Origin of the sequence: Xanthobacter wiegelii, assembly GCF_043193855.2 — a bacterium.
Lineage (GTDB): Bacteria > Pseudomonadota > Alphaproteobacteria > Rhizobiales > Xanthobacteraceae > Xanthobacter > Xanthobacter flavus_A.
Genome location: NZ_CM195529.1, coordinates 3673679 through 3786305 on the forward strand (window position 1 = coordinate 3673679; position 112627 = coordinate 3786305).

Consider the following 112627-nt stretch of genomic DNA (forward strand, 5'->3'; position numbering starts at 1 on the left):
CGCCGGGCATGCCACAGGCCGCGTCGCCGGGCATCGGCGAAGCGGCGGGCGATGGCGCGGGCGGCATCGGGGTTCTGCGCGAGGAGGAAGGCGCGCACCTGAGGGTCGCCCAGATAGGCGGCGTGCAGCCGATCCAGCAAAGCGGAGGGCACCTGCTCGGTGGTCTCGGCGAAGGCGACGAGGCGGTCCACCGTCTCCGCCAGCTCCGAAGCGCCGCGCGGGCCATGGCGCATCTGGCCGGCGATGAAACGGACTGAGACGCGCCCGTGCACCAGCCGCGTCAGCGCCTCCTTCAGCGGCCGGGCGCGGGGACGGTCGGGGTCCGTGGTATCGAGCACGACCAGATGGGCCGAGCGCCCGAGCGCCGCACCCGCCGCCGCGAAGCCGCCCATGAAGGCGGCGTCCTCGCTGCCGTCGAGCAGGTCGCGGGCCGCATCGTCCGCCCCATGCACGAGCGCATCCGCCTCCGCGAGGCGTGCCGCGAACAGGCCGGGTGCCGGGCGTGCCATCCCGTCCGCCCCGCCATAGGCATGGGAGGCGGCGGCGAGATAGGCGGCGCCCAATTCCTCCCGCGTCTCGAACGCGCCGCGCTGCAATTGCGCCTCGATGCCCGCGCCATAGGCGCCGGGGGCGGAGCCGAACAGGCGGGCGAGGTCCTCGCCCTTGCGCCGGGCCGCGGCGAGGGGGTTTTCGCTCTCCTCCTCGTCGCGCGCGGCCACCGCGCGGACGGCGGCATCGAGCAAAGCGATCTGGGTGGGGAAGATGTCGCGGAACAGGCCGGAGATGCGGAAGGTCACGTCGATGCGCGGGCGGCCGAGCACGGCGGGCGGCAGCACCTCCACGCCCGTCACGCGGCCCGTCGCCGCCTCCCACACCGGCCGGCAACCGAGGAAGGCGAGCCCCTGGGCGATCTCCTCGCCCCCCGTGCGCAGGCTGGCGCTGCCCCACAGGTCCAGCACCAGCGCGCGGGGCCAGTCGCCCTGCTCTTGCAGGATGAGGCGCAGCGCCTCGTCCGCCGCCTTGCGGGCGAGGTCGCAGGCGGTGGGGGTGGGCAGCGTGCGCGGATCGGCGGTGAAGAGATTGCGCCCGGTGGGCAGCACGTCCCGCCGCCCCCGCGCCGGGGCCCCGGCCGGGCCGGCGGGCACGAAGCGTCCGTCGAGGGCGGTCAGCAATGCACGGGTCTCCGCATCCGCCGAGGCGGCGCGCAGCGGGTCGGCCTCGCCCTCGGGCACGGCGCCGAAGATGTGGAGGCCGTCCTTCACCGCCAGATCCTTCAGGTCGCACAGCCAGGCATCGATGCGGCGCAGCGCCTCGTCGGGATCGGTGCCGGCGGCAACACCGGCGGTGGCGGCAAGGCCGGTCTCGGCAGCGGTCTCGACGATGAGCGTGGCCAGACGTTCGCGGCGGCGGCGGTCGAGGCCGTCCGCCTGCGCATATTCATCCACCAGCCGCTCCAGCCGCTGCTCGGCCTCGCTGAGGCCCGCACTCGTGAGGGGCGGCGGCAGATGGCCGATGGTGACGGCGGCGAGCCGGCGCTTGGCCTGCGCCGCCTCGCCGGGATTGGAGACGATGAAGGGATAGACCACCGGCAGCGCGCCCATCACCACCTGCGGGAAACAGGCCGGCGTGAGCGCCACCGCCTTGCCCGGCAGCCATTCCAGCGTGCCATGGGCGCCGAGATGGACGACCGCATGGGCATCGAGCCCCGCGCGCAGCCACAGGCCGAAGGCGAGGAGCCCGTGGCGCGGCGGCAGGCTCGCGTCGTGATAATCCGCCCGCCGGTCGAGGCTCGCGCCGCGATCGGGGGCGAAGGCGAGCGTGATGTTTCCGGACGGGGCGAGGCGGAAGCGGAAGGCGCCGTCGCTCACGTCTGCATCGTCCTCAGGCCCGCCCCAGGCGGCGGTCACGGCGGCCTGCACGGGCTCGGGCAAAACGGCGAACTGGCGGCGATAGTCGTCCAGCGCCAGTGCCGGTTCCGGCCGGATGGCGGCGAGGAGCGCCTTTGCATCGTCGGGCACGGGGCCCGCGCCATATCCAGCCGCCGCCAGCGTTCCGAGCATCCGCCGCGCGCTCTCGGGCACGTCGAGGCCCACCGCATAGCCCGAGCGGCCCTCGGCGCCGGGATAGTCCGGCAGGATCAGCGCAAGGCGCCGCTCTGCGCGGGGCGTGGCGGCGAGGCGGACCAGCGCCGCCGCGCGGTCCGCCACATGGGCCACCGCCTGCGGCTCCGGCCGGTTGATGGCGGCGGTGAAGGCGAGGTCGGCGTCGGGCGGGGCGAAATCCTTGAAGGAGAGCGCGCCGGCCAGCACGCGCCCGTCCAGCTCCGGCAGCACCACGTGCATGGCGAGGTCGGCCGCCGAGAAGCCGCGCGGGCTCCCCGCCCACGCCTCCCGCGCCGTGGTCGCGGGCGCGGCCTGAAGCACCGGGGGGCCACCTTCCGGGAACAGCTCAGCCGCGTCTCCTGCCGCGAAGGCGGTGGTGGTGAGGATGACCGCCGGATCGAGCGCCGCGCAAGCCTCCCGCACGGCGGCGCGGGCCTCCGGCGCCTTCAGGCTGGGAACGAACAGGCAGTGCGCCGCGATGCCCCGCGCCTCCAGCGCCTCCGCCAGCGCATCCACGGCGGCGGTGTCGGCGGCGAGCCATTGCGACCGATAGAAGAGGATGAGCGCGTTCGGCCGCCCTTCGCGGGCTCCGCGCACGTCCTCCAGCGTCGCGAGACCGGCGCCGGGGCGATGGAAGGCAGTGCCCGGAACCGGGCGCGGCGCGGGGATGGGTCCGGGCGCGGCGAAGCCCGCTGCCTCGCCCATGGCGGAGAGCAGGGCCGCCATGTTCTCCGGCCCGCCGGCGCGGAAATAGCCGAGCCAAAGGGCGAGCGTGTCCTGCGGCAGCGTGGAGAGAGCGGCGAGGCGCGGATCGTCCTGGTCCTCCCCCGGCAGGAGCGCGAGGGCGATGCCGCGCGCGCGGGCCATGGCGGCCAATCGCTCGGCACCGTAGCGCCACCAGTCCAGCCCGCCCAGCTGGCGCACCAGCACCACCTTCGCCTTGGCCGCGACCTTCTCCACCCACAAATCCACGGACATGGGGTGGCGCAGATCCTTCAGCCGCGCGAGGCGCAGGCTCGGAACCGCATCGCCGCGCGCCCGCCAGGCGGCGGACAGGCCGATGAGATCGCTGTCGGTGAAGGAGAGGGCCACCATGTCGCCGGGCGGCTGGGCGAGGTCGACCGGCTCGGCCAACTCCTCCAGGCTCGTCGATGTGGTGGCGAGGATGTGCATGGCCTAGCCGAGGATGGCCTGTTCCACGGCCGCGCGATCGAAGCCCTTGAGGCCGATCACCACCAGCGCCCCGCGCCGTGCCTCGCCCGCATTCCATGCGCGATCGAAATGGTGCGACACGCGCGGGCCGACGCCCTGCACCAGCAGGCGCAGCGGCTTGCCTTCCACGGCGGCGAAGCCCTTCACGCGCAGCACGTCCGGCGTCTCGGCCGCCTTCACCACGCGGGCGGCCAGCGCGGCGGGATCGGCGATCTCGGGCAGAGCGAGGACGATGCTCTCGAACTCGTCGTGGTCGTGGTCTTCCTCATCGTCGTGGTGGGTGCGGCGGGCATCGATAACATCCTCCGCGCCGACGCCGAGACCGAGCAGCACCGCCAGATCCACCCTGCCGCCGGAGGCCCGCACCAGCTTCACCGCGCGCGGCAGGGCGCCGGCCACCGCCTTCTCGGCGGCGGCGAAACCGGCCGCGTCCAAGAGGTCGGACTTGGAGAGCACGACGAGATCGGCGCAAGCGATCTGGTCCTCGAACACCTCTTCCACCGGGTCGTCATGATCGAGGCTCTCATCCCCGGCCCTTTGCGCATCGAGCGCGGCGAGATCGGGCGCGACGCGGCCTTCGGCCAGCGCCGGGCCATCCACCACGGCGATCACGCCATCCACCGTCACCCGGCCCTTGATGGCCGGCCACTGGAAGGCCTGCACCAGGGGCTTGGGCAAAGCGAGGCCGGAGGTCTCGATGAGAATGTGGTCCACTCTCGGCGCGCGGGCGAGGATCTGGTCCAGCGCCGGCACGAAATCATCCGCCACGGTGCAGCAGAGGCAGCCGTTGGCGAGTTCCACGATGCTGGTCTCGTCGCAGCTCTCGATGCCGCAGCCCTTCAGGATTTCGCCGTCGATGCCCACGTCACCGAACTCGTTGACGATGACCGCGAGGCGCTTGCCGCCGGCATTCTCGAGCACATGGCGGATCAGCGTCGTCTTCCCGGCGCCGAGGAAGCCGGTGACGATGGTGCAGGGCACGCGGGCGAGCGAGGTCATCGGGTCTCCTTGGGAAGGGAAAGCGGGGGAATGCGCGCGACCATGCCGCGCTTGAGCTCGTCCGGCCGGCCGCGCCATGGCATCAGGCCGTCCTGCGAGCCGGCGAGAAGCGCAGCGCCGGCGAGAAGGTCGGCGGCGCTGTCGGGGGAAAGGTCGCCGAACACATAGGTCCAGCCGTCGCGGCGGACCATGGCGGCGGACAGCGCGCGCTTGCAATTGGCGAGGCAAGAGACGCCCACGACCGCGACGCCGTCGGAGACGGTGGCCGCACAGGCGGAGGCGAGGAGGCGCGCGCCGTCGCGCTCGGCGTCGGGCGGGGCGTCGTTGCCGGGGGCGCGGCAGGTCGTGCAGATGAGGAGGGTGACGGCGGGAGCGGTATCGCGCGCGGCTTCAGGCGCGCAGCCGGATTCCAGGCTTTCAGCGCCCGGCTCGGGTGACGTGCTGTCGGGAATCGCGCTGCGCTCCACCGGCCGGTCCACGGGTGCGAGCGCCCACGCGTGCGGGCTCGAAGGGACGCAGAACCGGAGCACCCCGCCCGGCGCGGACCTCGTCGAAGGCAGGTCTCCTGGCTCGCGGATCACCGCCCCTGCCGCCTTCCCGGATAACTCCAGTGGCGTCTGGCAGGGGCTCACCGCCGACAGTTGCGGGGGCAGCCGCGGCATTGGAGGGTATTCACCTCCGCACCGCATTCCCTTTTTCGCCCGTGTGGGAACACGGGACCTTCGACGCCGCCACTAAAGGCAGGGCGGGCGGGATTGTCAAATGAGGGACGGGAACCACGTTCGCACGTCGGACAGCAACGGCGCAGCCGGAGCGGCAGCCGTGCACCGGGCGCGCGGCGGTTCATCGGCCGGGCACCGCGCCTCTAGATCTGCCGGAACCGCGCCCGGATTCGCCGTTCCAGCTCGTCGCGCACCTGCCGGTAGGCGTCGAGGCGCTGCTCGCGGTTGCCGCCTTCGCCGGTGGGGTCTGGGGTGGGCCAATATTCCACCTTGAGGGCGTTGGTGCGGGTCAGCTCCAGCGCGCGGTGGTGGGCGTCGGGGGAGAGGGAGATGGCGAGGTCGAAATTCAGCCCCTCATACTCTTCCAGATCCTCGACGCTCTGCGGCCTGTGCTTCTTCACGTCGAGGCCGATCTCCTCCATCACCGCTGTGACGAAGGGATCGGCATCGCCGGCGATCACCCCGGCCGAGCCCACATAGACGGATTTGCCGAACAGATGCCGGGCGAGCGCGGACGCCATCACCGAGCGCACCACGTTCTGTCCGCACATGAAGAGAACCGATTGCGGCCGCGCTGAGCGCTGGGGCGCCGCAGGGGGCTCCATCGTCGCTCAGCCTTTCCAGTGCAGGGCGCAGATGAGCGTGAACAGGCGGCGGGCGGTGTCGAAATCCACCACCACCTTGCCGTCCAGGCGCTCCTGCAACAGCGTCGATCCCTCGTTGTGCAGGCCCCGCCGGCCCATGTCGATGGCCTCGATCTGGCTCGGCGAGGCGGTGCGGATGGCGTTGTAATAGCTCTCGCAGACCAGGAAATAGTCCTTCACCACCTTGCGGAAGGGGGTGAGAGAGAGGTGGTGCTGCACCACCTGATCGCCGCTCTCGCGCTTGACGTCCAGCACGAGGCGGTTGTCGGCGAGCGAGATGACGAGGCGGTAAGGCCCCTCCCCCGGATCGCCGCAGGGCATGAAGCTGTTGTCCTCGATGAGGTCCCAGATGGCGGTCGCGCGCTCGTGCTCGATGTCCGGGCTGCCGGCGTGGCCGATGGAGGCGTCGTCGAGGGTCACGGCGCAGAGGCGGGCCGTGGGGCTCCTCTCCGGCTTGTCGCTCATCGCTATTCCCCCGTCATCTGTTGCTGCGGATGGAGACGGACCGCCCGTGCGCGTCCAGCCGCTCCACGGCGGCGAGGCGCACGGCGGCCGGGCCGAGCTTTTCCAGCGCGTCGGCATCGAGCTTGAGGATGGACGTTCGCTTCATGAAGTCCAGCACGCCGAGCCCGGAGGAAAAGCGGGCCGAGCGGGCGGTGGGGAGCACGTGGTTGGTGCCGCCCACATAGTCGCCGATGGCCTCCGGGGTCCAGGCGCCGATGAAGATGGCGCCGGCGTGCCGCACCCTGGCGGCCAGCGCGTCGGCGTCCGCCGCGTGGATTTCCAGATGCTCCGGCGCGATCCGGTCCACCAGCGGGATGGCGTCGGCGAGGCTGTCCACCAGGAAGATGGCGCCATGGTCGCGCCAGGAGGCGGAGGCGATCGCGGCGCGCGGCAGGGTGGCGAGCATGCCCTCCACCGCCTGTTCCACCCGGTCCGCCAGCTCCGGCGAATTGGTGATGAGGATGGACTGGGCGGCGGTGTCATGCTCCGCCTGGGCAAGGAGGTCGGCGGCGATGAAATCCGCGCTCGCGTCGCCGTCGGCGAGGATCAGCACCTCGGAGGGGCCGGCCACCATGTCGATACCGACCTTGCCGAACACCTGCCGCTTGGCCGCCGCCACGAAGGCGTTGCCGGGGCCGACGATCTTGTCCACCGGACGGATGGTCTCCGTCCCGTAGGCGAGCGCCGCCACCGCCTGCGCCCCGCCCACGCGATAGACCTCGTGCACCCCGGCGAGCCGGGCGGCCGCAAGCACCAGCGGCGCGATCACGCCGTCCGGCGCCGGCACCACCATGACGATGCGCGGCACGCCAGCCACCTGCGCCGGCACCGCATTCATCAGCACGGATGACGGATAGGCGGCGGTACCACCGGGCACGTAGAGGCCCACGGCATCCACGCTGGTCCAGCGATGGCCGAGGGTGACGCCGGCGGCGTCCACATAGGTCTCGTCCGTTGGCTTCTGGCGGGCGTGGTGCGCCTCGATGCGGGCCTTGGCGAAGTCCAGCGCCGCGCGGGTCTCTTCCGGGATGGAGGCGAGGGCCGCGTCCAGCTCGGCGTCGCTCACCTTGATGCCGAGGGCGTCGAGGTCCACCCGGTCGAAGGTGCGCGACAGGTCCACCAACGCCCGGTCGCCGCGGGCGCGGACATCGGCGATGATGGCGGACACCTTGTCCTGCACGTCCACGGACGCCTCGCGCTTGGAGCCGAGGAAGTCGATGAAGCGCTCGGGAAAGTCGGGCTGGGAAAGAGTGAGGCGGATCGGCATGCCGCCTTGCTAGAGCAGGTTCGCGCGCGAGGGAAGCCCCAAGCGGTGCAGCCGCCGTGCATCGGCCCTCGCCGCGCAACCGGGCGCGGTGCGGAGGGTCAACGGGCGGCGCGGAAGGCCTCCTGGGGCCAGAGCGGCCGGGCGAACAGGTAGCCCTGCGCGAGCTCGCAGCCCTGGCTCAGGAGAAAGTTGGCCTCCTCGCGGGTCTCGACACCCTCCGCCACGGTGGTCAGATCCAGCGCCCGGCCGAGGCTGAGCATGGAGGTGATGATCTTGCTGCTCTGCGCCTCTGTGGCGATGCGCCGCGTGAAGGATCGGTCGATCTTGATCTTGTCGATGGGCAGCTCGTTGAGATGGCGCAGGCTGGAAAAGCCGGTGCCGAAATCGTCGAGGGAGATGCGCACTCCGGCCTGCTTGAAGGCCGCAAGGGTGCTGCGCGCGGTTTCGAAATCGGCCAGAAGGCCCGTCTCGGTGATTTCCAGCTCGATCTGGTGGGGCGGAATGTTCATCTGCGCGAAGAGCGCAAGGGTGCGAAACGGAAGGCGTGGATCCGCCAGTTGGACCGGGGAGAGGTTCACGGCCACCGGCAGCTGTGTCGGCCAGGTGGCGAGGTCATTCCCCACCCGGCGCAGCATGGCGGTGAACAGCGCATCGATCAGGCCCTCATCCTCCGCGATGGGGATGAAGTCCACCGGACCAAGGAGGCCACGCTCGGGATGCCGCCAGCGCGCCAGCGCCTCGAATCCCGCCGTCTCGCCCGTCGCGAGCCTGACCACCGGCTGGTACTGGGCGACGATCTCGCCGGATTCCAGGCCGGCCCTGAGCTCGGCCTCGATTTCGCGTCGCGCCCGTCCGCGCGCGTCGAGGTCGGAATCATAGAGCGCATAGCGGTCCTTGCCTGCGGCCTTGGCCTGGCGAAGGGCCTTTTCGGCGGATTGCAGGAGCACGGACGGCGACGACCCGTCGCGGGGGTATTTGCTGATGCCGATGCTGGCGGTGATCTCAACTTCGGCGCCATGACAATCGAACGGCTCGCGCAGGCGCGACAGCAGACGGCTCGCCATTCGAAAGAGCGCATCGGTCTCATCAGCCCCCATCGGGAACAGGATGGCGAACTCGGCGCTTCCCAGCCGGGCGACCATGCCATCGCGACGCGGGGTGGAAACGAGGCGCGCCGCCACCTGGCGCAGGAGATCGTCACCGGCGACATGTCCGTGCTGCTCGTTCACCCCGCGCATCATGTCCACGTCCACCACAAGGAGCGCGAGACGCGTGCCCTTGCCCCAGGCCGCCTTCAGCTCCCGGCTGAATTCCTGCTCGAACTGCATGCGGTTGGCGATGCCGGTGAGACTGTCGAATGCGGAGGCATCGTCCGCCTCCTTCTGCGTCGCCCGCTGCCGGACCACGAGCCTGCGCAGCCGGCGTTCGCGGACGATCAGGATCGTGATGAGAACGAGTGTCGCGACAGCCCATCCGGCGAATACTTCATCGAGATACCAGACTTCATGCCTGGACCCCAGCGAAAACAAAGGATGAAAAATGTCCAAATGGAGGAGGGCAAAATAAGAGGCGATGGATACGAGGATTATGCTGCCATAAGTCAGGATCGAACGACGACTGGTCGCATTATTTGAAGTGCCGCGCGACATAAGTATAGGTGTTTGGTCCTTGGCAGCCCCTGGCCACCATTAACTACGTGCATTCATAACACATTTCATAGCGACGATTCCAGAGTGACGCTGACCGCCTGTGTCAGCGTCATCATCAATCATCGCCAGAACGTTACGACCCTGCGATACGCACGGATCATACGCGGTTCGAATTCTTGGGTTTTGGGCGAGGACCCTATCCTGCGCTACCGCCTGGACTGGCGGCGGGGTCGGCAACTTCCGGATGCCTGGGCGCATGGGTGCAGCCCCAGGCCGGGCCGAGATCCCTGAGGCCGGCCTCGATGCACTCCACCTCGAGCCGCACCTCGGCACCGCCGGAGAAGGTGAGATAGACGAAGCCCGAGGGCTGGTCGCCCGGCATGAAGGTGACGGCGAGAAGATTGAGCACGCCGGTCCGCTGCGCCTCCTCCATGCCGCGGCACTTCACGTCCCGCACCCGCTCGAAATGCAGGCCGGTGCGGCGGCGCACCGTCTCGTTGGCGGCGACCTTCTGGTCCCAGTCGAAGCGGTTCAGCACCAGGGCAAAACGCTGCAGCCGGGGCAGGAAGCCCATGTCCACCTTCTTCACCACCGCATCCTGCAGATGGGCGGAAAAAATGGCGAGGTCTTCCTCGTCGAGGGCGATGAGCTTCAGGTTTTCCATTGCGATGCAGCCTCTTGGGGGCGTGAACCGCAGATAGCGACGCCACCCGCCGCCCGCAAGGGGCTGGGGGGAGGAAGGTGGCCCCGCTGCGGGCTGTTCTCCCCTCTCCCCTTGCGGGAGAGGGGGCGCGGCCGGTGCCTTCACCGGGCGCCGGCGCGCATCCGGCCACGCTCGATCAGGGCGCACGGGCGGTCGCGTCGGCGTGCTTTGCCGGCAAGGCTGCGCCCTGTAGGTTCGCCCCGCGACGGGGGAGGCACGGATGGGGGCGGTCGGGTTCATGTGGCGGGGAACGAAGCGCACGGTGAAAATCGCGGCGCTGCTGATCTTCGCGGTCATCGCCACGGTCTTCGTGGTACGGGCGGTGGATTCCCAGCGCGGCCCGCCCCTTGACCGCTGGCACACCTACCACCCGCCGGAGCTGAGCCGCAGCGAACTCGCGCGCGCCGACCTCGCCGCCTACATGGCCGCCGAGGACAAGGCCTTCGCTGGCGTGAAGGCCAATGTGACCGACAAGGTGGACCCGGAGGATCGCGTCCGCTTCAACCGCTACTTCGCCTCCAGCCCCATCTACCCGCCCGGCTTCGCGCAGGACTTCAACCGCACCTACGTGCTTCAGCCCAAGGCGCGCGAAGATGGGGGCGAGCCGGCGGGGGCGGCGGTATTCCTGCACGGGCTCACGGATTCCCCCTACAGCCACCGGCATCTGGCGCAGCTTTATGCGGACCATGGCTTCATCGCCATCGTGCTGCGCCTGCCCGGACACGGCACCGTGCCCGGATCGCTGACGGAAATCGGCCACGAGGAGTGGATCGCCGCCACACGCCTCGCCATGCGCGAGGCCCGCAGGCGCGTGGGGCCGGACCGGCCGGTGCATATCGTCGGATATTCCAACGGCGGCGCGCTGGCGCTGATGCATGCGCTCGACGCGCTGGACGATCCCGCGCTGGTGCGGCCGGCCCGCATCGTGCTGATGTCGCCCATGGTGGGGGTGACGGAATTCGCCCGCTTCGCCGGCCTCGCGGGGCTTCCGGCCATCTTCCCGGCCTTCGCCAAGGCGGCGTGGCTGAACATCGTGCCGGAATTCAACCCCTTCAAGTACAATTCCTTCCCGGTGCATGCCGCGCGCGAATCCTTCGCGCTGACCCAGCTTCTGCAAGCCAATATCGAGCGCCACGCCCGCTCCGGCCGCCTTACGGGCCTCGCGCCGGTGCTCACCTTCCAGTCGGTGCTCGACCACACGGTGAGCGCGCGGGCGGTGATCGAACAGTTGCACGCGCGGCTGGAGGACAATGGCAGCGAGCTGGTGCTGTTCGACATCAACCGCTCGGGCCAGTTCGAGGACCTGCTGACACAGCGCTCCGATACCGCCATCACGTCCCTGCTGCCCCCGGCGCCGCGCCGCTTCCGCACCGCCGTCATCGGCAATGCGGCGCCCGGCGCCTCCACAACCGTGGTGCGCGAGACGCCGGCCGGCGCGCGCGAGGAAACCGTGCGGCCGCTCAGCGCCCCCTATCCGGACGATGTGTATTCGCTCTCCCATGTCGCGGTGCCCTTCCCGCTGTCGGACGGGCTCTACGGGCTCGATCCGGACCCGGCGGAAAAGTTCGGCATCCGCCTCGGCGATATCGCGGCGCGGGGGGAATATGGCGCGCTGGTCGTGGGCGTGGACATGCTGGTCCGCATGTCGTCGAATCCCTTCTTTCCCTATCTGGAAGAACGCGTCGCCGCGGGACTGCCGCCAGCGCGGGCGCCCTGAGGGCGTCAGACCCGGCGGCCTTCAATTACCAGCGTGCCATCGGCGCCGCGTGCTGCCGGCAGCGGGGCGAGGCGGCGGTGGAAATGCACCATGAAGGCGGTGCCGAACACCGGCAGGATGAGGTTGAGGATCGGCACGAACAGGATGGGCGCGATCAAAAGGCCGGCGACGAACACCTTCACCCCGTTCGCCCGTCGGAGCGCCCGCGCCTCCTCGGGCGAGCGGTAGCGCATGGCCGCCAGCTCGAAATATTCCCGGCTGATGAGATAGGCGTTGGCCACGTAGAAGATGATGACGTTCACCCCCGGCACCAGCAGCAGCAACAGGGCCGCGAGGTTGACGAGCAGCACCAGCCCGAAGAAGCGCAGGGAATAGAGCAGCGCGCGCAGGAAGGGCTGCGGCTGGCCGGGCGGATCGTTGGGATAGGTCGCGGCCTCCACCCGCTCGGCCACCTCGTCGAGGAAGAGGCCGGCCACCAGCGAGGACACCGCCGGCATCAGATAGACCACGCCGAACACCAGCCCCAGCCCCGCGATCACGGCCAGCGTGGTCTCGATCCACGGATAGGACGAGATCTCGACAAAGTGCGTCAGCGCCGCCTCCAGCCCCACCGCGAGGCCGATGAGCAGCGCCAGCGCCAGCCCCATGGATTTCAGGAGCACGCCGCGCAGCAGCGGCGAGAAGGTCTGGCGCAGGGCGAGGATGGCGGCGGCGAGCATGGTCTCTCCCGGTGAGCGCGGCCCCTCAGGCGCAAAGGCCGGAGGTGTGGGCGAGAGGTAGGGTGTGGGGCCTCACGGCTCAAGTGCGCCAAGCAAGATGAACCCGCGCGGCGGCCGAGCGATGCAGGAGCCTCACAGCGTGACGCGCACCGCGTTGGTCACCTGCAGCACGCCCCACTGGTGAAACCGCTCGGAAAAGAGCCGGCGGATCTCCGCCAGCTTCGCCGCCGCCTCGGGCGTGTCGGGGTGGTAGATCAGCACGAGGCGCATGCCCTCGCGCACCACCTGCGTCGAACCATGCGCCTCGCCCTTCACCTGGCCGTAGGCGGCGATCACGGTGAGTCCGTCCGGGAAGCGGGGCGTCACCTCGCGGGCGAGGAAGCCCTCCCATTCCTGCTCGCTTACCCCGCTGCCGTCGGCGCTGGCGAGGCCGAAGAGGAGCTTGGTCTCGATCATCACAACGCTCATGCCCGGCTGGAGCGTCGCGGGGGCGGCCTCCTCGGCGTGTGCGGCGGTGGAAAGAAGCAGGCCGGCCAAAAGGACCGCGGCACAAAGCCGCGCTTGGCGGGTTCTGACGGAAACGGGCATTGGAAGCGGCATCGGGAATCGGGGCTCCGCTGGGAATGCCGAGCATTGGCGGCCCGGCGCGATGCCGCAAGCGGCGGCGGCTCAAGCGCTGCGAACGAACGTTCACTCTTGCGTCGGGGACTTGGTTGGATTATTGCGAACGAACATTCGCTCTCAGCCATCCTGCAAGGTGTCGACCCGCCCAGATGTCACGTTCCTTCCCAGAGACCGCGATGCGCGACGCTGCCGCCTCGCGTCCGGACCACAAGCAGGAACAGCGCAAGCGCATCCTCGATGCCGCCGTGGTCTGCTTCGGCCGCGACGGCTTCCATGGCGCGTCCATGCAGAAGATCTGCGCCGAGGCGGGCATGAGCCCGGGGGCGCTCTACCGCTATTTCCCCTCCAAGGAATCGCTCATCGCCGCCATCGTCGAGGGCGAGCGGGCCGAACGGCTCGGCATGTTCGACATGATCACCAAGGCGCCGTCGGTGCTGGGCGGGATGGTCGCGTGCCTGCGCATCCTGTTCACAGAGCGCAATATCGCCACAGCACGGCTCGGACCGGAGATTCAGGCAGAGGCGATCCGCAACGCTGACCTGCGCAAGGCGATCGAACCTTGCGAGGCGGAAACCAGCATCCTTCTGGCCGACGCCCTCGCTGCCGCCGAAAGGCAGGGTGAGATCGACCCCGCGCTCGACCCGGACCTGGTCGCCATGATGCTGCAGGTCGTCGGCGACGGCCTGCTCCTGCATCACCAGTTGCATCCCGAATGGCAGCTGGAGGACCGGCTGCCCGAGATCGAGGCGATGGTGCGCCGGATGCTATCCCCGGCCCAACCGAAAGCGGTGCCGGAATGACACGCACACTCAAGAACTGCATCGCCCTTGTCTTGCGTCACGGGAATGCCGCGGTTCAGCCGCACGTTCCCGCGCCCATCCGGAACGAGGTTCTGTCCACCATGTCTGCGTCCGTCCGTCCGGCGCTCCGTCCCGCCCGCTCTGCGGCTTCCCGCCTTGCCGTCTCGGCTTTCGCCGCCGGAGCCCTTGCCGCCGGAGCCCTTGCCGCGCCTCCCGCCGTCGCAGCCGATCCGGCCAAGGCGGCCGAGGCGGCCCGCGCGGCCGCGCTCTCGGTGACGGTGGTGAAGCCCCGGCCCGATACCCTGACCGACACGCTGCTCGTCACCGGCTCCATCAAGCCGCGCGAGGAGATCGAGGTGGGGCCGGAGATCGAGGGCTATCGCCTCATGGAGATTCTGGTGGAGGCCGGCGACCGGGTCCAGAAGGGCCAGGTGCTCGCCCGCCTGTCGCGCGACGTGCTGGAGACCCAGCTCGCCCAGAACACCGCCTCCGCCGCCAAGGCCCGCGCCGCCATCGCCCAGCAGCAGGCCGCCCTTGACCAGGCCATCGCGCAGGAGACCGAGGCCAATTCGGCGGTGGAGCGCACCCGCCAGCTCAGCAAGACCGGCACCTCCTCTCAGGAGCAGCTGGAGCAGCGCGAGCGCGCGGCCAAGGTCGCCACCGCCCAGGTCGCCGCCGCCCGCGAGACGCTGATCGCCGCCCAGGCGGAAGCGGTGTTCGTGAAGGCGCAGCGCGACGAGCTGGACGTGAAGCTGAAGCGCACCGACGTGCGCGCCCCCGCCTCCGGCCTCGTGCTGTCGCGCGAGGCGAAGCTTGGCGCCATCGCCTTGTCCACCCGCGCCGCGCCGTTGTTCCGCATCGCCGAGGACGGCGCCATGGACCTCGACGCCGACGTGCCCGAAGGCGCCATGCCGCGCATGAAGGACGGGCTTTCCGTCCAGGTCGTGCCGGCCGGCTTCGACGAGCCCATCGGCGGCAAGGTGCGCCTCGTTTCCGCCGAGGTGGACCGCGCCTCGCGCCTCGGCAAGGTGAAGATCGCCTTGCCCGACGACCCGCGCCTGAAGTCCGGCGCCTATGGCCGCGCGGTGATCGCGCTCGGCGAGGTGAAGGGTCTCAGCCTGCCCCAGTCCGCCGTCATGTTCGATGCGGAGGGCGCCTATGTGCTCACCGTCACCGACGGCATCGTCGGCATCCAGCGCGTCACCCCCGGCCTCAAGAAGGATGGGCGCATCCTCGTCACCGAGGGGCTCTCCCCCGAAGCGGACGTGGTGGCGCGGGCCGGCAGCTTCCTGCGGGACGGCGACCGGGTGACACCGGTGCGCGCGCCGCTCTCCCTCGGCGAGGCGCGCTGATGGCTCTCAACGTCTCCGCCTGGGCTATCCGCAAGCCCGTCCCCGCCCTCGTCTTCTTCTTCATCCTGACGGCGCTCGGCATCGTGCATTTCCGGGAACTCCCGGTGACGCAGATGCCGAACATCGACCTGCCCATCGTCATGGTCACCGTCACCCAGTCCGGCGCCGCGCCGAGCGAGCTGGAGACGCAGGTGACGAAGAAGGTGGAGAACGCCATCGCCGGCATCTCCGGCGTCAAGCACATCACCTCCTCCATCAGCGAGGGGGCGAGCGTCACGCTGGTGGAATTCCATCTGGAAACGCTGGTGGACCGCGCCGTGAACGACACGCGCGACGCCATCACCAAGATCCGTATGGACCTGCCACGCTCCATCGACGAGCCGCAGATCCAGCGCATCGACATCGAAGGCCTGCCCATCGTCACCTACGCGGTCTCCGCGCCCAACATGACGACGGAGCAGGTGAGCTGGTTCATCGACGACACCCTCGCCCGCGCCCTGCAGGGCGTGCGCGGCGTGGCCCAGGTGAAGCGGCAGGGCGGCGTGGACCGCGAGATCCGCATCGCGCTCGATCCCGACCGGCTCATGTCGCTCGGCATCACCGCCGCCGAGGTGAGCCGCCAGTTGCGTGCCACCAATCTCGATGTCTCCGGCGGCCGGGGCGAGGTGGGCACGCAGGAGCAGCCCATCCGCACACTCGCCGGCGCCTCCTCCGTGGAAGCGCTCGCCGACACCCGCATCGTGCTCTCCAATGGCCGCTCGGTGCGCCTCGGCGAACTTGGCACCGTGGTGGATGGCGCGGCCGAGCAACGCGTGTTCGCCCGCCTCGACGGCAAGAGCGTGGTGGCCTTTGGCGTCTACCGCGCCAAGGGCTTCTCGGACGTGACGGTCTATGACCGCGTGACCGAAGAGCTTGACAAGCTGCGCGCTGCCCATCCCGACGTCACCGTCACCGAGATCGACACCACGGTCCGCTTCACCAAGTCGGACTATGAAAGCGCCATGCACACGCTGATCGAGGGCGCGATCCTCGCGGTCATCGTGGTGTTCCTGTTCCTGCGCGACATCCGCGCGACCCTCATCACCGCCCTCGCCATCCCCTTGTCCATCCTGCCCACCTTCTGGGTCATGGACATGCTGGGCTTCTCGCTGAACGCGGTGAGCCTGCTCGCAATCACCCTCGTCACCGGCATCCTGGTGGACGACGCCATCGTGGAGATCGAGAACATCGTCCGCCACATGCGCATGGGCAAATCGCCCTATCGCGCGGCCATCGAGGCGGCGGACGAGATCGGCCTCGCGGTGGTGGCGACCACCCTCACCATCGCCGCGGTATTCGCGCCCGTGTCCTTCATGGGCGGCATCGCGGGCCAGTATTTCAAGCAGTTCGGCCTGACGGTCGCCATCGCCGTGCTGTTCTCGCTGGCCGTGGCCCGGCTCATCACGCCACTGGTGGCGGCCTATTTCATGAAGGACACCGGCCACCGCGAAGGCCGGGACGGCGCCGTCATGCGCGGCTACGTGCGCCTGCTCGGCTGGTCGGTGAAGCACCGCTTCGCCACCATCGGCATGGGCATCGCCATCTTCGCCGGCTCCATCTGGCTCTCGACCCTGCTGCCCTCGGGCTTCCTGCCCACCAACGACATCTCGCGCGCCCTCCTCTCGGTGGAACTGCCGCCCGGCAGCACGCTGGCGGAGACGCAGAAGGTGTCGGACGAGATCGCCCGCGCGGCGCTCAGCCTGCCCGAGGTGAAGAGTGTCTACGCCACCGCCGGCTCAGGCGGCTCCGGCGGCCTCGCGCTGTCCTCCGGCGAGGTGCGCAAGGCGCAGATCGTCATCAACCTGAAGCCGCGCAGCGCGCGCAAGATCGACCAGAAGACCTTCGAGACCCAATTCTCGAAGACGCTGGCCACGATGCCCGACCTGCGCGTCTCCTGGAGCCAGAACGGACAGAACACCCAGCGCGGCTTCGAGGTCATCCTCTCCGGCAGCGACGGCGCGGCGGTGGCCGAGGCCGCGGTGGCGGTGGAGAAGGCGGTGCGCGCCGACGTGCCGGAACTCGCCAACGTGGTTTCCTCCGCCGCCCTCGACCGGCCGGAGATCCGCATCGTGCCCAAGCTCGACGAGGCGGCCGAACTGGGCGTCTCGGTGGACACCATCGCCGAGACGGTGCGCATCGCCACCATCGGCGACATCTCCGCCAACCTCGCCAAGTTCTCCGCCAAGGACCGGCAGATCGACATCCGCGTGCAGCTCGCCGAGAACGCGCGAACCCGGCTGTCCACCTTCGATGCGCTGAAGGTGCCCACCGCCTCCGGCGGCGCGGTGCCGCTTTCCGCCGTGGCGGACGTCCAGTTCGGCAAGGGACCGACCGCCCTCGACCGCTACGACCGCGCCCGCCGCGTGGCGGTGGAGGCGGACCTCGTGGGCGATACGCCTTTGGGCGACGCCCTCGCCAAGGTGAAGGCCCTGCCCGCGGCGCAGAACCTGCCCGCCGGCGTGACGCTGAAGGAGGCCGGCGACGCGGAGATCATGGCCGAGGTGTTCTCCGGCTTCGCCATGGCCATGGCGGCGGGCCTGATGCTGGTGCTGGCGGTGCTGGTGCTGCTGTTCCACGACATCCTGCAGCCCATCACCATCCTCGTCTCGCTGCCGCTCAGCGTCGGCGGCGCCTTCATCGCGCTGCTCATCACCGGCAACTCGGTGTCCATGCCCGTGGTCATCGGCTTCCTGATGCTGATGGGCATCGTGACCAAGAACGCCATCCTGCTGGTGGATTTCGCCATCGAGTCCATGCACCAGGGCGTCGACCGCTTCACCTCCCTCATCGAGGCCGGCCGCAAGCGGGCGCAGCCCATCGTGATGACCACCATCGCCATGGTGGCCGGCATGTTGCCCTCGGCGCTGGCGCTGGGCGAAGGCGGCGCCTTCCGCGCACCCATGGCCATCGCGGTCATCGGCGGCCTCATCACCTCCACCGTGCTGTCGCTGGTGTTCGTGCCGGCGGTGTTCACGGTGATGGACGATCTGAGCCACTTCCTCGGCCGCATCTTCGGCCGCTTCATCGGCGGCAAGGACGAGCCGGACGGCCGCGACCTGCCTCCGGCCCTGCACCATCCGGCCGGCGAGTAGCCAGCCTTCATCCGCCCATCCAGCGGCCCTCCCCTCCTTCCGGACGGGAGGGCCGCTTGACTCGCGGCTCTATCTGTACCATTCAGTACATTATTGACTGATTGGTACAGGAGAGACCCATGGCCCGCCCGCCGCTGCCGCCCTTCACCGTCGAGACCGCCGCGCAGAAGGTGCGCATGGCGGAGGATGCCTGGAACACCCGCGACCCGGAGCGCGTCTCCCTCGCCTACACGCCGGACAGCCGCTGGCGGAACCGCTCGGACTTCCTCGCCGGCCGCGCCGAGATCGTCACCTTCCTCACCGCCAAGTGGCGGCGGGAGCTGGACTATCGCCTCATCAAGGAGCTGTGGGGGCTGAACGACAACCGCATCGCGGTGCGCTTCCAGTATGAGTGGCATGATGCCGATGGCGCGTGGTACCGCTCCTATGGCAACGAGCAGTGGGAGTTCGACGCCGAGGGCCTGATGCGCCGGCGCGAAGCCTCCATCAACGATGTGGCGATCGCCGAAAGCGACCGCCGCTTCCTGTGGCCCCTCGGCCCGCGTCCGGCGGACCATCCGGGCCTCACCGAACTGGGGATGTGATGGCACGAACGGTGGCCGAGCGCGCGGACATCCTGCCCCTGCTGGGCGAGGTGTTCCGCGAGCACGGATACGAGGGGGCGAGCCTCGCCCACATCACCGCCCGCACCGGGCTCGGCAAGGGCAGCCTCTATCACTTCTTCCCCGGCGGGAAGGAGGAGATGGCGGCCGCCGTGCTCCGGGAGATCGACGGCTGGTTCGAGGCCAACGTCTACGCCCCCCTGCGCGCGGACGAAGACCCGGCCGCCGCCGTGCGGGACATGCTGGCGCGCACCGATGCCTATTTCCGCTCCGGCCGGCGGGTGTGCCTCGTGGGCGTGTTCGCCCTCGGCGAGGTGCGGGATCGGTTCGGTGAAGCGGTCGCATCCTACTTCGCCCGCTGGCGCGATGCCCTCGCCGCCGCCCTCGCCCACGCCGGCCTGCCTTCCGCTGAAGCGGACGACCGGGCGGAGGAGGCGGTGCTCGCCATCCAGGGCGCGCTGGTGCTGGCCCGCGCGCTGAATGATCCCGCCGTGTTCGGCCGGGCGCTGGAGCGGCTGGGCCGGCGGCTGCTGGACGGGCTATAATCCGACCAATATAATCAACTTTATTCAGACTTGACGCGTTCGATAAACCGAACGATATTGCCGCCATGTTCGCCCCGGAACGGATGGGCCCTGCCATGATGATGTGTCGCTGACAGCCGCTGGAGCGGCGTGAAACCGCCGAATGCCGCGCCAAGCGCGGCCCAGTCCCGGTTGCGCCGACACCCATCCTTTCCCAAGCCGCCTGTTCCCTCCCCCTACCGCCGCTTAACTGCGCCGGGCGAAGGACCGGATTGACGAACAGCCGGTGATGCCGGAGCCTTTCATGAACGCCCCCCTGACTTTGGCGGCCGCCGTGCCCACCCTCCCCGAACCGTCCGTTTCGCCTGTCGTTTCTCCCGCCGCCATCCCGGCTCCCGCGCGCTCCATCATCCGCTTCGAGCGGGTGGCGAAGACCTTTCCGGCGCGCCGCGGCCATGCGGCGGTGCACGCCCTCTCCGACATCACGCTGGACGTGCCGGAAGGCGCGATCCTCGGCGTCATCGGCCGGTCGGGGGCGGGCAAGTCCACGCTCATCCGCCTCGTCAACGGGCTGGAGAAGCCCACCGGCGGGCGCGTGCTGGTGGACGACGTGGACATCGGCGCCCTCGATGAGGCCGCGCTGCGCAAGGAGCGCCGCTCCATCGGCATGATCTTCCAGCACTTCAACCTGCTGGCGCGCCGCACCGCCTTCGACAATGTGGCCCTGCCGCTGGAGATCGCCGGCGTGCCGCGCGCCGAGATCAAGGCGCGGGTGGAGCCGCTGCTCGATCTCGTCGGCCTGTCCGACAAGCGCGACCGCTACCCCGCAGAACTTTCCGGCGGCCAGAAGCAGCGCGTCGGCATCGCCCGCGCGCTTGCCACCCGCCCCCGCGTGCTGCTCTCCGACGAGGCCACCTCCGCCCTCGATCCCGAAACCACCGAGCAGATCCTCGCGCTGCTGCGCCGGGTGAATGCGGAACTGAACCTCACCGTGCTGCTCATCACCCACGAGATGGCGGTCATCAAGGCGGTGGCCGACAAGGTGGCGGTGATCGACGGCGGTCGCATCGTGGAGGACGGCGCCACCTACGAGGTGTTCGCCCGCCCGCGCCATTCCACCACCCGCTCCTTCCTCGCCGCGCTCACTGCCAAGAGCCTGCCGCGCCGCGTCGCCGAGCGCCTGTCCGCCGAGCCGCGCGAGGGACGCGACCAGGCCGTGCTGCGCATCGTCTTCACTGGCGAGCACGCACAGGACCCGGTGCTGTCGCGGGTGTCGCGCCTGCTCTCGGTGGACGTGAACATCATCCAGGCCCAGGTGGACGAAATCGCCGGCACGCCCTTCGGGGTCATCGTGGTCTCGGTGCCCGGCGACGCCCCCACCCTGAGCGCCGTCATCAATGCCGTGGAGCGGCTCAACCTGACGGCGGAGGTCCTCGGCTATGTTTGACATCACCTTCGGCCTGCTGCCGCCCACCATCGTCGACCTCATCATCGACGCCACCCAGCAGACGCTCTACATGGTGGCCGTCTCCGGCGCGCTCGGCACGCTCATCGGCCTGCCGCTGGGCGTGTTCCTCGCCACCAGCCGGGCGGGCGAGCTGTTCGCCGCGCCGTGGCTCAACCAGACCCTCGGCCTCGTGGTGAATGCGGCGCGCTCCACGCCCTTCATCATCCTGGTCGTCGCCATCATCCCCTTCACCCGCCTCGTGGCGGGCACCTCCATCGGCACCAGCGCGGCCATCGTGCCGCTGACCGTGGCGGCGGCGCCCTTCATCGCGCGCCTCATCGAGGCGGCCATCCGCGAGGTGGACCAGGGGCTGGTGGAGGCGGCGCGGGCCATGGGCGCGAGCCCCATCCAGATCGTCGCCAAGGTACTGCTGCCGGAGGCGCTGCCCGCCATCACGCTGGCCCTCACCCTCGCCGCCGTGTCGCTGCTCGGCTACTCGGCCATGGTGGGCGCGGTGGGCGGCGGCGGCCTTGGCGACCTCGGCATCCGCTTCGGCTACCAGCGCTTCATGCCCGAGGTGATGGCGGCGGTGGTGATCGTGCTCATTCTCCTCGTGCAGGCGGTGCAGACGCTCGGCGATCTCCTCGCCCGCCGCCTCGACAAGCGCAGCCGCGGCTGAGCCCCGGCGCGCAATCCTTTCCAATTCAGATGGAGGTTTCCATGAAGGCCCTGGCGCTGGCGCTTGCCGCCGGCATTTCCCTCGTCGCGTTTTCCGCCGCCGCCGAGACCATCAAGGTCGGCGTCACCCCCGGCCCGCACGCCCAGATCCTGGAGAAGGTGAAGGAAGAGGCGGCCAAGAAGGGGCTCGACATCAAGGTAATCGAGTTCTCCGACTATGTCGTGCCCAATGCCGCTTTGTCGTCCGGCGACATCGAGGCCAATTCCTTCCAGCACCAGCCCTATCTCGACAACCAGATCGCCGATCGCGGCTACAAGATCGTCTCCGTGGGCACCACGGTGAACTTTCCCATCGGAATCTATTCCACCAAGTACAAGACCTTCGCGGACATCCCCGCGGGTTCCTCCATCGGCATTCCCAACGATCCCACCAACGGCGGCCGCGTGCTGCTGCTGCTCGCCGACAAGGGCATCATCAAGCTCAAGGACGGCGTTGGCGTGAAGGCGTCCGTGATCGACGTGGTGGAGAACCCGAAGAAGCTGAAGTTCGTGGAGATCGACGCGGCGCAATTGCCCCGCTCCCTCCCCGACCTCGCGGCGGCGGGCATCAACACCAATTACGCCAAGGAGGCCGGCCTCGACCCGGTGAAGGACCCCATCCTGCGCGAGGATCCCAAGGGGCCGTATGTGAACGTCATCGCCGTGCGCGCGCAGGACAAGGACAAGCCGTGGGTGAAGACCTTCGTCGAGACCTACCAGTCGCCGCAAACGCGCACGTTCATCCTTGAGACCTTCAAGGGCGCGGTTCTGCCGAGCTGGTGACGGTACGCGCCCCTCCGCCCGGTCATCCCCCGGCTTGTCCGGGGGATCCACCTCGCCGCGCGTCCTGCGCTCGCCGGTCCTAGATCCCTCCAACGGCACCGTGGATCGCCCGTACAAGGCGGGCGATGACAGAACGGGAAAGGCGCGCGTGAGTCTCGCCTCTCTTCGCTCCGGCGCCGCGCGGGCCTTTACTTCACCGCAACGATGAAGAAGCGGGGGAAGGCGAGGAGCACCTTGCCGTCCACCCGCGGCAGATAGGAATCCGCGAGGCGGGCGGCGTATTCCTCCAGGAATTGCGTGCGTTCGTCGCCCTCCAGCGGATCGATGAAGGGCCGCAGGCCCGTGCCCTTCACCCATTCCACGATGGCCGGGATGCCGTCGAGCGGGTGGTTGTAGATGGTGTGCCACACGTCCACCGCCGCCGCGTGGGGCTTCAGCATGTCGTAATAGGCGCCGGGCTCGGGCAGAACGGCGCGGGCGCGGGTGGCAGCGTGGAGCGTGTCCGCCCAGGGGCCGGACATGGCGGTCTCGCGCATGGCCACATGGGACGGCTCCTCCAGATTGTCCGGCATCTGCACCGCCAGCACGCCGCCGGGTGCCAGCAGGGACATGAGCCGCGGCAGCAGCGCCGCGTGGTCCGGCACCCATTGCAGTACGGCATTGGCGTAGATCAGGTCCGCCGGCTTCGGCAGGGTGAAGGTGGAGGCGTCGGCGAGATCGAAGGCGACGCCGGGCAGGCGGGCGCGGGCGGCCTCCAGCATGGCCGGCGAGGTGTCGAGGCCGAGGAGTTCCGCGCGGGGGAAGCGCTGCGCGAGGATTTCGGTGGAATTGCCGGGTCCGCACCCCAGATCCACCACGAACGCCGCATCATCAAGCGGCACCGCCGCGAGGAGATCGCGCGCCGGGCGGGTGCGCTGGTCCTCGAACTTCAGATACTGGCTGGCGTTCCAGTCGGCGGACATCAGCGACTCCCGGCGCGAGGGACTGAGGCGCCACGGCGCGGCGCCGCAAGGAATATCCCTGCTTATACCAGCTTCGCCGCTGGGGCGACGGGCATGGCGCAGTTCTCTGCGGGCGGCGGCGCGCGCCGCGGGAGCGGGACAGTCGGGGCGTGAAAAATATCGGGTGCGGACGGCGAGATCTCGACGGCGAAAGCCGGAGGAAAGGCGCCCAAGGCGCTCTGGATGGAATGCCCGCAGAGCATGCGCCGGAAAGGTCGGGCCGCAGCGGAACGCAATGGCCGTCCCGGACCCCAAAAAAACGCCACGGCGCGCGGAGGGCGCCGTGGCGAAGTGGTCAGGCCGCAGCCGAGACGTCGGTGGGAACCGACGCAATGGTCTTCAGGATCTGGGAGGCGATCTGGTAGGGGTCGCCCATGGAGTTCGGGCGGCGATCCTCGAGATAGCCCTTGTAGTCGTTCTTCACGAAGGAGTGGGGGACGCGGATGGACGCGCCACGGTCCGCGACGCCGTAGGAGAACTTGTTCCACGGCGCGGTCTCATGCTTGCCGGTGAGGCGCATGTGGTTGTCCGGGCCATAGACGGCGATGTGGTCGTCGAGGTTGGCCTCGAAAGCCGCCATCAGGTTCTCGAAATACGCCTTGCCACCCACTTCACGCATGTAGGACGTGGAGAAGTTGGCGTGCATGCCCGAGCCGTTCCAGTCGGTGTCGCCGAGCGGCTTGCAGTGGAACTCGATGTCCACGCCATACTTCTCGGTGAGACGCAGGAGCAGGTAGCGGGCCATCCACACTTCGTCGGCGGCCTTCTTGGAGCCCTTGCCGAACACCTGGAATTCCCACTGGCCCTTCGCGACTTCCGCGTTGATGCCCTCGTGGTTGATCCCGGCGGCGAGGCAGAGGTCGAGATGCTCCTCGACGATGGTGCGGGCGACATCGCCCACGTTCTTGAAGCCGACGCCCGTGTAATAGGGGCCCTGCGGCGCGGGATAGCCGGCCTCGGGGAAGCCGAGCGGACGGCCGTTCTTGTAGAAGAAGTATTCCTGCTCGAAGCCGAACCAGGCGCCGGCATCATCGAGGATGGTGGCGCGCTTGTTGGTGGGGTGCGGGGTGACGCCATCCGGCATCATCACTTCGCACATCACCAGGGCGCCGTTGGTGCGGGCCGGGTCGGGATAGATGGCGACCGGCTTCAGCACGCAGTCCGAGCTGCGGCCCTCGGCCTGCTGGGTGGACGAACCGTCGAAGCCCCAGAGCGGCAGCTCTTCGAGGCTCGGGAACACGTCATATTCCTTGATCTGGGTCTTGCCCCGGAGATTGGGAACCGGGGTGTAGCCGTCGAGCCAGATATACTCGAGCTTAAACTTTGGCATTGCAGTCTCTCTGAGCCGATGACGTGAAATTCGGAACTTTGCTTCTCGAACTCTTTGTTTCAGGAACTCTTTGAAGCGTCCGGCCGTGAAGGATCCACCGGCCGCGGGGGCCGGCGCTTATCTAGCAATCCGCGTGCCAGCCGGGATCCCGTAGCCGGACAAGGGCTTTCTGCACGCGTCCGCTGCGTAAGCCGCTCATCGATGCATCATGAATCGGCCGAAGCGTTAGGCGCACAGCCCAAGACCTGTGCATCTGCCGATCACCGACCTTGCGCCGGGGTATAATCGGCAGAAGCGCGGGAACAAAACCGCGGCACCCACGCTTAGGAAGAGGCACCACGCTGCACTGCGAAAGACGCGCGCGGGCCATGCAGCAAACGCCCAAATAAATCGGCGGACTGATGTCAATTTAGTTGTGCCTAAAATTTAGGCATTAAACTAAAATTTGCCCGTATTGATGTATATGTACGGGGCAAATCATGTTATGAAGTCTGCAAGTGATGGCGCCTAGGAGGCTCATCGGACAGGAGACCGGAGTGATGACTGCGAACCACGAGCGCGAGACGGCGAAAATCTATGTCTTCCCAGTGAAGAATGGCGCGAAGAACGGCATGCCCGCCAAAGAGGCGAAATGGGCCGCCGAGATCGCCGCCATGGGAGCCGCGCAGGCCGTGATCGGAAGCAGCTGGTATCACGAAGAGGCGGTAAAGGCCGCCGACCTCCCCAACCGTCGCTGATCCGCGCCGGGGGAGCGGGGCGCCTCGCCGCCTCGCCCGCGCTGGACCGCTTCTTGCGTGAGCCCTGCCCGAGACCTTTTCGGGTAGGACTTGCGACAATGGCCCTCGACCTCAAGACAGACTGGACGAACGCGGAGCTTGCTGCCCTCATCGGCTCCGTGGTCGATGACCGCGACTGGCGACTGGAAGTGAGCAAGGACGGCATCGCCACCCTCGCCGACAAGACCGCCAATCCCACCGGCGCGGACTATGACGAGGGCCTCCACGGCTTCTTCGAGACCTGGATGGCCGGCACCGATTTCGTCGGCCCCTCCGCAGCTGGCGACAAGGATCTGGTGGGCAAGATCGCCACCGCGCTGCGCGCCAACTACCCCGCCCTCAAGGCCGACAAGTTCATCTACGTGGCGCTGTAGCCGCGCGGCCTGCCCTGCTGGCAAGGGTCCCGCGCACGGCGCGCGGGACAGGGCCTCCAGAGCGCTTTCCCCTTTTTCCCAAACCCTTTAGGCTGGCCCGGCCGGTTTCCGCCGGATCGCCTCATGCGGTCACGCGCCATTCGAGATGAGTCGCGCGGGCCGCCCTGAGCGGGGTCTCGGCAGAGCAGACGAAGAGCCGCCAAGCGGCCGGTTTGGGGGAGAGGCGCGTGGGAAGCGGCAGGCTGCGTTACGATCACGATTCTCACCCGCCGCTCGCGGTGCTTTTGGGCTCCGTGGCCCAGCACATGGGCCTGATGGCGGTGACGCTGGTGTTCCCGCTGCTGGTGGCGCAGGCGGCCGGCGCCGATGCCGAGATGCAGCGGCGCTATCTGGACCTCGCCATGCTGGCCATGGGGGTGGCGACCCTGTTCCAATGCTGGGGCCGGCCACTTCTGTTCCTGCCCCGAGTCGGCTGCGGCTATCTCCTGCCCGCCGTCTTCACCGCCGCCTATCTGCCCGCCGCCCTCTTTACCGCCCGCGCGGGCGGGCTGGAGGCGGTGGCGGGCATGACGATTGCGGCCGGGCTCGCCGAGGTGCTGTTCAGCCGGATCATGCACCGCGTGCGCCCCTTCCTGCCCGTCGAGATCGTCGGGCTGGTGGTGATGCTCATCGGCATCATCCTCGGCATCGTCGCCATCAAGCTGATGGTGGGCTACAGCCAGTCCATGGCCAGCGTCACCCTCACCGGCAGCGGCGGCGCGGCAGCCGGCCTCGTGGTGATGATCGCCCTCGCCGCCTGGGGCAGCCCGCCGTGGCGCGCCATGGCGGTGCTGGTGGGGCTCGCCGTGGGCACGGCGGTGCATTTCGCCCTCGGCATCGGCGCACCGCTGCCGCAGGTGAGCGTGAAGCCCATGCTGGAGCTCATCCGCTGGCCGATCGTGGTGCCGAGCTTCAGCATCGGGCTGCTGCCCGGCTTCCTCGCCGGGGCGCTCGCCTGCATCCTGCGCAGCTTCGGCGACATGGTGGCGAGCCAGCGCGCCAATGATCCCAATTGGCGCCGGCCGGATTATGCCAACATCGAGGCCGGCGTGATGGCCGACGGCCTGGGCACCCTGTGCGCCGGGCTCATCGGCACCATGGGCCTCAATACCTATTCGGCCAGTGTGGGCCTCTCCGTCGCCACCGAGGTGAAGGCGCGCCGGGTGGGGCTCGGCGTCGGCATCGGCTGGATCGCGCTCGCCTTCATCCCCGGCTCCTCGGTGGCGGTGATGGCGATCCCCCGTCCGGTGCTCGGGGCGGCGCTGCTGTTCGCCTCCGCCTTCATCGTGTTGTCGGGCATCTCCATCCTCGGCCAACGGCTGCTGGATGCGCGCCGCACCATCGTGGTGGGCCTCGGCTTCCTCATCGGCATTTCCTTCGACGAGATTCCGGATTTCTACGCGCGGGCGCTTTCCGAGACGGTGCACGAGATCGTCACCTCGTCGCTGGTGCTGGGGCTGTTCACAGCGCTCGCGCTCAATGCCCTGTTCCGCATCGGCGCGGTGAAGAGCCGCCGCCTCGTCTGGTCTCCGGCGGAGGGGCATGCCGTTCTTCGCCAGTTCCTCATGGACAGCGCCGCCGCCGATGGCGCGCGCACCGACGAGGTGGGGCGCATCGCCCAGATCGCGGAGGAATTCGCCACCGCCGCCCCGTCTCTGGTGGAGGGACCGGTGGAGGTGACGACGCGGTTCGACGAGTTCGTGCTGGACGTGTCCTTCACCTGGGCCGGACGCGCACTTCAGCCGGGGCCGAAGCCGACATTCGATGTCGGCGCGGATGAGGAGGCGATGCTCAATGGCGTCACCTTCCTCCTCATCACCCGTCTGTCCGACCGCACCCACCGCCGCACGCTGCCGGACGGGCGGCAGGAATTGCGCTGCGAAGTGGACCAGTAGCGCAGCCCTGCATGGCGGGGTCCGAGCGCCAGTGGTATGCCTGCTGAATTCCGATCGCGCGACCCAGGGGCAGGACCATTGGGGGCAAGACCGTTGGGGGCAGGACCATGCCGATCTTCCACACCAACGGCCGGACCCGGGCCGCGCGCCGCACTGGGCCGGGCCCCGCCGGCCTCATGCTCGGCCTGCTCCTCCTCCAGGTGGGAACCGGATGGGCGGCGACAGCTCCGGAGGCAACCGATCCGAAGAAATTCCAGAGCTATCTCTATTCGGACGCCTACCGGGCCGCACTGGCCGCAGCCTGGAAGAAGGTGCCCCCCGTCTCGCTGCCCGCCTGCGCCTCTCTCACCGACGGCAACGTGTCGGTGACGCTGCAGCAGGATGTAGCCTTCGATGCCAAGGGCCTGCCGAAATCCGGCGCATGGTGGGGGCATTATCCCGTCTCGGGCTGCGGCGCGGAGCGGATCATCAACATCCTGTTCCGGGCCGAGCCGTCGGGCGTGCGCTTCCTCGTCACGCTGCCGGGCCGCACCCGCGCCAATGTGGTGCTCCAGCGCGACGCGCTCACTTATGCCTTCATCGGCGCCGGCACCAAGGTGCGCGACTGCAAGGACATGGAGGTGGCGGATACCGCCTTCGACGGGTTCGGCCTTTCCTCCGGCGACAAGAAGGCGCCGGAGACCGGACCATGGCGCGAGACATGGACGGTCGCCGCCTGCGGCCGGATGCTGGCGGTTCCGCTGGAATTCATCCCGGACGCCACGGGCACCACCATCAACCAGAGGCCTGCCGAGGTGCGCGAGCTGAAGAAGTGAGACCTCAGCCGAATTCCCGCGCCGCCTCCTGAAGGAAGGCGTGGACATAGGGCGCGAAGGAGCGCCAGCACTCCACCCGGAAGTCGTCGCCGGTGCGCACCACCACCACCTCGGCCTTGCCCAGCAAGGTTCGGGTCGCCGAGCCCGGCGGGAAGGCGGTGTCGGAGAGGTCGAGCGCGATGCCGGCGTTCAGGATGTCCGCCGCATGCGGGCCAGAAACGGCGATCGCCGCATTCCGGTGCCCCACCGCCACCAGCGAGAAGAAGCGCCCGGCAAGATCGGCGTCGAGGGCCGCTTCCGCCGCCCTCCCCTCGCCCGCCGGACAGGCGAGCAGCCATTCGTCCGGCCCGATCCGGGCGGCAAAGCGCTCGGGCGTGCCGCGCACGCTGTTGAGCGGCCCCGTGAGGTCGAACCCGCCGGCAGCCACGCGCTCGCCCTTGAGGCGCAATGCGAAGCGGTCGGCGGACGGAAGCGCGCGCACGAAGCCGGTGGAGACAGGGGGAAGGACGGGGGCGCGAAAGGCCGTAACGGGGGACTCACGCATGGGTCGAACCTTCGATGCTGCCGTTCACGCGAATGCCTTCTGCATCGAAGAAGACGGGCGCCACCACTTTCACCGGCGTGAAGCCGCCGGGGGTTGTCGCGTGAAGCGTTTCGCCCAGTCGTGTTCTGCCCGCAGAAACGAGCGCGAGGGCGATCGGGTTCCCGACGGTCGGGCTGAAATAGGACGACGTGACGTGCCCCAGCATCTTCATCGGAACGGGCTGGGCGGTGTCGGCGACGATCTGCGCCCCTTCATCCAAGACCGTGCGGCCGTCGACGGAGAGGAGGCCGACCAGTTGCTTGCGATCCGCCCGCGCCATGTCCGGCCGGGCCAGCGAGCGCTTGCCGACGAAATCCTTCTTCACCTTGGAGACCATGCCGCCGAGGCCGAGGTCGTCCGCCGTCACGGTGCCGTCCGTCTCCTGCCCGACGATGATGAAGCCGCGCTCGGCGCGCAGCACATGCATCGTCTCGGTGCCATAGGGGGTGATTCCGAAGCGCTCGCCGTACTCGAACAGCACCTCCCACACGGCCCGCGTATAGTCCGCGGGCACATTGATCTCGAAGCCGAGCTCGCCGGTGAAGGACACGCGCATGAGCCGTGTCGGCACGCCGAGGATCTCCCCCTCGCGCACCGCCATGTGGGGGAAAGCTTCCGCCGACAGGTCGATGCTGGTCACGAAGGGCGCCAGCACGTCCCGCGCCCGCGGCCCCTGCACGGCGATGACGCCCCACTCCTCGGTGATGGAGGTGAGGAAGACGTCGAGGTCCGGCCACTCGGTCTGGAGATAATCCTCCATGTGCGCCAGCACGCGGGGCGCGCCGCCGGTGGAGGTGGTGACGTGGAAGCGGTCGGGGGCCATGCGGGCGACGATGCCGTCGTCGAGGATGAAGCCGTCTTCCTTCAGCATCAGGCCGTAGCGGCACTTGCCGGGTTCAAGCTTCGTCCAGGCGTTGGGATAGATGCGGTTCATGAATTCGGCCGCATCCGGCCCCACCACCTCGATCTTGCCGAGCGTCGAGGCATCGAGCAGGCCGACGCCATTGCGCACCGCGCGGCATTCGCGCGCCACCGCCGCGTGGATGTCTTCCCCCGCCTTGGGGAAGTACCAGGCGCGGCGCCACAAGGCGACGTTCTCGAACTTGGCGCCCTGCTCCACCGCCCAGTCGTGCAGCGGCGCGATGCGGATGGGGTCGAAGGTCTCGCCCCGCGCCGTGCCGACGATGGCGCCGAAGGTGACGGGCGTGTAGGGCGGGCGGAAGGTGGTGGTGCCCACCTGCGGGATGTCCTTCGCCAGGATCTCCGAAACGAGGCCGAGGGCGGCCATGTTGGAGGTCTTGCCCTGGTCGGTGGCCATGCCGTTGGTGGTGTAGCGCTTCACATGCTCGACGCTCTCGAACCCCTCGCGCACGGCAAGGCCGATGTCCTTGGCGGTCACGTCGTTCTGGAAATCGAGGAAGGCGCGCACCTTCTTGGGGTCCGCATCGGTGGGCAGCACCCGCGCGGGCCTGAAGCCGGTGGGCGTGGCGGGCGCCGCCGCGAAGGCGCGGGCGGAAGGCACGCCGGCCGCGTCCGCGCCGGCCGCCCACCCCTCGGCGAGGATGGCGGCAAGGTCATAGGTGCCCTTGCACGCGCCGGCCGAGCGCTCCGCCTGCACGGATGTGCTCGGCACGAAGGCGTCGATCTCGGTGCGGAAGACGAGCTTGCCGCGCGACTGGGAGAAGAGATGCACGGCCGGCGTCCAGCCGCCGGACATGCCCACGCAATCACACGGCAGCGTCCGACGCGCGCCGACGCGCCCGCCCGACAGCGGTGCCACGATGAGCCCCGTCACCGCCTTGCCGCCGGTGGAGCCGACCACCGTATGCCCGGCGAGTATCTCGATGCCGGAGGCGAGCCCCCGCTCGGGGCCGATCTCCGCCTCGGGGCGCAGGTCCACGATCGTCACGTCCAGCCCCACCGCCTTTGCATCGGCCGCGGCGCGATAGGCGGAGGCGCCGTTGGTTGCGAAGACGATGCGGCGGCCCGGCGCGACGGCGTAGCGGTTCACATAGGTGCGCACGCTTTCGGCCAGCAGGATGCCCGGCCGGTCATTGTCGGCGAAGGCAAGCGGGCGCTCGTGGGCGCCGGTGGCGAGCACCACCTCCTTCGCCCGCACCTGCCACAGCCGCTCGCGCGGGAGCTTGGGGTCGGGGGCGGCGAGGTGGTCCGTCACGCGCTCGGTGAGGACCACGTGGTTGTGGTTGTAATAGCCGAAGGCCGTGGTGCGGGGGAGCAGCGTCACGTTCGCCCGTCCCGCCAGCATCGTCAGCGCATCCGCGACGAAGGCCGACGGGCTCTTGCCATCGATGGTGGAGATGGCATCGGCCAGCAGACCGCCGCCCATCTCCGCCTGCTCGTCGGCGAGGATCACCCGTTTGCCCGTCTCCGACGCCGCCAGCGCCGCGGCGAGGCCGGCCGGGCCGGCACCGACGACCAGCACGTCGCAATGGGCATTGCGATGGACGTAGCGGTCGGCATCCGGCACGTCGGGCGCGACGCCGAGGCCGGCGGCGGCGCGGATGGCGGGCTCATAGAGCTTGTCCCAGAAGGAGCGCGGCCACATGAAGGTCTTGTAGTAGAAGCCGGCCGTCAGCACCGGCGCGACGAGATCGTTCACCTGCCCGATGTCGTGCTCCAGCGACGGCCAATGGTTTTGCGAGGACACCTTGAGCCCCGCGACCGCCTCCACCACCGTCGCCCGGTTGTTGGGATCGGCTCGGCCAGGGCCGCGATCCACGCGGAAGAGGGCGTTGGGCTCGTCCGCGCCATGGGTCAGCACCCCGCGCGGACGGTGATATTTGAACGAGCGGCCCACCAGCCTGATGCCGTTGGCCAGCAGCGCCGAGGCGAGCGTGTCGCCCTGATAGCCTTCGACGGTGCGACCGTTGAAGGTGAAGGCGACGGGCTTCGCGCGGTCGATCCGGCCCCGGCCGGGAAGGCGGAAATCCTGCGCCATCAGCGGCCTCCCCCGATGTCGGGACGCGGCTGGCCCATCTCGTAGGTGGTGATGAAGGCGTCGCTCACCGTGTTGCGCAAGGCATTGAACCAGCGGCCGCAGCCGTGGGCGTGCAGCCAGCGCTCGGCGTGGACGCCCTTGGGGCTGGTGCGGGCGAAGAGGTATTCGGCCCAGGCGGCGTCATCGAGGGCGGCGGGATCGGCGGGACGGGCGATGTGCGCCTCGCCGCCGCAGCGGAATTCCACCTCGGGGCGCGGGCCGCAATAGGGACAGGGAACGAGCAGCATGGGCCTATCTCAATGCGCCACCGCTGCCGCCGCCGCCTCGTCGATGAGGCGGCCGGTGCGGAAGCGGTCGAGGGTGAAGGGGGCGTTGATGGGGTGGGGCTCGTCGCGGGCGATGGTATAAGCGAACACATGGGCCGAGCCCGGCGTCGCCTTGAAGCCGCCCGTGCCCCAGCCGCAATTCACATAGAGGCCCTTCACCGGCGTCTTGCCGATGATGGGCGAGCGGTCCGGCGTCACGTCGACGATACCGCCCCAGTTGCGCAGCATCTTCATGCGCGTGAACTCGGGGAACAGCTCGCAGATGGCATCCAGCGTGTGGGTGGTGATGTGGAGGCCACCCTGCTGGCTGTAGGAGACGTATTGGTCCGTGCCCGCGCCGATGACGAGTTCGCCCTTGTCGGACTGTGAGATGTAGGCGTGCACCGCGTTGGACATCAGCACGCAGGGAAAGCACGGCTTCACCGGCTCGGACACCAGCGCCTGCAGCGGGAAGCTCTCCAGCGGCATCCGCACCCCGGCCATGGCCATGACCATGGAGGTATGCCCCGCCGCCGAGACGCCGATCTTCTTCGCCCCGATCGGCCCGCGCGTGGTCTCGACCCCGGTCACCGCCCCGTCCGGCCCGCGATTGATGGCTGTGACCTCGCAATTCTGGATGATGTCGACACCGAGCGCGTCCGCGCCACGGGCATAGCCCCACACCACCGCATCATGCCGCGCCGTGCCGCCGCGCCGCTGAAGGGCCGCGCCGAGCACCGGATAGCGGATGTCGGGCGAGATGTTCAGCGGCGGGCAGAAGGCCTTCGCCTCGTCCCGCGTCAGCCATTCATTGTCGATGCCGTTGAGGCGGTTGGCATAGACGTGGCGCTTGAAGCTCTGCACGTCGTGCTGGTTATGGGCCAGCATCAGAACGCCGCGCTGGGAGAACATGACGTTGTAGTTCAGCTCCTGCGAGAGCCCTTCCCACAGCTTCACCGCGTGCTCGTATAGAGCGGCGCTCTCGTCGAACAGGTAGTTGGAGCGGATGATGGTGGTGTTGCGGCCGGAATTGCCGCCGCCGATCCAGCCCTTCTCCAACACCGCGATGTTGCGGAGGCCATGCTCCTTGGCGAGGTAATAGGCGGCGCCGAGCCCGTGGCTGCCCCCGCCGATGATGAGGGCATCATAGGCCGGCTTGGGCGCCGGGTTGCGCCACTGGCGGCTCCAGCCCTGATGGGCGTTCAGCGCCTCGGCGAGGAGGGTGGGTAGCGAGAAGCGGCGCATCGGTGTCCCTGGTGGGTATCCGGGGTGATCCCTGTTCGCCCGCGACAATGCGCCCGGCCGGGGTCACGCTCTCGTGGGAATGCGACAGCGATCTGGAACAAAGACGACACACCGCTCGCTCTTCCGCACTGTTTGCCACGGCGACGTCTGCTCCTCCGGCTCCGGCGCGGCCGGCCATAAGGTGGCGCCATGCCTGAAAAATGAACGCAAGATAAGGTGTGACGCGGAAGCCGCGGCGCTATAAGGAGCCGACGAGGCGATCCCCCTGCACCGATGCCGGATGGAGCGCGAGCACCTGTCACGGCCCTGCCCGTGGCCGAACCTGAGAGTCGAGCGCGAGCAAGAGATGAGCACGAGCCGAGATGCGTCCTTCCTCGATGCCGCCCGCCGGGAGCCGCCCGCGTCTGTCTCCGCCGCCCGCGCGCGCCAGCCGGTGATGGACCGCGCCGGGCTCGCCCGCGCCTTCGACGACCTCTCCGTCTACATGAATGCCTGCATCCTCGGGCAGCCGGCCTTCGTCGAGCTGCTGCTGATCGCCGTTCTGGCGGACGGCCACCTGCTGGTGGAAGGCGCGCCCGGCCTTGCCAAGACCAAGGCCATCAAGGCGCTGGCCCATGCCATCGACCTCACCGACCAGCGCATCCAGTTCACGCCGGACCTTCTGCCCTCCGACCTTACCGGCACCGACATCTACCGCCCTGAAGACGGCAGCTTCCAGTTCCAGGAAGGGCCGGTGTTCCACAACTTCATCCTCGCCGACGAGATCAACCGCGCCCCCGCCAAGGTGCAGTCGGCGCTGCTGGAGGCCATGGCCGAGCGTCAGGTGACGGTGGGGCGCACCACCCGTCGGCTGCCCCCCCTGTTCATGGTGATGGCGACCCAGAACCCCATCGAGCAGGAAGGCACCTATCCCCTGCCCGAGGCGCAGCTCGACCGCTTCCTGCTGCATGTGCGCATCGATTTCCCGGACATCGACGCCGAGCGCGAGATCCTGCGCCTCGTGCGCGGCGAGGCGCGGGGCGAGGCGCCCGACTTCGGCCAGCCGCTGCCGCAGGAGGTGGTCTTCGCCGCCCGGCGCGAGGTGCTGGCCGTCCACATGGCGGAGCAGGTGGAGGAATATCTGCTCCAGTTGGTGCAGGCGACGCGCCGTCCCGAGCTCTACGGCGCGGACCTTCAGGGCCTCGTCGGCTTCGGCGCCAGCCCGCGCGGCACCATCGCCCTCGACCGCTGCGCCCGCGCCCATGCGTGGCGGCGCAAGCGCGACTACGTGATCCCCGAGGACGTGCAGGCCATCGCCAAGGCGGTCTTGCGCCACCGCGTGCTCATGACCTTCGAGGCCGAGGCCGACGGCGTGACCAGCGACGACTTCATCGACCTGCTGCTGGCCCGGGTGCCGGTGGGCTGAGGCGACACACTCCATGGCCGAGCGCGATCCGCTCCGGGGCGTCGTCGCCCGCCTCGCCGATCTCGTAGCGGCGCGTCCGCGCGTCCAGGGCGGCTTTTCGGGCGGCAAGCGCGTCAGCAGCCAGCTCTATGGCGGCCACAGCTCCTCCTTCCGCGGCCGCGGCATGGAATTCGACGAGGTGCGCGTCTACCACCCCGGCGATGATGTGCGCACCATCGACTGGCGGGTCACGGCCCGCACCGGGAAGCCGCACACCAAGCTGTTCCAGGAGGAGCGCGAGCGCCCGGTGCTGGTGCTGGTGGATGCGCGCGCCTCCATGCGCTTCGGCACGCGCGACTGCTTCAAGTCCGTGCTGGCGGCCAAGGCGGCGGCGGTGCTGGCCTGGATCGGCATCGGCGGCGGCGACCGGGTGGGCGGGCTGGTGCTGGCGCCCTCCGGCATCATCGCGCTGCGCGCCGAGCGCACTCGCCGGCGCATTCTCGCCTTCGTCCGGGCCATCGCCGATGCCACGGCCGAGCGCCTCGGCCCGCCCGGCGCCGAGCCGACATTGGGCGAGGCGCTGGCCCGCCTGCGGCCGCTGGTGAAGCCCGGCACGCTGATCTTCCTCGTTTCCGACTTCGCCGACCTCGACGAGCACGCCGCCCGCGAGCTCGGCCGCATCGCGCTCGACGGGCACGTCACCTGCCTCTTCGTCTATGACCGGCTGGAAACGCAGATGCCCTCCGGCGGCGTCTTCCCCGTCACCGACGGTGCGGCGGTCGCCCGGCTGGACGGCACCCGCACATCGCTGCGCGAGGGCTATGCCCGCCGGTTCGCCGAGCGGCGCGGCGCGCTGGAGCGGCTCTGCCGCGAGCGCGGCCTCACCTTGATGGACCTTGAGACCGGCTGCGACCCGGCGGAGGTCCTCAATCCCGAGCGGATGCGGCAGGCCGCCATCACCGCGCGGGCGGGGGCGACCGGAACCGCACGGGCGGTGGCACGATGACCAGCCCCGCACCCGCGCCCGCGACAACGGTGCCGCCCGCCGCCACCGGCCCCACACTCATTCCGCCGCCCGGCACGGCGACACCGCCGAATTTCCAGACGCCGGACTTCCTAAACACGCCCCCGCCTCCGCCCGCGCCGGGCTCGGCGGAAGACCCGCTGGCGGCGCTGCGCGACATCCATCTGCCACCGGATGTTCCGATCTTCCCGCTGGCACCGGGCTGGTACATGCTGGCCGGGCTGGTGGTGCTGGTGCTCGTCATTCTCGCCGTGCGCGAATGGCGCTGGCGGCAGACGCTCGCCTACAAGGCCCTGAAAATGTTCGATGCCGAGGTCGGCCGGGCCGAGCCCGACAACACCCACGCCGTCGCCGTCGCCGCCTCCGATGTGCTGCGCCGGCTGGTGCGTGCGGAGTCCGGGGAGGCGAAGGCGACGCTCACCGGCGAAGCCTGGGCGCGCCTTCTGGTCACCGGCCGCGCGCCGTTCGCCCCACGCGAGGCGGCCTTCCTCGCCCGCGCGCCCTACATGCCGCCTGAGACTGCGGAGCAGGTGGCGGCCGGCAGCATCACCCCGGCCACCCTCGCCGACGCCGTGCGGCGCCACATCCGGGCGCGCCGATGATCACGCTCGCCTGGCCCTGGATGCTGGCGCTGCTGCCGGCCCCCCTCCTCGCCCGCATGCTGGTGCCGCGCGCCCGCGAGCAGAAGGCCGGCGCGCTACGCCTGCCCTTCTTCGCCGAGCTCGCCCGCGCCGGACTGGTGACGCCCGGCCGCCCGGCGTGGCGCCTGACGCGGCTCGCGGTTCTCGCCTTCATCTGGACGCTCCTCGTCATCGCCGCCGCCCAGCCCGTCTATGTGGGCCGGCCGGTGGAGGTGCCGGTGGAGGGGCGCGAGATCATGTTGGTCATCGATCTGTCCGCCTCCATGGCGCAGCGCGACCTCTCCCTCGCCCGGCCCATGGACCGCCTCCAGGTGGTGAAGCAGGTGGCCGACGACTTCATCGCCCGCCGGGCCGGCGACCGGGTGGGCCTCATTCTCTTCAGCACCCGCGCCTATGTGCAGGCACCCCTCACCCTCGACCGCCGTGCGGTGCGCGCGCTGCTGGCCGAGGCCACCATTGGCATGACCGGCAACAACACCTCCATCGGCGACGCCATCGGCCTTGCGGTGAAGACCCTGCGCGACGGGCCGGAGAAGGAACGGGTGGTGGTGCTGCTCACCGATGGCGCCAACACCTCAGGCGTGCTCGATCCGCTCCAGGCGGCGGCCATCGCCGCCAAGGAAAATCTGCGCATCCACACCATCGGCGTCGGCTCCGACACGGGTGAGTTCGTGCCCTTCGGCGCTCTCAACCCCTCCTCCGATCTCGACGAGGGCACGCTCAGGGCCATCTCAGGCCTAACCGGCGGCAAGTATTTCCGTGCCCGCGACCAGCAGGGCCTCGCCGGCATCTATGCCGAGATCGACAAGCTGGAGCCGGTGGCCGGCGATCCGCAATATGTGCGGCCGGCGCTCACCCTGTTCTTCTGGCCCCTCGGCGCGGCGCTCATCGCAAGCTTCCTGTTCGCCGCCGCTCTCATGCTGCGCCTGCCGGCCCGAGGCGCCGTGCATGCGCCGCAGGCGGCTCCAGACGCCGATGCCCAGGCCCTGCCCGTCGCGGAGGCGCGCTGATGGCGAGCTTCCATTTCCTGCGCCCCGAATGGCTCCTGGCGCTGCTGCCGGCGGCGCTCCTCGCGGCCCTGCTGCATCGGCGGCTGCGCGCGGGCAGCAATGACTGGGCGCGCGAGGTCGATCCCCATCTTCTCGCCCATCTCGCCCTTCCCGGCCGGCGCGCAAGCGGGCAATGGCCGGCCGTGCTGCTGTTCACCGGCTGGGTCGCCGCCGTCTTCGCCATGGCCGGCCCCACCTGGCAGAAGCTGCCGCAGCCGGTGACGGGGCGGCTCGACCCGCTGGTGATCGCGCTCAGCCTGTCGCCGAGCATGAACGCGCCCGATGCCAGCCCCTCCCGCCTCATCGCCGCCCGCTACAAGATCGCCGACGTGCTCCAGCGCATGCGGGGCAGCGAGGTGGCGCTGGTGCTCTATTCCGACATCCCGTTCGCCGCCGCGCCGCTGACGCAGGATGCGCAGCTGGTGGCGCAGATGCTGCCGGACCTCTCCACCCGCCTCATGCGCGGCAATGCGAACCGCCCGCAGGACGCCATCGCCATGGCCGTCGATCTGCTCAGGGGCGCGGGCGCCGCGAGCGGCCGCATCCTGCTCGTGACCGACGGGCCGGGCGAGGAGCCAGGCAAGACGCAGGTCGCCGCCAGGACGGCGGCGGCGGAGGGCTACAAGATCAATGTCATCGGCGTCGGCGCGGAGGGCGCCAACGGCGCGCCGGCGGTGGACACGGCGGCGCTGACCGCCATCGCCACGGCCGGTCAGGGGACCTTCACGCCGCTCACCGCCGATGACCGCGACATCGCCGCCGCTTTGCCCCCCGTCGCCGCATCGAACGGCGCCGTCACCGACAGCGAGGGCTTCACCGCCGACGTGTGGGCGGACATGGGGCCGTTCGTGCTGCTGCTCGCTGTGCTGCTCGCCCCCCTCGCCTTCCGCCGGGGCTGGATCGCCGTTCTCGCCGTCGCCGCCCTCGGCGGCCTCGCGACGCCCGATGGCGCGCAGGCGCAGACGATCCCGCAATCCCTGCCGCAGAGCTGGGCCGACCTGTGGTGGCGTCCCGACCAGCAGGGCGCGGCCGACTTCGCCCGAGGCGACTACGCCGCCGCCGCGCAGAAGTTCGACGATCCCGCCTGGAAGGCCAATGCCCTCTACAAGGCCGGCGATTATTCCGGCGCCGCGGCCGCCCTCTCCCGCCTGCCGGGCAGCGACTACAATCGCGGCAACGCGCTCGCCCGCGCCGGACAGCTGGAGGAGGCTGTGGCCGCCTACGACAAGGCGCTGGCCGCCACCCCCGACGATGCCGACGCCAAGTTCAACCGCGACCTCGTGCAGAAGCTGATCGACGCCAGAAAGAAGCAAGAGGAAGACAAGAAGAAGCAGGACGAGAAGCAGAACCAGGCCGGTGGCGGTGGCGGCGGGCAGGATCAGAAGAAGGACCCGAACAAGGACGCCAAGCCCGACCCCAAATCGGACCAGAAGCAGGACCAGAAGCCCGGCGGGGACAAGCCGCAGGACGCGCAGAACACGCCCCAGCCCGGCGGTTCCCCGCCGCCGCCCGCGCCCCTGCCGCCGCGCCGCCCACCCGAGCTGGCGCAGCAGCAGCCCCCGCAATCGCCGCCCTCGCAATCGCCTCCTTCGAAGGAGCAGGCCCGGCAGGCGCCGCCCGACGCCCCGCCGCCCGCCCAGCCGCCGCTTCAGGAACCACCGCAGCAGCCCGCGCAACAGCCTCCGCAGTCGCCGGAGATGATGGCCGGCGACGTGCCCGCCGCTCCGGTGACGCCCAAGGCGCCGCCCCCGCCCATGCCGGACGACAAGGACGGCGAGACGGACGCCAAGCCCGATCCCAACGCGGAATTCGCGGCACCACCCACCGCGCCGTCGCAGGTGGCCCAGCCGACGCCGCCCAAGCCGCCGCCCGGCGCGCCGCCGCAGGTGTCCATCAGCGACGACGACCAGAGCCGCGAGCAGGCGCTGCGGCAGGTGCCGGACGACCCCGGCGGGCTGCTGCGCGCGCGCATCCGCGCCCAGTACACCGGCCGCCCGGTGACTCTGTCGGAGGAGGATGCGCGATGACCGGCGCCGCCTTCCGCTCGTTGTTGCTCCCGCCGGCGCGCGCCCGCGCGTCCATCGCGGTCCTCGCCCTCGCGCTGTGGGCGACGGCCGCGGGCGCCGCCGGCTTCAAGGCCACGGTGGAGAAGCCGCCGGCCGACCAGGGCGACACCTTCGAGCTGGTGCTCAGCGTCATCGGCCGGGACAGCCTCGAACCGCCCAACGTCGCGCCCCTCAACAAGGATTTCGAGATCCTCGACCGCGGCAAGCGCAGCCGCATGGAGCTTATCGGCGGCCGCATGGCGGAGGTGAACGAGTGGGTGCTGCTGCTGGCGCCCAAGCGCGCCGGCCGGCTCGTCATCCCGCCCCTCACCCTCGGCGCGGAGACGAGCGCGCCCATCGAGATGAACGTCTCGGCCGCCGCCATCCCCGAGCCGCCGGACGACGGGCCGATCTCCCTCTCCGTCGACGTGCTGGGAACGCCGCCCTTCTTCCTCCAGAGCGAGATTCCCATCGTCGTGCGCATGTACGACCGGGTCGGGACCCTCGGGGCGACCGGCGATCCGCCCACGGCGGACGGCGCCACCTTCTCGCAGGAGGGTGAGCCGAAGAGCTACGCGCGCGTATTCGATCGGCGGCGCTTCCGCGTGGTGGAGCTGCGCTACATCATGCGGCCGCAGCGCACCGGCACCATCCAGATCCCGTCCGTCGCCCTGCGCGCCACCATCCCCACCTCGCCGCCCGGCGCGCAGGAGCAGGCCCGGGCGATGGGGCGGCCTGCCATGCCGTGGCTCGGCGGCAATTTCGATGCGGGGCGCAAGGTCACGGTGTTCTCCAATCCCGTGGAGGTGACGGTCCAGCCACGGCCGGCTGGCGTCACCGGCTGGTTCCTGCCGGCCCGCGCGGTGCGCCTCAAGGAGACCTGGAGCAGTCCGCCGGCCAAGGCGAAGGTGGGGGTCGCCCTCACCCGCACGCTGCGGCTGGAGGTTCAGGGCGCCAGCCCCGCCCAATTGCCGCCGCTGAAGCCGGTGGAGACGGACGGCGTGCGCCAGTATGCCGACGAGGAGCGCCCCGAGGCCGCACCCGTGGGCGGCGCCCCCGGCGCCGTGGCGGAAGTCCGCGTCAGCGTCGTGCCCACCCGCGCCGGAACGATCACCCTGCCGGCGGTGACCATCCCGTGGTGGAACGTCGTGACCAACCGCGCCGAGATGGCCCAGTTGCCGGCGGTGACGCTGCAGGTGACCGGAGCGGCCGATCCCGCCGGCCTCGCTCCGCCTCCGGCGACGGCGAAGGACGCCCCCCGGCCGCAGGCGGACCCGGCCGCCGATGCCGCGCCGCTGCCCCTGCGCGACATGGCCGCCATCGCGCTCGTGGTGGTGATGATCGCCGGCTTCCTGCTGTTCTCCGGCCGGCGCGCCGCCCGGAAGGCGCGCATCGCCTCCCCGCCGCCGGAACGGCCCGTCGCCGGCCTTCCCGCGCGCCCCGGCCGCCCCGCGCCCACGCGCCCCGCCGTGCGCCGGCCGCGTCTATCCCTCCCCGACGAGAAGACCGCTGCCGTCGCGGTGGAGGCCGCCTGCAAGGCCGGCAAGGCCGCCGCCGCCTATCGCGCCTATCTCGACTGGAACCGCGCATCGGGGCCGGGCCATGCGGGCACCGCCTCGGCCCGGACACCGGCCATGGCGGCGGCGCTGCACGAAATCAGCCGTCACCTCTATGCCGGCGAGCGGGATACGTGGGACGGTGCCGGCTTCCGGACCGCCTTCGCCGCGGAGCGCAAGGCCGCGCGCACCCCACCCCAAACCCGCGCCGCCCGCACCCTCGCCCCGCTCTATCCCAAGGCGCGCTGAGGGCGCGGTCTGCGCGCCCCTTAAGCCCGCGCGGCGTTTGAGCGAAGGCAGCGCCAAAACCATGCGCGGCGCCTGAGCGAAGGCAACGCCAAAACCACGCGCGGCGTTTGAGCGAAGCACCCACCCATAAAGCCCGCGCGGCGCCTGAGCGAAGGCAACGCCAAAACCAGTGCGGCGCCCGAGCGAAGCACCGCTCAACTTCCACCCCACACCCGCCGCATGTAGTCGGTGAAGACGGTCACGGCCGGTGCGCGCACCGGGGTGGCCCAGGCGGCGCAGGTGATGAGCTTGTCGGCCACGTCGTCGAGATCGCGGATGACGATGCCGCGCCGCTGTACATTCCGCACGCAGCTCGCATAGACCGACACCCCGGCCCCCGCCGCTACCAGCCCGAAGATGCCTTCGGAGGACGACGCCTCCTGCACGATGCGGGGGCTGAAGCCGGCGCGGTGACAGACGGCGAAGAAGGCGGTGCGGAAGGCGCCCCAGTTCTCGCCCGACCCGAGCACGAATGGCTGGTCGGCAAGGTCGGCGAGGCGCAGCACCCGCACATTGGAGAGTGGATGGGTGATGGGGAGCAGCGCCACATAGCGATGATCGTCGAAGGTGTAGCTCTCCATGCCCGCCTCCTCGAACGGACCGATCATGAAGCCGATGTCGATGCGGTCGGCATAAAGGGCCTCCTGCTGCTTGAGCGTCGGCGTGAACAACAGCTCCAGCCGGATTTCCGGCCGGTAGCGACTGAAGGCGTTGAGAAATTCCGGCAGCCGGCCGTTGATGGCGAAATCCATGTAGCCGATGCGCAGCACGCCGACCTCACCGCCGGCCGTGCGCCGCGCGCTGGTGACAGCCCGCTCCAGACGCGCCAGCGCCTCGCGGCTTTCCGCGAGGAAGGCCTTGCCGGCTTCGGTGAGCACCACCGTGCGCGTGGTGCGGGCGAACAGGGGCACGCCGACGTCCTGCTCCAGATCTCGGATGAGGCGGCTCATGCCCGGCTGGGTCATGTGGGCGCGCTGGGCGGCGCGGCCGAAATGCAGTTCCTCGGCGAGGATGACGAAGCAGCGGATGTGGCGGAGATCGAAGCGCATCGCTATTGATACCACACAGGATATCAATAGCGACGAAATTAGAATTTCCCAAGCCGGCTGACCTCCCCCAATCTTGTCCCTGCGAGCTCGGTGGCAACGGGCACAAAACCATCAGGGATCAAGGACATGGCCTTCGAGGAAGACCTCGACGCAGCGCTGACGCGCGCCTTCGAGCAGGCAACCGAGCTTTACAAGCGCAACGGCTTCCAGCGGCGGGTCGGCTTCGGCCGGCGGCCGGCGCTTATCAATGTGGACCTCGCGAATGCGTGGACCCGCCCGGGCAATCCCTTCACCTGCGAGAAGATCGACGACCAGATCATCCCCGGCGTGCAGGCGCTGCTCGCCGCCTGCCGGCGCAACGGCCATCCCGTCGTCCATGTCACCACCTGCTATCAGGTGACGGACGAGACCAAGGCCGCCACCGACATGGGCCTGTGGCACCACAAGATCCCGATCGAGGTGGTGGACCAGGCCAAGCCCGAGCTCTGGGCCATCGACAGCCGTATCGAGCCGGTGACGGGCGAGCAGGTGCTCGTCAAGAAGCGGGCCTCCGCCTTCCACGGCACCTATCTCGCCGGCTTCCTGCGCGCCAACAATGTGGACACCATCCTCGTCACGGGCGTCACCGCCTCGGCCTGCGTGCGCACCACGCTGTGCGATGGCCTCGCCGAGGGCTTCCGCACCATCGCGGTGAAGGAATGCATCGGTGATCGCGTGCCCGGCGCGGTGGCGTGGAACCTGTTCGACATCGACGCCAAGTTCGCCGACGTGGAGCCGCTGGAGCGCTGCATCGCCTATCTCGACGAGGTGGGCGGCAAGTCCAAGGCGGCGGCGTGAGGCCGGAACACATCTGAAGACACCTGCCGGTGGCGCCCCCAGCGCCGCCGGTTTTACGCGTTCGACTTCAAATCATAATCCAGAGGCGAACATGACCAAGCTCATCGACCAGCTCACCGGCGCGCCCTCCCGCCGTGCGATCCTCGCCGGCCTCGGCGCGGGCGCCGCCGCTCTCTCTTTGCCCGGCCTTGCCCGCGCGCAGGACAAGACCCTCGTCGTCTCCAACTGGGGCGGCGACTGGAACGAACGCACCATCAAGTTCGTGGAAGCCCCGCTCGTGGAGAGCCAGGGCATCAAGATCGTCCGCGACCTCGGCATGGAGCCCGAGCGCAAGGCGAAGCTGATCGCCGAGAAGCGCCTGCGTCGCGGCACCATCGACGTCATCCACATCAACGAGGGCGACAGCGTCGAGCTTTACGGGCAGGAGGTGATCGAGAACATCGACTTCTCCAAGGTCCCCAATTACGCGAACGTGGTGCCGGCGCTGAAGTCCAAGCCCTTCTTCGTGCCGTGGCTCTACAGCGGCGTGACCATCGTCTACAACAAGGACAAGGTGCCGAACCCGCCCAAGTCCTATGCCGAGCTGTGGGACAAGAAATGGGCCGGGAAGATCGGCCTCACCAACCAGCTTTATTTCAACTACATCATGATGGCCGGTCTGATTAAGGGCGGCAACGTGACGAATACCGAGGAGGGCAAGGCGCGCCTCATCGAGTTGAAGGAACTGACCCAGCCGCGCATCTACGCTGCCCACCAGCAGCTCGGCGCGGGCCTCGTCAATGGCGAAGTGGACATTGCGGTGAACTACAAGGCGCGCGGCCTGCAATGGGCCAATGACGGCGCGCCCCTCGCCATCGGCTACCCGTCCGAAGGCGCCATCGCGGTGATGTTCGGCGCGGCGCTGCCGAAGAAGGCGCCGAGCCCCGAGTTGTCCTTGATCTATTTCAACGCCATGCTGGACCCGAAGGCCATGGCCGGCCTTGCCGGCGCGAGCTTCTACGCACCGGCCAACGGCAAGGCGGAGCTGTCCCCCGAACTCAAGGCGAAGGTGGACTTCACCGCCGCCGAGGCCGCCGCGCTGAAGTTCCCCGATTACGCGCACGTGGCCAAGAATACGGCGGAATGGCTGGAGTGGTGGAACAAGAACATCGCCCGCTGAGCGAGGCTCCCATGACCTCCTCCGCAAGCTCCGGCGCCACCGCGCCGGCGGCGACGGCATCCCCGCCCGCCCCACGCGGGCGGGAGGGGCGGCGCCTCGCCCCCGCCTATGGCCTCACGGCACCAGCCACGATCTTCGTGCTGCTGGCGCTGATGGGGCCTTTGGCGTTGATGTTCCGCTATTCACTGAACCGGTTCGTGCCGGGTCAGATGATGGTGGAGGCGCTGACGCTGGACAATTACGCCCGCTTCTTCGCCGACAGCTTCTATCAGGAGGTGCTCGGCACCACCCTGTGGATCTCGGCCCTCTCCACCCTCCTCTGCCTGGTGGCGGGCTTCCCGGTCGCCTACTTTCTCGTGCGGCAGGCGAGCGACAAGTGGAAGGGCCGGCTCCTCCTCCTCATCGTGCTGCCGCTGCTCATGGGCAATGCGGTGCGCACGGCGGCGTGGATGGTCATCCTCGGCGACAAGGGGCTGTTCAACGCGGTGATCGAGACCGTCGGCCTGTCGCCGGTGAAGCTGATGTACACGCCAACCGCCGTCGTCATCGGCCTCGTCTCGGTGTTGCTGCCCTTCATGATCGTGACGCTCCAGAGCGTCATCGAGGGCATCGACGCCAATCTTGAATCCGCCGCCCAGTCGCTCGGCGCCTCGCATCTCACCGTACTGTGGCGCGTGGTGCTGCCGCTCGCTCTGCCCGGCATCCTGGCGGGGACGATGCTCTGCTTCATCCTCTCCATGAATGCCTATGCGACGCCGGTGCTCATCGGCGGCCCGACGTTTCACATGATGGCGCCCACCGTCTACCAGCAGGTGGCCAAGGCCATGAACTGGCCGTTCGGCGCGGCGCTCGCCTTCGTGCTGATGGCGGTGACGCTCGTGCTCACCACCACCGCCAACGTCCTGGTGCAGCGCCGCTACCGGCGCTGGAGCGAGTGAGGCACCGATGGGACTTCTCGCCATCAACCGCATCTATGCCGCCATCACCGCCCTCGTGCTCGCCTTCGTGGTGCTGCCGCTGGGCGCGGTGATCTGGGTCAGCTTCTTCGCCAACCGCATCCTCTCCTTCCCGGCCACCGGCTACACGCTGGACTGGTACGCCCGGGCGTGGGAGCTCGACGCCTTCCGCAACGGCTTCATCACCAGCGTGGAGACGGCACTGGTGGCGGTCGCCCTCTCGCTGGTGCTGGGCGTGCCGGCGAGCCTCGCGCTGGTGCGCTACCGCTTCCCCGGCCGCGACGCCATCCAGACGCTTCTCCTCTCGCCCATGGTGGTGCCGGGCATCGTCGGCGGTGCCGCGCTGTTCATGGCCTTCATCGAGCTGGAAATCCTGCTGGACGTGGACATCTCCGGTACCCTGCCGGGGCTGTTCGTCGCCCACGGCCTCATCGCGCTGCCGTGGACGGTGCGCCTCGTCACCGCCTCGCTGGTGGGCATGAGCCCGTCCTACGAAGAAGCGGCGCAGTCTTTGGGGGCGGGGCGCCTCACCACCTTCTTCCGCGTGACGCTGCCCATCATCAAGCCGGGCATCGTGGCGGCGGCTTTGTTCTCCTTCGTCATCTCCTTCATCGATCTGGAGAAGTCGATCTTCCTCGTGGGGCCGGGGCGCTCCACGCTGCAGATCGCGCTCGTCTCCTATCTCGAATGGAATCTGGATTCGACGGTGGCGGCGGTGGCCACCGTGCAAATCCTCATCATCGGCGTGCTGCTCCTCGTCTCGGACCGCTACGCCCGCCTCTCCCGCGCCTTCTGAGGAGCGAGACCAAGGAACGAAACGATGTCCGATGTCGTGCTGCAATCCATCGTCAAGCGCTACGACGCCATGACCGCCGTGGACCATGTGTCCCTCACCATTGGAGAGGGCGAGCTGGTGGCGCTGCTCGGCCCCTCGGGCTGCGGAAAGACCACGACGCTGCGCATGGTGGGCGGCTTCATCCCCGTCACCGAGGGGCGAATTCTCGTGGGGGGCCGCGACCTCACCCACCTGCCGCCGAACAAGCGCAACATGGGCTTCGGCTTCCAGAACTATGCGCTGTTCCCGCACATGAGCGTCGCCGAGAACGTCGCCTTCGGTCTGGAGATGCGCAAGCTTCCCAAGGCCGAAATCGCGGCGAAGGTGAAGACGGCGCTGGACCGGGTGAAGCTCTCCCACCTCGCCGACCGGCTGCCCAAGCAGCTCTCCGGCGGCCAGCAGCAGCGCGTGGCGTTGGCCCGCGCGCTCGTCATCGAGCCGGACGTGCTGCTGCTGGACGAGCCGCTCTCCAACCTCGACGCCCAGTTGCGCCACGAGATGAAGACCGAGATCCGCACCCTGCAGCAGCAGCTCGGCATCACCACCATCTTCGTCACCCACGACCAGGACGAGGCGCTGTCGGTGGCCGACCGCGTGGTGCTCATGCGCAACGGCAGGATCGAGCAGCAGGGCGCGCCGGACGATCTCTTCGGCCGCCCCGCCTCACGCTTCGCCGCCGAGTTCATGGGCGTGACGAACCTTCTGCCCGGCGAGCTTGTCGGCGTCGGCCGCTTCCGGCTGGCGAGCGGGGAGGAGGTACGCGTCGATCCGGTGGGCGTCTCCGGCGATCTTTCCCTCGCGGTGCGGCCGGAGCGGCTGATTCTCGACGGCACGGAGGACAACCACAACGCCCTTCCAGCCGTGGTGGAACTCGCCACCTATCGTGGCCTCGTCATCGACTATCGCGTCGCCACCGCCTCCGGCCTCGACCTCATCGCCCGCCGCCCCTCACCCGCCGTGGGCGGCCCCGCCCCGCTCCAGCCCGGCCAGCCAGTCCGCGTCTCCTGGCATCCCGACGCCGGCACGCTCGTGGCAGCCTGAGCCTTCCCGAAATCCGTTTCCAATAAAGGGGTAAACCCGGTGTCCGACCTTCACGACAAGCTCATCGTCATCGACGGGCTCATCATCTCCGACTTCTCCCGCCCGGTGTTCGAGGACATGCGCAAGGGCGGCCTCACCGCCGCCAACTGCACCTGCTCCATCTGGGACAACTTCACCGAGACGATGCGCAACATCGCCAAGTGGAAGAAGGATTTCGCGGCCAATGCGGACCTGATCTCTCAGGTCTACACCACCCAAGACATCCTGAAGGCGAAGGACGAGGGCAAGACCGGTATCATCCTCGGCTGGCAGAACACCACCGCCATCGAAGATCACCTCGAGTATCTCGAGCTGTTCCACGAGCTCGGCGTGCGCATCATCCAGATGACCTACAATACCCAGAACTGGGTGGGCTCCGGCTGCTACGAGAGCCGCGACAGCGGCCTCTCCGATTTCGGCCGCGACGTGGTGGCGGAGATGAACCGCCTCGGCATCCTGTGCGATCTCTCCCACGTCGGCCCGAAGACGTCGGAAGACACCATCCTCGCCTCGAAGCAGCGCGTCGCCTATTCTCACTGCCTGCCGGCCGGCCTCAAGGCGCATCCGCGCAACAAGACCGACGAGCAGCTGCGCTTCATCGCCGACAAGGGCGGCTTCATCGGCGTGACCATGTTCCCGCCCTTCCTGAAGAAGGGGCCGGCCTCCACCGTCGCCGATTATGTGGAGGCGATGGAATACGTGATCGACATTGCCGGCGAGGACATGGTGGGCGTCGGCACAGACTTCACCCAGGGCTACGGCAAGCCCTTCTTCGACTGGATCACCCACGACAAGGGCACCGGCCGCAAGCTCACCGACTTCGGGGAGGTCATCAATCCGGAAGGCTTCCGTGTGATCGGTGACTTCCCCAACCTCACCGCGGCGATGGAAAAGCGCGGCTGGTCCACCGCGCGCATCGAGAAGGTGATGGGTGGAAACTGGCTGCAATTGCTGAAGGATGTGTGGGGGAAGTGAGAGGAAGTCGCCCTTTGACTTTGCTCGCAGCAATGCCTTGAAAGGCTGTCATCCCCCGGCTCGTCCGGGGGATCCACTTCGCCGCCGCCTGATGCAGGCAACGAAGCGCCGCTCTCTCGGCACGGTGGATGCCCCGGACGAGCCGGGGCATGACGGCTCATACTTCACCGGGAAGGCCCCAGATGGCGAAGCCTGAAATCGAGATCGACGTGGACGAGGCGACCGGCCGCTGGTTCGTGGACAAGATGCCCATGATCCTCGTGCCGCAGCACTTCTACAACAACAACCACTTCGCCATCGAGGCGGCGCTGGGCGCGGAGGCGTTCGACGCGGCGCTGGCGCCTGCCGGGCGGCTCTCGGCCTTCGTGTGGTGTGAGCGGCAGGCGGAGGTCTATGGCCTGACCGGCCCCGACGTATTTGCGCACTACATGAAGCGATTGTCTCAGCGCGGATGGGGCCGCTTCACCATCCTCGCCCTCGATCCGGCGGCGGGGACGGGGACGATCCGGCTCGATCATTCCTCCTTCGTCACGGAGGCGACGAAGGGCGCGGGCCGCAAGCTCTGCTACATGTTCGCGCCGTGGCTGGCCGGGGCGCTGGAATTCGTGTGCGAACAGGCGGGCGCGCCGCGCCGGCTTGAGGCGCGCGAGGTGCAGTGCGCCGCCGAGGGCTTCGACCACTGCCTGTTCGAGGTGACGCCGGCCCCCTGAGCCGGACGCGCACAAAAAAGCCGGGCGGCGCGCATCTCGCGGCCGCCCGGCTTTTCTTTGGCTCGATCAGTAGTTGATGGTGGTGCGCACGCCGAACACAGCGGCATTCTTCACGGTGGTCAGGCCGAACGGATCGTTCGGGTTCAGCACGCCGCCGCCCGGGTTCCAGATGTACTGGAAGTCGGGCTGGATGGTCCATCCGGGCATCACCTGCGCCGAATAGGTCACTTCCAGAACGGTCTCGCTGCTGCGGATGGGGTAGTAGCTGCCGTTGTAGATGCCGGTGTAGAAATCGGCCTGCTGGGCGGCATTCGTCACCCGCGCATTGCCGAAGGCGACGCCGAAGGCATCGTCCTCGCGCCCGGGGATCACGCCCTTGAAGGTGACGCCACCGTCCCAGTAGAAGCCGATCTGGTTCTGCGCGCTGGGCGCCGCGGTGACGCGGCCGAACACGCTGATGCCCTTGTCCTTCGTGCCGGGCATCCGCCAGATCATCTGGTCGATGATGGCGTAGAAGGCGTAGTCACCCTGGATCTGGTTCGGCAGGCCGATGGACGCCGGGTTCACGAGCGGCACGCCGAAGATGTCGTAGACCTGATCGTCGAACGAGTTGGAATTGTACCAGCCGCCGACCTTGATGGTGCCGGGCAGCCACGGGGCATTGTCCGCGCTGTTGTAGCTGTAGGCCACTTCGCCGATCAGGAAAACGCCCTCGTCAACGATGAAGTTCAGGCCATACTTGTTCTCTTCCTGGGGGTCGCCGCAGCAAGGCGCGGGATTGCCGTTGAAGAGGCCGAGCATGACGGTCCATTCGTCATTCGCCACCCACTTCAGCCGCACGCCGGGGGTCGCCAGCGGATAGGCCGGGCCGCTGCTGGGCAGATCGGCGGCGAACAGGGCCGGCCAGCCGAAGGTGGAGTTCAGGAACAGGCCGCCGTTCTCGCTGATGGCGAACTCCGAATCGGCGGAAAGCTGGCCGAAGCGGACGCTCGACTTGCCGTCGGCGAAGGTCTGCTCGATGTAGAGTTCGAACAGACGGGTGCTCGAGAGGGCGTCCACATTGCTGACGCCCATGATGTTGCCGAGATACTGGCCGGAGAAGCCCGAGCCCTGGATCTGCAGCGCGCTGACGTGGAAGGTCGCGCCTTTCCAGTTGAACAGCTTTTCGAGATCGGCATCGAGCGAGAACTGGAAGCGGCCGTTGTAGGCGGTGCCGGTGCCGAGGCCGCCGTCCACGTTGCGCCAGAGCTCGCCGATATAGTTCACGCCCACCTTGATGCCGGCCGCCTCCAGCTTGGGACGGTAGCCGCCCCAGTCTCCGAGCCATCCGAGTTGCGGGGCGATGGAGGGCTCCGCCTCCTCTTCCTCGGCCGCCGGTTCGGCGGGAGCCTTGGTGGCGACGTCGGCGGCGTGCGCCACATTCAGCAAGGGGGCGCCGAGCAGCGCACCAGCCGCGACACCGGCGAGAAGATAGCGGGCGAGAAGGGACCGGGTGCCCGGAAGGCTCCCGCGGCTACGGCGGGCGGCGGTCCGAAGCACGGTATCCAACATCTCGAAATCCCCCAGCAGGCAGGTGGTGCACAGACGCACAACAGCGGCCCGACCGCGACTGTGCGACTACCATTTTACAGCGCGACGCCTGAGGCTGACAAAGCCTGCAAATCGCCGCGAACAAGGCCGGATTGGGGGCATGCGGCCCCGCTTTGTCAATCTGCTGGGACCCTTATTGATATAGAATATCTCTAAACTAGCGGTATGGAAATGACGCCTCCCGCGCCTCTGTCCGGCAGAAAAACATCGACGGAATCTGTGCTTAGATCGCCGGATCGTGCTACCGACCACGCCCGCGCGCATCGTCACTGGCTACCTGCCAGCGATGGATCGGCGCAAGATGTGGTAAGTTTGCAACGCGCGATGGCCCGGTGCCGATAGGGCAAGAAAGAGGGGCGCCATGACCGACGCCACATTCCTGCTGATCATCAATTGCGCCATCGGCCTCACCTTCGCGGCGGCGTTCCTGGGCACGAGCTGGCGCTCCTCCATCAGGCTCGGCCGCTGGTGCGCTGCCGCCTTTGTCTGCGCCGCCGCCACCGTGACCATCGAGGCGCTGGCGCGGGAGCTTCCCTCCGTCCGGCTCGCATCGACCCTGTCGTTCGGCTCTCTTCTAACCGCGCTGTTCCTCATCGCGGCGGGGCTCGCGCGCCACTACCGGCCCGGTTCGTCGATCCGCTGGCTGAGTCTGGCAACGCTCGCCGCGGTAGCGTTCACGGCGCTCTTTGGCGTCGACCTTCCACGCGGGGGCTGGGCGCAGGCGCTGACCTACCAATTGCCGTTCGCGGCCCTGACGACGCTCGCCGCCGGCACCGTCCTGCGACACGGGTCGCGACGCGCGGTGGATCTCGTGCTGGCCACCGTGCTGGGGCTCTGCGCGCTGCAGTTCGCGGCGAAGGCCGTGCTCATCCCCCTCCACGGGGCGGATAACGGCGTCCGCGATTATCTTTTCAGCTCCTATGCCCGATATTCGCAGACCGCCGGCAGCATCCTGTCGCTCATGCTCGGGGTGGCGCTGCTGGCCCTCGTGGTGAGGGAGGTCATCGCCGAGGCGACCGGCCGGCTGGAGCGGGACGGCCTCTCGGGCGTCCTCACCCGCAGCGCTTTCCTCGAGCGCGCGGAGCGTCTGGTCGATGCCGCACCACCCGGAACGCACGTGGGCCTGCTCATGTGCGACCTCGATCATTTCAAGTCGATCAACGATCGCTTCGGCCATCCGTCGGGCGATGAGGTGATCCGGCGGTTCGGCGCGCTGCTCGCCGCCTGCGCGGGTCCGCGGGATCTGTGCGGCCGCATCGGCGGCGAGGAATTCTGCCTGCTGATGCCCGCCGCCGATGCCGATGCCCTCGCCCGCGTCGCCGCGCGGCTGCGGACCGGAGCGGAGGAGATGCGCTTCCCCTGGCTGCCCGACGGGCAGCGCATCACGGCCAGCCTCGGCGGCACGCTGGTCGCGGCCCGCGAGCCCCTCGCCTCCGCCATCCGCCGCGCGGACGTCGCCCTCTACCAGGCCAAGGCGGGCGGCCGGAACCGCTATCACAAGGCGGAGCGCCCCGCCTCCAGCGACGCCGCGCGGGCGAGGAGCCGTTTGGCCGAGAGATAGAACGGCACCTCGATGAGCAGGTCGCCGAGCCGCGCCCGGTCCTGCCCGGCGGCGCGGGCCGCCTCGAAGGCCGCGACGACCGCTTCCGCCTCGGTGATGTCGGTTGCGGAAGGGGTCATCACCGCGTTGATGAGCGCGATATGGCCCGGCTCCACGGCGCTCTTGGCGCTGTAGCCGAGCGCCCGGCCGGCGCGGGCATCGGCTTCGCAGCCTTCCGGATCCGCGAAGGTGTAGGGGCAATCGATAGAGAGCACCTTCGCCGCCCGCGCCTCCAGATGCAGCCTCTGGCGCGCATAGGCGAGTTCCACGGCTGCCCGGCTGCGCGGCGCGTCGAGGTCTTCCGCCAGATCCTCCGTCGAACAGAGCACGGCCGTCACGCGTGGGCTGGCGGTGGCGATGGCATAGGTCTGCATGATGCCGCGGGCGGTCTCGATGTTGGGCACGATCTCGATGGCGCCCGGCGGCAGGCCGAGCCTCGCCTCGTGGCGGGTGATTTCCGCGTCCAGCGCCACGACCTGAGCGGGCTCGGCGATCTTCGGCAGGTGGACGGCGTCCGGCCGCCCTTCGATGACGCCCGCGAGGTCGGCGAGGCCGTCGCCCTCCAAGGGGTTGATGCGGACGCAGGCGACGATGCCGGCCGCGCGCCACGCCGCCATGACTCCGGCCGAGAGGGAGCGCGCCTCGGCCCGCAATTCCGGCGGCGTGAAATCCTCCAGTTCCTGAATCAGCGCATCCGCACCGCAAGTGGTCGCCGCCATCAGCGCGCCCTTGTCGCCACCCGGCGCGAACAGCCAGCTGCGCCGGAGCGCCGGCGGCCGGCGCGCGCCCGTCTGGGCGGGGGTCTTCTCTTTTGTCGCCGACATCGCTCGTCCTCTCCCGAAGCGGCGAGATGAGCCGGAACGCGGGGGGCGCACAAGAGGCAAGGGAGCACGCGGTCACGCCCCGGGATGCGGACCCTTCAGCTTGGCGGCCAGGAAATCGACGAAGACGCGCACGCGGGCCGGCGTGTTCGCGCCGCCCACGAACACCGCGTGGATGCTCTCCCGGTCCTGCGGGTTGAACGCCTCCAGCAGCGGCACCAGCGTGCCGCTCGGAAATTCGCCGCGCGCATGGGCCTCGTCGATGTGGAAATTGCCGACGCGGGTGATGCCGACGCCCTGGGCGGCGAGTTGCACCAGCGTCTCGCCGTTGTTGGCGGTGATGTTGCCCTTCACCTCCAGCATGTAGTCGCGCCCCTCCTCCCGGAACGGCCAGCCGGGCTCGATGCGGCGGAAGCTGAAATCGAGGCAATTGTGGTGGGCGAGGTCCGCCGGCACGCGGGGCGTGCCGTGACGGGCGAGATAGGACGGCGCGGCGAGGACGGTGCGCCCCGTTTCGCCGAGGCGGCGGGCGGTCAGCGGGCTGTCGGCGAGGGGGCCGAAGCGGATGGCCACGTCCACCCGCCCGCCGAGCACGTCGGCCACCTCGTCGCTCAGCTCCATCTCCACCTCGATGTCCGGATAGCGCGCGACGAACTCCCCGAGCAGGGGCACGATGACGAGGCGCCCGTGGGCCATGGCGGCGCTGACGCGGATGCGCCCGCGCGGATTGGCCCGGTCGGCGAGCGCGGCTTCCGTCTCGTCGATGTCGGCGAGGATGCGCCGGGCGGCGCGGGCATAGGCCTCCCCCTCCTCGGTGAGGCGCAACTGGCGGGTGGTCCGCACCATCAGGCGCACGCCCAGGCGCGCCTCGATACGCGCGAGGATGCGGCTCACCGCCGAGGGGGTCAGCCCCAGCTCGCGGGCCGCGCCGGAGAGGCTCCCCGCGCACGCGACCTTGAGGAAGGCGGCCATCTCTCCGGTCCGGTCGGGGCGGTCCATTCGTGACTCCGGCGCACAGATGCTGGTCTCGGATGCTCTCTATTGCTGCACTGCAATGTCAACCATATTCGGCGCAACACGATTTGCCCCGGAGTTCCTCCCATGAAGATCAACCTGCCGCTGCTGGCGCTGGCCATCGGCGCCTTTGGCATCGGCGTCACAGAATTCTCGCCCATGGGGATGCTGCCGATCATCGCCACCGATCTCGGCGTTTCCATTCCCGCCGCCGGCCTGCTGGTGAGCGCCTATGCCTTCGGCGTGCTGGTGACGGCGCCCATCATGACGCTGGCCTTCTCCAGCATGCCACGCCGCCGGCTGCTGGTGCTCTCCATGGGCATCTTCACCGTGGGCAACCTCATCTCCGCCTTTGCGGACGGCTACTGGATGCTGCTCGCCGGCCGCATTGTCACCTCCTTCAATCACGGTGCCTTCTTCGGCGTCGGCGCGGTGGTTGCGGCGAGCGTGGTGCCGGCGGACAAGCGCGCCGGGGCCGTCGCCGCCATGTTCTCGGGCCTCACCATCGCCACCATCGGCGGCGTGCCGCTGGCGGCCTTCGTGGGCGAGACCATCGGCTGGCGTGCGGCCTTTTTCGGCATCGCCGTCATCGGCGCCGTCGCCATGCTGGCGGTGCGCCTCTCCCTGCCGCCGCTGGAGGTGCAAGGCGAGAGCGACATGCGCTCGGAACTCAAGGTGCTGATGCGCGGCCCGGTGCTCGCCGCGCTGCTGCTGACGGTGGTCAGCTCCAGCGCCATGTTCACCGTCTTCACCTATATCGCGCCGATCCTTCAGGTGGAGACCGGCGCCGCATCCGGCTTCGTCACCGCCATGCTGGTGGTCTACGGGCTGGGCCTCGCGCTCGGCAACTGGCTGGGCGGGCGCTTCGCCGACCGCTCGCTGGACGGCACGCTCATCGGCTCGCTGGCGGCGGTGGCGGTGCTGCTGGTCCTGTTCGTGCCGGGCATGAGCTCGCACATCGCCACGGTGCCGCTGGTCTTCCTGTGGGGCATCGCAAGCTTCGCCCTCGTGCCGCCGCTCCAGATGCGGGTGGTGCACGAGGCGGCGGAGGCGCCGCACCTCGCCTCGGCAATGAATATCGGTGCCTTCAACCTCGGCAACGCGCTGGGCGCGGCGCTGGGCGGCGCGGTGATCGACGCGGGCCTCGGCTATCCCGCCGTCTCCCTCGCCGGAGCGGCCACCGCCCTCGCCGGCCTCGCCTTCACGCTCCTGCTGCGGCGCAGCCGCCAGCGCCTGAAGGCCGCGACGGCCTGCGGCTGACGGCCCGCGATCCGGCTGCACGGCGTCGACTTGGGAAGGCGCGAGGGGTGGCGGATTTCCGCCGCCCCTTCCTGTGAACCGGCGGATTTTCGCCCGCCTCTCTTCGCGATGCCCTAAGAAACCAGCATCATCACAACGCATTAAGTAAGTCTGGCGCAGGCCGCATGGCTGGCATGCGCGGTGCAATGGATGGCGCATTCGAACCGGCACCAATGCCGGGCTCCTGGGAGAAGCGCCATGCTTAAACGACTTCGCATCACCGCCACCCTTGTGTCCGCCGTTCTGATGTCCGCCGTTGCGGCGGGCGCGGCCACAGCGCAGGAAACCGTGCGGGTGGGCAACCTCAAGCTCGCCCATTTCGCCGGCGTCTCCTACATGAAGGAGATCGCGCCGAGCTGCGGCATCGCCATCGATCTCAAGCTCTTTCCCAAGGGGCCGGACGTGATGCAGGCGATCCTCGCCGGCGAGCTGGACGTGGGCGCCACCGCCTCCGAGGCGGCGATCTCCGGCCGTGGCAATGGCGCGCCCATCTATATCGTCGGCGGCTTCGCCAGCGGCGGCGCGCGGCTTCTGGCGACCCCCGACAGCGGCATCAAGGCCGTGCCCGACATGAAGGGCAAGCGCGTCGGCGTTACACGCGGCTCCATCCAGGAAGTGCTGCTGGCTGCCGAACTCGGCAAGAACGGCATGTCCGCCAAGGACATCACCATCGTCTATCTCGGCTATCCCGACCTCAACCAGGCGCTCTTGCAGAAGCAGGTGGACGCCATCATGCAGACCGAGCCGCAGTCGGCGCAGGCCATCGCCCGCGGCTTCGGCGTGGAGGTGCTGAAGCCTTACGATACGCCCATCGGCTCGCCCATCCGCACGCTGGTGATGAGCGAGAAGTTCTACAAGGAGCGTCCCGAGACGGCGAAGAAGCTGATGGATTGCTTCGTGAAGGCGCAGAAGATCTTCATGAACGATCCCAAGGCCGCCGAGAAGTTCGTGACGCAGGACGTGTTCAAGGGCCAGCTCACCGGCGAGGAGTTCCAGGAAGCCCTCGCCAACTCGCCCTACTCCCTCGAGATGAGCGCCGACCACATCCAGAAGACCACGGACGTGATGGCGAAGTACGGCGTCGGGAAGATGTCCGCGCCCGCCAAGGCCGAGGACTGGGTGAAGCTCGACCTGCTCAATGCCGCCAAGGCGTCCAACGGCATCAAGTGAGGGCGGCAAAATGAACATCTCGCGCTTCAAGGCGCTCGGCGAGGGGCTGCTCGTACCCGTCGGTGTGCTCCTCATCTGGCAGATTGCCTGCTCGGCGGGCTGGGTAAACCCCATGGTGCTCCCCTCCCCCGCCGCCGTCGCGGCGCGCTGGTGGAGCTACCTCGCCCCGCTCGAACCGTTCAACCCGGCGACCGAAAGCCGGATCGCCTGGATCTTCTCCGGCGAATTGCTGCATGATTCCCTCGCCAGCCTCTCGCGGGTGGTGATGGGCTTTGCGGTCGGCGCAGGCCTCGCGCTGCCGCTCGGGCTGTTCATGGGCACGAGCGATTCCGTCTATCGCTTCGTCAATCCGCTGATGCAGGTGCTGCGGCCCATCCCGCCCATCGCCTACATCCCGCTCTCCATCCTGTGGTTCGGCCTCGGCAACGCCCCGGCGGTGTTCCTCATCGCCATCGGCGCCTTCTTCCCGGTGCTGATGAACACCATCGCCGGCGTGCGGCACGTGGACAGCATCTATATTCGCGCCGCCCGCAGCCTCGGGGCGAGCCGCCTCACCATCTTCCGGCGGGTGATCCTGCCGGCGGCGACGCCCTACATCCTGTCCGGCGCGCGCATCGGCATCGGCACCGCCTTCATCGTGGTGATCGTGGCCGAGATGATCGCGGTCAACAACGGCCTCGGCTTCCGCATTCTGGAGGCGCGCGAATACTTCTGGTCGGACAAGATCATCGCGGGAATGCTGACGATCGGCCTCATCGGCCTCGCCATCGATCTCCTCGTCAGCCGCCTGAACAATCATCTGCTGCGCTGGCATCGCGGCCTGGAATCCTGAGGAACGCCATGCCCCTCGCAACGCCAATGGCTGTCATGCCTTCCGCCTCTGCCGCTGCCCTCGCGCACGCGGCCTCCCCCCACATTGTCGTCTCCGGGGTCGACAAGCGCTTCGTCGTTCCCGGCGGCGAGATCGTTGCCCTGAAGGACATCGACCTCACCATCAATGAGGGCGAGTTCGTCTGCCTGCTCGGCCCCTCGGGCTGCGGCAAGTCCACCTTGCTCAACGCCATCGCCGGCTTCTCGGCCCCGACCCGCGGCACGATCACGGTGGACGGCCGCGCGGTGAAGGATCCGGGGCCGGATCGGGGCATGGTGTTTCAGGAATACGCCCTGTTCCCGTGGATGACGGTGGCGCAGAACATCGCCTTCGGCCTCGAGATCAAGGGCATGAGCCGCGCCGAGATCGAGCCGAAGGTGAGCGAGCTGCTCGCCATGCTGAAGCTCACTGAGTTCCGCGACCGCTTCCCGAAGGACCTTTCCGGCGGCATGCGCCAGCGCGTGGCCATCGCCCGCGTTCTGGCGCTCGACAGCCCGGTGATGCTGATGGACGAGCCGTTCGGCGCGCTCGACGCCCTCACCCGCCGCTCGCTGCAGGACGAACTCATCCGCATCTGGTCGGCGACGGGCAAGACCATTGTCTTCGTGACCCACTCCATCGAGGAGTCCATCTATCTGGCGGACCGCATCGTCGTGCTCACCTACCGGCCGGGCACCATCAAGCGGGACATCAAGGTGGACCTGCCACGCCCGCGGGATTCGGCCTCCACCGCGTTCAACGAGCTGAAGCGGGAGCTGTCCGCCCTCGTCACCGCCGAGCAGCACCGGTTCGAGGAGGTCGAGGTCAAAGGCTTGACCACCGACTGAGGGCGGACCAGCATCCGGCCCTTGTGGCCGGGCCTCGCGTGGCCCGGCCACACCACCTTGAGGACAGGCGATTTCCATGCGCCCCAACCGCACCACGGTCCTTGGCGCCGTGCTGGCCGTTGTGCTGGCTGCGGCTGCGGTGTTCGCCGTTTTCGAGGCCGGCGAGATGGCGGAGGCGCGGGTGGGCGAGCGCCTCGCCTCGGATGCGCGGCACCGGGCGGAGATTTATGCCCAGAGCCTCGAAGGCGCCATCGAGCGGTTCGGTTACCTGCCCGCCGCCGCTGCCCTTGATGACAACGTGAAGCGCCTTCTTGCCGCCCCTGCCGATGCCGAGCAGGCAGCGCGGGTGAATGCCTATCTCGAAACGCTGAACCGCGCTGCCGGCGGCACGGTGCTCTATCTGCTGGCCCCCGGCGGCATGACCATCGCGGCCTCCAACTGGAACACGCCGGAAACCTATGTGGGAACCGATTTCAGCTATCGCCCCTATTTCACCGAGGCCATGGAAGGCCGCACCGGCCGCTTCTATGCGGTGGGCACGCTCACCGGCGTGCCGGGCTATTTCATCAGCGCTCCGGTGATGGTGGACGGCAAGGTCGCGGGCGTGGTGGCCACCAAGGTCAATCTCGACCCACTGGAAGCGGTGTGGCACGAGGCGGCCGATACCGTGCTGGTGGCGGACGAGCACGGCATCGTCTTCCTCGCCTCGGACCCGAAGTTCAAGTTCCGCGCGCTCCGGCCCATCGACGCCACCGCCGCCGCCGAGATGGCCCGCACCCGCCAGTATGGCCACAAGTCCTATCCTCTGCTCCGCATGGGAAAAGGGGAGGACGAAGGCGGCCTCAGGGTGCTGTCGGGCTCGGACATCAGCCCCTCCGGCCGCGTCATCCGCGACGAGAAGGATTTGCCCATCTACGACTGGCGGCTGCTGCTGTTCACGGATGCCGCTCCGGTGGTGCTGGCCGGTCGCTCCGCGCGCATCGGCATGACGCTGGCCTTGGTCATCCTCGGCCTTGTCGGCCTCTATTGGCGCCAGCACCTCAAGCGCGCGCGGGAAAGTCTCGCCGCCCAGGCGGCGCTGGCCGCCGCCCATCGCGAGCTGGAGGGCAAGGTGGTGGAACGCACTGCGGACCTTTCCGCCGCCAACACCCGCCTCGCCGCCGAGATCGAGGAGCGCCGCCGCGCCGAGACTGAGCTGCGCGCCGCGCAGGACGAGCTGGTACAGGCCGCCAAGATGGCGACCCTCGGCCAGATGGCGGCCGGCGTGACCCACGAGCTGAACCAGCCCCTCACCGCGCTCCGGGCGCTGGCCGACAACACCGCCAAGCTGCTCCAGCACGGCCGCGAGGAGGATGCGGAGGCGAACCTCGCCCGCATCGCGGCGCTGGTGGACCGCCTCGGCAAGATCACCGGCCAGTTGCGCGCCTTCGCCCGCCGCACCTCCAGCGAGAAGGGGCCGGTGGATGCCGCCACTGTGCTGGCGGAAAGCCTCGCCATCCTCGCCCCACGCCTTCGGGCATCGGGCGCGCGCGTCGTCAGCGCACTGGACCCCGACGCCACGCAGGTGATGTTCGAGCCCATCCGCCTCAGCCAGGTGCTGGTGAACCTCGTGGGCAATGCGCTCGACGCGGTGAAGGGGCGCCCGGGCGCTCTGGTCCGCATCGTCTCCCATCGCGAAGGCGGCCGCATCGTCCTCACGGTGGAGGACAACGGGCCGGGGCTTTCGGACGGCGCGGCGGAGCGCATCTTCGATCCCTTCTTCACCACCAAGCCGGCGGGCGAGGGGCTGGGGCTCGGCCTGCCCATCTCGCTCGCCATCGCCCGCGATTTCGGCGCAACCCTCGCCGCCCGCACCCGCGCAGAAGGTGGCACCGCGTTCGATCTCGTGATGGACGCGGCCGAGGCCGAAGCGCCCCTTACCCTGTCTGCGGAGCCGCTGCGCCATGTTTCCTGAACGCGCCATCTCCGCCGAGGCCGAGGCCCCCCGCCACGCCAGCCGCCCCCGCGTGCTGCTGGTGGACGACGAGGAGATGATCCGCATCTCCATCGAGCAGACGCTGGACCTCGCCGGCATCGACGTGACCGCCTTCGCCAGCGCGGAGGCCGCCTTGCCCGCCATCGGCCGGGATTATCCCGGCATCGTGGTCACCGACGTGCGCCTGCCCGCGCGCGATGGGCTGGAGCTTCTGGCGGATATCCGCCGCCGCGATCCGGAGCTGCCGGTGGTGCTCATCACCGGCCATGGCGACGTGGCCATGGCGGTCAGCGCCATGCGCGAAGGCGCCTACGACTTCATCGAGAAGCCGTTCGTGAGCGACGCCTTCGTGGAGGTGGTGAAGCGCGCGCTGGAAAAGCGCGCCCTCGTGCTGGAAAACCGGCGCCTGCGCACCGCGCTCGACCGGGGCGATGCCATCGAGCGGCATCTCGTGGGGCAGTCCGCGGCCATGCGGCGACTTCGCGACGACATCGCACAGCTCGCCTCCACCAGCGCCGACGTGCTGGTGCTGGGCGAAACCGGCGCCGGCAAGGAGCAGGTCGCCCGCGCTTTGCACGAAGGCGGCGTCCGGCGCGACAAGCCGTTCGTGGCGGTCAATTGCGGCGCCATTCCCGAGAGCATGTTCGAGAGCGAGATGTTCGGCCACGAGGCCGGCGCCTTCACCGGGGCCGGCAAGCGGCGCATCGGCAAGATCGAGCACGCCTCCGGCGGCACGCTCTTCCTCGACGAGGTGGAAAGCATGCCCCTCGCCATGCAGGTGAAGCTGCTGCGGGTGCTGCAGGACCGGCGCATCGAGCGCCTCGGTTCCAACACGCCGGTGCCGGTGGATCTGCGCGTCATCGCCGCCACCAAGGAAGACCTCGGCGCGCTCGCCGATGCCGGCCGATTCCGGAAAGACCTGTTCTTCCGCCTCGACGTGGTGAAGCTCTCCCTCCCGCCCCTGCGCGAGCGGCGGGAGGACATCCCGCTTCTCTTCGAGCTATTCCTGGTGCAGGCGGCAGTGAAGTATCAGCGGCCGGTGGTGGAGGTTCCGCCCTCGCTGCGGCGCGCGCTGATGCTGGCGGACTGGCCGGGCAATGTGCGCGAGCTGAAGAATGCCGCCGAGCGCCATATGCTGGGCTTCCTCGCGCCCGATTTCACCGGCGGCGCGGCCGCCGCGCCGAGCCTCAACGAACTGCTGGACCGGGTGGAACGCCTCGTCATCGAGGATGCGCTGAAAGCCTCCGGCCACCGCGTCTCCGCCGCCGCCCTCGCCCTCAACATCCCCCGTAAGACCCTGCACGACCGTATGAAGCGGCTCGGCCTCGCCTCCACCGACTGACCTTTCCGGACCCTCCATGACCCTGACCGCCGCCCCCGCCGAGGCCCTCCTCTGGCCGCCCCTCGTCATCGCCAACGCCCCCAACGGCGCCACCCGCACCAAGGCGGACCACCCGGCCTTGCCCATGACCGCGGCGGAGCTGGCGCGCAACGCGGCCGAGATCGTCGAGGCGGGCGCCGCCCTCATCCACATCCATGTGCGCGACGGCGAGGGGCGGCACCTTCTCGATGTGGAGGCCTACCGCGACGCCACCGCCGCCATCCGCCGGGAGGTGGGCGACCGGCTGGTGGTGCAGGCGACCTCCGAGGCGGCGGGGCGCTACACCGCGTCGGAGCAGATCGCCGTGGTGCGCGCGCTACGGCCAGAGGCGGTCTCCCTCGCCTTGCGGGAGATCATCCCGGACGACGCGCATGAAGCCGCCGCCGCCGAGTTCTTTGCCTGGCTGCGGCGCGAGCGCATCTTGGTGCAGATCATCCTTTATTCGGTGGAGGAGGTGCATCGCTATCAGGCGCTGAAGGGGCGCGGCCTGCTGGGCGAGGGCGAGGATTTCCCGCTGTTCGTGCTCGGCCGCTACACCAGCGGACAGGTCTCGACGCCGGCCGATCTCGTGCCCTTCCTCGCCGCCGGTACGCCGCCGCGGCTGTGGGCCATGTGCGCGTTCGGGCCGAAGGAGAACGCCTGCGCCACCGTCGCCGCCGGCCTCGGCGGGCATGTGCGCGTGGGCTTCGAGAACAATCTCTTCGCGCCGGACGGCACCCGCGCCGAACACAATGCCGCGCAAGTGCGGCGCGCGGCGGATGGCGCGCGGCTCCTCAACCGACCGCTCGCCACGGCCGACACCCTGCGCGGGCTCTACGCCGGCGCGTGAGGCGTCCGCGCCGGCGACGACGGTGCCGGCTTTGCCCGATACGCATGTTCTTCAGGCGAGCCGGAATCCACTTTGCTGGAAAATGCTTTAGAACGGCGGTGCTTCTCTCGCCGGGCGTGCCGCAGACATGGATGAGTCCACCGTGATCACCTGGGCGCTGTTCGCCGCCCATTTGAGCCTTCAGATCATCTTCATCGTCCGCGCCCTGCTCCGGCCGCACCGCGAGCCCTCCTCGCGCATGGCCTGGGTGCTGGTGATCGCGCTGGCGCCGGTGGTGGGCGTCGTCGCCTACATCCTGTTCGGCGAGGTGAACCTCGGGCGAAAGGCGGTGGAGCAATTGCGCGCCGCGGTGGCGGAGCTGCCGCCGGCCGAGGGCGTCGCCGGTCCTTCTGCGGAAGCGCAGATCGCCGAGCGCCACGTCCCGCTGTTCCGCGTCGGCCAGTCGGTGAACCATTTTCTGCCGGTGGGGGGAAACCGGGCCGAGCTGCTGCCGGATTCCGCCTCCGCCATCGCCTCCATGGTCAAGGACATCGATGCCGCCCGCTCGAGCGTCCATGTGCTCTTCTACATCTGGCTCGACGACGCCAGCGGGCGCTCCGTGATGGAGGCGCTGAAGCGCGCGGCGGGACGCGGCGTCGTCTGCCGGGCCATGGCGGACGATCTCGGCTCCCGCGCGCTCATCCACTCGCCCCTGTGGCGCGACATGGCAGCGGCGGGCGTGCGGCTCGCCAGGGCCCTGCCCATCGGCAACCCGCTGCTGCGCCCGTTCAAGGGGCGCATCGACATGCGCAACCACCGCAAGATCGTGGTGATCGACAATGCCATCACCTACTGCGGCAGCCAGAACTGCGCCGACGCCGCCTTCGCGGTGAAGGCGAAGTTCGCGCCCTGGGTGGATGTGATGGCCCGCTTCGAAGGCCCGGTGGTGCGGCAGAACCAGCATCTGTTCGCCAGCAACTGGATGGCGCAGGTGGAGGAAGACCTCGCCCCGCTCTTCGCCGAGCCCCTGCCGGCGCCGCAGCCCGGCTTCGTGGCGCAGGTTATCGGCTCGGGTGCCGGGGTGCGCTATTCGGCCATGCCGGAGACGTTCGTGGCGCTGATGAATGCGGCGCGGGGCGAACTCGTCATCACCACGCCCTATTACGTGCCGGACGAGCCCCTCCAGGCGGCCCTGTGCGCCGCGGCCCGGCGCGGGGTTTCGACCACCATCGTGTTCCCGAAGCGCAACGACAGCTGGATCGTCGCCGCCGCCAGCCGCAGCTATTACAGCGACCTGCTCGAGGCGGGGGTGAATATCCACGAGTACGTCGGCGGCCTGCTGCACGCCAAGACCCTGACCCTCGACGGCGAAGTGACCCTGATCGGCTCGGCCAACATCGATCGCCGCAGCTTCGAGCTGAATGCGGAAAACAACATCCTCCTGTGCGATGCCGCCTTCACCCGCGCCATGCGGGCGCGCCAGCAGGTTTTCCTCGACGCGGCGACGCCGGTGACGCGGGACGACGCCGACGCCTTCAGCGCCCCGCGCCGCCTGTGGAACAACACCATCGCCATGCTGGGACCGGTGCTGTAGACGGCTGCCGCCGGCGCAGACGCCCAATTATTGGGCATAACGACCGCATTCAAAGCAGATCGGACGAGGCCTGCCGTCCGGCGTGAGCCGCGACGATTTTCTTCATGGCCTCAATGAATTGGCGCTGCTCCTCGGGCGCCAGCATCTCCACCGTCAGCGCGTGGGCGCGGCGCGCGGCGGCCTCCATCTCCTCCAGCATGCGGCGGCCCTCATCGGTCAGCGAGCAGCTCTGCGAGCGCCGGTCGGTGGCCGAGGTGCCGCGCCGCACCAGTCCCCGCGCCTCAAGGCGCTTCAAGGCTCCGGTGGTGGTGGTGCGGTCCAGCGCGACGATGCGCGAGAGCGTGGTCTGATCCGCCTCCGCCCGATCCGCGAGGGCCGACAGGAGGCTGTACTGCACCGGCGTTACGCCGAACGGGGCACACAGCTCAGAAAACAGGCTGACATGGATCTGATGCACCCGGCGCGCGAGGAAGCCGGGGCGGTCGGATAGCGGCCAGTCCATGTCCACGACGTTTTCGGGTTCCACATTGGAGCCCTTTGAATTTTCACGCGATCCCGTCACGTCCCTGCCCCTCCGACCGCCAATCCGGCCCGTCGAAATTGATCCAGATCAAATTCTGGCACGCGCCCTGCATAATGGGAATACGAAGCATGCTTCGCTTTTCCAATCCGGCCCAAACGGCCGCGCATGCATGGACGGAGACCCTGATGGCTGAACCCGCCGGCTACGATATCCTCCTCAAGGGCGGACATGTCATCTGCCCCGCCAACGACATCGACGGCATCCGCGACGTGGCGGTGCGCGATGGGCGCATCGCGGCCGTCGAGGAGACGATCCTCCCCTCCAGCGCCACCGAGACCATCGATGTCTCCGGCAAGCTGGTGCTGCCGGGCATGATCGACACCCACGGCCACGTCTATCAATATGTCACCGGCCGCTTCGGCCTGAACCCGGACATGGTGGGCGTGCATTCCGGCGTCACCACCGTGATCGACCAGGGCGGCCCCTCCTGCATGACGCTGCCGGGCTTCCGCAAGTTCATCGCCGAGCCCTCCGAGACGCGCATCTACGCGTTCCTCTCCGCCTATCTCGTGGGCGGCCTCGAAGGCCATTACTACCCCAACCTCTACAGCCCGGACTGCGTGGACATCGAAGCCACCGTGCGCTCCGCCATCGCCAATCGCGACCTCGTGCGCGGCATCAAGGGCCATGCGGAGATCGGCGGCTTCGCCCGCTGGGGCATCAAGGTGATGGAGATGGCGGCGGAGATCGCCCGCCGTGCCGAAGTGCCGCTTTACGTCCACTTCGGCACCCTCTGGGGCCTGCCGGAGAGCGGCGCCAACGGCGAGGACGCCGACACCATCCTGGAGCGCGTCATCCCCCTGCTGAAGGAAGGCGACGTGCTCGCCCATCCCTTCACCCGCCATCCCGGCGGCTTTGTGAACCAGCAGGGCGAGGTCCACCATGTCATCCAGGCGGCGCTCGATCGTGGCCTGAAGGTGGACGTGGGCCATGGCAGCCACTTCTCCTATCGCCTCGCGAAGAAGGCCATCGCCGCCGGCGTCGTGCCGCACACGCTGGGCGCCGACATGCACGGCTACAACACCCATGTCCCCGCCCCCGCCGGCACGCCGGAGGAGCACTATGACGACGAGAACCACCCCTTCAAGGGCCAGGCCCGCTTCAGCCTCACCCAGGCCATGAGCTCCATGATGGCGCTCGGCCTGTCGCTGCAGGACGTGGTGCCCATGGTCACCATCAACCCGGCGAAGATGATCGGCCTCACCGACCGGGTGGGCTCGCTCACGGTGGGCTACGCCGCCGACATCTCGGTGCTGGACGACAATCGCGGCCGCTTCCTGCTGCGCGACAACGAGGACACCAAGGTGGTGGCCGAGCGGCTGCTCACCCCCGCCTTCTGCCTGCGCGCCGGCAAGAAGTTCGACGCCGACGCCGTCATCCTGCCCCGGGCGGTGGCGGCGTGAGCCCGGCATCCGCAGCCGTTCGGCCGGCCCCGCAAGAGGTCTGGGACACCCTGTCCCAGGCCGAGCGGGATGCCGCCTACAACAACAATGCCGCGGTGAAGGACAGCGCGGCATGGGTCGAGGCGCGCGACAAGGCGGCCCCGCTCTTCCGCGCTGCCACGCCCGCCCATCTGGACATTCCCTACGGCTCCGGCGCGCGGCAGAAGCTGGACATCTATCCCGGAAAGCCGGGCGCGCCCTGCCTCGTCTTCATCCATGGCGGCTATTGGCAGCGCAACACGCGCGAGGTCTTCGCCCATTATGCGGAGGGCCTCCTCGCCCACGGCTGGTCCGTGGCGATGCCCAGCTACACGCTGGCACCTGAGGCGCGCCTCGGCGCGATCGTCGCCGAGATGGGCGCGGCGCTCGACCTCATCGCGAAGGACGGCGCGCTGTATGGCCTCACCGGCCCGGTGGTTGTCTCCGGCTGGTCCGCTGGCGCGCAGCTGGCGGTGATGCAGCTGGACCATCCCGCCGTCGCCGCCGGCCTCGCCATCTCCGGCGTCTATGAGCTGGCGCCGCTGCGCGACACCTTCCTGAATGCCGCGCTGGATCTCTCGGACGCGGAAATCGCGGCCTGCTCGCCGCTGCGCCATGCGCCGTCGCCGAAGCCGCTGGCCATCGCCTACGGCACGGCGGAAGTGCCCGCGCTGGTGCATGATTCCCGCGCGCTGGCGGCAAAGCGGGTGGCCGCCCACGCGCCCGGCGCGCTGCTGCCCATCCTCGGTGCCGACCATTTCTCCATCCTCGACGAATTGCGCCGCCCCGACGGCCTTCTGGTGCGCGCCGCGCTCGACCTGATGGCGGGAGCGCACGCATGAGCGAGCCTGGCACGAAAGAGGGCGTCGGCGCCCGGCTTCCCCGCAAGGAAGACGACCGGCTGATGCGCGGGCGCGGCCAGTTCATCGCCGACATTCGTCTGGCGGGAATGCAGGATGTCGCCTTCGTGCGCAGCCCGCTGGCGCACGCGCGCATCCGCGCCATCCATGTGCCGGAAGATCTGAAGGGCCGCGTCTTCACCGCCGCCGATCTCGACGGGGTGAAGCCCATCCGCGCCGTCTCCGGCCTGCCCGGCTTCAAGGTGTCGGAGCAGCCCGTGCTCGCCACCGGCAAGGTGCGGCAGGTGGGCGAGCTCATCGCCATGTGCGTCGCCGACACCCGCGCCGAGGCCGAGGACATGGCCGCCCGCGTGGAACTCGACCTGGAAGAGCTGCCCGCCCTCCACGACATGCTGGCCGCCCGCAAGCCCGGCGCGGCGCTGGTGCACGAGCATTGGGGCGACAACGTCTTTCTCGAAAGCCTCGTGAACATCAATATCGAGGCCGCCTTCGACGCGCCGGTGAAGATTTCGCGCACCATCTCCACCGCGCGCCAGTGCATGGCGCCCATCGAGGGGCGCGGCACGGTGGTGCATTTCGATCACCGCTCAGACCAGCTGGTGGTGCACACCGCCAGCCAGATGCCGCACATCGTGCGCTCGGGCCTCTCCGAATGCCTGGGGTTGGAAGAGGGGCAGGTCCGCATCATCTCCCCGGACGTGGGCGGCGGCTTCGGCTACAAGGCCATCCTGCTCAGCGAGGACGTCTGCCTTGGCTGGCTCGCACGCAAGATCGGCCGGCCCGTGCGCTGGCTGGAGGACCGCCGCGAGCATTTGACCGCCAGCGCGAACTGCCGCGAGCACCATTACGAGATCACGCTCTATGCCGAGCGCGACGGCACGCTGCGCGGCATCGATTGCGAGGCCAGCGTGGATAGCGGCGCCTATTCCGCCTATCCCTTCTCCGCGTGCCTCGAAGCCGCGCAGGTGGCGAGCATCCTGCCCGGCCCCTATGATTTCCCCGCCTATCGCTGCCGCACCTGGTCGGTGGCCACCAACAAGTGCCCGATCCTGCCCTATCGCGGGGTGGCGCGGACCGGCGTGTGCTTCGCGCTGGAAGTGGCGCTGGATGCGCTGGCGGCCGAACTCGGCCTCGCCCCGGAAGTGGTTCGGCTGAAGAACCTCGTGCGGCCGGAGCAGATGCCGTTCGACAACATCACCAACAAGCATTTCGACAGCGGCGATTATCCCGAGGCGCTGCGGCAGGCGCTGGACGCCATCAAGGCCGATGCGGTGCGCACGCGCCAGCAGGCGGGGGAGCCGGACGGCCGCCGCATCGGCCTTGGCCTCTCCATCTATTGCGAGCAGGCGGCGCACGGCACCTCGGTCTATTCCGGCTGGGGCATCCCCATGGTGCCCGGCCACGAGCAGGCCGGCGCGCGCCTCACTCCCGATGGCGGGCTGGAACTGCGCATCGGCGCCCATTCCCACGGCCAGGGGCTGGAGACGACGCTGGCGCAGGTCGCCCACGAAATCCTCGGAATGCCGGTCGCCCGCACCCGCCTTGTTCATGGCGACACGGCCATGACGCCCTATTCCACCGGCAGCTGGGGCTCGCGCGTGATGGTGATGGCCGGCGGCGCGGTGGCGACCGCCTGCACTGAGCTTGCCGAGCGCATCCGCCGCATCGGCGCCCACATGCTGCAGGCGCGGCCGGACGAGGTGCGGCTGGAGGGCGGCCGCGTGGTCGGCCCCTCGGGCGACGTGACCATCCAGCAGGTGGCGCACACCTGGTATCGACGCCCGCAGGACCTGCCGGCGGACGTGGACCCGCATGGCCTCGAAGTCACCGCCGGCTACAAGCCGGTGCGCGACAGCGGCACCTTCAGCTACGCGGCCCATGCGGTGGTCGTCGCGGTGGACCCGGACCTCGGCGAGGTGGAGATCCTCGACTACGCCATCGTGGAAGACGGCGGCACGCTGGTGAATCCCATGGTCGTGGACGGCCAGATCATCGGCGGCCTCGCCCAGGGCATCGGCACCGCGCTCTATGAGGAGATGGCGTTCGACGCCTCCGGCCAGCCGCTCGCCTCGACGCTGGCGGATTATCTTTTGCCCGGCGCCCCGGAAGTGCCCATGCCCTTCATCGGCCACATGGAAACGCCCTCGCCCTATACCAAGTTCGGCGTGAAGGGCATCGGCGAGGGCGGGGCCATCGCGCCGCCCGCCGCCATCGCCAACGCCATCAACGATGCGCTCCGGCCCCTCGGCGCCGAAATGCTGCGCTCCCCCGTGACGCCCCGGCGCATCGTGGAGCAGGTGCTGGCGATGCGCGCCGGCGAAAGGAGCGCGGCATGAAGCCCGCCCCCTTCCGCATCGAGCGCCCGCACACCATCGCCGACGCTGTCGCGCTGCTCGTCTCCGGCGGGGACGGCGCGAAGGTGATGGCCGGCGGCCAGTCCCTTGGCCCCATGCTCAATCTGCGCCTCGCGACGCCCGAGCTGATCGTCGATCTCTCCGGGATCGACGATCTTCGCACCGTGCGCGAAGAGGCCGGGCACATGGTCTATGGCGCCCTCGTCACCCACGCCGATGTGGAGGACAGCCGCGCCCCGGACGTGGGCCAAAATATCTTGCGCCGCGTGGCCGGTGGCATCGCCTATCGCGCGGTGCGAAATCGCGGCACCATGGGCGGCAGCCTATCCCACGCCGATCCCGCCGCCGACTGGGTGAATGCCTTGTCCGTGCTCGGCGCTGAGGTGGAGATCGCGGGACCATCCGGCCCGCGCCGCCTCGCCATGGGCGCCTTCCTCGCCGGGGCGCTCGCCACGGCGCTGGAGCCAGGCGAAATCCTCGTTTCCGTGCGGGTGCCGAAGGTGCCTGCCACCGCCCGCTTCGGCTATGTGAAGCACTGCCGCAAGGTGGGTGAATTCGCCCACGCCATCGGCGCCGTGCTGATCGATCCCGCCGCCGGCACCGGCCGCGCGCTGATGGGCGCCATCGACGCGCCGCCGCTCGTCTTCGCTGATGCCGCGCCGCTGTTTGGCGGCCGCATCGATGCCGGCTTCTCCACGCGCTTCGACGCCTCCACCGCCGACGCGGCCCTTACCGCAGCCGGCATGACGGACGCGGTGGACCGCCATGTCCACGTCGAAGTGCTGCGCCGCGCCGTCGCCCAGGCCGCCAGCCTCTTCACCGACACGCGGAGCGCCGCATGACCGCTTCGCCAAGGCCCGAGACCCTCGCCATGGGCGCGTCCCGCATGATCTCGCTGACCCTCAACGGCCGCCCCGTGACGGCCGAGGCCGAGGGGCGCACCAACCTCGCCGATTTCGTGCGCGACACGCTGAACCTCACCGGCACGCACCTCGGCTGCGAGCACGGCGTGTGCGGCGCCTGCACCATCCTCGTGGATGGCGAGCCGGCCCGCGCCTGCCTCTCCTTCGCCGGTGCCTGCCAGGGGGCAGATGTTGTCACCATCGAGGGGCTGGACGACGATCCCGTCACCACTGAATTGCGCTCGGCCTTCAATCGCGAGCATGCGCTCCAGTGCGGCTTCTGCACGCCGGGCATGCTGGTGTCCGCGCGCGACCTCGTGCTGCGCCTGCCGGAGGCGGACGAGACGCGCATCCGCCTCGGCCTCGCCGGCAATCTCTGCCGCTGCACCGGCTATGCGGGCATCGTGAAGGCGGTGGCCTCCGTCATCGCCGCCCGGCGGGCGCAGGGCATCGGCCCGATGACCACCGAGCGCCGCCTCGGCCCGGTGGGCGCGCGGACGGGCGGCGCGGTTTCCGCCGCGCTGCCAGCGAGCGTTGCCATCACGGCAGGGCCGTCCTCCGTCACCACCTCCCTCGCCGACGATTTCACCCCCGCCCACAGCTTCGAGCAGAGCTTCGAGGTGCCCTTCCCACCGGCCGAGGTGTTCGCTTTCTTCGGCCACATCGAGGAAGTGGCGGCCTGCCTGCCCGGCGCGGTCATCGATGCCATGCCCTCGCCGGACAACGTGCAGGGCGGCATGCGGGTGAAGCTCGGCCCCATCGCCACCACCTTCCGCGGCGGCGCCCGCATCGGCCGCGACGAGGCGATGAAGAGCGGCACCATCCATGGCGCGGGGGCGGACGGGCGTTCGCGCACGGAGGGCATCATCCGCTATCGCGTCACGGACGGGGCGGCGCCCGGCTCCGCCCGCGTCGCGCTGGATGTGGGCTACACGCTGAAGGGGCCGCTTGCCCAGTTCGGCCGGCCGGGACTCGTGCGCGAGGTGGCGGGCCGCCTCATCGCCGAATTCGCGGCGAACCTCGAAGCCCGCCTTTCCGGCACCGCGCCGCCGCCCGTAGAGGCGCGCGGCCTCGACCCGCTCAAGCTTCTCTTCTCGCTCGTTTCCGATCGCCTCGGCCGCCTGTGGCGCCGTGGCGGCCCTTCCTCTTGACCCTGACTGCCCTTCGAGACTGGAGACCATCCATGATGATGTCACGCCGGACTACCCTCGCCGCCCTCGCCTTCAGCCTCATGGCCGGCACGGCCTTCGCCGCCGACACCATCAAGATCGGCGTCAACGAGCCCCTCACCGGCGCCTTCGCGGCCTCCGGCACCTATGTGGTGAACGGCGCCAAGATCGCCGCCGACGAGATCAACGCCAAGGGCGGCATCCTCGGCAAGAAGGTCGAGCTGGTCATCGAAGACAACAAGAGCAACCCGACCGAAGCCGCCTCGGTGGCGGAAAAGCTCATCACCTCCGACAAGGTGCCGGTCCTGATGGGCGCCTGGGGCTCCTCGCTCACCCTCGCCACCATGCCGAAGCTGGAGGAATATTCCGTGCCGATGCTGGTGGAGACCTCCTCCTCCGGCAAGATCACCACCTCCGGCAACCCCTTCATCTTCCGCATCTCGCCCCCGTCGGCGGTCGAGGCGGAAGCGTTCGAGCCCAGCGTCAAGAAGCTCGGCCTGAAGAAGGTGGACTTCCTCGTCATCAACAACGACTGGGGCCGTGGCGCCGCCGTCGACTTCTCCAAGATGCTGAAGGCCAACGGCGTCGAGGTCGGCCTCGTGGAGACCATGGACCAGTCGGCACAGGACATGAGCGCCCAGCTCGCCAAGCTGAAGGCCTCCGACGCCGACACCATCATGGTGACGAGCGCGGTGGACCAGCTCACCCTCCTGTTCAAGCAGATGGCGGCGCTGGGCCTGAAGAAGCGCGTCATCACCACCGGCGGTTCGCAGAATCCGGACCAGATCATCGCCCAGGCCGGCGCGGCGGCGGACGGCACCATGCACCTCACGACCTTCCTGCCCTGGTGGCCGGAAAAGACCCCGAACCCCGAGGCCACCGCCTATTTCCTCAACGAGTGGAAGAAGCGCGGCTTCGACTTCGCCGGTGCCACCGAGAGCTTCCGTGGGTATGACGGCATCCGCACGGTGGCGGCGGCCATTGCGGCGGGCGGCGGCACCGATCCCGCCTCCATCCAGAAGGGCTTCTGGAAGGTGGACTTCATGGGCCTCAACGGCCCCATCAAGTTCCAGAAGAGCGGCCCGGCGGGCAAGGAAAGCGGCCAGTCCAAGCCCAACGTCTACATCATCGAGATTTCCGGCGGGAAGGTGAACCAGGTTCAGCTCGGCGGCTGATCCGGTTCTACTCAAATTCCTCCGCCCTTGGGCGGCGCTTCAGGTGGGGGACGGCTCGGGCCGCCCCCCACCCTGCCCCGAACGCCAGACCGGACAGGCCAGATGGACCAATTGCTGCAACACATCTTCAACGCGCTGGTGCTCGGCGGCACCTATGCGCTCCTGGGCATCGGCCTCACCTTGATCTTCGGCATCATGAACGTGGTGAACTTCACCCACGGCGCGCTCTACACCTTCGGCGGCTACGCCATGTATCTGGCCGCCGTGGCGCTGGGACTGAACTTCTTCGTGGCGCTGCCGGTGGCCCTCGTGGCCGGTCTCGTGCTCGGCGCCCTCATCGAGTTCACCCTGCTGCGGCCACTGCGCCGCTCGGACATCGACACCACCATGCTGGTGATGATCGGCGCGGGCATCATCATGCAGTCCGGCACGCTCTGGATCTTCGGCGGCGTCGCCAAGGCCGTGCCCACGCCCTTCCCGGCGCAGCCGCTCACCTTCGGGCCGGTGTCGCTCTCCTACGTGAATTTGTTCGTGCTGTGCGCGGCGGTGGCGCTCATCGCCATCACCTACTTCACCATCAACGGCACCAAGCTCGGCCGCGCCATGCGCGCCACCTTCCAGGACCATGACACGGCGTCCCTGATGGGCGTCAATGTCTCGCTCATCTACACCGCCACCTTCGCCATCGGCTCGGCGCTGGCATCGGCGGCGGGCGCGCTGCTCGGGCCGGTCTATGTGGTAACGCCGCAGATGGGCGACCTCGCGGCGGTGAAGGCCTTCGCCATCGTCATCCTCGGCGGCCTCGGCTCCATCTCGGGCGCCACCATCGGCGGCTTCATCCTCGCCTTCGCGGAGGAGCTGGGCGCCGGCTACATCTCCTCGGGATATCGCGACGCCATGGGCTTCCTCATCATCATCGCGGTTCTGCTGGTGAAGCCCACCGGCCTGTTCGCGCGTGCGGAGCGGATCGGATGACGCGCCTCATCGCCCCCCTGTTCCTGGTCGTCTTCGCCCTGCTGCCGCTGGGCCTCACCGACCCCTATCTGCTCAATGCCCTCATCATCACGGGCATCCTCACCATCTGCGCCATGAGCCTCAACCTGCTGCTGGGCTTCACCGGACAGCTCAGCCTCGGGCATGTGGCCTTCTTCGGCATCGGCGCCTATGTCAGCGCGCTCACGGCGCTGGGCTTCGACGTGAGCCTGCCCTTCGGCATGCGCGTCACCCACGAGGGTGGCTCGCCGCTCCTCGGCTTCGTGCTCGCCATCGTGCTCACCGGGCTGTGCGGCTACCTCATCGGGCGGCTGTCTTTCCGGGTGCGCGGCGCCTATTTCGTCATCGTCACCATCTCGTTCGCCGAGGTGGTGCGGCTGGTGGCGCTGAACTGGGTGGAGCTGACGCAGGGCCCGCTCGCCCTCACCGCCATTCCCAATATGGTCCTGCCGGTGCCCGGCCTCGGCGACGTGGCGCTGCGCTCCAAGATGCAGAACTATTATCTGGTGCTGGCGGTGGCGGTGGTGAGTTATCTCCTCATCGCGCGCCTTGTGGCCTCGCGCTTCGGCCGGGCCATGCGGGGGCTGAAGGAGAATGAGTCCCTCGCGCTCTCCCTCGGCATCAACGCCACGCGGACGCTTACCATCGCCGCCACCGTCTCGGCCGCCATGGCGGGGGCGGCAGGCAGCCTTTATGCCCATTACATCCGCATCATCGACCCGGACGTGTTCCTGTTCTCCTACACGGTCACCATGGTCATCATGGTGGTGTCCGGCGGCAAGGGCACGCTGGCGGGGCCGCTGGTGGGCGGCATCATCTTCGGGCTGCTGCCGGTGGCGCTGCGCCCGGTGATGGCGCCGGAAGCGCAGTGGATCGTCTACGGCGCCATCCTCATCGCCATCCTGTTCCTGATGCCGCGCGGCATCGTGCCGGCGCTGGAAGGCCTTGCCGAGCGCATCGCGGCCCGCAGGAAGGCCAGTGACAAGCCATCCGACGCGATGCCTGCCAAGATGGGAGCGAACCCATGAGCACCACCCATGGCAACGCCATCCTGAATGTCGAGCACGTGGGCATGAAGTTCGGCGGCCTCACGGCCATCGCCGACCTGCATTTCGACGTCCATGAAGGCGAGATCCTGAGCCTCATCGGCCCCAACGGCGCCGGCAAGACCACCGCGTTCAACATCATGACCGGCTTCCTCAAGCCCACGCAGGGCCGGGTGCTGTTCCGTGGCCGCGACCTCTCGCAGACCCGGCCGAACGAGATCGCCCGCCTGGGCCTTGCCCGCACCTTCCAGCGCACCAGCGTGTTCGCCGACGACAGCGTGCGCGACAACGTGCTCATCGGCCTGCACCGCCACGGCGAGGACACGCGCTCGGGAATCCTCCTCGACCGTCTCTTCCCCACCCCCGCCGCGCGGCGGGCAGAGAATACGGTGCGCGAGCGGGCAGACGCCATCATCGACATGGTGGGCCTCACCGCCCGCGCCGGCGACAAGGCGGGCTCCCTCTCCTATGGCGAGCAGCGCCTCGTCGGCTTCGCGCTCGCGCTCGCCGTGGAGCCGAAGATGCTGCTGCTGGACGAGCCGGTGTCCGGGATGAATGCCTCTGAAACGCAGGGCTTCGTGCGCCTCATCCGCAAGGTGCGGGACGAAGGCGTCACCATCCTTCTCGTGGAGCACGACATGCCCATGGTGATGGAGGTGTCTGACCGCATCGTCTGCCTCAATTACGGGCGGCTGATCGCGGAAGGCCCACCCGAGGCCATCCGAACGGACCCGAAGGTCATCGAAGCCTATCTCGGCAAGAGCGCCGCGAAGCTGGAGCAGCGGGAGGTGGCCCATGCTTGAGATTTCCGATCTCGTCTGCGGCTACGGGCAGGTGGCCGCGCTGCGGGGCATTTCGCTGACCGTGGGCGAAGGACAGTTGGTGGCGCTGGTCGGCGCCAACGGCGCGGGCAAGTCCACCACGCTGCGCACCATCTCCGGCCTCGTCCCGGCCCGCGCCGGCTCCATCCGCCTTCAGGGCGACGACGTGACCCGCGTCGGGCCGCAGAAGATGCTGAAGCTCGGTGTCGCCCACTGCCCGGAAGGCCGGCGGGTGTTCCCGCACATGAGCGTTTCCGAAAACCTCGCCATGGGCGCCTATCTGCGCGCCAGCGATGCCAGACTGAAGGCGGACTACGAGCGCATCTACACGAGCTTTCCCCGCCTCGCCGAGCGGCGCCACCAGATGGCCGGCACCCTTTCCGGCGGCGAGCAGCAGATGCTGGCCATCGGCCGCGCGCTCATGTCGAGGCCCCGCCTCGTCCTGTTCGACGAGCCTTCGCTCGGGCTCGCGCCGAACATCGTGGAGCAGATGTTCGCCATCATCGGCTCCATCCGCGATGCCGGCACCACCGTGCTCCTCGTGGAGCAGAACGCGTTCGCCGCGCTGGAACTGTGCGACTACGCCTATCTGCTGGAGGCCGGACGCATCGTGATGTCCGGCAAGGGCGCGGACCTCATCGACGATCCCCACGTGCGGGCGGCCTACCTCGGCAGCTGAGGCGTCTTCCCCGGCCCCGCCGGCCGGGCAGATCAATCCTGGAGCAGCGGGCTTCGCGCAGCCAGCTGGCCGGCGTCCTCGAGCCGCGCGGCGGCGGCCCTGAAAAGGGGCGCCAGCCGCTCCGCCCATTGCCGCTGACCGTCCGGGCGGGCGACCAGATCCTGCCGGATCTCGATGCCCACATGGGGAATGCCGCGCCGCTCACCGTGCTCCGGAATGGTCCAGTCCGTCTCCTCGCTCACCGCGTAGGGCTCGTTGTCTCCCACGGTAAGCGTGGCATCGGCGCGCAGCAGCGGAAGCAGTGCCTGCGCGAGGCGGCTGTCGCGGTGGTGAAGCAGGCCCGCGTGCCACGGCCGCACGAAGCCGGCGAAGACCGGCGTGAAACTGTGCATGGCGATCAGGAGGACCGGCGCGCCCGCGGCGTGCCGCCGATCGAGTTCAGCGGCGATGCGCGCGTGATACGGCAGGAAGATTTCACTCTCGCGCGCCAGGCGATCCGCCGCGCCGACCCCCTGGTTGCCGGGAACGGGCGTCGCGTCGCTTTCCACCGGGATGGACTGCGCGGCGCCCAGCGGCCTGTTGCAATCGATCAACAGGCGAGAATAGTTCTGTTGAATGAGCGTGGCATCGAGTAATTCTGAAAGCGCGTGGCAGACGCTGGCGATGCCGATGTCCCAGGCGATGTGACGCTCGCGGTCCACCGCCGAGAGGCCAAGCGTTCCGACAGAGCGGGGAAGCCTGTTTCCCGCGTGATCCGCAACGAGAAGGAACGCGGAACGGCCTTCGGGATTTAATACCGTGACTGGCGGCATGTCGCCGGCCGTCAACAGGGAAACAGGCGCGCTCACGTCAGAACCTTTCCGGCACGGGCCATGCATCTGACGCGACAGCCCCGGGGCTGCGCGCACCATAACCGATCCGCGGGCCATGTCCGCACAGAGCTGAGGCCTATATGCTGATCCACGCCGGCTACGAAATTACTTACGGCTGCCCGCAGCCGACGCCCATGATTCTCACCCTGAGCGTCCACCCCTCGCGGTTCGACGATCTCGTGAACCCGGACCGGGTGATGTTCGACCCGCCGATTCTCGCCAACACCTATCACGACAGCTTCGGCAATTTCTGCCATGTCATCCAGGCGCCCGCCGGCGGCCTCACCATGCGCACGAACTTCACGATTCGCGACAGCGGCCTGCCGGACGACGTGGCTCCCTCCGCCCCACAGCATCCCCTCGGCGAACTGCCCGTGGGCGTGCTCCTCTTCCTTCTGGGCAGCCGCTATTGCGAGACGGATCGCCTGAGCGCGTTCGCCTGGTCGAAGTTCGGGCACTTGCCCAAGGGCTGGCCGCTGGTGCAGGCCATCTGCGATTTCGTCCACAACCACATCGCGTTCGACTATGCCCACGCGAGCCCGCTGAAGACCGCCTTCGACGCCTTCACGAGCAAGGAAGGCGTCTGCCGCGACTTTGCCCACCTCGCCATCACCCTGTGCCGCTGCATGAACATTCCGGCCCGCTACTGCACCGGCTATCTCGGCGACATCGGCGTCCCGGCCGATCCGGCGCCGATGGATTTCAGCGCGTGGTTCGAGGTCTATCTCGGCGGACGGTGGTATACGTTCGACGCCCGGCACAACACCCCGCGCATTGGCCGCATCCTGATGGCCCGGGGACGGGACGCGACTGATGTCGCGCTCGTGACATCCTTCGGCCCCGCGACGCTCACGTCGTTCAAGGTGGTTACGCACGAGGCTGCGGCGGCCGCATAGGTGATGGCGGACGAAGCCCATCGCTTTGGTGGCCCGTCCCCTCTACACTCACCCCACACCGGCCAAGGCCGGCCTCCGGGCAAACGGCCAGACAGCTGGCCGGGGAACCGGGATGATCTTCAGATTGGATATCTTTTGCAGGTTCTCGTCAGAGACAACAACGTTGAGCAGGCCCTCAAGGTTCTCAAGAAGCGCATGCAGCGGGAGGGCATTTTCCGCGAGATGAAGCAGCGCAAGGCCTATGAAAAGCCCTCGGAACGCAAGGCGCGCGAGCATGACGAGGCGGTGCGTCGGCACCGCAAGGCGGCGCGCAAGAAGGCGCAGTATGAAGGCCTGATCGCCGCCCCCAAGCGCCGCGCCAGGCCTACGGCCGGCCGAGGCCCGGCAACCGGCGCCGCGCCCTCTTTTACCGCCCGGTGATTCCCGCGGTGGGTCGGGGCCCGGGCCCCGGCCACCCGCCACCAGTTACCGCTGCTCAGTAGAACGGCCGGGCGAGGCTGGCCGAGGCGAGGCGTTTGCCATCCGCGTCGAGGGCCTCGACGGTCCATGTGTAGATACCGCCGACACAGGGCGACCTGTAGGACACGGCGCCCCGCGGGACGGCGCCCTGCTTGGGGAGTTGCACATCCGCTCCGCCCAGTTCCCGGCCGCTCGGCCCCAGCAGCGCGAAACGCAGTCTGGCGGTGCCCGCCGGCACGTTGCCCAACTGGAACTCCGGGCTGTTCGGCCGCGGCACGCACATGGTGGTTCCGAGCCAGGTGAAATCGAGCGTCATGTCCGGAGCGCTCGCCGCGGCGGAGGAGATGCCTGCTGAGATGAGGCAAGCGAGGGCATACGTCTTTTTCATGACAGCTCCATCAGCTTCCGCTTCGAAGCCGCAATGATCCTAGCATAGATGGGCGAGGGGACCGCCCGAAAACTACGGGGCTGATTCTTTCGTCTCGACGAGAATTGATCGCGCCCGCGCGTAAAACCGTGCTACAGAGGGCCCATGAACACTAAATTTGACGCTGACGGCCTCGTTGAGTTCGTCGCAGGCTTCCGATCCCCGCAAGGGCGGTTCAGGATCGTTCGCATCATGCCCGATGACAAAGGCGAGCCGAGCTATCGCGTAAAAGGCGAGCACGAGGCGTTCGAGCGGATCGCGCGCGAATCCGAACTGCGCCGACCCGGCGAAATATAGGCGGTATATGGAGCGGCACGGATAAAAAAACCGGGCCTTGCTATCAACACAATAGCCTCCTATGTTGTGTTTGTCTGAATTTGACGGCTGATTTTCTGGCGCCACAGAGTGCCTGACGATACCTCCCTTCAATTTCTAACTTTTGTTCAGCTCGATCACTCGGGCTGTGCACCCACGCGCGATTGAAAGGAAATCGTCATGAATATCGGTACTGTGAAGTGGTTCAACGCCACCAAGGGCTTCGGCTTCATCCAGCCCGACAACGGCGGCGCGGATGTGTTCGTGCATATCTCGGCCGTCGAGCGCGCCGGAATGCAGGGCCTCGCCGAAGGCCAGAAGCTCCAGTTCGACGTCGTCCGTGACAACAAGTCCGGAAAGAACTCGGCCGGAAACCTCCAGGCCGCGTGACATTACTCTAGCGGACCACGGATGTACTGGCCGCTGGACTGATGCACATACAGTTCTGAAAAACCCCGCCCTCACCGGCGGGGTTTTTTATTTCATTTTTCAGTTGGCTTATCTTATCTCTGCGGCTTTGATCTCGGATGTGGTATTGTGATTCATGACTCCGATCACACCACATCAGAATACGCTTTCCAGCGCCGAGAGCCGCCGCCAGCTGGATGAATCCATCGAGCGGGCCATGGATCGCTACAGGACCGACTTCGAGGCGATGCGCGAGAACAGCGCGCGTCTGCGCGCCGTGCGTGAGGCGCGCGATCGGGAGGCCGCGGCCATTCCCGCCACCAAGACCGGCAAAAAGACGACTGCAAAGCGCCGTATCAAAGCCTGACCCGGAAGCCGCGATGAGTGCCCCCATGAAGGCCGTTCGCGTCGGCCGGCGGCCCGCCCGCATGGCGATGGCACAATTGCCACACCTCACGCTGCGATAGCCGGTCTCCGACCCTTAGGCACAGGCGAAACGGCGCAAATGCTGCGTCTCCGGCGGATGGCTGCCCTGCGGGATTGAGGCTGGCGCTTGCCAGAGACGCCGCTTGGCGGCAAAGTCCCCGCCGAAATGTGCTCAAGCGTTGCGACAGTCGCGGCATCCGCGTCGCGCGACGGGCAGAAGGGACACTTAGAGATTACCATGACCGATGACGTTGCCATGTCCGGGGCCCGGTCCGGCGCCCTTAGCCGCCGCTCCTTCCTCTTCGGCTCGGCCCTCGGCGTCGGCGCACTGGGTCTTGCCGGCTGCTCGTCCGACGTGATGAGCCTCGCCGAAGCACAGAAGATCTACCCGGCAATGCCGAACGAGAAGTTCCCGATCCCCGCGCCGGACATCAGCAAGGTCAACCCCAAGTACTACCGCCGCACCGTCGCCTACGAGAGCAATGAGGCGCCCGGCACAATCATCGTCGACCCGAGCAATTATTACGTCTACCGCATCGAGGGCGAGGGCAAGGCCACCCGCTACGGCGCGAATGTGGGCCGCGCCGGCTTCCTGTGGAGCGGCGATGCCTATGTCGGGCGCAAGGGCGAGTGGGCGGTGTGGACGCCCCCCAAGGAGATGATCAAGCGCCAGCCCGAGGCGGGCAAATGGGCCAACGGCATGCCCGGCGGCCTCGATAACCCCCTGGGAGCCCGTACGCTGTATCTCTACCAGAACGGCCAGTACACGCTCTACACCATCTATGCGAGCAGCGACCCAGAGTCGATCGGCTCCGGCATCACCAGCGGCTGCGTCGGCCTGCTCAGCCAGGACATGATCGATCTTTATGACAAGACGCCGGTGAAGACCAAGGTCGTCGTCCTGCCGGCCTGAGCCAGCTGGCGTTGCCGTTCGCGTTGTTCGTGCGGATCGGCCGCGGCGCGTGGAGGTGGCTTTTCGAGGCCTGAAGACGACCTCGATGCAGCCGTCCGTCGTCTTTCCGCCCGCGCGGCGATCAGCTGGCGAAGCTGGCCGCCGCGAGCCCAAGTACCAGCAGGCCTGCCGCGACGAGCGCCCAGGTGCCCCAGTTCGGCGGCGCATTGGCGTGGGCGCGATTGTCCTCCTCGCTTTGGGGCCGATACAGCTCGCCGAGGCTGGGGTCGCCATCGGCGATCCGGTCGCCCGTCTCCGGCGGCCGCCAGTCCTGCTGCGGCGCGTGGCCGCCGGCCTCGTCATCCGTTCCCAGCGGAGCGGCGGCGAAATCGGGGCCGCGCACCTTGTCGCGGTTCTGGCCGGTGTCGGTGGCGTGGCGGGTTCTCTCGGCGTCGGATCCCTCTTGTGCCATGGCTGCGCTCCTTTCGCTCTTGCCTGTCTCGCAAAGGAAAGTGCCCTGCCCCAGCAGACGTTCCAGCCCGCCTCCCATGCGCGCGATGGACAAAGCCGCAATTGCATTGAACAGCGCGTCCCGTCAGGACGAGAGCACGCGCCGATCTGATTGCACCGCAATCAGATCGGATAACGCGTTCTCTATCATTAAGTTAGAGGGCGATTAACCGATCAAATTGGTTCAATTTGATCGGATCGCGGTCTAGGTCTTGGCCGGGGCCGCGGCGCTGTCGGTCCGTCGATCGGGGGTTTCGATGCTGTTCCTCAATCCTGTCGAGCGTCTGGTCGCCGAGGTTCACTACCGGCTCGACGAGAAGTGGCGGAAGAAGGGCCGCACCGCCTGGTCGGATCCCAACCGCGCCAATGCCGAGGTGGACAGCTTCCTGGAAGGCCCCTCGTTCGACCGCGACGGCAACCTCTTCTTCGTCGACATCCCCTTCGGCCGCGTGTTCCGGTTGACGCCCGGCGGCGATTGCGATCTGGTCTGCGAATACGACGGCTGGCCGAATGGGCTGAAGATCCACAGGGACGGCCGCATCTTCATCTGCGACCACAAGGCGGGCCTGCTCCTGCTCGATCCCCGGACAGGGACCATCGCGCCGCTCCTCGCCTCGCGCAACAGCGAGGCATGGAAGGGCCTGAACGACCTCGTCTTCGCCGCCGACGGCACGCTCTACTTCACCGATCAGGGCCAGACCGGCATGCACGACCCCACCGGCCGCGTCTACCGGCTCGATGTCGGCGGGAAGCTCGACATGCTGCTGGGCAACGTGCCGAGCCCGAACGGCCTCGTACTCGACATGACCGAGAGCCGCCTCTACCTCGCCGTGACGCGCCAGAACGCCGTCTGGCGCTGCCCCATCATGACGGACGGCACCCTCTCCAAGGTCGGCACCTACATCCAGCTCTCCGGCGGCCATGGCGGCCCGGACGGCATGGCGCTGGACGAGGAAGACGGGCTCATCGTCTGCCAGCTCGGCGTCGGCGTGTGGCGTTTCGATTCCCTCGGCATGCCCACGCACCTCATCACCGGCCGCGTCGGGCGGACCCTTACCAACGTCGCCTTTGGCGGCAAGGACAACAAAACCCTGTTCATCACAGAATCCGATACGGGCACGATCCTGAAGGTGGACATGCCGGCGGCCGGCAAGACGATGTATTCCCACACGTGAACGGGATGAACTGAAACGCCGGCAACCCTGCTAAATGCCACTGCATTGGTGAACCAAATTCAGTAATCGTTGTGTTTTTCGCGTTACCGGCCTCGCGCCGCTTTCGGCATCATCGCGCGCTTAAAAGATCAAAGCACGACGAGGAGACGAACGTTGAGCGGCCAAGCCCCTGCCATCCCTGGCGATATCGTCCTTTCCGGACCCGATGGCGTGTCCCTTTCCACGGCACTCCCGCTCATGGCGCATGCCATCCGCTTTCTGGCGGTGGATGCCATTCTCGCGGCGGGCGAAGGCCATCAGGGCGTTCCCCTCGGCATGGCCGAGATCGCGACGGTGCTCTACAGCCGACACCTGAAATTCGATCCCGCCGACCCCACCTGGCCGGACCGGGACCGCGTGGTGCTCTCCAACGGGCACGGCTCCACTTTGCTCTATTCGCTGCTGCACCTCACTGGCTATCACCACATCTCGCTGGATGCAGTGAAGAGCTTCCGTGAACTCGGTTCAACCTGCGCCGGCCATCCCGAATACGAGCCGGCCGCCGGTATCGAGACCACCACCGGCCCGCTCGGGCAGGGCATCGCCAATGCGCTTGGCATGGCCATCGCCGAAGCTCATCTCAACGCCCGCTTCGGCGACGACCTCATCGACCATCGCACCTGGGCCTTCGTCGGCGACGGCTGCCTGCAGGAGGGCGTGGGGCAGGAGGTGATCCAGCTCGCCGGCCACCTGAAGCTCGGCAAGCTCACCTTCTTCTGGGACGATAACGCCATCACCGACGACGGCTCCACCGAGCTCTCCATCTCCGAGAACGTGGCCGAACGCTTCCGCGTCGCCGGCTGGCATGTGGTGGAGATCGACGGCCACGACATCGCGGCGGTGGACGCCGCCATAAGCGCCGCCAAGGCCGATCCTCGCCCCTCCATGATCGCCTGCAAGACCACCATCGCCCGTGGCATCCCGCGCCTTGAAGGCCAGCGCGGCGGCCATTCCGGCAAGCTCTTCCCCGAGGATCGCGCCGCCATGGCCGCCCGCTTCGGCTGGACCGGCGGCAGCTTCGACATTCCCGCCGACATTGGCGCAGCCTGGCGCGCCACGAGCAGGCCCGGCGCGGACGCGCGGGCCACCTGGCGCCAGCGGCTCGCCGCCACCGGCAATGCGGTGCAGGATGAGTTCCACCGCACCATCGCCGGCACCCTTCCTGCCGGCACGCGCGAGGCCATCCACGCCTACAAGGCGAAGGCGGCGGCCGAGGCGAAGGCGGACTTTTCCATCGCCACCTCCGGCGACATCGCAGGCTCGCTCTACGAGGTGCTGCCCGACATCATGACCGCCTGCGCGGACCTGGAAGCCCCCACCAACCACAAGCGCCAGCTCTCCGCCTTCACCGCGAAGGATCGCGCCGGCCGCTACATCCATTGCGGCGTGCGCGAGCATGCCATGGGCTCCCTCGCCAACGGCATGGCCGCCCACGGCGGCGTCATCCCGCTGGCGGTCACCTACCTGCCGTTCTCGGATTACGAGCGCCCGGCCCTGCGCATGGCGGCGCTCATGGGTCTGCCGGTGAAGTTCGTGTTCAGCCACGATTCCATCGGCATCGGCAAGAACGGGCCGACCCACCAGCCGGTGGAGATCATCGCCTCGCTGCGCGCCATGCCGAACATGATGGTGCTGCGCCCCTGCGACGCCATCGAGGCGGCCGAGGCGTGGGAGATCGCGCTGGAGCATCGCACCGGCCCGGTGGCGCTCGTGTTCGCGCGCCAGTCCCTGCCGGCCCTGCGTCACGATGGCGGCGCGGAGAACCGCTCGGCCCGCGGCGCCTATGTCCTTCAGGAGGCCGAAGGCGGCCCGCGCCGCGTCACCCTCATCTCCACTGGCTCGGAAGTTCAGATCGCCGTGGAAGCCCGCGCGCAGTTGCAGGCCGAGGGCATTCCCACAGCGGTGGTCTCCATGCCTTGCTGGAGCCTGTTCGAGGCACAGGATGCCGCTTACCGCAAGGCGGTGCTGGGCGCGGGTACCGTGCGGGTCGCCGTCGAGGCGGCGGTGAAGTTCGGCTGGGAACGCTGGATCGGCGAGGAGGGCGGCTTCGTCGGCATGACGGGCTTCGGAGCCTCCGGCCCCGCCGATGCGTTGTACCGGCACTTCGGCATCACTGCCGAGGCCGTGGCCGAGGCCGCCCGCGTGCGGCTCTGAGCCTGTCGCGACAATCGGAAAGAACAAGACCATGCACAAGATCGTCGTTCTCGACCGCGACACCATCGCGCCTGAGGTAAATGTCCGCCGCCCGTCCTTCCCCCATGAATGGGTGGAATATGATCGCACCAGCGCAAGCGAGGTGATCGAACGGGCGAAGGACGCCACCATCATCATCAACAACAAGGTGGACCTGCGCGCCGACACGCTCGCCCAACTGCCCCACCTGAAGCTCATCGCCATCGCCGCCACCGGCACCGATTGCGTGGACAAGACCGCGGCGACCGCGCAGGGCGTCCCCACGGTGAACATCCGTGGCTATGCCAAGGCGACCGTGCCGGAGCACACCTTCGCGCTGCTGCTCTCCCTCGCCCGCTCCATCGTGCCCTACCGGGCCGAGGTGCTGGAGGGCGCTTGGCAGGCGGCGCAGCAATTCTGCTTCTTTACCAACCCCATCGTGGATCTCGCCGGCCGCAGGCTCGGCATCGTCGGCGCGGGCGTGCTGGGCTCGCAGGTGGCGGGCATCGCGCGGGCGTTTGGGATGGACGTGGTGTTCTACGATCCCATGGCGAAGCCGGGCACGGCGGGCGTTGTCGGCCTCGACGAACTGATCGAGACCTCCCATGCCATCACCCTGCACTGCCCGCTCACCGACGAGACGCGTGGCATGTTCGACATGGCCGCCTTCCGGCGCATGAAGAACCGGCCGATCCTCATCAACACCGCCCGCGGCGGGCTGATCGTGGAGGAGGATCTGGAGATCGCCCTCGACGAGGGACTGGTGAGCGCCGCCGGCCTCGACGTGACCCTGCCCGAGCCCCCGGCCCCCGACAGCGCCTTCATGCGCCTCGCGCGGCGGCGCAACGTCATCTGCACACCGCACATCGCATGGGCCTCGCTGGAGGCCCAGCAGGCGCTGGCCGACCAGCTCATCGACAACATCGAGAACTTCGTCGCCGGCCGGCCCACCAACGTGGTATCGCCGGACTGAGCCGGCCGGCGCCTCCGCGCCGGCTTTCCCGTCGACCGATACAGAAAAGGCGGCCGTTCCGGCCGCCTTTCCCCTGTTTGCGCGTGGGCTTCGATCCCGTCAGTAGATGGTCAGGGCCGGGACATAGCTCATCAGTAGCAGCACAACCATGGCCACGCCGAAGAAGGGCCACAGTTCCCGCGTCGTCTCTCCCAGCGTCGTTCGCGCGATGGAAGTGGAGATGAATAGCGTCGTTCCTATGGGCGGCGTGTAGAGACCGATGCCCAGGTTCAGCACCATGATGATGCCGAGCTGCACGGGATCGAGCCCGATGGACGCGGCCAGCGGCACGAAGATCGGCCCCAGCAGCAGGATCGCCGGCGGCAGGTCGATGGGCATGCCCACGAGCAGCAGCAGCACGTTCATGGCAAGGATGACGAGCATGGGGTTGGAGATGGTGGCGGACGCCCACTCCGCGAACCGCTGCGGCACCTGGTCGAACGTCAGGATCCAGCCGACGATGGCCGAGCCCATGATGACCAGCATGACCACGCCTGTGGCCAAGCCGGCCTCGATCATCGAGACGCGGAAGCGCGCCCACGTCATGTCGCGGTAAAGCACAAGGCTCAGGATCAGCGAATAGAGCACCGCGAGGACCGCGATCTCGGTGGGTGTCGCGATGCCGAATCGCAGGCCCAGCAGGATGAGAACGGGCATCAACAGCGCCGGCATGCTGCGCCAGGCCAGGCGCATCAGCTCCACCTTCGACACCGGCGTCTCTGCCGAGACGTAGCCCCGCCGCCGCGCAATGTAGCTGCACAGCACGATGAAGCCGCCCGCCATGAGGAGACCCGGCAGGATTCCGGCCGTGAACAGGTCGGCGATCGAGACGTTCGAGACCAGCGAATACAGGATCAGGGGAATCGACGGTGGGATCAGGATGTCGATGATCGCCGAGGTCGCGTTGTTCGCCGCGCACAACGGCGCGGGATAGCCCTGCTTCTTCTGCCAGGGGATCAGCACCGAGCCGAGGGCGCTGGCGTTCGCCACTGCGCTCCCGGAGACTCCGCCGAACACGACGGACGCCACCACCGTGGTGGAAAGCGGCCCGCCGCGCCAGCGCTGCATGGCCTTCGAGGCGAAGGCGAGCAGTTCGCTGCCGAGCTTCCCGCCCAGCATCAGAGAGCCGGCGAGCATGAAGAAGGGCAGCGCCAGCATGGGGAAGGACTGTGTCTGCTGATACATCTGCTGACCGATGATGGTCAGCGGGATCTGGCCCTGCACGAGCAGCGCCACGCCGGCCGAGATGACGAGGGCGTGCCCGACGGGAATGGCCAGCAGCATCAGGACGGTGAATGCGAAGATGAGAACAAGGCTCACGAGACAAGCTCCTCGGGGCTTGGCACCGGCATGGCCTCCGGCCCGAGAAGGGCGACCCGCGTGGCCTGGGTTGCTGTGGCGAGGATGACGAGCACAAGCCCGCCGCCGAGGGTGAGGTAGCCGTAGCTCGAGGGAATGCCCATCACGGGCGACTTGTCGATCCAGAGCATGTCGGCCAGCTCGAAGATGTCGCGCGATAGGACGATGTAGCTGGCGATCACGATGATATGGCCGAACACCAGCATGTTGCGCGCGCCGGTGCGGCCAAGCTTCGAGAGCACCGTCTCCACCGCCATGTGGCCGCCCCTCTGAACGGCGAGCACCACACCGGCCATGATGAACACCGGGAACAGCCGCTCCGGCAGTTCTTGCGCGAAGCGGAAGCCGCCGGATTCGAGGACATAGCGCGCCGCCACGTTGGCGGCGAGCAGGGCGAGTAGCAGCGTGCCAACGAGGATCACCACCGCCTGGCAGAACCAGGCGATGGCGAGATCCACGCGATCGGCACCGCGGATGGCGCCTGAGCGCCATCCGGACGGGGCGGTCGTGGTATCGCTGTTCACGGGATCAGGTCCGGGCGGCAGCGACGAGACGGGTGACGAAATCGCCGAAGGGCTTCGCCTTCCAGATCTCGTAGACCTTGGCGGAGGCTTCGCGGAAGGCCGGCTTGTCCGCCTCGTTGACCTCGAGCTTCGGATTGGCGCGGAAGTCCGCCTCCGCCTTGGCATTGGCGTCGGCGAACAGCTTGCGCTGCAGGTCGCCCGCCTCCTTGGCCGCGCCCTTGATCACGTCGCGGTCGGCCGGGGTGAGGCGCATCCAGGTGATCTGCGACATGAGGAAAGGCGAGCATTCCCACTTGTGCCCGGTGAGCGAGATGAACTTGTTCACCTCGTAAAGCTTCGAAGAATAGATATTGACCAGCGGGTTCTCCTGACCGTCCACCACGCCCTGCTGGAGCGCCACATACAACTCGCCGAACGAGATCTGCTCGGTGGATGCGCCGAGGGTCTGGAAAATGTCGATGGTCATCGGATCCGGCGGGGTGCGGATCTTGAGACCCTTGAGGTCCGCCGGCTTCACAATGGGCCGCTTGCTGTTGGTGACGTTGCGGATGCCGTTGTCCCACCAGCCGAGCGGCACCATGCCGATCTTGCCGAAACGCTGGTCAAGCTCGGTGCCGATGGGGCCTTCCAGCACCTTGAAGGCGGCTGCGGAATTCGCGAACAGGAAGGGAAGCCCGAGCGCTGCCAGCTCCGGCAAAAGGGCCGACGTGGAGCCCTGGGAATTCACCGTCATGTCCACCGCGCCGGTGCGCAGGCTGGTGAGCAGCGACTGCTCGTTGCCGAGCTGCTCGGCGCCGGCGACGCGCACCGAGATGCGGCCGTTGGTGCGCTCCTTGACCAGTTCGCCGAACTTGTCCGCGGCGACCCACCGCGGGTTGCCGGCAGCGGCATTGTGCCCGAGGGTGAGGTTGATCTGCGCCTGGGCGAAGGCTCCGCGCGTCAGGGTCAGGATGGCGGGCATGGCCAGACCGGCCGCCAGCAGGGTACGGCGGTTCGGCCTCAGGATGGTCGGCGTATCGTTCATTTTCGTTTCCTCCATCATGCCGTGTTCGGCTGCTTTTGATTGGTCAGTCCCGGCCCTGCAGGGCGCGGTAGGCGGCGATCACTTGGCTGTCGTCCTCGGCGCCGCGGCCACGGCCGGAGACGGAGAGGAACATCTGGTGGGCGGTTGCGGCGAGCGGCAGCGCGGTCTTCGCGCCGGCACCGGCTTCCAGCACGATGCCGAGATCCTTCACGAAGATGTCCACCGCGCTGGTCACGCGCGGCGCGCTCTCCAGCATGCGCGGGCCGCGATCCCGCAGCATCCAGCTGGAGGCCGCGGAGCCGGAGACGATGTCGAGCATGGCGTTCATGTCTAGGCCGAGCGTCTCGGCGAGCGACAGGGCCTCGCCGGCGACCGCCAGATGCACGCCGCACAGGAGCTGGTTCACCGCCTTGGCGGTGGCGCCCTGCCCGGCCTTGTCGCCTAGCAGAACCACCTTGGAGCCCATGGCGTCCAGCACCGGCTTCACCTGAGCGAAGAGATCGGACGCCGCCGCGACCATGATGGTGAGGCTGCCGGCTTCCGCCCCGACCACGCCACCCGAGACGGGGGCGTCCACGAGGCGGCGGCCTTCGGCTTCCACACGCTTCGCGAGGGCCGCCACGGCGGCCGGCGGGCAGGTGGCCATGAGGATGACCGCGCCGCCCTCTGGCAGATGCGCCAATGCGCCCGCGCCGAACAGGATATCCTCGGCCTGGGCGGCATTCACCACCATCAGCACCACGGCATCCTGGCCGGCGAAAGCGTCTGCCACACTGGCCGCGGCCGCGCCACCGGCCTCGGCGAGCTTCGTCCCGGCCTCGGGCCGGATATCGAAGCCCGTCACGGCGAAGCCGGCACGGGCGAGGTTGGCGGCCATCGGCAGGCCCATGGAGCCGAGCCCCACAAAGCCGATCTTCTTCATCTTGTCCTCCCGTTCGGCCCGCCTCTCTTGCCGGAGGCTGGGGCCGTATGAATCTATTTCAGCCAGCCCTTCACCTGCGCGCAGAGCGCGTCGGTGGAGATGCCGTAGCGATCGTGCAGGGTGGGCAGCGCGCCGGCGGCCAGGAATTCGTCCGGCAGGCCGATCATGCGGAAGGCGGGGTGGACGCCCTCGCGCATCAGCAGCCCCGCCACCGCCTCGCCGAGGCCACCGATGACGGTGTGGTTCTCCACCACGACCACGAGGCGACCGGGCTTGGCGCAGGCTTCCAGAATGGTCGCCGTGTCGAGCGGCTTGATGGTGGGCACATGCAGCACGCCCACGTCCACGCGGTCAGCTTCCAGGGCCTTGGCGGCTTCCAGCGCGCGCATGGTCATGATGCCGGACGAGATGAACAGCACCTCGTAGCCGTCGCGCAGCAGCTTCGCCTTGCCCAGCTCGAAGGTGTAGCCATACGCGTCGAGCACCAGCGGAACCTGCCCGCGCAGCAGGCGCATGTAGACCGGGCCCTTGTGGGCGACGACGGCCGGCACCGCCTGTTCGATCTCGTGCGCATCGCAGGGATCGATCACCGTCATGTTCGGAATGGCGCGCATCAGCGCCAGATCCTCGGCCGCCTGATGGGACGGGCCGTAACCGGAGGTGAGGCCCGGCAGGGCGCAGACGATCTTCACGTTGCGGTCTTCTTCCGCGATCGTCTGGTGGATGAAGTCGTAGGCCCGGCGCGAGGCGAACACCGCATAGGTGGTGGCGAAGGGCGTGAAGCCTTCCGCCGCGAGGCCCGAGGCGGCGCCGAACAGAAGCTGCTCGGCCATGCCCATCTGGTAGTAGCGATCCGGGAAGGCCTGCTGGAAGATGTGCAGGTCCGTATACTTGCCGAGGTCCGCCGTCATGCCGACGATGGAGGGGTCGGTCTTCGCGCATTCCACCAGCGCGTGGCCGAACGGGGCCGGCTTGGTGCGCTGCCCCTCGCCTGCGATGGACGCGATCATGGCGGAGGTGGTCAGGCGCGGCTTGGCCGGGGCGTCAGCCTTGGCGGTAGCTGCGGGTTTCATGCGGGCTTCCTCTCGTCGAGGGCGGCCAGGGCCAGCTGCCACTCATGGGCATCGACACGGATGAAGTGGTTCTTGTCGCGCGCCTCGAGGAAGGGGATGCCCTTGCCCATGAGCGTGTCGGCGATGATCATGCTGGGCCGGCCGCCATTGGCGTCCTTGGCCGCGTCGAAGGCGTTGCGCACGGCGTTAAGGTCGTTGCCGTCCACCCGCTGTACGAACCAGTTGAATGCCGCGAGCTTCTCCGCCAGCGGCTCGAAGCCGAGCATGGAGGTGGACGGGCCGTCCGCCTGCTGGTTGTTCACGTCGACGATGGCGATGAGGTTGTCGAGCTTGTAATGGGCGGCCGACAGGATGGCCTCCCACACCGAGCCTTCGTCCAGCTCGCCGTCGGAGAACAGGGTGTAGACCCGGCTGTCCGAGCCCTTGCGCTTCAGGCCGAGGCACTTGCCCACCGCGATGGACAGGCCGAGGCCCAGCGAGCCGCCGGACATTTCCATGCCCGGGGTGTAGGCCGCCATGCCCGACATGGGCAGGCGGCTGTCGTCAAAGCCGTAGGTCTCCAGCTCGTCCTCGGGGACAATGCCGGCCTCGATCAGCGCCGCATAGAGCGCGATCGCATAATGGCCGTTGGAGAGCAGGAAGCGGTCGCGCCCCTCCCATTCGGGGTTCTGGGGCTCGTAGCGCATCGCATGGAAATAGGCGGTGGCCAGCACGTCCGCGATGTCGAGGGCCTGGGCGATATAGCCCTGCCCCTGCACCTCGCCCATGCGGATGGCATGACGCCGGATGTTCCGGGCGCGCCGCTCCAGCGAGACGTTGGAAGTTGAAGTGGTCATTGTCCCTGTTCCTGTCGGGGAGCGCCCGCGCCGGAACGGCCCCGGTCGCCTCGCGACCAGCCGTCCGCATCGCGCCGTGGCGGACCGGGATTAGTGGATCAGCATGCCGCCGTTGACGTCGATCACCGCGCCGGTGACGTAGGCGGAGAGGTCGCTGGCGAGGAACAGATAGATGCCGGCCACGTCGCTCGCGTCGCCGAGGCGGTTGAGCGGGATGCCCTTCAGGATGTCCTTGCGCATCTCGTCGGTCAGCTTGCCGCCGGTGATGTCGGTCTGGATCAGGCCGGGGGTGACGCAGTTCACGCGGATGCCATCCACGCCGAACTCGCGGGCCATCGCCTTGGCGAGGCCGAGCACGCCGGCCTTGGCGGAGGAATAGTGCGGGCCGCCGAAGATGCCGCCGCCGCGCTGCGCGGACACCGACGACATGCAGGCGATGGAGCCGGACTTGCGCGCCTGCATGTGCGGGATGAACACCTGGCTGAGGAACAGCACGCCCTTGCAGTTGATGTCCTGGATGCGGTCCCAGCTCGCCTCGTCGATGTCGAGGGTCTTCACCGGCTGGGTCACTCCGGCATTGTTGACGAGGATGTCCACATGGCCGAACGCAGCGATCACCGCATCGGCGGCGGCCTGGCAGGAGGCCTTGTTGGCCACGTCGCAGCCGACGCCCATGTGCTCGGGGCCGAGTTCGGTGGCGGCGGCCTTGGCGGCGGCCTCGTCGATGTCGAGAATGGCGATACGCGCGCCGTGGGCAGCGAACAGCTTCGCCGTGGCAAGACCGATACCGCGGGCGCTGGCCGCGCCGGAAATGGCGGCGGTCTTGTTCTGAAGCAACATGGTTTCCTCCACGAGGGGCTTCTTTTTGTAAGAGTGATACTGGCTCGCCTTTTCCCGGCTGAAAAACGCAAAAATTGCGCGAATAGATGAGTCATGTTCATCTAGCCCCTCGGCGCAGCCGGGCTTCCGTAGCGACCGCCGTCTTGAGGGCTCAACCATGAAGCGCCTTCCGCTGTCCGCCTTGCAGGCGTTCGAGTCAGCCGCGCGTCGCGGCTCCTTCCGCGTCGCCGGGGAGGAACTGGGCATCTCGCCCAGCGCCATCAGCCATGCCGTGCGCAAGCTGGAGGATCTGATGGGCGCGGCCCTGTTCGAGCGGGAAGGCCGCGCGGTGCGGCTCAATCCGGCTGGGGAGGCGCTGATGCGCCACGTCTCGGCGGGCTTCGACGAGATGCGGCAGGGCATCGAGATGGTGGGCGCGCGCTCGGTGAACCTGCTGCGGCTGCACTGCGCGCCCTCCCTCGCCGCCCAATGGCTGCTGCCGCGATTGCGCACGCTGCTGGCCAAGCAGCCGGGGCTGGAGGTGCGGCTGGCGGCCGGCGTCGACTACCCGCGCTTCGAGCATGACGCGTTCGACGCCGACATCTGCTACGGCCCGCCACGGCAGGAGGGGCTGATCGTCGTGCCCCTCGGCGAGGAGACGGTGACGCCCCTGTGCGCGCCGGAGATGGCCGCGCGCATCGCGGGTCCGCTGGACCTGCTCGACCACGATCTGATCGAGAGCGACAACAAGCGCGTGCGCTGGAATCACTGGTTCGAATCCAACGGCGTCACCCCGCCCGGACCGCGTGGATCGCGTTTCGACCGCTCGTTCATGGCCATCGCGGCGGCGGTGGACGGGCTCGGGATCGCGCTTGAATCCACCCGTCTCGCCGAGCGCGAGATCGCGCGCGGGCAGTTGGTGGCGCCGCTCGCGGGCAAGGCCAACGACGTGACCTATGTGGGGCACTACCTCGTCTTCCCCCGTGCCGCGAAGGCCCGCCGGGCGGTGCGCATGTTCGCCACCTGGATCACGCAGGAGCTGGACCTGCCGACACCCCGCATCTGAGGCGCGTCGCCGGTCAGCGGCCTAGGTTCCCCGCGGGGGGCGGCGGATGTCCTCGTAAAGCACATGCAGCCGCTCCAGCGACTGCAGCGAGCGCTCCGGCTCCGCCGCCGCGAGGCCGAACACGATCATCTCCAGGCAGGCCAGCACCACGCCGTGCAGGGGAACGGTCTCCGACTTGCCCCGCGGAACCTTCACCACCACCTGCGCCTGCTTGCCGAAGGCGGGCGAGGCGGCGCCGGTGAGCAGGATCATCGGCACCTCCAGCCGACGCGCCTCCTCCAGCGCGGCGACGCCCTCGCGGTGGGCGCTCGCCTGCCCCATCATGATGAGCACGTCTCCCCGGCGCATGGCGAGCAGTTGCTCGCCCAGCGCGATGCCCGTGCGGTTGAGCGCATAGGCGTGCCGCCCGTTGCGCATCAGCAGCCGCGCCGCGTAGTCGGCGAGGATGGCGGACGCGCCGATGCCGAAGATGCCGATGCCGGCGCGCTCCCGCATCAGCGCGATGGCATTGGCGATGGCGCGGCGGTTTTCCGCGCTCGTGACCTGCTCGATGCCGGCGATATGACCGGCCCGGACGAAATCGATGGAAGCATCCACGTCGCGAGCGAGCTGCTCCGTGGTGGAGGTCATCTTGTCGGCCGAGGAGACGACGCCACCGAGGAAGCCGGCAAGGGTGCGCTTGAGATCCTTCAGCCCGTCGAAGCCGAGTGCCTGCACGGCGCGGATGACGGTGGCGTCGGACGTTCCGGTTTCCGCCGCGATCTCCAGCGCCGACTGGCCAAGCGCCGTGCGGCGGTTCTCGTTGATATAGTCGGCCACCACCTTCAGCTGCGGGGAGAGGCTGGCGCCCCGGCTGCGCAGGCGCTCGCCGAAGCGATCCACCTTGGCCTTGCGTCCCTGTGCCGTCATCCCCCTGCCGGTCCTGCCCCGCCCATGCCTCGAAAACGAGGAGCATGCTGGCACAGCCACAGCCCGTTTTCCATGTGGCGGCAGATGTTTGGAACGGCTCCGAAGTGCATCTTCCCGCTAGCGTCGGGCGACCTTGAGCCGGATGACCTCGGCTTCCACCACCGCCGCCACGAGATTGAGGGCGGCATAGGTGTTGGAGATGGTCTCGTCCCGTGGCAGCAGCACGTAGCGGCCGTCGCGACAGGCCTTCATCAGGCGGCACCAGCCGGGCATCACCTTCTCCATGTCGGCCATCTCCGTCGCGGGCCCGTGGCCGAGATCGGAGCGGAAGGTGCCGAAGGCGAGGTCGGCCTCAAGATCCGGCAGGCGCTCGGCGCTGACATCCATGCGGTCGCCCTCCGACATGGCCTCGACGATCTTCGGGAAGCGGAAGCCGGCATCGCGGAGCACCCGGCCAAGGGCGCGGTCGGTGTGGAAGAGCGTGATCTTGCCCTGGTTCGCCTGGAAGCTCACTACGCTGAGGCTGCCGGTGTCCACGAGGCTGCGCAGCTGGGCGATCTGCGCCGCATATCGCGCCTGAAGGGCGGCCAGCCGCGCGCCGGTGCCGGTGAGGTCCGCGAGCTTGCCGTAGATCGCCGCCGGTCCTCCCTTCAGATGCTCGATGCTCACGGTGGGTGCGATGCGCTCCAGCTGCGACACCGGCGTGTCGCGTGTGGGCGAGGTGATGATGAGATCGGGCTTCGCCGCCGCCACCGCCTCGATGTCGATGGCGGTGGCGCCGACGAAGGCGATGGGCGCGGTGTCGAAATCGACGCCGGTGAGCAGCTTGCCCGCCCTGAGAAAGCGCGTGCCGTCCGGCCGCACCCGGCCATGGCTCGCCACCGGCATCACGCCGAGTTCGATCAGCGGCAGGGTGATGTCGAGATCGTGCAGGGACACGATGCGCTGGGGGCGGACCGGCACCTGCACCGTCCGGCCGAGATCGTCTGTGAAGGCCCGCGTCTGGGCATGGGCCGGTGCGCAGACGCAGGCGATGACAAGCGCCAGAACGGCGAAGCGGAGCAGAGCAGTCATGGATTCGGTCCGGTCATATCTGGTCCCGTCGCCGCCACAGCAGGAAGAGGAAGAGCGGAACGCCGGCAAGGGTCATCACGATGCCGGCGGGGATCTGCAGCGGGGCGAAGGCGAGCCGGCCCGCCGTATCCGCGAGCAGCACCAGCGCCGCGCCGAGCAGCCCGCTGGCGGCGAGCACGGCGGCCTGTCCGCCTCCGATGACCAGCCGCGCCATATGCGGCGCGATGAGCCCCACGAAGCCAAGGCTGCCGACGCAGGAGACCGCCGCCGCCGTCATCAGCACCGGCGCCGCGAGCCCAAGCGCACCCGTGAGCCGCAGACGCACCCCGAGACCCGTTGCGGCCGCATCGCCCAGCAGCATCGCGTCGGCGGCGCGGGCGGTGGCGAAGAGGAGGACCGCGCCCAGCACACCCCATAGCGCAAGGGCGGGGATCAGCGTCCATTCGGCGGCATGGAGGCTGCCCGCGAGCCAGACGAGGGCCGTCTCCACGTCGTTGATGTCGGCGGTTGTGATGAACACGAGCAGCGCCGAGGCGAGCAGCCACGACACGCCGATGCCCACCAGAACGAAGCGCACCCCGGACAGGTCGCGGGCGACGAGCACCACCACCAGCGCGACGGCGAGCCCGCCCGCCATACCCACCGGCAGGCGCCAGCCGGGGCCAAGCGCTGGCGCGGCGAGGATCAGCGCCAGCACCGCGAGGCTCGCACCTTCCTTGATGCCCACCAGGCCGGGATCGGCGAGGCCATTGCGCGTCAGCGCCTGCAAGGCGGCGCCGGACAGGCCCAGCATGGCGCCGGCCAGCAGCGCGAGCACCACCCGCGGCAGGCGCACGCCGGTCACCACATGGGCCACGTCGGGCGGTACGTCGCGAGCAAGAATGGCGGCCAGCACCCGGTCGAGGGGGATGGGCAGGCTGCCGGTCGCGAGGGCGAAGGCCGCCCCGCCCGCGATCAGGATGAGAACAACCATCGCCGCCGCAGCCGCGCGCGGCCGCACACACAGACTCAGCGGCCCCACCCGCACTTGCCGGTAGCCCGCCGCGCGGGCCAGGGCGCTCACGGCCGCCGCCGCGATGCGAGGGCGATGAAGACCGGCACGCCCACCAGCGCGGTGACGATGCCGGTCGCGAGTTCGCGCGGCGCGAACAGGCTGCGCGCGGCAAGGTCCGCCGCCACCAGCAGCGCCGCGCCGGCAAGCGCGCTCAGCGGCAGCACGAGCCGCATGTCGCGCACGCCCAGCGCCTTGACCGCATGGGGCACCACCAGCCCGACGAAGCCGATGGGGCCGGCCAGCGACACCGCCGCGCCGCAGAGCAGGCCGGCGGAGACGAGCGCGGCGAGGCGGGTGCGCGCCACATCTATGCCGAGCCCGGCCGCCACCTGATCGCCCATGGCCAGCGCATCGAGCCGCCGCGCCAGCACAAGGGCCAGCCCGAGGCCGACGGCGGCCGGAGGCAGCGCGGCCCACAGCGCGCCGTAGCTGAGGCCTGAGAGGTCGCCGGCGAGCCACAGGCGCACGGTGGCGAGCGTCTGGTCGTCCAGCAGCAGCTGGGCGGAGGTGAGCGCGGCGGCGAAGGCGGAGAACGCGACGCCGCAGAGTGTCACCTTCAACGGCGTCAGCCCCGTGCGCCCGAGCGAGGCGGCGGCCAGCACCAGCGCACACAGTAGCATTGCGCCGAGCCCCGCCACCAGCGGGCGGATGGCAGCGAGCGCGGACGCAGGCAGCCCCCCTCCGAGCAGCGGCGACAGGGTCAGCGTCGAGACCACCGCCAGCGCCGCACCGGCGTTCAGCCCGAGCACATGGGGCTCGCCCAGCGGGTTGCGCGTGACCGACTGGATCAGCGCACCGGTAAGGCCGAGGCCCCCGCCCACAGCGAGCGCAGCCAGCAGGCGCAGCAGCCGCAATTCCACGATGACGTTATGGTCGAAGCTGTCCGCATCGAAGGCGAGCAGCGCCCGCACCACCGTCGAAGCCGGAATCGCCCGCGCCCCGAAGCCGAGATGCGAGACGGACAGCCCGGCGACCAGCAGCCCGAGCCCGCAGGCGACGAGCAGGGGGCGCGCCGCGCGAAGGCGGACGCCGGCGACGGCGGAGGGTGTGGCGGCAATGCTCAACGCTGCCCTCCCCCGGAAGGCCCGAGCGGGACGAACACCGGCTTGCCGGTGCGCGGATGCGGCACCGCCTCCACCTCAAGGCCGAAAATGTCGGCCACATCCGCCGCCGAAAGGCTCCGCCCCTCTCCCGCCACGGCGCGAACGCGGCCGTCCTTCAGGCAGAGCACCGTATCGGCATAGGCGACGGCCATGTTGAGATCGTGCAGCACCACCACCACGGTGCGGCCGTGCGCATGGGCGAGGCGGGCGAGCAGGTCGAGCACCTCCACCTGATAGCGCAGGTCCAGGAAGGTGGTGGGTTCATCCAGCAGGATCACCGAGGTTTCCTGCGCCATGGCCATGGCGATCCAGCAGCGCTGGCGCTGGCCACCGGAGAGCGCGGCGACCGGCGTCCCGGCGAAATCGCTGGTGCCGGTGAGGCCCATGGCGGTCTCCACGGCGGCGGCGTCCTTATCGCTCCACTGGCTGAGGAAGCCCTGATGCGGATGGCGCCCGCGCGAGACGAGTTCGTAGGCGGTGAGCCCCTCCGGCACCAGCGGGCTCTGCGGCAGGATGCCCAGCTCCCGCGCCAGCGCCCGCGTCGGCTGCCCGTGCACGGCCCGGCCGTCGAGCAGAACTGTTCCGCCCATGGGCTGGAGCAGCCGGGCCATGGTGGCGAGGAGCGTAGACTTGCCGGAGCCGTTGGGGCCGATGAGCGCCGTCATGCGGCCGGCGGCGACAGTGAAGCTCACCCCGTCCACGACGAGGCGCTGGCCATAGCCGGCCTTCAGGTCGGCGACGCGCAGGCGGACGGCATCCGGGTCCGTGACCGCATCCGCCCCCACCCAATTCTGCACCGCTCCGCTCCCACGCCGTCGCAGCCTCCACATTCGGAAAGCGCGTGCCTCTCAGGCCCCTTCCCTCTCCCGCGCGGCCCTGTAGTAGTCAAACCGTGACGGCGCCAAAAGCCAGCGCATATTTGAACAGACGCAAATCATGTGGCCAATACACATCACGTCCGGAGCGTCATTTTAATATTGGAATAATTTGAATGTAATCTGCCCAGCGGGGACAACGCCTGACAACACGCCACTTCCATGCGCTTTGGTCGTGAAATTGACCCCGTTTGCAATCACTGCGCCATTCGGCTTCGATGAAGCATCCCCTTCACCCTGAGGCATTGGACGCGTTCCAGATTTTACTACTACAGCACATTTTGAGGAACTCGGTCCGACACCGCGCGGCGAAGTTCATGCGGCCGCGCGTCGGACCGGGATTTTGGGACAGATGATTTCTTCATTGCCGTTGCGCGCACACCTGATGCTCTCCGCCTCCCTGCTGGCGCTCGCCCCGTTCGCGGCGGGCGGCGCTTCCGCGCAAACGGCCCCGCCGCCCGCCTGGGACCTTCCGGCCACCGACACGGACCTTCCGACCATCGTGGTGAACGCGGAGCGCGGCGACGGCGTCGTGGTGGGCTACCAGACCATCACCACCTCAACCGCCACCCTCACCCAGATGCCCGTGCTGGATATTCCGGCGGCCATCAACACGGTGACGCAGGACGTCATCCAGGACCAGAACGCCACCACCCTCGAACAGGTGCTGCAGAACATCTCGAACGTGACCGTCGCCAACACCCTCGGCGGCACGCAGGATGCCTTCATCCGCCGCGGCTTCGGCGACAATCGCGACGGCGGCGTGCTGACGAACGGGCTGCGCACCGTGCTGCCGCGCAGCTTCAACGCCACGACGGACCGGGTGGAGGTGTTGAAGGGGCCGGCCTCCACCCTCTACGGCATCCAGGAGCCGGGCGGCATCATCAACGTCATCACCAAGAAGCCGCAGGAGACCTTCAACGCCTATCTCAACGGCTCGATCTCCAGCTTCGGCGGCGGTACCGGCGATTTCGACGTCACGGGTCCGATCAACGGCACGGGCCTCGCCTTCCGCTTCATCGGCGAGTGGCAGGACCAGAACTACTGGCGCAACTTCGGCGACATCGAGCAGAACATCCTTGCCCCGTCGCTGGCCTGGTACGGCGAGAACACCACGGCGACCCTCGCCTACACCCACCGCGAATATTCCGTGCCGTTCGACCGCGGCACCATCTTCGATCTCAACACCGGCAAGGCCGTGCCCGTGGACCGGCGCATCCGCTTCGACGAGCCCTATAACGTCACCAACGGCACGTCCGACCTCGTGCTCGCGGGCGTCGAACATGCCTTCAACGACGCATGGAAGCTGAAGGTCAACTACGCCTGGAGCCAGGACGTCTATGAGGACAACCAGGCCCGCGTGATCGCCTACGATCCAGCCACCGGCATCCTCACGCGGCGGGCCGACGCGACCCAGGATTCCACCCAGCACGACAACAACCTGCGCGCCGACCTCACCGGCACGGTCATGATCGCGGGCATGAAGAACGAGCTGCTGTTCGGCGCCAATGTGAACGACTACGACGTGCTGCGCACGGACATGATCCGCTGCAAGAACGTCAAGGGTTTCAACATCTACCACCCGGTGTACGGCACCCTGCCCGCCTGCACCACCGTCTCCGCCGCCGACAGCGACCAGCAGGCCAACCAGACCCTCTACAGCGGCTATGCGCAGGATGCGATCTACCTGACCGACCAGTGGATCGTCGTCGCCGGCGGCAGCTATGCCTGGTACACCCAGACCGCCGGCAAGGGCCGCCCCTTCAACCTCAACACGGATGCGGAAGGCGGCGAGTTCATGCCCCGGGCGGGCGTCGTCTACAAGGCCACCGACAGGCTCTCCTTCTACGCCAATTACGCCACCTCATTCGTGCCGCAGATCTCCATCGCCAGCGAGATCGGCTCGCTGCCGCCGGAGACCGGCGTGTCCTACGAGGCGGGCATGAAATTCGAGGTACTGAAGGGGCTGACGGGCACCGTCGCCGTCTTCAACATCGAGAAGGAGAACGTGCTCTATAACGAGGTCATCAATGGCGAGACCTTCGCCCGCACCGCCGGAAAAGTGCGCTCGCGGGGCTTCGAGTTCGACATTTCCGGCGCCGTGACCGAGCAGATCAACGTCATCGCCAGCTACGGCTACACGGATGCGAAGATCGTCGAGGATCCGCAATATGCGGGCAACGTCCCGGCCAACGTCGCGTCACACACCTTCTCGCTGTTCGCGACCTATGATTTCGGCAAGGTCTGGGGCGAAAATTCCCTGAAGGTGGGCGGCGGCTTCCATGGCCAGAGCGAGGCGCCCGGATCGGCTGCCAACACCTTCTGGCTGCCGGGCTATGTGGTGTTCGACGCCATGGTCGCCTACACCATCCCCCAGCCCACGCCCTGGGCGGTGACGCCGCTGACCGTGCAGCTCAATGTGAAAAACCTGTTCGACACGACCTATTACGTCTCGTCCATCGGCACCAACAATCTCGGCGTCGCCATCGGTGCCCCGTTCGAGGCAACGCTCTCCGCCCGGCTGAAGTTCTGACCCCCCGGCCGGACGGCAGCGGGTCTCGGTTTATTCGCCAGCCGCATGGGCCTCCAGCCGCCGCTCCTTGGCGTAGCGTACCAGCGCGGCGAAACGGTAGAGGCCGTGGACGAACTTGCCGTAGGGCATGGTCAGGAAGAAGCCAAAGACGAAGCCGAGGTGAATGGCGAGCATCGTCCCCATGGCGGGCGTCGCGCGCAGCACCAAAAGCGCGAGGCCGGTGAGCGCGGTGCCGAACAGCATGGCGAGGAAGGCGGCGTCCATGCCCCGGCGGGTGTCGTCCATCATCATGGGATCGCGCGCCTTCTTCGCCAGGAACAGCCCGGCCGGCCCGATCACCAGGCCGATGCCGCCGAGGGTGCCGAGCACCACCGGCAGGTCCCACCACGGATAGGGCGACATGCGGCCCAGCAGATAATGGTAGAGCGTCGCCACCGAGGTCGCGGCGAAGCACAAGGCGAAGCCGTAGAAGGTGAAATGGTGGAACAGCCGACGATTGTCGGTGGGCTTCTCGTCCTCGTTCATGCAGCCCACGCCGCCGCCATCGAGATAGCGCAGCTGGCCCGCATCCTTCATGGCCTGCCAGAGGGAGGGCGCATCGGGCGGCAGGGGCTTGCCGTTTTCCATGTCCCGCCAGAAGGCGCGCAGGCCCATGAACAGGGCCAGCAAGGCGTAGAGGAACACCCCGCCGAACAGCGCCACCATGGCATTGTGTGGCATGAGGCGGAAGAAGGCGCCCGGCCCCACATGCGCGCCGAACATCACAGCCGGATCATTGAAGGCCATGAACCCGCCGAGGAAGGCAGCCACCGAGGCGGCGGTTATGAGGGCCACGACGAGGCCGTTGCGCCGGAACAGGCCGGCGAGCGGACGCGGCCACGCATAATGGGCATAGGAATCGTTGCGCACCTCGGCGAGCGTGCGGGGCACGTTCACATTGAATTCGTGCGGCGGCGAGAACTGGCAGTCAAAATAGCACGCGCCGCAGGAATGGCAGAGGTTGGACAAATAGTTGAGATCGCCAGCCGAGAATGCCCGACGCATCTCCATGGCCGGAAACACGGCGCACAGGCCCTCGCAATAGCGGCACGAATTGCAGACCGTCATGAGCCGGGCCGCTTCCTCCAGCGGCGAGCTGTGCGCGTTCATCTGGAATTCTTCCTTGTTGTGTGAGTTGTCTTGCATACAGCTGCGCACAGCCGTACTCCCTTCAAGGACCGGCGCGCGGCGCGCACCGGACAGCGGGGAGGAGCGCAATGGCGGATGCGACGGCTCAAGGAGACGACGGCCTCTCCCGCGCGCAGCGCGTCTACGAGCGGCTGAAGGAGGATATCCGGGCCGGGGCCCTCCGGCGCGGCGAGCGCGTGCGCGAGGAGCAGGTGGCGCGGGCGCTGGGCGTCAGCCGAACGCCGGTGCGCGAGGCGCTGACGCGGCTCACCGCGCGCGGGCTGATCGAGGCGACGCCGGCCGGACTGGTGGTGGCCACCATCTCCCGCCCCCAGACGCTCGAGCTTTACGCCATGCGCGAGGTGCTGGAAGGCTCGGCCGCCCGCTTCGCCGCCCAGCACGCCGCGCCGAGCGAAATCGCCATGCTCGACCGCCTCTCGTCCGCCTTCGAGGCGGCATTCGGCGACGCGCAGCGGCTGGCCGAGCTGAACCGCCGTTTTCATTCCGCCATCGTGGACGCCGCCCACAACCGCTACCTGGTCCGCATGCTGGACGAGCTGAGCGACGCCCTCGCCCTGCTGCCGGGCACCACCTTCCAGCTGGCCGAGCGCGGACCGCTGGCAGTGCGTGAGCATGCCGCCATCGTCACGGCCATCGCCGCCCGTGATCCGGACGCCGCCGAGCGGGCGGCGCGGCTGCACATCCAGCATGCGCAGGAGGCGCGGCTGGCGCTGATGCAGCTCGACTGAGCCGCTCCGGCTAGTTGCGCACACTGCGGGCCGCCCCGGTGCCGGCGCAGCGGCCGAACACGCTGCCGATGGTCATGCCGATGCCCGCGGCATAGCCGCGGCCGAGCACGTTGCCCGCCATGATCTCGCCCGCGGCGAACATGTTGGCCGCCTTGGAGCCGTCGGCCATCTGCATCCGCGCCTCGCGGTCCACGCGCACGCCGAGATAGGTGAAGGTGATGCCCGGCCGCACCGGATAGGCATAGAACGGCGCGGTATCGATGGGCCGCGCCCAATGGGTCTTGGGCGGGGTGAGGCCGTCCGTGCGGCAGTCGTCGAGGACCGTGTGGTCGAAGCTGCCGCCGGGCACGATGGACCCGTTGAATCGCGAGATGGTGGCGGCGAAAGCCTCCGGATCGAGCCCGAGCTTCCCCGCCAGCTCCTCCGGCGTCGCGGCGCTGATGGGCGGGTAGAGCGAGGGCATGAAGGAGGTGAGCGACTTGGCGTCAAACACGATGTAGGCGATCTGATCCGGCTGCTGGGCGACGAGGCGGCCCCAGATGGCGTAGCGCTTGGGCCAGAAATCCTCGCCCTCGTCATAGAAGCGCTCGGCCTTGTTGTTCATCACGATGCCGAACACCACGCAGTCGAGCCGGGTGATGATGCCCCCATCGAACTTGGGGGCGCGCGCATCGATGGCCACGGCGTGGCACTGGGTGGGATCGCCCACCGCCTTCACGCCCTTGTCCAGCAGCATCCGCAGCATGGTGCCCCGGTTGTAGGGCGTACCGCGAATGAGGAAATTCTCCGCGGGCGGCCCCCAATACTCCTTCAGCCAGTCGATATTGGCCTCGAACCCGCCGGCCGCCGCGACGAGGGCGCCCGCGCGCACCGTTTGGCGCGCGCCACTGTGCTTGACATGGGCGCCGAGGAAGAAGCCGTTGTCGATGTCGAGGTCCACCACCTCGGCGTCGTACAGCACCTCCACGCCGAGCCGCTCGGCGGTCTGGTACAGCGCGTTCAGCATCGAGCGGCCGCCGCCGAGGAAGAAGGAATTGGTGCGCCCTAGGCTCAGCGTGCCGCCGAGGGAGGGCTGGAACCGCACGCCCTGCGCGGTGATCCAGCCCAGCATGTCCTTGGACTGGGCAATCATGAAGCGGGCCAGTTCCTCGTCCGTATGGCCCTGGGTGACGCGCTTCAGGTCGTCCCAGAACTCGTCCTCGGTGTAGGGGCCGGTGAGCGTATCGGTGGCGGTGTCGTGGGCGCAGCGCATGTTGCGGGTGTGGCGCGTGTTGCCGCCGCGATAGAAGCGCGGCGCCATCTCCAGGACGAGAACCGACGCGCCGTCCCGCCGCGCCGCGATGGCCGCGCACAGGGCCGCGTTGCCGCCGCCCACCACAAGCACGTCCCAGCGGCGGCCCAGCAAAGCGGAGGCTTCAGCCGCCGTCTGCGCTTCGGCTCGCACTCCCGTCATCCGCCCCTCCACCCGTCCCGACGCCTTCGCGCCATACATTGCATTCTATTGTATACAGTCGTGCGCAGATATCTGCGCGCGTTTATTGTTCGCGTCAAGCGCCCCCCTTGACGGGGGGATGCAAATTCGCGACGGTTATAAAAGAGAATAATAGTTCTGTCTAACAGAACGATTTGCCGCGCGGTGCGGCTCAGGAGGAAACATGTCGTTCCGAAACACGATGGCCGCCCTCGCCGGCTGCCTCGCGAGTTGCATTGCCCTCTCCGGCTCTGCGTCGGCCGAGACCTATCCGGCGCGGCCGGTGACGATGATCGTCCCGTATGCCGCCGGGGGCGCTACCGACGTGGTGGCCCGGGCGGTCGCCGAGAAGCTCACGGGCGCCTGGGGACAGGCGGTGGTCGTGGACAACCGCGCCGGAGCCGGCACCACCATCGCGGCCCGGACGGTCGCGCAGGCGCCGGCGGACGGCTACCTCCTCTACATGACCACCTCGGCCCACACGATCTCGGGGCACCTCTATCCCGGCCTGACCTTCGACGCGGTGAAGGACTTCGCGCCGATCACCCTCGTCACCAAGGTGCCGCTGGTTCTGGTGGTGAGCCCGCAGGTGCCTGCCTCCAACATGTCGGAATTCCTCGCCTGGCTCGCCAAGGAGGGGGACAAGGTGAACTACGCCTCCCCCGGCATCGGCACCGCGCAGCACCTGTCGGCCGAGTTGTTCAAGATCGCCACCAAGAGCGGCATCACCCACGTGCCGTACAAGGGCGACGCGCCGGCCCTCACCGATCTCATGGGCGGCCAGGTGCAGATGATGCTCGCGACCGCGACGGCGGTCATTCCGCTCATCGAGAGCGGCAAGGTTAAGGCGATCGCCGTCGCCCATAACCGCCGCATCAGCGCGCTGCCGCAGGTGCCCACCTTCGCCGAGGCCGGCGTAAAGGATTTCGAGGCCGCCACCTGGTTCGGCCTGCTGGCGCCCGCGAAGATCAAGCCGGAGCTGGTCGAGAAAATCTACACCGACGTGTCGAAGATCGTCGCGGAGCCGGACATGCGCCGCCGCATCGAGCAGCTCGGTGGCGATGTGGTCAACAGCACGCCGGCCGAGTTTGCGCGCTTCATGCAGGAAGAGAGCGGCAAGTGGGCCGCCGCGGTGAAGGCTTCCGGCGCGTCCCTGAAGTGAGGTCTTCCCGCTCCCGGTCCGCGTTCTGCGCGGACCGGGATGCGATTGTCGGGCCGTGAACCGGGCGCGGTGTCGCTTTCCCTCAGGCGGCGCCGCGCTCGGCCGTTCCGGCGGGATGCTGAAAGGCCGGCCAGGTGCCGCCGAGGGTGCGGGTCAGTCTCTCCGCCTGCGGCAGAAGCTCTGCGCGCATGGCGGCGATCCGCTCGGGCGAGAAGCGCTCGCGCGGGCCGGACAGGGAGAGGGTGCCGAACAGGCCGGTGGGGCCGAACACCGGGGCAGCAACCGCCGCGCAGGCGGGATCGCGCTCGCCCTGCGAGAGCGCCCAGCCTTCGGAGCGGATGGCGTCGTAGCGCGGACCGGCCTCGCCGTCGAAGGCAAGGAGGACATGTCCGCCCGCTCCCACCCGAATGGGATAAACATCGCCCGCCGCCACCCGGTCCAGCGTCGCATGGCGCGAATCAACGCGGAACAGGCACAGGCGGTGGCCGGCATCCTGCCGGACATGGAACGACGAGCTTTCGGTCCCGCGATCCACCAGTTCCTGCAGAACCGGAAGCACATGGCCGCGCAGCCCGTTGCGCCGCTCATAGGCAATGCCGAGCCGGAAGGCAGCCGGCCCCAGATCATAGCCGCCATCGCGCAGGCGCGTGACATAGCCGTTGCCTTCCAGCGACGCCATGAGGCGGAGGATGGTGCTCTTGTAGAACCCCGTCAGGCGGGAGAGGTCCGCGAGGCTGACGGGACCGTTCGCGCGCTCCAGCGCGCTGACGATGCTGAGCGCCCGTTCGACGGCGGCGACGCCGCCGCCATCGGGCTGACCGGGGGTCTTGGACTCGGACACACGCATCTCCAGTACGCCCGCCGACTGCGCCGGGCGGGCGATGGATGATTGCAGAAGCGGCCGGCAATTGGAACGCTCCCGCCGCGCCGGACCATCCCACCGGGCAAGAGGCGCGCCGACGCGCCCGCCTCCGCCGTCAGCTTGATTTGGCGACGATGCGGCTCACCACGGGCCAGTAGAGATCGCCGAAGCCTTCGGCCTGCGTCTTCTCCAGCAGTCGGTCGGCGAGTTCCGCCCCTTGCAGCTTGAGCCCCACCGATTGCGCGAGGGACAGCGCGTAGCTGATGTCCTTGCGGGCGTAGGTGGTGGAGAAGGCGCGCTCCGGGAAGGTGTCCGGCACCACGGCCTTCATGCCGTGGTTGCGCAGGGCGAAGCTGTCGGCGGAGCCCTTCATCAGGGTCTCGAACAGGAGCTTGCCATCGACGCCCGCGCGCGTGGCCGTGGCCATCGCCTCGCTCAGCGCCACGACCGTCTCAACCAGAACCATGTTGTTGAGGATCTTGACGATCTGTCCCGCCCCGATCGGCCCGCAATGGGTGATGTCGCTGGCGAAGGTCGCGAGCAGCGGGCGCACGAGGTCGAAGGTCGGCTCGTCCGCGCCCACCATGATGGAGAGCGTACCCGCCTCGGCCGCCTGCCGGGTGCGCGCGATGGGCGCGTCGGCATAGCGGGCGCCGGCCGCGACGACCTTCGACGCAATGTCCCGCGTCAGCTCCACCGGCGAGGTGCCGAGATCGACGATCACCTGTCCGGGTCGGACATGGGCGAGGAGGCCATCCGCGCCGAGGGTCACGGCTTCCACATGGGCGCCGCTGGGCAGGGCCATGAAGATGACGTCGCACGCCGCCGCCAGATCGGCGAGGCTCTGCGCGCGGGTCACCCCGAAGGCGGCGAGCCGCTCCAGCGGCGCGTCCGCCCGGTCGAAGCCGACCACGGGCCGTCCACTCTTCTGCGCGAGGTTGCGGCACATGGGCTCGCCCATGACGCCGAGCCCGATGAAACCGACGCTGCCGCTCATTGTCCCATGCCTTCCTCGGGCACCAGCTTGCCCATGTCCCAATAGATGCCCTTCGCCTGCTGATAGAGGCGGACGCCGGAAATGCCCTTCTCGCGGCCGATGCCGCTTTCCTTGAAGCCGCCGAACGGCGTCGCCACGGAGAGCTGCTTGTAGGTGTTGATCCAGATGGTGCCGGCCTCGATGGCCCGCGCCACGCGCCAGGCGCGCCGGTAGTCGGCCGTCCAGATGCCGCAGGCGAGGCCATAGACGCTGTCGTTGGCCTGGGCGACGAGGTCCGCTTCGTCGGAGAAGGGCAGGATCACCAGCACGGGGCCGAAGATTTCCTCCTGAGCCACCCGCGCCGCATTGGTCAGCCCGCCGATGAGGGTGGGCAGATAGAAGGCGCCGTTGGCGAGCGCATCCGCATCGGGACGGCGACCGCCGACGATGATGTCGCCGCCCTCCTTGCGGGCCACGTCCACCATGCTTTCCACCCGGTCACGGTGGGGGAAGGAGGCGAGCGGTCCCATCTTCGAGGCCGGCTCCGTGGGCATGCCCACCGCCAGCGCCTCGGTTTTCGCCTTCAGGCGATCCACGAAGGCATTGTAGACCGACCTCTGCACGAACAGGCGCGAGCCGGCGACGCAGGACTGGCCGGAGCCCTCGAAGATGCCGCCCATGACGCCGGCCACCGCCGCGTCGAGATCGGCATCCTCGAAGACGATGTTCGGCGACTTGCCGCCGAGTTCCAGCGCGGCAGGAATGAGCCGGTCGGCGCAGATGCGGCCGATGGCGCGCCCGGTGCCGGTGCCGCCGGTGAAGGACACCATGCGCACGCCCGGATGCTGCACCAGCGCGACGCCGGTGTCGCCGCCGAGGCCGGTCACCACATTCAGGATACCCGGGGGCAGGCCCGCTTCCGCGGCGATGCGGGCGACGAGGATGGCGGCGGTGGGCGTCACCTCGGAGGGCTTCACGATGATGGCGTTTCCGGCGGCGAGCGCCGGGGCCACCTTCTGCGCCTCCATGGTGAGCGGCGAATTCCAGGGGGTGATGGCGGCGATGACGCCCATGGGCTCATAGACCGTCATGGACATGTAGTCGCCGCGCGCCGGCGTGACCTCGGAGCCGAGCGTCTCGCACACCGCCGCGAAGTAGCGGAAGGTCGCGATGGCGCTCGCCACCTGGGTGCGGCACTCGGCGATGACCTTGCCGTTCTCGCGCATCTGGATGGCGGCCAGCTCATCGGCATTGGCGGCCATGCCGTCGGCGATGCGGGCGATGATGCGGGCGCGCTCGTGGGGCCGCATGTTCCGCCAGGCCGCCGACCGCACGGCCTGCTGGGCCGATGCGACGGCGGCGTCCACATCGGTGGCGGAGGCGGCGGAGAGCTCGTAATTCACCTCGCCGGTCGCCGGATTGCGCGAGACGAAGGTGGGGCCGGTGCCCGTGACGGACTTTCCGGACACGAAAAAGGGCAATGGGGACATGGGGTTCTCGCAGGGGAGCCGGCCCGCGCGGTGCGCGGGCCCGGCGATACGGATCAGCGCTTGACGAGCGGGCACTCGCTTTCGCTCAGCGGGCGGTAGGATTCGGAGCCGGGGAAGCGCTCGACCGTCTTGTAATAGTCGAACTCGTACTTCGACTCCGCCGGCGTCTTCACCTGCATCAGGTACATGTCGTGGAGCACGCGGCCGTCCGGACGGATCACGACATCCTTGTTGTACATGTCGTTGACCTTCATCTCGTGCATCTTGGCGGCGACCTTCTCGCCGTCCTTGTTGCCGAGCGCCTTCACCGCCGCGAGATAGTGCTTCACACCGCTATAGACGCCGGCATGGATCATGGAGGGGACGCGCCCGCCCATCTGGGCCTGGAAGCGCTTGGTCCAGGCGCGGGTCTCGTCGGTGAGATCCCAGTAGAAGGAGGTGGTCACCTGAAGGCCCTGCGCCGCCTTCACGCCCAGCGCCTTCACGTCGGTGATGAAGACGAGGAGGCCGGCGAGCTTCTGCCCGCCCTCGACGATGCCGAACTCACCCGCCTGCTTGATGGCGGTCTGCACGTCGCGGCCCGAGGTGGCGAGGCCGACCACGTTGGCCTTCGATGCCTGCGCCTGAAGGAGGAAGGAGGAGAAATCGTTGGTGCCGAGCGGATGGGCCGCCTGCCCCACCACCTTGCCGCCCGCCGCCTCGATGAACTTGGTGGCGTCGCGCTGGAGCGCGTGGCCGAAGGCGTAGTCCGCCGTGATGAAGTACCAGCTCTTGCCGCCGGCCTTGGTGATGGCCTGGCTGGTGATCTTGGCGAGGGCGTAGGTGTCGTAGGTGAAGTGGAAGGAATAGGGCGAGCAGGCCTTGCCCGTGAAGTCCGACGAGGCCGGGCCGTTCACGATGAAGATCTTCTTGCGCTCCTTGGCCGCCTCCAGGATCGCGAAGCCGGCCGAGGAGGCCGCACCGTCCGCGATCAGGTCCACGCCCTGGGTATCGAACCACTTGCGGGCAGTGGCGGAGGCGATGTCCGCCTTGTTCTGGTGGTCGGCGTCGATGATCTCGATGCGCTGGCCGATGACCTCGTTGGCGAAGTCTTCCGCCGCGAGCCTGGCGGCGACCACCGAACCGCGCCCGCCATTGTCGGCGAACACGCCGGACTGGTCGTTCAGGATGCCGATGCGGATCACGTCGTCTGCCGCACGGGCAGCGACCGGAGCTGCGGCGAGCGCCATACCGAGCGCGGCGGCGGCGAACCTCTTTTTCGTTGTGTTCATTCTGGCGTCTCCTCGCGAATTATCGTTGGTCATGATTGACCGGCACGCGCCCGCACCTCGTCGAGGACGGGAGCGATGTAGCGGCGGAACTGCTCGGGGTTCTCGCTCATCGGGAAGTGGCCGAGGCGCTCCATCACCGTCACCTGCGCGCCGGCGATAGTGCGGGCGGCGCGGAGCGTGTCGTCGGGGGAGCAGGAATAGTCGTATTCGCCCGTGAGCAGGTAGAGCGGGCAGACATTGGTGTCGATGGCGGCGGTGCGGCCACGCAGATCGCCATCGACGCGGTAGAAATAGAGGTCACCCTTGAAGACGCCCGGCCCGCTCTGCTTGTAATGCCACAGCGTTTCCATGCGCCGCGCCGGGGGCACATCGGGCGACATCAGGCCGGAAACCAGCGCCGCGCAGGCTTCACCGCCGTGGACATCGGGCCGGTTCAGCCATTCCGTGTCGTACCAGGGCTGCTGGAAATCCGCGGCCTCGAGGCCGATCAGCGCGGAAAACTCCGCCGCGTGATCGATGGCGAGGTTGAGCACGATGCGCCCGCCGATGGAGCAGCCCATCACCACCGGCTTCTCAAGTCCGAGCGCGCCGCAGAAGGCGCGGATGGTGGAGGTGTAGGCCGCCGTGGTGAGGCGATATTCCGTGCCGTCCCAGTCCTCGGGGGGATTGGACTTGCCGTGGAAGGGCAGATCGAAGGCGATGACGCGGAAGTGCCGCGTGATCTCGGGATCGGCCAGAAGGTGGCGCCACTGGCGTCCGTCCGAGCCCGCCGTGTGCAGGCAGACGAGCGGGATGCCGGCACCGGCCTCCTCGAAATAGACGCGGTGCGGGCGGCCTTCGATGGGGAAGGTTACATAGCGCCCGACCATGGGTTCGATCTGGGGCTCGATGGTCGCGGGAACGGTCATGCTCATGCCCGTGCCTCCCGCGGCAGCGCCAGAAGGTCCTTGAAGTACTGGAGGTTGGCGATGAAGGGGTGAAGGTCTCCCTCCAGCGTCGCCGCCCCGCGCTTGGTCAGCGCCAGAAGGTCGTGCCAGCCCGCCTTTGGCATGGGCTGCCAGAACGCGCTCCACGCCTCGGGGGTGGCGCGGTAGGCGAAGCGCCAGTTCGCCATCACGCGCGGCGCCTCGTCCATCTGCACGATGCGGCCCTGCGCGATCCGCAAGCGGAAGGCCCGGCCGGGAAGCCCCACGAGGCATTCCGTGGACAGAAAGCGGCCGCGCTGCTGAAGGGCGGGCATGCCTTCCAACAGCGCCGGCAGGCGGGCGAGCCGCGCCGCCACATGGTCATCGGGATCCACCAAAACCCTCCCTATTGTTCTGCTAGACAGAACATCTGTTCTTTTTTGTAAGTTGAATATACAGAGAGACGATCCGCTGGCAAGCGGCTTCGCCGGGTCCGATAAGCAAGTCCCGGACGGCCGTATGACCGAGGCTCACGACGAAACCGCCCGGCACAGAACCGGGGATCGGGAGGGAACGAGATGCAGTGGGAGGTCTATGCCCTGCGCTATGGCGATCAGCAGCGCACGCGCGGCATGAATTTCATTGGCGCGGGCGATCCGCACGATACGCCGATGCCACTCGATTTCTACGTCTGGCTCCTGCGCAGCGGCAGCCGGCTGATCGCGGTGGACACCGGCTTCGCGACGGTCGGCACGCCCGCACGGGGACGCCGAATCCTTCGGGATGTGGCGACGGCCTATGGCGATCTCGGCTGCGATCCGGCCGAGGTGGAGGACGTGATCATCACCCACCTCCACTACGACCACGCCGGCAACCTCGACCTGTTTCCGAAGGCCACCTTCCACCTTCAGGAACGCGAGATGGGCTTCGCCACCGGACGGCACATGTGCGTCGCGTGCATGCGCCACGCATTCGATGTGGAGGATGTGGTGAAGATGGTGCGCGCGCTTTACGCCGGCCGGGTGCGCTTCCATGCCGGTGACGGGGAGGTCGCGCCCGGCGTCAGCGTCCACCATGTCGGCGGCCACACAGACGGCCTGCAGATGGTGCGGGTCGAGACCGCGCGCGGCCCGCTGGTGCTCGCCAGCGACGCCAGCCACTTCTACGCCAACATGCAGGACGGCCTGCCCTTCCCCATCGTCTTCAATGTCGGCGACATGGCCGCCGGCTGGGGGCGCGCGCGGGTGCTGGCGAACGGGCACGAGGAGATGATCGTGCCGGGCCACGACCCGAGGGTCCGCGCGCTCTATCCGGCCGTGGAAGGCAGCGCGGGCGAGACCGTCGCGCTCCACTTGCCGAGGATTGGCTGAAAACAGGCTTCGAGAGCGCACCGGACGGCCGGCGCCCGTGCGGGGCATTCATCTGCGCCCAAGCTTGACCGCAAAAGGCGGCACGCCTTGGAAAACTTGCCGACGGCCCAGGGCACCATGCCCGACCAGATGCGTGCACGTGGACGCCGACTTCGCCGCCCCGCATTGACCCTCTGGCGTCCTGCCGGCTCCTCAGGCGGCTCCGCCGCGCCGTGGACGGGCGCGGGTGGCGAGCACGTTGCGGATGGCGAAGCTGGAATGGATGCGTCGCACCCCCGGCAGGGTGGAGAGAATATCCGTGTGCACGCGCTCGAAATCGCCGGCGGTCTCCACTTCGACCCGCAGGCGA

Annotated in this window: 104 protein-coding genes and 1 riboswitch (2 of these 105 cut by a window edge); of the genes, 59 read left to right on the forward strand and 45 right to left on the reverse strand. The window is 68.6% G+C overall.

What is annotated here, in order from left to right; genetic code table 11:
* The 8 genes from cobN to V5F63_RS17145 form a co-directional block, all read right to left on the reverse strand.
* A protein-coding gene (gene cobN / locus V5F63_RS17110) for a cobaltochelatase subunit CobN (protein WP_394100791.1) crosses the window boundary here: on the reverse strand, positions 1 to 3275 show its 5' portion. Its footprint begins 61 nt before the window's first position; the window shows 3275 of its 3336 coding nt (coding positions 1-3275); it begins with the start codon at positions 3273 to 3275; its stop codon lies off the left edge, out of view.
* Positions 3276 to 3278: 3 nt separating this feature from the next.
* Positions 3279 to 4313, reverse strand: coding sequence for a cobalamin biosynthesis protein CobW (gene cobW / locus V5F63_RS17115; protein ID WP_394100790.1), 1035 nt, complete (start codon positions 4311 to 4313; stop codon positions 3279 to 3281).
* Positions 4310 to 4780 carry a DUF1636 family protein gene (locus V5F63_RS17120; protein ID WP_394100789.1) on the reverse strand — a complete coding sequence of 157 codons (471 nt, stop codon included), beginning with the start codon at positions 4778 to 4780 and terminating at the stop codon, positions 4310 to 4312. Before V5F63_RS17120 ends, cobW begins: the two co-directional genes overlap by 4 nt.
* 71 nt (positions 4781 to 4851) lie before the next feature.
* Positions 4852 to 5052: riboswitch (cobalamin riboswitch) on the reverse strand.
* Positions 5053 to 5178: 126 nt separating this feature from the next.
* Complete coding sequence (locus V5F63_RS17125) at positions 5179 to 5640, reverse strand: arsenate-mycothiol transferase ArsC (protein ID WP_209484272.1); 462 nt, start codon at positions 5638 to 5640, stop codon at positions 5179 to 5181.
* A gap of 6 nt (positions 5641 to 5646) precedes the next feature.
* Positions 5647 to 6144, reverse strand: coding sequence for a UPF0262 family protein (locus V5F63_RS17130; RefSeq protein ID WP_209484273.1), 498 nt, complete (start codon positions 6142 to 6144; stop codon positions 5647 to 5649).
* A gap of 13 nt (positions 6145 to 6157) precedes the next feature.
* The gene (hisD, locus tag V5F63_RS17135; protein WP_394028041.1) at positions 6158 to 7450 is read right to left on the reverse strand and encodes a histidinol dehydrogenase; all 1293 of its coding nucleotides are present in this window, start codon (positions 7448 to 7450) and stop codon (positions 6158 to 6160) included.
* A 98-nt stretch (positions 7451 to 7548) separates the two neighbouring features.
* Positions 7549 to 8979: a putative bifunctional diguanylate cyclase/phosphodiesterase gene (locus V5F63_RS17140; protein ID WP_394100788.1), complete on the reverse strand. Its 1431-nt coding sequence runs from the start codon at positions 8977 to 8979 to the stop codon at positions 7549 to 7551.
* A gap of 316 nt (positions 8980 to 9295) precedes the next feature.
* The gene (locus V5F63_RS17145; RefSeq protein WP_209484279.1) at positions 9296 to 9763 is read right to left on the reverse strand and encodes a DUF2948 family protein; all 468 of its coding nucleotides are present in this window, start codon (positions 9761 to 9763) and stop codon (positions 9296 to 9298) included.
* Between the two features lie 259 nt (positions 9764 to 10022).
* Between V5F63_RS17145 and V5F63_RS17150 the strand changes: the two genes are divergently transcribed.
* On the forward strand, positions 10023 to 11519 hold the full coding sequence (locus V5F63_RS17150; protein ID WP_394100787.1) for an alpha/beta hydrolase: 1497 nt from the start codon (positions 10023 to 10025) through the stop codon (positions 11517 to 11519).
* 5 nt (positions 11520 to 11524) lie between these two features.
* Here V5F63_RS17150 and V5F63_RS17155 read toward each other — a convergent pair whose 3' ends face one another.
* Both V5F63_RS17155 and V5F63_RS17160 read right to left on the reverse strand, forming a co-directional pair.
* Positions 11525 to 12238, reverse strand: a complete 714-nt coding sequence (locus tag V5F63_RS17155) for a sulfate transporter family protein (protein ID WP_209484283.1) — start codon at positions 12236 to 12238, stop codon at positions 11525 to 11527.
* A 132-nt stretch (positions 12239 to 12370) separates the two neighbouring features.
* Positions 12371 to 12694 (reverse strand): DUF3574 domain-containing protein, encoded by a 324-nt coding sequence (locus V5F63_RS17160; protein ID WP_394100786.1) that lies wholly within the window; start codon positions 12692 to 12694, stop codon positions 12371 to 12373.
* Positions 12695 to 13038: 344 nt separating this feature from the next.
* On the opposite strand from V5F63_RS17160, the gene V5F63_RS17165 reads away from it, so the two are divergent.
* The 8 genes from V5F63_RS17165 to V5F63_RS17200 all read left to right on the forward strand — a co-directional run bounded on the left by V5F63_RS17165 (position 13039) and on the right by V5F63_RS17200 (position 22218).
* Complete coding sequence (locus tag V5F63_RS17165; protein ID WP_209484288.1) at positions 13039 to 13662, forward strand: TetR/AcrR family transcriptional regulator; 624 nt, start codon at positions 13039 to 13041, stop codon at positions 13660 to 13662.
* 101 nt (positions 13663 to 13763) lie between these two features.
* Positions 13764 to 15014 carry an efflux RND transporter periplasmic adaptor subunit gene (locus V5F63_RS17170; RefSeq protein WP_394028036.1) on the forward strand — a complete coding sequence of 417 codons (1251 nt, stop codon included), beginning with the start codon at positions 13764 to 13766 and terminating at the stop codon, positions 15012 to 15014.
* The gene (locus V5F63_RS17175) at positions 15014 to 18145 is read left to right on the forward strand and encodes an efflux RND transporter permease subunit (protein WP_394100785.1); all 3132 of its coding nucleotides are present in this window, start codon (positions 15014 to 15016) and stop codon (positions 18143 to 18145) included. The genes V5F63_RS17170 and V5F63_RS17175 overlap by 1 nt, the downstream gene beginning before the upstream one ends.
* A gap of 119 nt (positions 18146 to 18264) precedes the next feature.
* Entirely contained in the window at positions 18265 to 18729 is a 465-nt protein-coding gene (locus tag V5F63_RS17180; RefSeq protein ID WP_394100784.1) for a nuclear transport factor 2 family protein, read from the forward strand.
* Positions 18729 to 19292 carry a TetR/AcrR family transcriptional regulator gene (locus V5F63_RS17185; protein ID WP_394100783.1) on the forward strand — a complete coding sequence of 188 codons (564 nt, stop codon included), beginning with the start codon at positions 18729 to 18731 and terminating at the stop codon, positions 19290 to 19292. The genes V5F63_RS17180 and V5F63_RS17185 overlap by 1 nt, the downstream gene beginning before the upstream one ends.
* Positions 19293 to 19575: 283 nt before the next feature.
* Positions 19576 to 20718, forward strand: a complete 1143-nt coding sequence (locus tag V5F63_RS17190; RefSeq protein ID WP_209484298.1) for a methionine ABC transporter ATP-binding protein — start codon at positions 19576 to 19578, stop codon at positions 20716 to 20718.
* Positions 20711 to 21397, forward strand: coding sequence for a methionine ABC transporter permease (locus tag V5F63_RS17195; RefSeq protein WP_371744954.1), 687 nt, complete (start codon positions 20711 to 20713; stop codon positions 21395 to 21397). Before V5F63_RS17190 ends, V5F63_RS17195 begins: the two co-directional genes overlap by 8 nt.
* Positions 21398 to 21426: 29 nt before the next feature.
* On the forward strand, positions 21427 to 22218 hold the full coding sequence (locus V5F63_RS17200) for a MetQ/NlpA family ABC transporter substrate-binding protein (RefSeq protein ID WP_394028033.1): 792 nt from the start codon (positions 21427 to 21429) through the stop codon (positions 22216 to 22218).
* Between the two features lie 188 nt (positions 22219 to 22406).
* Here the strand turns inward: V5F63_RS17200 and tam are convergent, their stop codons facing one another.
* The gene (gene tam, locus V5F63_RS17205; RefSeq protein ID WP_394100782.1) at positions 22407 to 23180 is read right to left on the reverse strand and encodes a trans-aconitate 2-methyltransferase; all 774 of its coding nucleotides are present in this window, start codon (positions 23178 to 23180) and stop codon (positions 22407 to 22409) included.
* A gap of 334 nt (positions 23181 to 23514) precedes the next feature.
* Positions 23515 to 24549 carry a glutamine synthetase beta-grasp domain-containing protein gene (locus V5F63_RS17210; protein ID WP_209484304.1) on the reverse strand — a complete coding sequence of 345 codons (1035 nt, stop codon included), beginning with the start codon at positions 24547 to 24549 and terminating at the stop codon, positions 23515 to 23517.
* Between the two features lie 539 nt (positions 24550 to 25088).
* Between V5F63_RS17210 and V5F63_RS17215 the strand changes: the two genes are divergently transcribed.
* The 4 genes from V5F63_RS17215 (at position 25089) to V5F63_RS17230 (ending at position 28448) form a co-directional block, all read left to right on the forward strand.
* Entirely contained in the window at positions 25089 to 25286 is a 198-nt protein-coding gene (locus V5F63_RS17215; RefSeq protein WP_209484306.1) for a DUF2735 domain-containing protein, read from the forward strand.
* A gap of 98 nt (positions 25287 to 25384) precedes the next feature.
* Positions 25385 to 25699, forward strand: coding sequence for a hypothetical protein (locus V5F63_RS17220; RefSeq protein WP_209484308.1), 315 nt, complete (start codon positions 25385 to 25387; stop codon positions 25697 to 25699).
* Between the two features lie 227 nt (positions 25700 to 25926).
* Positions 25927 to 27633, forward strand: coding sequence for a uracil-xanthine permease family protein (locus V5F63_RS17225; RefSeq protein WP_394100781.1), 1707 nt, complete (start codon positions 25927 to 25929; stop codon positions 27631 to 27633).
* Positions 27634 to 27740: 107 nt separating this feature from the next.
* Positions 27741 to 28448: a hypothetical protein gene (locus tag V5F63_RS17230; RefSeq protein WP_394100780.1), complete on the forward strand. Its 708-nt coding sequence runs from the start codon at positions 27741 to 27743 to the stop codon at positions 28446 to 28448.
* Between the two features lie 4 nt (positions 28449 to 28452).
* Here the strand turns inward: V5F63_RS17230 and V5F63_RS17235 are convergent, their stop codons facing one another.
* The 4 genes from V5F63_RS17235 to V5F63_RS17250 are packed head-to-tail and all read right to left on the reverse strand — an operon-like array spanning position 28453 to position 33540.
* Positions 28453 to 28992, reverse strand: coding sequence for a sarcosine oxidase subunit gamma (locus V5F63_RS17235; protein ID WP_394100779.1), 540 nt, complete (start codon positions 28990 to 28992; stop codon positions 28453 to 28455).
* Positions 28985 to 31990 (reverse strand): sarcosine oxidase subunit alpha family protein, encoded by a 3006-nt coding sequence (locus tag V5F63_RS17240; protein ID WP_394100778.1) that lies wholly within the window; start codon positions 31988 to 31990, stop codon positions 28985 to 28987. Before V5F63_RS17240 ends, V5F63_RS17235 begins: the two co-directional genes overlap by 8 nt.
* Complete coding sequence (locus V5F63_RS17245; RefSeq protein WP_209484316.1) at positions 31990 to 32277, reverse strand: sarcosine oxidase subunit delta; 288 nt, start codon at positions 32275 to 32277, stop codon at positions 31990 to 31992. The genes V5F63_RS17240 and V5F63_RS17245 overlap by 1 nt, the downstream gene beginning before the upstream one ends.
* Before the next feature lie 9 nt (positions 32278 to 32286).
* Complete coding sequence (locus tag V5F63_RS17250; RefSeq protein ID WP_394100777.1) at positions 32287 to 33540, reverse strand: sarcosine oxidase subunit beta family protein; 1254 nt, start codon at positions 33538 to 33540, stop codon at positions 32287 to 32289.
* Between the two features lie 436 nt (positions 33541 to 33976).
* Between V5F63_RS17250 and V5F63_RS17255 the strand changes: the two genes are divergently transcribed.
* Genes V5F63_RS17255 through V5F63_RS17280 form a run of 6 tightly spaced genes read left to right on the forward strand, consistent with a single transcriptional unit; the run spans position 33977 to position 41488 of the window.
* Positions 33977 to 34945: an AAA family ATPase gene (locus tag V5F63_RS17255; RefSeq protein WP_209489835.1), complete on the forward strand. Its 969-nt coding sequence runs from the start codon at positions 33977 to 33979 to the stop codon at positions 34943 to 34945.
* 13 nt (positions 34946 to 34958) lie between these two features.
* Positions 34959 to 35930 carry a DUF58 domain-containing protein gene (locus V5F63_RS17260; RefSeq protein WP_394100776.1) on the forward strand — a complete coding sequence of 324 codons (972 nt, stop codon included), beginning with the start codon at positions 34959 to 34961 and terminating at the stop codon, positions 35928 to 35930.
* The gene (locus V5F63_RS17265) at positions 35927 to 36550 is read left to right on the forward strand and encodes a DUF4381 domain-containing protein (RefSeq protein WP_394100775.1); all 624 of its coding nucleotides are present in this window, start codon (positions 35927 to 35929) and stop codon (positions 36548 to 36550) included. Before V5F63_RS17260 ends, V5F63_RS17265 begins: the two co-directional genes overlap by 4 nt.
* Positions 36547 to 37599, forward strand: coding sequence for a vWA domain-containing protein (locus V5F63_RS17270; protein ID WP_394100774.1), 1053 nt, complete (start codon positions 36547 to 36549; stop codon positions 37597 to 37599). Before V5F63_RS17265 ends, V5F63_RS17270 begins: the two co-directional genes overlap by 4 nt.
* Positions 37599 to 39665, forward strand: a complete 2067-nt coding sequence (locus tag V5F63_RS17275) for a VWA domain-containing protein (protein ID WP_394100773.1) — start codon at positions 37599 to 37601, stop codon at positions 39663 to 39665. The genes V5F63_RS17270 and V5F63_RS17275 overlap by 1 nt, the downstream gene beginning before the upstream one ends.
* Positions 39662 to 41488, forward strand: coding sequence for a BatD family protein (locus V5F63_RS17280; RefSeq protein ID WP_394100772.1), 1827 nt, complete (start codon positions 39662 to 39664; stop codon positions 41486 to 41488). The genes V5F63_RS17275 and V5F63_RS17280 overlap by 4 nt, the downstream gene beginning before the upstream one ends.
* A 194-nt stretch (positions 41489 to 41682) precedes the next feature.
* Here the strand turns inward: V5F63_RS17280 and V5F63_RS17285 are convergent, their stop codons facing one another.
* Positions 41683 to 42576: a LysR substrate-binding domain-containing protein gene (locus tag V5F63_RS17285; protein ID WP_394028023.1), complete on the reverse strand. Its 894-nt coding sequence runs from the start codon at positions 42574 to 42576 to the stop codon at positions 41683 to 41685.
* A 126-nt stretch (positions 42577 to 42702) separates the two neighbouring features.
* On the opposite strand from V5F63_RS17285, the gene V5F63_RS17290 reads away from it, so the two are divergent.
* The 7 genes from V5F63_RS17290 to V5F63_RS17320 all read left to right on the forward strand — a co-directional run bounded on the left by V5F63_RS17290 (position 42703) and on the right by V5F63_RS17320 (position 49128).
* Positions 42703 to 43413: an isochorismatase family protein gene (locus V5F63_RS17290; protein ID WP_209484333.1), complete on the forward strand. Its 711-nt coding sequence runs from the start codon at positions 42703 to 42705 to the stop codon at positions 43411 to 43413.
* A 91-nt stretch (positions 43414 to 43504) separates the two neighbouring features.
* Positions 43505 to 44572, forward strand: coding sequence for an ABC transporter substrate-binding protein (locus V5F63_RS17295; RefSeq protein ID WP_394100771.1), 1068 nt, complete (start codon positions 43505 to 43507; stop codon positions 44570 to 44572).
* Between the two features lie 11 nt (positions 44573 to 44583).
* Positions 44584 to 45510: an ABC transporter permease gene (locus V5F63_RS17300; protein ID WP_245327200.1), complete on the forward strand. Its 927-nt coding sequence runs from the start codon at positions 44584 to 44586 to the stop codon at positions 45508 to 45510.
* A 7-nt stretch (positions 45511 to 45517) separates the two neighbouring features.
* The gene (locus tag V5F63_RS17305; RefSeq protein WP_394100770.1) at positions 45518 to 46324 is read left to right on the forward strand and encodes an ABC transporter permease; all 807 of its coding nucleotides are present in this window, start codon (positions 45518 to 45520) and stop codon (positions 46322 to 46324) included.
* Positions 46325 to 46348: 24 nt separating this feature from the next.
* A complete protein-coding gene (locus tag V5F63_RS17310; protein ID WP_394100769.1) occupies positions 46349 to 47404 on the forward strand; it encodes an ABC transporter ATP-binding protein in 1056 nt (351 codons plus the stop codon).
* Between the two features lie 39 nt (positions 47405 to 47443).
* Positions 47444 to 48418: a dipeptidase gene (locus V5F63_RS17315; protein WP_394100768.1), complete on the forward strand. Its 975-nt coding sequence runs from the start codon at positions 47444 to 47446 to the stop codon at positions 48416 to 48418.
* A 182-nt stretch (positions 48419 to 48600) separates the two neighbouring features.
* Positions 48601 to 49128: a DUF5943 domain-containing protein gene (locus V5F63_RS17320; protein ID WP_394100767.1), complete on the forward strand. Its 528-nt coding sequence runs from the start codon at positions 48601 to 48603 to the stop codon at positions 49126 to 49128.
* 66 nt (positions 49129 to 49194) lie between these two features.
* Here the strand turns inward: V5F63_RS17320 and V5F63_RS17325 are convergent, their stop codons facing one another.
* A complete protein-coding gene (locus V5F63_RS17325) occupies positions 49195 to 50679 on the reverse strand; it encodes a carbohydrate porin (RefSeq protein ID WP_394100766.1) in 1485 nt (494 codons plus the stop codon).
* Positions 50680 to 51079: 400 nt separating this feature from the next.
* Between V5F63_RS17325 and V5F63_RS17330 the strand changes: the two genes are divergently transcribed.
* Positions 51080 to 52279 carry a GGDEF domain-containing protein gene (locus V5F63_RS17330; protein ID WP_394100765.1) on the forward strand — a complete coding sequence of 400 codons (1200 nt, stop codon included), beginning with the start codon at positions 51080 to 51082 and terminating at the stop codon, positions 52277 to 52279.
* Here V5F63_RS17330 and V5F63_RS17335 read toward each other — a convergent pair.
* Together V5F63_RS17335 and V5F63_RS17340 are read right to left on the reverse strand one after the other, a co-directional pair.
* Positions 52213 to 53142 carry an HpcH/HpaI aldolase/citrate lyase family protein gene (locus V5F63_RS17335; protein ID WP_394100764.1) on the reverse strand — a complete coding sequence of 310 codons (930 nt, stop codon included), beginning with the start codon at positions 53140 to 53142 and terminating at the stop codon, positions 52213 to 52215. The two genes, V5F63_RS17330 and V5F63_RS17335, sit on opposite strands and share 67 nt — an antisense overlap.
* A gap of 72 nt (positions 53143 to 53214) precedes the next feature.
* Positions 53215 to 54138 (reverse strand): LysR family transcriptional regulator, encoded by a 924-nt coding sequence (locus V5F63_RS17340; RefSeq protein ID WP_209484351.1) that lies wholly within the window; start codon positions 54136 to 54138, stop codon positions 53215 to 53217.
* Positions 54139 to 54240: 102 nt separating this feature from the next.
* Between V5F63_RS17340 and V5F63_RS17345 the strand changes: the two genes are divergently transcribed.
* The 8 genes from V5F63_RS17345 (at position 54241) to cls (ending at position 64078) form a co-directional block, all read left to right on the forward strand.
* A complete protein-coding gene (locus tag V5F63_RS17345; RefSeq protein WP_394100763.1) occupies positions 54241 to 55413 on the forward strand; it encodes an MFS transporter in 1173 nt (390 codons plus the stop codon).
* A 237-nt stretch (positions 55414 to 55650) separates the two neighbouring features.
* Positions 55651 to 56622 (forward strand): ABC transporter substrate-binding protein, encoded by a 972-nt coding sequence (locus V5F63_RS17350; RefSeq protein WP_209484354.1) that lies wholly within the window; start codon positions 55651 to 55653, stop codon positions 56620 to 56622.
* A 10-nt stretch (positions 56623 to 56632) separates the two neighbouring features.
* The gene (locus V5F63_RS17355; protein ID WP_394100762.1) at positions 56633 to 57454 is read left to right on the forward strand and encodes an ABC transporter permease; all 822 of its coding nucleotides are present in this window, start codon (positions 56633 to 56635) and stop codon (positions 57452 to 57454) included.
* A 26-nt stretch (positions 57455 to 57480) separates the two neighbouring features.
* A complete protein-coding gene (locus V5F63_RS17360; RefSeq protein WP_394028249.1) occupies positions 57481 to 58320 on the forward strand; it encodes an ABC transporter ATP-binding protein in 840 nt (279 codons plus the stop codon).
* 76 nt (positions 58321 to 58396) lie between these two features.
* Positions 58397 to 60274 (forward strand): sensor histidine kinase, encoded by a 1878-nt coding sequence (locus tag V5F63_RS17365; RefSeq protein ID WP_394100761.1) that lies wholly within the window; start codon positions 58397 to 58399, stop codon positions 60272 to 60274.
* On the forward strand, positions 60264 to 61637 hold the full coding sequence (locus V5F63_RS17370) for a sigma-54-dependent transcriptional regulator (protein ID WP_394100760.1): 1374 nt from the start codon (positions 60264 to 60266) through the stop codon (positions 61635 to 61637). The genes V5F63_RS17365 and V5F63_RS17370 overlap by 11 nt, the downstream gene beginning before the upstream one ends.
* A gap of 16 nt (positions 61638 to 61653) precedes the next feature.
* Positions 61654 to 62505 carry a beta-keto acid cleavage family enzyme gene (locus tag V5F63_RS17375; RefSeq protein ID WP_394100759.1) on the forward strand — a complete coding sequence of 284 codons (852 nt, stop codon included), beginning with the start codon at positions 61654 to 61656 and terminating at the stop codon, positions 62503 to 62505.
* 127 nt (positions 62506 to 62632) lie between these two features.
* Positions 62633 to 64078 carry a cardiolipin synthase gene (gene cls, locus V5F63_RS17380; protein ID WP_394100758.1) on the forward strand — a complete coding sequence of 482 codons (1446 nt, stop codon included), beginning with the start codon at positions 62633 to 62635 and terminating at the stop codon, positions 64076 to 64078.
* Positions 64079 to 64127: 49 nt separating this feature from the next.
* Here the strand turns inward: cls and V5F63_RS17385 are convergent, their stop codons facing one another.
* A complete protein-coding gene (locus V5F63_RS17385; RefSeq protein WP_209489841.1) occupies positions 64128 to 64580 on the reverse strand; it encodes a MarR family winged helix-turn-helix transcriptional regulator in 453 nt (150 codons plus the stop codon).
* 206 nt (positions 64581 to 64786) lie between these two features.
* Here V5F63_RS17385 and V5F63_RS17390 point away from each other — a divergent pair, with 206 nt between their 5' ends.
* From V5F63_RS17390 to V5F63_RS17435, 10 genes are all read left to right on the forward strand, one after another.
* Positions 64787 to 66064, forward strand: coding sequence for an amidohydrolase/deacetylase family metallohydrolase (locus V5F63_RS17390; RefSeq protein WP_394100757.1), 1278 nt, complete (start codon positions 64787 to 64789; stop codon positions 66062 to 66064).
* The gene (locus V5F63_RS17395; RefSeq protein WP_394028008.1) at positions 66061 to 66924 is read left to right on the forward strand and encodes an alpha/beta hydrolase; all 864 of its coding nucleotides are present in this window, start codon (positions 66061 to 66063) and stop codon (positions 66922 to 66924) included. Before V5F63_RS17390 ends, V5F63_RS17395 begins: the two co-directional genes overlap by 4 nt.
* Positions 66921 to 69278, forward strand: a complete 2358-nt coding sequence (locus tag V5F63_RS17400) for a xanthine dehydrogenase family protein molybdopterin-binding subunit (protein ID WP_394100756.1) — start codon at positions 66921 to 66923, stop codon at positions 69276 to 69278. Before V5F63_RS17395 ends, V5F63_RS17400 begins: the two co-directional genes overlap by 4 nt.
* The gene (locus tag V5F63_RS17405) at positions 69275 to 70138 is read left to right on the forward strand and encodes an FAD binding domain-containing protein (RefSeq protein ID WP_394100755.1); all 864 of its coding nucleotides are present in this window, start codon (positions 69275 to 69277) and stop codon (positions 70136 to 70138) included. Before V5F63_RS17400 ends, V5F63_RS17405 begins: the two co-directional genes overlap by 4 nt.
* Positions 70135 to 71349: a xanthine dehydrogenase family Fe-S subunit gene (locus tag V5F63_RS17410; RefSeq protein ID WP_394100754.1), complete on the forward strand. Its 1215-nt coding sequence runs from the start codon at positions 70135 to 70137 to the stop codon at positions 71347 to 71349. The genes V5F63_RS17405 and V5F63_RS17410 overlap by 4 nt, the downstream gene beginning before the upstream one ends.
* A 38-nt stretch (positions 71350 to 71387) precedes the next feature.
* A complete protein-coding gene (locus V5F63_RS17415) occupies positions 71388 to 72542 on the forward strand; it encodes an ABC transporter substrate-binding protein (RefSeq protein WP_394028248.1) in 1155 nt (384 codons plus the stop codon).
* Positions 72543 to 72644: 102 nt separating this feature from the next.
* Complete coding sequence (locus V5F63_RS17420) at positions 72645 to 73517, forward strand: branched-chain amino acid ABC transporter permease (RefSeq protein ID WP_168461067.1); 873 nt, start codon at positions 72645 to 72647, stop codon at positions 73515 to 73517.
* Positions 73514 to 74563 carry a branched-chain amino acid ABC transporter permease gene (locus V5F63_RS17425; RefSeq protein WP_394100753.1) on the forward strand — a complete coding sequence of 350 codons (1050 nt, stop codon included), beginning with the start codon at positions 73514 to 73516 and terminating at the stop codon, positions 74561 to 74563. Before V5F63_RS17420 ends, V5F63_RS17425 begins: the two co-directional genes overlap by 4 nt.
* Positions 74560 to 75384, forward strand: a complete 825-nt coding sequence (locus V5F63_RS17430) for an ABC transporter ATP-binding protein (protein ID WP_209484380.1) — start codon at positions 74560 to 74562, stop codon at positions 75382 to 75384. The genes V5F63_RS17425 and V5F63_RS17430 overlap by 4 nt, the downstream gene beginning before the upstream one ends.
* Complete coding sequence (locus tag V5F63_RS17435) at positions 75377 to 76081, forward strand: ABC transporter ATP-binding protein (protein ID WP_394100752.1); 705 nt, start codon at positions 75377 to 75379, stop codon at positions 76079 to 76081. The genes V5F63_RS17430 and V5F63_RS17435 overlap by 8 nt, the downstream gene beginning before the upstream one ends.
* Before the next feature lie 32 nt (positions 76082 to 76113).
* Here V5F63_RS17435 and V5F63_RS17440 read toward each other — a convergent pair whose 3' ends face one another.
* Positions 76114 to 76959: an N-formylglutamate amidohydrolase gene (locus V5F63_RS17440; protein ID WP_394100963.1), complete on the reverse strand. Its 846-nt coding sequence runs from the start codon at positions 76957 to 76959 to the stop codon at positions 76114 to 76116.
* A gap of 74 nt (positions 76960 to 77033) precedes the next feature.
* Here V5F63_RS17440 and V5F63_RS17445 point away from each other — a divergent pair, with 74 nt between their 5' ends.
* Positions 77034 to 77849 (forward strand): transglutaminase-like domain-containing protein, encoded by an 816-nt coding sequence (locus V5F63_RS17445; RefSeq protein WP_209484382.1) that lies wholly within the window; start codon positions 77034 to 77036, stop codon positions 77847 to 77849.
* A gap of 135 nt (positions 77850 to 77984) precedes the next feature.
* Positions 77985 to 78269 carry a 30S ribosomal protein S21 gene (gene rpsU / locus V5F63_RS17450; protein WP_209484384.1) on the forward strand — a complete coding sequence of 95 codons (285 nt, stop codon included), beginning with the start codon at positions 77985 to 77987 and terminating at the stop codon, positions 78267 to 78269.
* Positions 78270 to 78324: 55 nt separating this feature from the next.
* Here the strand turns inward: rpsU and V5F63_RS17455 are convergent, their stop codons facing one another.
* A complete protein-coding gene (locus V5F63_RS17455; RefSeq protein WP_209484386.1) occupies positions 78325 to 78696 on the reverse strand; it encodes a hypothetical protein in 372 nt (123 codons plus the stop codon).
* A gap of 144 nt (positions 78697 to 78840) precedes the next feature.
* Between V5F63_RS17455 and V5F63_RS17460 the strand changes: the two genes are divergently transcribed.
* From V5F63_RS17460 to V5F63_RS17475, 4 genes are all read left to right on the forward strand, one after another.
* Positions 78841 to 79032, forward strand: a complete 192-nt coding sequence (locus V5F63_RS17460; protein WP_394028002.1) for a hypothetical protein — start codon at positions 78841 to 78843, stop codon at positions 79030 to 79032.
* Positions 79033 to 79230: 198 nt separating this feature from the next.
* Complete coding sequence (locus tag V5F63_RS17465; protein WP_209484388.1) at positions 79231 to 79440, forward strand: cold-shock protein; 210 nt, start codon at positions 79231 to 79233, stop codon at positions 79438 to 79440.
* 154 nt (positions 79441 to 79594) lie between these two features.
* Entirely contained in the window at positions 79595 to 79825 is a 231-nt protein-coding gene (locus V5F63_RS17470; RefSeq protein ID WP_209484390.1) for a hypothetical protein, read from the forward strand.
* Positions 79826 to 80122: 297 nt separating this feature from the next.
* Positions 80123 to 80797: a L,D-transpeptidase family protein gene (locus V5F63_RS17475; RefSeq protein ID WP_209484392.1), complete on the forward strand. Its 675-nt coding sequence runs from the start codon at positions 80123 to 80125 to the stop codon at positions 80795 to 80797.
* Positions 80798 to 80918: 121 nt separating this feature from the next.
* On the opposite strand, the gene V5F63_RS17480 is transcribed toward V5F63_RS17475, so the two are convergent.
* Positions 80919 to 81248, reverse strand: a complete 330-nt coding sequence (locus V5F63_RS17480; protein WP_209484394.1) for a hypothetical protein — start codon at positions 81246 to 81248, stop codon at positions 80919 to 80921.
* Between the two features lie 295 nt (positions 81249 to 81543).
* On the opposite strand from V5F63_RS17480, the gene V5F63_RS17485 reads away from it, so the two are divergent.
* The 3 genes from V5F63_RS17485 (at position 81544) to V5F63_RS17495 (ending at position 85645) form a co-directional block, all read left to right on the forward strand.
* Complete coding sequence (locus V5F63_RS17485) at positions 81544 to 82461, forward strand: SMP-30/gluconolactonase/LRE family protein (RefSeq protein ID WP_394100751.1); 918 nt, start codon at positions 81544 to 81546, stop codon at positions 82459 to 82461.
* Positions 82462 to 82698: 237 nt separating this feature from the next.
* The gene (gene tkt, locus V5F63_RS17490; RefSeq protein ID WP_394100962.1) at positions 82699 to 84654 is read left to right on the forward strand and encodes a transketolase; all 1956 of its coding nucleotides are present in this window, start codon (positions 82699 to 82701) and stop codon (positions 84652 to 84654) included.
* Between the two features lie 31 nt (positions 84655 to 84685).
* Positions 84686 to 85645, forward strand: coding sequence for a D-2-hydroxyacid dehydrogenase (locus V5F63_RS17495; protein WP_394100750.1), 960 nt, complete (start codon positions 84686 to 84688; stop codon positions 85643 to 85645).
* A gap of 99 nt (positions 85646 to 85744) precedes the next feature.
* Here the strand turns inward: V5F63_RS17495 and V5F63_RS17500 are convergent, their stop codons facing one another.
* The 7 genes from V5F63_RS17500 to V5F63_RS17530 all read right to left on the reverse strand — a co-directional run bounded on the left by V5F63_RS17500 (position 85745) and on the right by V5F63_RS17530 (position 92262).
* Positions 85745 to 87004, reverse strand: a complete 1260-nt coding sequence (locus tag V5F63_RS17500; RefSeq protein WP_394100749.1) for a TRAP transporter large permease — start codon at positions 87002 to 87004, stop codon at positions 85745 to 85747.
* A complete protein-coding gene (locus V5F63_RS17505) occupies positions 87001 to 87567 on the reverse strand; it encodes a TRAP transporter small permease (RefSeq protein ID WP_209484402.1) in 567 nt (188 codons plus the stop codon). The genes V5F63_RS17500 and V5F63_RS17505 overlap by 4 nt, the downstream gene beginning before the upstream one ends.
* Before the next feature lie 4 nt (positions 87568 to 87571).
* Complete coding sequence (locus tag V5F63_RS17510; RefSeq protein WP_209484405.1) at positions 87572 to 88591, reverse strand: TRAP transporter substrate-binding protein; 1020 nt, start codon at positions 88589 to 88591, stop codon at positions 87572 to 87574.
* A 43-nt stretch (positions 88592 to 88634) separates the two neighbouring features.
* Complete coding sequence (locus V5F63_RS17515) at positions 88635 to 89570, reverse strand: NAD(P)-dependent oxidoreductase (RefSeq protein ID WP_394100961.1); 936 nt, start codon at positions 89568 to 89570, stop codon at positions 88635 to 88637.
* A complete protein-coding gene (locus V5F63_RS17520; RefSeq protein ID WP_394100748.1) occupies positions 89567 to 90586 on the reverse strand; it encodes a transketolase family protein in 1020 nt (339 codons plus the stop codon). Before V5F63_RS17520 ends, V5F63_RS17515 begins: the two co-directional genes overlap by 4 nt.
* Positions 90583 to 91422, reverse strand: a complete 840-nt coding sequence (locus V5F63_RS17525) for a transketolase (protein WP_394100747.1) — start codon at positions 91420 to 91422, stop codon at positions 90583 to 90585. Before V5F63_RS17525 ends, V5F63_RS17520 begins: the two co-directional genes overlap by 4 nt.
* 90 nt (positions 91423 to 91512) lie before the next feature.
* Positions 91513 to 92262, reverse strand: a complete 750-nt coding sequence (locus tag V5F63_RS17530; RefSeq protein ID WP_394100746.1) for an SDR family NAD(P)-dependent oxidoreductase — start codon at positions 92260 to 92262, stop codon at positions 91513 to 91515.
* Positions 92263 to 92419: 157 nt separating this feature from the next.
* Here V5F63_RS17530 and V5F63_RS17535 point away from each other — a divergent pair, with 157 nt between their 5' ends.
* Positions 92420 to 93307, forward strand: coding sequence for a LysR substrate-binding domain-containing protein (locus V5F63_RS17535; protein ID WP_394100745.1), 888 nt, complete (start codon positions 92420 to 92422; stop codon positions 93305 to 93307).
* Positions 93308 to 93328: 21 nt separating this feature from the next.
* Here V5F63_RS17535 and V5F63_RS17540 read toward each other — a convergent pair whose 3' ends face one another.
* The 5 genes from V5F63_RS17540 to V5F63_RS17560 form a co-directional block, all read right to left on the reverse strand.
* Entirely contained in the window at positions 93329 to 94216 is an 888-nt protein-coding gene (locus tag V5F63_RS17540) for a MurR/RpiR family transcriptional regulator (protein ID WP_394027995.1), read from the reverse strand.
* A 117-nt stretch (positions 94217 to 94333) separates the two neighbouring features.
* A complete protein-coding gene (locus V5F63_RS17545) occupies positions 94334 to 95290 on the reverse strand; it encodes an ABC transporter substrate-binding protein (RefSeq protein ID WP_394100744.1) in 957 nt (318 codons plus the stop codon).
* Between the two features lie 13 nt (positions 95291 to 95303).
* The gene (locus tag V5F63_RS17550) at positions 95304 to 96353 is read right to left on the reverse strand and encodes a FecCD family ABC transporter permease (protein WP_394100743.1); all 1050 of its coding nucleotides are present in this window, start codon (positions 96351 to 96353) and stop codon (positions 95304 to 95306) included.
* Positions 96350 to 97408, reverse strand: a complete 1059-nt coding sequence (locus tag V5F63_RS17555) for a FecCD family ABC transporter permease (RefSeq protein ID WP_394100742.1) — start codon at positions 97406 to 97408, stop codon at positions 96350 to 96352. Before V5F63_RS17555 ends, V5F63_RS17550 begins: the two co-directional genes overlap by 4 nt.
* Positions 97405 to 98244 carry an ABC transporter ATP-binding protein gene (locus V5F63_RS17560; protein WP_394100741.1) on the reverse strand — a complete coding sequence of 280 codons (840 nt, stop codon included), beginning with the start codon at positions 98242 to 98244 and terminating at the stop codon, positions 97405 to 97407. Before V5F63_RS17560 ends, V5F63_RS17555 begins: the two co-directional genes overlap by 4 nt.
* Before the next feature lie 463 nt (positions 98245 to 98707).
* Here V5F63_RS17560 and V5F63_RS17565 point away from each other — a divergent pair, with 463 nt between their 5' ends.
* Positions 98708 to 100855: a TonB-dependent siderophore receptor gene (locus V5F63_RS17565; RefSeq protein WP_394100740.1), complete on the forward strand. Its 2148-nt coding sequence runs from the start codon at positions 98708 to 98710 to the stop codon at positions 100853 to 100855.
* Positions 100856 to 100885: 30 nt separating this feature from the next.
* Here the strand turns inward: V5F63_RS17565 and tcuB are convergent, their stop codons facing one another.
* Positions 100886 to 102004 carry a tricarballylate utilization 4Fe-4S protein TcuB gene (gene tcuB, locus V5F63_RS17570; RefSeq protein WP_209484425.1) on the reverse strand — a complete coding sequence of 373 codons (1119 nt, stop codon included), beginning with the start codon at positions 102002 to 102004 and terminating at the stop codon, positions 100886 to 100888.
* Positions 102005 to 102111: 107 nt separating this feature from the next.
* Here tcuB and V5F63_RS17575 point away from each other — a divergent pair, with 107 nt between their 5' ends.
* Positions 102112 to 102771 carry a GntR family transcriptional regulator gene (locus tag V5F63_RS17575; protein ID WP_394100739.1) on the forward strand — a complete coding sequence of 220 codons (660 nt, stop codon included), beginning with the start codon at positions 102112 to 102114 and terminating at the stop codon, positions 102769 to 102771.
* 10 nt (positions 102772 to 102781) lie between these two features.
* Here V5F63_RS17575 and tcuA read toward each other — a convergent pair whose 3' ends face one another.
* Positions 102782 to 104173 (reverse strand): FAD-dependent tricarballylate dehydrogenase TcuA, encoded by a 1392-nt coding sequence (gene tcuA / locus V5F63_RS17580; protein WP_394100960.1) that lies wholly within the window; start codon positions 104171 to 104173, stop codon positions 102782 to 102784.
* A 253-nt stretch (positions 104174 to 104426) separates the two neighbouring features.
* Between tcuA and V5F63_RS17585 the strand changes: the two genes are divergently transcribed.
* On the forward strand, positions 104427 to 105404 hold the full coding sequence (locus tag V5F63_RS17585; RefSeq protein WP_394100738.1) for a tripartite tricarboxylate transporter substrate binding protein: 978 nt from the start codon (positions 104427 to 104429) through the stop codon (positions 105402 to 105404).
* Between the two features lie 82 nt (positions 105405 to 105486).
* Here the strand turns inward: V5F63_RS17585 and V5F63_RS17590 are convergent, their stop codons facing one another.
* The 6 genes from V5F63_RS17590 to V5F63_RS17615 form a co-directional block, all read right to left on the reverse strand.
* A complete protein-coding gene (locus V5F63_RS17590; RefSeq protein ID WP_348634230.1) occupies positions 105487 to 106245 on the reverse strand; it encodes an IclR family transcriptional regulator in 759 nt (252 codons plus the stop codon).
* 136 nt (positions 106246 to 106381) lie between these two features.
* Positions 106382 to 107263 (reverse strand): NAD(P)-dependent oxidoreductase, encoded by an 882-nt coding sequence (locus tag V5F63_RS17595; RefSeq protein WP_209484435.1) that lies wholly within the window; start codon positions 107261 to 107263, stop codon positions 106382 to 106384.
* Positions 107260 to 108732, reverse strand: a complete 1473-nt coding sequence (locus tag V5F63_RS17600) for an aldehyde dehydrogenase (protein WP_394100737.1) — start codon at positions 108730 to 108732, stop codon at positions 107260 to 107262. The genes V5F63_RS17595 and V5F63_RS17600 overlap by 4 nt, the downstream gene beginning before the upstream one ends.
* 53 nt (positions 108733 to 108785) lie before the next feature.
* Positions 108786 to 110003 carry an ABC transporter substrate-binding protein gene (locus tag V5F63_RS17605; protein ID WP_209484438.1) on the reverse strand — a complete coding sequence of 406 codons (1218 nt, stop codon included), beginning with the start codon at positions 110001 to 110003 and terminating at the stop codon, positions 108786 to 108788.
* Positions 110004 to 110032: 29 nt separating this feature from the next.
* Positions 110033 to 110917 (reverse strand): alpha/beta fold hydrolase, encoded by an 885-nt coding sequence (locus tag V5F63_RS17610; protein WP_394100736.1) that lies wholly within the window; start codon positions 110915 to 110917, stop codon positions 110033 to 110035.
* On the reverse strand, positions 110914 to 111303 hold the full coding sequence (locus V5F63_RS17615; RefSeq protein WP_348634231.1) for a hypothetical protein: 390 nt from the start codon (positions 111301 to 111303) through the stop codon (positions 110914 to 110916). The genes V5F63_RS17610 and V5F63_RS17615 overlap by 4 nt, the downstream gene beginning before the upstream one ends.
* Positions 111304 to 111486: 183 nt before the next feature.
* On the opposite strand from V5F63_RS17615, the gene V5F63_RS17620 reads away from it, so the two are divergent.
* Complete coding sequence (locus V5F63_RS17620) at positions 111487 to 112278, forward strand: N-acyl homoserine lactonase family protein (protein WP_394027982.1); 792 nt, start codon at positions 111487 to 111489, stop codon at positions 112276 to 112278.
* A gap of 192 nt (positions 112279 to 112470) precedes the next feature.
* On the opposite strand, the gene V5F63_RS17625 is transcribed toward V5F63_RS17620, so the two are convergent.
* A protein-coding gene (locus V5F63_RS17625; RefSeq protein ID WP_209484442.1) for an Lrp/AsnC family transcriptional regulator crosses the window boundary here: on the reverse strand, positions 112471 to 112627 show its end. It continues 320 nt past the right edge of the window; the window shows 157 of its 477 coding nt (coding positions 321-477); the start codon falls outside the window, past its right edge — the gene reads right to left on this strand; its stop codon occupies positions 112471 to 112473.

What these genes read in the sequence shown, in the direction of transcription:
- V5F63_RS17350 (WP_209484354.1), top strand. Translation starts at nt 55,651, where the DNA reads ATGCTTAAACGACTTCGCATCACCGCCACCCTTGTGTCCGCCGTTCTG.
- V5F63_RS17255 (WP_209489835.1), top strand. Translation starts at nt 33,977, where the DNA reads ATGGACCGCGCCGGGCTCGCCCGCGCCTTCGACGACCTCTCCGTCTAC.
- V5F63_RS17585 (WP_394100738.1), top strand. Translation starts at nt 104,427, where the DNA reads ATGTCGTTCCGAAACACGATGGCCGCCCTCGCCGGCTGCCTCGCGAGT.
- V5F63_RS17365 (WP_394100761.1), top strand. Translation starts at nt 58,397, where the DNA reads ATGCGCCCCAACCGCACCACGGTCCTTGGCGCCGTGCTGGCCGTTGTG.
- V5F63_RS17320 (WP_394100767.1), top strand. Translation starts at nt 48,601, where the DNA reads ATGGCGAAGCCTGAAATCGAGATCGACGTGGACGAGGCGACCGGCCGC.
- V5F63_RS17275 (WP_394100773.1), top strand. Translation starts at nt 37,599, where the DNA reads ATGGCGAGCTTCCATTTCCTGCGCCCCGAATGGCTCCTGGCGCTGCTG.
- V5F63_RS17185 (WP_394100783.1), top strand. Translation starts at nt 18,729, where the DNA reads ATGGCACGAACGGTGGCCGAGCGCGCGGACATCCTGCCCCTGCTGGGC.
- V5F63_RS17535 (WP_394100745.1), top strand. Translation starts at nt 92,420, where the DNA reads ATGAAGCGCCTTCCGCTGTCCGCCTTGCAGGCGTTCGAGTCAGCCGCG.
- tam (WP_394100782.1), bottom strand. Translation starts at nt 23,180, where the DNA reads ATGTCCGCCGACTGGAACGCCAGCCAGTATCTGAAGTTCGAGGACCAG.
- V5F63_RS17485 (WP_394100751.1), top strand. Translation starts at nt 81,544, where the DNA reads ATGCTGTTCCTCAATCCTGTCGAGCGTCTGGTCGCCGAGGTTCACTAC.
- V5F63_RS17145 (WP_209484279.1), bottom strand. Translation starts at nt 9,763, where the DNA reads ATGGAAAACCTGAAGCTCATCGCCCTCGACGAGGAAGACCTCGCCATT.
- V5F63_RS17250 (WP_394100777.1), bottom strand. Translation starts at nt 33,540, where the DNA reads ATGCGCCGCTTCTCGCTACCCACCCTCCTCGCCGAGGCGCTGAACGCC.
- V5F63_RS17235 (WP_394100779.1), bottom strand. Translation starts at nt 28,992, where the DNA reads ATGCGTGAGTCCCCCGTTACGGCCTTTCGCGCCCCCGTCCTTCCCCCT.
- V5F63_RS17270 (WP_394100774.1), top strand. Translation starts at nt 36,547, where the DNA reads ATGATCACGCTCGCCTGGCCCTGGATGCTGGCGCTGCTGCCGGCCCCC.
- V5F63_RS17405 (WP_394100755.1), top strand. Translation starts at nt 69,275, where the DNA reads ATGAAGCCCGCCCCCTTCCGCATCGAGCGCCCGCACACCATCGCCGAC.
- V5F63_RS17480 (WP_209484394.1), bottom strand. Translation starts at nt 81,248, where the DNA reads ATGGCACAAGAGGGATCCGACGCCGAGAGAACCCGCCACGCCACCGAC.
- V5F63_RS17300 (WP_245327200.1), top strand. Translation starts at nt 44,584, where the DNA reads ATGACCTCCTCCGCAAGCTCCGGCGCCACCGCGCCGGCGGCGACGGCA.
- V5F63_RS17605 (WP_209484438.1), bottom strand. Translation starts at nt 110,003, where the DNA reads ATGAACACAACGAAAAAGAGGTTCGCCGCCGCCGCGCTCGGTATGGCG.
- V5F63_RS17455 (WP_209484386.1), bottom strand. Translation starts at nt 78,696, where the DNA reads ATGAAAAAGACGTATGCCCTCGCTTGCCTCATCTCAGCAGGCATCTCC.
- V5F63_RS17210 (WP_209484304.1), bottom strand. Translation starts at nt 24,549, where the DNA reads ATGCCAAAGTTTAAGCTCGAGTATATCTGGCTCGACGGCTACACCCCG.
- V5F63_RS17190 (WP_209484298.1), top strand. Translation starts at nt 19,576, where the DNA reads ATGAACGCCCCCCTGACTTTGGCGGCCGCCGTGCCCACCCTCCCCGAA.
- V5F63_RS17340 (WP_209484351.1), bottom strand. Translation starts at nt 54,138, where the DNA reads ATGGACCGCCCCGACCGGACCGGAGAGATGGCCGCCTTCCTCAAGGTC.
- V5F63_RS17510 (WP_209484405.1), bottom strand. Translation starts at nt 88,591, where the DNA reads ATGAACGATACGCCGACCATCCTGAGGCCGAACCGCCGTACCCTGCTG.
- V5F63_RS17245 (WP_209484316.1), bottom strand. Translation starts at nt 32,277, where the DNA reads ATGCTGCTCGTTCCCTGTCCCTATTGCGGCCCGCGCCCCGAGGTGGAA.
- V5F63_RS17540 (WP_394027995.1), bottom strand. Translation starts at nt 94,216, where the DNA reads ATGACGGCACAGGGACGCAAGGCCAAGGTGGATCGCTTCGGCGAGCGC.
- V5F63_RS17370 (WP_394100760.1), top strand. Translation starts at nt 60,264, where the DNA reads ATGTTTCCTGAACGCGCCATCTCCGCCGAGGCCGAGGCCCCCCGCCAC.
- V5F63_RS17215 (WP_209484306.1), top strand. Translation starts at nt 25,089, where the DNA reads ATGACTGCGAACCACGAGCGCGAGACGGCGAAAATCTATGTCTTCCCA.
- V5F63_RS17495 (WP_394100750.1), top strand. Translation starts at nt 84,686, where the DNA reads ATGCACAAGATCGTCGTTCTCGACCGCGACACCATCGCGCCTGAGGTA.
- V5F63_RS17290 (WP_209484333.1), top strand. Translation starts at nt 42,703, where the DNA reads ATGGCCTTCGAGGAAGACCTCGACGCAGCGCTGACGCGCGCCTTCGAG.
- V5F63_RS17155 (WP_209484283.1), bottom strand. Translation starts at nt 12,238, where the DNA reads ATGCTCGCCGCCGCCATCCTCGCCCTGCGCCAGACCTTCTCGCCGCTG.
- V5F63_RS17465 (WP_209484388.1), top strand. Translation starts at nt 79,231, where the DNA reads ATGAATATCGGTACTGTGAAGTGGTTCAACGCCACCAAGGGCTTCGGC.
- V5F63_RS17260 (WP_394100776.1), top strand. Translation starts at nt 34,959, where the DNA reads ATGGCCGAGCGCGATCCGCTCCGGGGCGTCGTCGCCCGCCTCGCCGAT.
- cls (WP_394100758.1), top strand. Translation starts at nt 62,633, where the DNA reads ATGGATGAGTCCACCGTGATCACCTGGGCGCTGTTCGCCGCCCATTTG.
- V5F63_RS17240 (WP_394100778.1), bottom strand. Translation starts at nt 31,990, where the DNA reads ATGGCGCAGGATTTCCGCCTTCCCGGCCGGGGCCGGATCGACCGCGCG.
- V5F63_RS17475 (WP_209484392.1), top strand. Translation starts at nt 80,123, where the DNA reads ATGACCGATGACGTTGCCATGTCCGGGGCCCGGTCCGGCGCCCTTAGC.
- V5F63_RS17170 (WP_394028036.1), top strand. Translation starts at nt 13,764, where the DNA reads ATGTCTGCGTCCGTCCGTCCGGCGCTCCGTCCCGCCCGCTCTGCGGCT.
- V5F63_RS17220 (WP_209484308.1), top strand. Translation starts at nt 25,385, where the DNA reads ATGGCCCTCGACCTCAAGACAGACTGGACGAACGCGGAGCTTGCTGCC.
- V5F63_RS17375 (WP_394100759.1), top strand. Translation starts at nt 61,654, where the DNA reads ATGACCCTGACCGCCGCCCCCGCCGAGGCCCTCCTCTGGCCGCCCCTC.
- V5F63_RS17305 (WP_394100770.1), top strand. Translation starts at nt 45,518, where the DNA reads ATGGGACTTCTCGCCATCAACCGCATCTATGCCGCCATCACCGCCCTC.
- V5F63_RS17130 (WP_209484273.1), bottom strand. Translation starts at nt 6,144, where the DNA reads ATGAGCGACAAGCCGGAGAGGAGCCCCACGGCCCGCCTCTGCGCCGTG.
- V5F63_RS17410 (WP_394100754.1), top strand. Translation starts at nt 70,135, where the DNA reads ATGACCGCTTCGCCAAGGCCCGAGACCCTCGCCATGGGCGCGTCCCGC.
- V5F63_RS17325 (WP_394100766.1), bottom strand. Translation starts at nt 50,679, where the DNA reads ATGTTGGATACCGTGCTTCGGACCGCCGCCCGCCGTAGCCGCGGGAGC.
- V5F63_RS17460 (WP_394028002.1), top strand. Translation starts at nt 78,841, where the DNA reads ATGAACACTAAATTTGACGCTGACGGCCTCGTTGAGTTCGTCGCAGGC.
- V5F63_RS17530 (WP_394100746.1), bottom strand. Translation starts at nt 92,262, where the DNA reads ATGTTGCTTCAGAACAAGACCGCCGCCATTTCCGGCGCGGCCAGCGCC.
- cobW (WP_394100790.1), bottom strand. Translation starts at nt 4,313, where the DNA reads ATGACCTCGCTCGCCCGCGTGCCCTGCACCATCGTCACCGGCTTCCTC.
- V5F63_RS17470 (WP_209484390.1), top strand. Translation starts at nt 79,595, where the DNA reads ATGACTCCGATCACACCACATCAGAATACGCTTTCCAGCGCCGAGAGC.
- V5F63_RS17310 (WP_394100769.1), top strand. Translation starts at nt 46,349, where the DNA reads ATGTCCGATGTCGTGCTGCAATCCATCGTCAAGCGCTACGACGCCATG.
- hisD (WP_394028041.1), bottom strand. Translation starts at nt 7,450, where the DNA reads ATGCCGATCCGCCTCACTCTTTCCCAGCCCGACTTTCCCGAGCGCTTC.
- V5F63_RS17545 (WP_394100744.1), bottom strand. Translation starts at nt 95,290, where the DNA reads ATGACTGCTCTGCTCCGCTTCGCCGTTCTGGCGCTTGTCATCGCCTGC.
- V5F63_RS17150 (WP_394100787.1), top strand. Translation starts at nt 10,023, where the DNA reads ATGGGGGCGGTCGGGTTCATGTGGCGGGGAACGAAGCGCACGGTGAAA.
- V5F63_RS17415 (WP_394028248.1), top strand. Translation starts at nt 71,388, where the DNA reads ATGTCACGCCGGACTACCCTCGCCGCCCTCGCCTTCAGCCTCATGGCC.
- V5F63_RS17385 (WP_209489841.1), bottom strand. Translation starts at nt 64,580, where the DNA reads ATGGACTGGCCGCTATCCGACCGCCCCGGCTTCCTCGCGCGCCGGGTG.
- V5F63_RS17285 (WP_394028023.1), bottom strand. Translation starts at nt 42,576, where the DNA reads ATGCGCTTCGATCTCCGCCACATCCGCTGCTTCGTCATCCTCGCCGAG.
- V5F63_RS17520 (WP_394100748.1), bottom strand. Translation starts at nt 90,586, where the DNA reads ATGAAACCCGCAGCTACCGCCAAGGCTGACGCCCCGGCCAAGCCGCGC.
- V5F63_RS17165 (WP_209484288.1), top strand. Translation starts at nt 13,039, where the DNA reads ATGCGCGACGCTGCCGCCTCGCGTCCGGACCACAAGCAGGAACAGCGC.
- V5F63_RS17430 (WP_209484380.1), top strand. Translation starts at nt 74,560, where the DNA reads ATGAGCACCACCCATGGCAACGCCATCCTGAATGTCGAGCACGTGGGC.
- V5F63_RS17330 (WP_394100765.1), top strand. Translation starts at nt 51,080, where the DNA reads ATGACCGACGCCACATTCCTGCTGATCATCAATTGCGCCATCGGCCTC.
- V5F63_RS17295 (WP_394100771.1), top strand. Translation starts at nt 43,505, where the DNA reads ATGACCAAGCTCATCGACCAGCTCACCGGCGCGCCCTCCCGCCGTGCG.
- V5F63_RS17610 (WP_394100736.1), bottom strand. Translation starts at nt 110,917, where the DNA reads ATGAGCATGACCGTTCCCGCGACCATCGAGCCCCAGATCGAACCCATG.
- V5F63_RS17265 (WP_394100775.1), top strand. Translation starts at nt 35,927, where the DNA reads ATGACCAGCCCCGCACCCGCGCCCGCGACAACGGTGCCGCCCGCCGCC.
- V5F63_RS17335 (WP_394100764.1), bottom strand. Translation starts at nt 53,142, where the DNA reads ATGTCGGCGACAAAAGAGAAGACCCCCGCCCAGACGGGCGCGCGCCGG.
- V5F63_RS17195 (WP_371744954.1), top strand. Translation starts at nt 20,711, where the DNA reads ATGTTTGACATCACCTTCGGCCTGCTGCCGCCCACCATCGTCGACCTC.
- V5F63_RS17425 (WP_394100753.1), top strand. Translation starts at nt 73,514, where the DNA reads ATGACGCGCCTCATCGCCCCCCTGTTCCTGGTCGTCTTCGCCCTGCTG.
- V5F63_RS17400 (WP_394100756.1), top strand. Translation starts at nt 66,921, where the DNA reads ATGAGCGAGCCTGGCACGAAAGAGGGCGTCGGCGCCCGGCTTCCCCGC.
- V5F63_RS17435 (WP_394100752.1), top strand. Translation starts at nt 75,377, where the DNA reads ATGCTTGAGATTTCCGATCTCGTCTGCGGCTACGGGCAGGTGGCCGCG.
- V5F63_RS17575 (WP_394100739.1), top strand. Translation starts at nt 102,112, where the DNA reads ATGGCGGATGCGACGGCTCAAGGAGACGACGGCCTCTCCCGCGCGCAG.
- V5F63_RS17355 (WP_394100762.1), top strand. Translation starts at nt 56,633, where the DNA reads ATGAACATCTCGCGCTTCAAGGCGCTCGGCGAGGGGCTGCTCGTACCC.
- V5F63_RS17440 (WP_394100963.1), bottom strand. Translation starts at nt 76,959, where the DNA reads ATGCATGGCCCGTGCCGGAAAGGTTCTGACGTGAGCGCGCCTGTTTCC.
- V5F63_RS17565 (WP_394100740.1), top strand. Translation starts at nt 98,708, where the DNA reads ATGCTCTCCGCCTCCCTGCTGGCGCTCGCCCCGTTCGCGGCGGGCGGC.
- tcuB (WP_209484425.1), bottom strand. Translation starts at nt 102,004, where the DNA reads ATGAACGCGCACAGCTCGCCGCTGGAGGAAGCGGCCCGGCTCATGACG.
- V5F63_RS17390 (WP_394100757.1), top strand. Translation starts at nt 64,787, where the DNA reads ATGGCTGAACCCGCCGGCTACGATATCCTCCTCAAGGGCGGACATGTC.
- V5F63_RS17420 (WP_168461067.1), top strand. Translation starts at nt 72,645, where the DNA reads ATGGACCAATTGCTGCAACACATCTTCAACGCGCTGGTGCTCGGCGGC.
- tkt (WP_394100962.1), top strand. Translation starts at nt 82,699, where the DNA reads ATGGCGCATGCCATCCGCTTTCTGGCGGTGGATGCCATTCTCGCGGCG.
- V5F63_RS17360 (WP_394028249.1), top strand. Translation starts at nt 57,481, where the DNA reads ATGGCTGTCATGCCTTCCGCCTCTGCCGCTGCCCTCGCGCACGCGGCC.
- V5F63_RS17600 (WP_394100737.1), bottom strand. Translation starts at nt 108,732, where the DNA reads ATGTCCCCATTGCCCTTTTTCGTGTCCGGAAAGTCCGTCACGGGCACC.
- V5F63_RS17180 (WP_394100784.1), top strand. Translation starts at nt 18,265, where the DNA reads ATGGCCCGCCCGCCGCTGCCGCCCTTCACCGTCGAGACCGCCGCGCAG.
- V5F63_RS17595 (WP_209484435.1), bottom strand. Translation starts at nt 107,263, where the DNA reads ATGAGCGGCAGCGTCGGTTTCATCGGGCTCGGCGTCATGGGCGAGCCC.
- V5F63_RS17345 (WP_394100763.1), top strand. Translation starts at nt 54,241, where the DNA reads ATGAAGATCAACCTGCCGCTGCTGGCGCTGGCCATCGGCGCCTTTGGC.
- V5F63_RS17445 (WP_209484382.1), top strand. Translation starts at nt 77,034, where the DNA reads ATGCTGATCCACGCCGGCTACGAAATTACTTACGGCTGCCCGCAGCCG.
- V5F63_RS17230 (WP_394100780.1), top strand. Translation starts at nt 27,741, where the DNA reads ATGCCGATCTTCCACACCAACGGCCGGACCCGGGCCGCGCGCCGCACT.
- V5F63_RS17525 (WP_394100747.1), bottom strand. Translation starts at nt 91,422, where the DNA reads ATGACCACTTCAACTTCCAACGTCTCGCTGGAGCGGCGCGCCCGGAAC.
- V5F63_RS17620 (WP_394027982.1), top strand. Translation starts at nt 111,487, where the DNA reads ATGCAGTGGGAGGTCTATGCCCTGCGCTATGGCGATCAGCAGCGCACG.
- V5F63_RS17280 (WP_394100772.1), top strand. Translation starts at nt 39,662, where the DNA reads ATGACCGGCGCCGCCTTCCGCTCGTTGTTGCTCCCGCCGGCGCGCGCC.
- V5F63_RS17160 (WP_394100786.1), bottom strand. Translation starts at nt 12,694, where the DNA reads ATGATCGAGACCAAGCTCCTCTTCGGCCTCGCCAGCGCCGACGGCAGC.
- V5F63_RS17175 (WP_394100785.1), top strand. Translation starts at nt 15,014, where the DNA reads ATGGCTCTCAACGTCTCCGCCTGGGCTATCCGCAAGCCCGTCCCCGCC.
- V5F63_RS17125 (WP_209484272.1), bottom strand. Translation starts at nt 5,640, where the DNA reads ATGGAGCCCCCTGCGGCGCCCCAGCGCTCAGCGCGGCCGCAATCGGTT.
- V5F63_RS17200 (WP_394028033.1), top strand. Translation starts at nt 21,427, where the DNA reads ATGGAGGTTTCCATGAAGGCCCTGGCGCTGGCGCTTGCCGCCGGCATT.